Annotated in this window: 98 protein-coding genes and 1 tRNA gene (1 of these 99 running past the window's edge); 67 read left to right on the top strand and 32 right to left on the bottom strand. The window is 35.3% G+C overall.

The features are described from left to right. The first annotated feature begins 444 nt into the window (after window positions 1-444). The 4 genes from CG11_RS23130 (at window position 445) to CG11_RS23145 (ending at window position 4,277) form a co-directional block, all read left to right on the top strand. Window positions 445-1,725, top strand: a complete 1,281-nt coding sequence (locus tag CG11_RS23130) for a deoxyribodipyrimidine photo-lyase (RefSeq protein WP_052599233.1) — start codon at window positions 445-447, stop codon at window positions 1,723-1,725. 164 nt (window positions 1,726-1,889) lie between these two features. Continuing rightward, a complete protein-coding gene (locus tag CG11_RS30235; protein WP_052599234.1) occupies window positions 1,890-2,057 on the top strand; it encodes a Lacal_2735 family protein in 168 nt (55 codons plus the stop codon). 272 nt (window positions 2,058-2,329) lie between these two features. Then, the gene (locus tag CG11_RS23140) at window positions 2,330-3,208 is read left to right on the top strand and encodes an AraC family transcriptional regulator (protein WP_052599235.1); all 879 of its coding nucleotides are present in this window, start codon (window positions 2,330-2,332) and stop codon (window positions 3,206-3,208) included. A gap of 196 nt (window positions 3,209-3,404) precedes the next feature. Next, on the top strand, window positions 3,405-4,277 hold the full coding sequence (locus CG11_RS23145) for an NAD(P)-dependent oxidoreductase (protein ID WP_255351973.1): 873 nt from the start codon (window positions 3,405-3,407) through the stop codon (window positions 4,275-4,277). Window positions 4,278-4,597: 320 nt separating this feature from the next. Here the strand turns inward: CG11_RS23145 and CG11_RS23150 are convergent, their stop codons facing one another. Together CG11_RS23150 and folE are read right to left on the bottom strand one after the other, a co-directional pair. After that, entirely contained in the window at window positions 4,598-5,041 is a 444-nt protein-coding gene (locus CG11_RS23150) for a hypothetical protein (protein WP_052599237.1), read from the bottom strand. Window positions 5,042-5,663: 622 nt separating this feature from the next. Continuing rightward, a complete protein-coding gene (folE, locus tag CG11_RS23155) occupies window positions 5,664-6,362 on the bottom strand; it encodes a GTP cyclohydrolase I FolE (protein ID WP_052599238.1) in 699 nt (232 codons plus the stop codon). A gap of 727 nt (window positions 6,363-7,089) precedes the next feature. Here folE and CG11_RS23160 point away from each other — a divergent pair. From CG11_RS23160 to CG11_RS23170, 3 genes are all read left to right on the top strand, one after another. Next, window positions 7,090-7,938, top strand: coding sequence for a hypothetical protein (locus CG11_RS23160; protein ID WP_052599239.1), 849 nt, complete (start codon window positions 7,090-7,092; stop codon window positions 7,936-7,938). Between the two features lie 11 nt (window positions 7,939-7,949). Beyond that, a complete protein-coding gene (locus tag CG11_RS23165) occupies window positions 7,950-10,139 on the top strand; it encodes a helix-hairpin-helix domain-containing protein (RefSeq protein ID WP_081909632.1) in 2,190 nt (729 codons plus the stop codon). Between the two features lie 100 nt (window positions 10,140-10,239). Beyond that, entirely contained in the window at window positions 10,240-10,581 is a 342-nt protein-coding gene (locus CG11_RS23170; RefSeq protein ID WP_052599240.1) for a hypothetical protein, read from the top strand. A 136-nt stretch (window positions 10,582-10,717) separates the two neighbouring features. Here CG11_RS23170 and CG11_RS23175 read toward each other — a convergent pair whose 3' ends face one another. Continuing rightward, window positions 10,718-11,392 (bottom strand): hypothetical protein, encoded by a 675-nt coding sequence (locus CG11_RS23175; RefSeq protein ID WP_052599241.1) that lies wholly within the window; start codon window positions 11,390-11,392, stop codon window positions 10,718-10,720. 251 nt (window positions 11,393-11,643) lie between these two features. On the opposite strand from CG11_RS23175, the gene mqnE reads away from it, so the two are divergent. From mqnE to CG11_RS23190, 3 genes are all read left to right on the top strand, one after another. Then, on the top strand, window positions 11,644-12,840 hold the full coding sequence (mqnE, locus tag CG11_RS23180) for an aminofutalosine synthase MqnE (RefSeq protein WP_052599242.1): 1,197 nt from the start codon (window positions 11,644-11,646) through the stop codon (window positions 12,838-12,840). Window positions 12,841-12,977: 137 nt separating this feature from the next. Continuing rightward, window positions 12,978-13,586: a histidine phosphatase family protein gene (locus tag CG11_RS23185; RefSeq protein WP_052599243.1), complete on the top strand. Its 609-nt coding sequence runs from the start codon at window positions 12,978-12,980 to the stop codon at window positions 13,584-13,586. A gap of 1 nt (window position 13,587) precedes the next feature. Continuing rightward, a complete protein-coding gene (locus tag CG11_RS23190) occupies window positions 13,588-14,358 on the top strand; it encodes a menaquinone biosynthetic enzyme MqnA/MqnD family protein (RefSeq protein ID WP_052599244.1) in 771 nt (256 codons plus the stop codon). A 24-nt stretch (window positions 14,359-14,382) separates the two neighbouring features. Here CG11_RS23190 and CG11_RS23195 read toward each other — a convergent pair whose 3' ends face one another. After that, window positions 14,383-14,898, bottom strand: coding sequence for a thioredoxin family protein (locus CG11_RS23195; RefSeq protein WP_052599245.1), 516 nt, complete (start codon window positions 14,896-14,898; stop codon window positions 14,383-14,385). A 64-nt stretch (window positions 14,899-14,962) separates the two neighbouring features. After that, window positions 14,963-15,544, bottom strand: coding sequence for a TVP38/TMEM64 family protein (locus tag CG11_RS23200; RefSeq protein WP_052599246.1), 582 nt, complete (start codon window positions 15,542-15,544; stop codon window positions 14,963-14,965). A 459-nt stretch (window positions 15,545-16,003) separates the two neighbouring features. On the opposite strand from CG11_RS23200, the gene CG11_RS23205 reads away from it, so the two are divergent. From CG11_RS23205 to CG11_RS23220, 4 genes are all read left to right on the top strand, one after another. Beyond that, window positions 16,004-17,263 carry an alpha/beta hydrolase fold domain-containing protein gene (locus CG11_RS23205; RefSeq protein ID WP_052599247.1) on the top strand — a complete coding sequence of 420 codons (1,260 nt, stop codon included), beginning with the start codon at window positions 16,004-16,006 and terminating at the stop codon, window positions 17,261-17,263. A 137-nt stretch (window positions 17,264-17,400) separates the two neighbouring features. Continuing rightward, complete coding sequence (locus CG11_RS23210) at window positions 17,401-18,642, top strand: T9SS type A sorting domain-containing protein (RefSeq protein ID WP_052599248.1); 1,242 nt, start codon at window positions 17,401-17,403, stop codon at window positions 18,640-18,642. 148 nt (window positions 18,643-18,790) lie between these two features. Continuing rightward, window positions 18,791-20,467 carry a leucine-rich repeat domain-containing protein gene (locus CG11_RS23215; RefSeq protein ID WP_052599249.1) on the top strand — a complete coding sequence of 559 codons (1,677 nt, stop codon included), beginning with the start codon at window positions 18,791-18,793 and terminating at the stop codon, window positions 20,465-20,467. Between the two features lie 43 nt (window positions 20,468-20,510). Further along, entirely contained in the window at window positions 20,511-22,028 is a 1,518-nt protein-coding gene (locus tag CG11_RS23220) for a leucine-rich repeat domain-containing protein (protein ID WP_052599250.1), read from the top strand. Window positions 22,029-22,126: 98 nt separating this feature from the next. Here the strand turns inward: CG11_RS23220 and CG11_RS23225 are convergent, their stop codons facing one another. Beyond that, on the bottom strand, window positions 22,127-22,951 hold the full coding sequence (locus tag CG11_RS23225) for a hypothetical protein (RefSeq protein WP_052599251.1): 825 nt from the start codon (window positions 22,949-22,951) through the stop codon (window positions 22,127-22,129). Between the two features lie 84 nt (window positions 22,952-23,035). Here CG11_RS23225 and CG11_RS23230 point away from each other — a divergent pair, with 84 nt between their 5' ends. Further along, the gene (locus CG11_RS23230; protein WP_052599252.1) at window positions 23,036-23,521 is read left to right on the top strand and encodes a hypothetical protein; all 486 of its coding nucleotides are present in this window, start codon (window positions 23,036-23,038) and stop codon (window positions 23,519-23,521) included. Between the two features lie 170 nt (window positions 23,522-23,691). On the opposite strand, the gene CG11_RS23235 is transcribed toward CG11_RS23230, so the two are convergent. Beyond that, on the bottom strand, window positions 23,692-25,149 hold the full coding sequence (locus CG11_RS23235; protein WP_052599253.1) for a lamin tail domain-containing protein: 1,458 nt from the start codon (window positions 25,147-25,149) through the stop codon (window positions 23,692-23,694). An 822-nt stretch (window positions 25,150-25,971) separates the two neighbouring features. Between CG11_RS23235 and CG11_RS23240 the strand changes: the two genes are divergently transcribed. The 3 genes from CG11_RS23240 to CG11_RS23250 all read left to right on the top strand — a co-directional run bounded on the left by CG11_RS23240 (window position 25,972) and on the right by CG11_RS23250 (window position 30,680). Next, window positions 25,972-27,708, top strand: a complete 1,737-nt coding sequence (locus tag CG11_RS23240; RefSeq protein ID WP_052599254.1) for a tetratricopeptide repeat protein — start codon at window positions 25,972-25,974, stop codon at window positions 27,706-27,708. 219 nt (window positions 27,709-27,927) lie between these two features. Beyond that, window positions 27,928-28,218 carry a hypothetical protein gene (locus CG11_RS23245; protein ID WP_052599255.1) on the top strand — a complete coding sequence of 97 codons (291 nt, stop codon included), beginning with the start codon at window positions 27,928-27,930 and terminating at the stop codon, window positions 28,216-28,218. Window positions 28,219-28,316: 98 nt separating this feature from the next. Beyond that, window positions 28,317-30,680: a penicillin acylase family protein gene (locus CG11_RS23250; protein ID WP_081909633.1), complete on the top strand. Its 2,364-nt coding sequence runs from the start codon at window positions 28,317-28,319 to the stop codon at window positions 30,678-30,680. A 235-nt stretch (window positions 30,681-30,915) separates the two neighbouring features. Here CG11_RS23250 and CG11_RS23255 read toward each other — a convergent pair whose 3' ends face one another. Both CG11_RS23255 and CG11_RS23260 read right to left on the bottom strand, forming a co-directional pair. Further along, complete coding sequence (locus CG11_RS23255) at window positions 30,916-31,731, bottom strand: glycosyltransferase family A protein (protein ID WP_052599257.1); 816 nt, start codon at window positions 31,729-31,731, stop codon at window positions 30,916-30,918. 136 nt (window positions 31,732-31,867) lie between these two features. Further along, entirely contained in the window at window positions 31,868-32,596 is a 729-nt protein-coding gene (locus tag CG11_RS23260; protein WP_052599258.1) for a S24 family peptidase, read from the bottom strand. Between the two features lie 310 nt (window positions 32,597-32,906). Here CG11_RS23260 and CG11_RS23265 point away from each other — a divergent pair, with 310 nt between their 5' ends. The 11 genes from CG11_RS23265 to CG11_RS23315 all read left to right on the top strand — a co-directional run bounded on the left by CG11_RS23265 (window position 32,907) and on the right by CG11_RS23315 (window position 42,631). Then, the gene (locus tag CG11_RS23265; protein ID WP_052599259.1) at window positions 32,907-33,227 is read left to right on the top strand and encodes a helix-turn-helix domain-containing protein; all 321 of its coding nucleotides are present in this window, start codon (window positions 32,907-32,909) and stop codon (window positions 33,225-33,227) included. A gap of 255 nt (window positions 33,228-33,482) precedes the next feature. After that, window positions 33,483-33,935: a MarR family winged helix-turn-helix transcriptional regulator gene (locus CG11_RS23270; RefSeq protein ID WP_052599260.1), complete on the top strand. Its 453-nt coding sequence runs from the start codon at window positions 33,483-33,485 to the stop codon at window positions 33,933-33,935. 67 nt (window positions 33,936-34,002) lie between these two features. After that, window positions 34,003-34,380, top strand: coding sequence for a DoxX family membrane protein (locus tag CG11_RS23275; protein ID WP_052599261.1), 378 nt, complete (start codon window positions 34,003-34,005; stop codon window positions 34,378-34,380). A gap of 207 nt (window positions 34,381-34,587) precedes the next feature. Then, on the top strand, window positions 34,588-34,968 hold the full coding sequence (locus CG11_RS23280; protein ID WP_052599262.1) for a DUF3276 family protein: 381 nt from the start codon (window positions 34,588-34,590) through the stop codon (window positions 34,966-34,968). Window positions 34,969-35,114: 146 nt separating this feature from the next. Further along, window positions 35,115-37,448, top strand: a complete 2,334-nt coding sequence (locus tag CG11_RS23285; RefSeq protein WP_063833195.1) for a TonB-dependent receptor — start codon at window positions 35,115-35,117, stop codon at window positions 37,446-37,448. Window positions 37,449-37,683: 235 nt separating this feature from the next. Further along, complete coding sequence (locus CG11_RS23290) at window positions 37,684-38,091, top strand: hypothetical protein (RefSeq protein WP_052599263.1); 408 nt, start codon at window positions 37,684-37,686, stop codon at window positions 38,089-38,091. Window positions 38,092-38,204: 113 nt separating this feature from the next. Continuing rightward, on the top strand, window positions 38,205-38,408 hold the full coding sequence (locus CG11_RS23295) for a hypothetical protein (protein ID WP_052599264.1): 204 nt from the start codon (window positions 38,205-38,207) through the stop codon (window positions 38,406-38,408). A 217-nt stretch (window positions 38,409-38,625) separates the two neighbouring features. Continuing rightward, window positions 38,626-39,525: a DUF4249 family protein gene (locus CG11_RS23300; RefSeq protein ID WP_052599265.1), complete on the top strand. Its 900-nt coding sequence runs from the start codon at window positions 38,626-38,628 to the stop codon at window positions 39,523-39,525. A 264-nt stretch (window positions 39,526-39,789) separates the two neighbouring features. Next, window positions 39,790-40,905 carry a DUF6089 family protein gene (locus CG11_RS23305; RefSeq protein ID WP_052599266.1) on the top strand — a complete coding sequence of 372 codons (1,116 nt, stop codon included), beginning with the start codon at window positions 39,790-39,792 and terminating at the stop codon, window positions 40,903-40,905. Window positions 40,906-41,020: 115 nt separating this feature from the next. Then, on the top strand, window positions 41,021-41,872 hold the full coding sequence (locus tag CG11_RS23310) for a DUF6089 family protein (protein ID WP_156039873.1): 852 nt from the start codon (window positions 41,021-41,023) through the stop codon (window positions 41,870-41,872). A 147-nt stretch (window positions 41,873-42,019) separates the two neighbouring features. Next, window positions 42,020-42,631 carry a hypothetical protein gene (locus CG11_RS23315; RefSeq protein ID WP_052599268.1) on the top strand — a complete coding sequence of 204 codons (612 nt, stop codon included), beginning with the start codon at window positions 42,020-42,022 and terminating at the stop codon, window positions 42,629-42,631. Between the two features lie 182 nt (window positions 42,632-42,813). Here the strand turns inward: CG11_RS23315 and CG11_RS23320 are convergent, their stop codons facing one another. The 9 genes from CG11_RS23320 to CG11_RS23360 form a co-directional block, all read right to left on the bottom strand. Continuing rightward, window positions 42,814-43,803 carry an endonuclease/exonuclease/phosphatase family protein gene (locus CG11_RS23320; protein ID WP_052599269.1) on the bottom strand — a complete coding sequence of 330 codons (990 nt, stop codon included), beginning with the start codon at window positions 43,801-43,803 and terminating at the stop codon, window positions 42,814-42,816. Window positions 43,804-44,230: 427 nt separating this feature from the next. Next, complete coding sequence (locus CG11_RS23325; protein WP_081909634.1) at window positions 44,231-45,553, bottom strand: SusD/RagB family nutrient-binding outer membrane lipoprotein; 1,323 nt, start codon at window positions 45,551-45,553, stop codon at window positions 44,231-44,233. Window positions 45,554-45,656: 103 nt separating this feature from the next. Then, window positions 45,657-48,953, bottom strand: coding sequence for a SusC/RagA family TonB-linked outer membrane protein (locus CG11_RS23330; protein WP_052599271.1), 3,297 nt, complete (start codon window positions 48,951-48,953; stop codon window positions 45,657-45,659). 480 nt (window positions 48,954-49,433) lie between these two features. Beyond that, complete coding sequence (locus CG11_RS23335; protein WP_052599272.1) at window positions 49,434-50,060, bottom strand: deoxynucleoside kinase; 627 nt, start codon at window positions 50,058-50,060, stop codon at window positions 49,434-49,436. Window positions 50,061-50,473: 413 nt separating this feature from the next. After that, complete coding sequence (lpxB, locus tag CG11_RS23340; protein WP_052599273.1) at window positions 50,474-51,583, bottom strand: lipid-A-disaccharide synthase; 1,110 nt, start codon at window positions 51,581-51,583, stop codon at window positions 50,474-50,476. Window position 51,584: 1 nt separating this feature from the next. After that, entirely contained in the window at window positions 51,585-52,679 is a 1,095-nt protein-coding gene (locus tag CG11_RS23345; protein ID WP_052599274.1) for a DUF695 domain-containing protein, read from the bottom strand. Window positions 52,680-52,686: 7 nt separating this feature from the next. Continuing rightward, window positions 52,687-53,970 carry a kynureninase gene (gene kynU / locus CG11_RS23350; protein ID WP_052599510.1) on the bottom strand — a complete coding sequence of 428 codons (1,284 nt, stop codon included), beginning with the start codon at window positions 53,968-53,970 and terminating at the stop codon, window positions 52,687-52,689. A 174-nt stretch (window positions 53,971-54,144) separates the two neighbouring features. Next, a complete protein-coding gene (locus CG11_RS23355; RefSeq protein ID WP_052599275.1) occupies window positions 54,145-54,855 on the bottom strand; it encodes an SDR family oxidoreductase in 711 nt (236 codons plus the stop codon). A 307-nt stretch (window positions 54,856-55,162) separates the two neighbouring features. Next, entirely contained in the window at window positions 55,163-55,735 is a 573-nt protein-coding gene (locus CG11_RS23360; protein ID WP_052599276.1) for a Maf family nucleotide pyrophosphatase, read from the bottom strand. 361 nt (window positions 55,736-56,096) lie between these two features. Between CG11_RS23360 and CG11_RS23365 the strand changes: the two genes are divergently transcribed. The 7 genes from CG11_RS23365 (at window position 56,097) to CG11_RS23395 (ending at window position 60,264) form a co-directional block, all read left to right on the top strand. Then, the gene (locus CG11_RS23365) at window positions 56,097-56,657 is read left to right on the top strand and encodes an NADAR family protein (protein ID WP_197043926.1); all 561 of its coding nucleotides are present in this window, start codon (window positions 56,097-56,099) and stop codon (window positions 56,655-56,657) included. A 116-nt stretch (window positions 56,658-56,773) separates the two neighbouring features. Continuing rightward, on the top strand, window positions 56,774-57,145 hold the full coding sequence (locus CG11_RS23370; protein ID WP_052599277.1) for a hypothetical protein: 372 nt from the start codon (window positions 56,774-56,776) through the stop codon (window positions 57,143-57,145). A gap of 103 nt (window positions 57,146-57,248) precedes the next feature. Continuing rightward, window positions 57,249-58,151: a GTPase Era gene (era, locus tag CG11_RS23375; RefSeq protein WP_052599278.1), complete on the top strand. Its 903-nt coding sequence runs from the start codon at window positions 57,249-57,251 to the stop codon at window positions 58,149-58,151. A 49-nt stretch (window positions 58,152-58,200) separates the two neighbouring features. Further along, on the top strand, window positions 58,201-58,596 hold the full coding sequence (locus CG11_RS23380; protein ID WP_052599279.1) for a hypothetical protein: 396 nt from the start codon (window positions 58,201-58,203) through the stop codon (window positions 58,594-58,596). Window positions 58,597-58,609: 13 nt separating this feature from the next. Further along, complete coding sequence (locus tag CG11_RS23385) at window positions 58,610-58,945, top strand: hypothetical protein (protein WP_052599280.1); 336 nt, start codon at window positions 58,610-58,612, stop codon at window positions 58,943-58,945. A gap of 32 nt (window positions 58,946-58,977) precedes the next feature. Further along, window positions 58,978-59,337, top strand: coding sequence for a hypothetical protein (locus CG11_RS23390; RefSeq protein ID WP_052599281.1), 360 nt, complete (start codon window positions 58,978-58,980; stop codon window positions 59,335-59,337). 33 nt (window positions 59,338-59,370) lie between these two features. Continuing rightward, the gene (locus tag CG11_RS23395; protein ID WP_052599282.1) at window positions 59,371-60,264 is read left to right on the top strand and encodes a hypothetical protein; all 894 of its coding nucleotides are present in this window, start codon (window positions 59,371-59,373) and stop codon (window positions 60,262-60,264) included. Window positions 60,265-60,342: 78 nt separating this feature from the next. Here CG11_RS23395 and CG11_RS23400 read toward each other — a convergent pair whose 3' ends face one another. Next, entirely contained in the window at window positions 60,343-61,071 is a 729-nt protein-coding gene (locus tag CG11_RS23400) for an FkbM family methyltransferase (RefSeq protein WP_052599283.1), read from the bottom strand. 509 nt (window positions 61,072-61,580) lie between these two features. On the opposite strand from CG11_RS23400, the gene CG11_RS23405 reads away from it, so the two are divergent. Both CG11_RS23405 and CG11_RS23410 read left to right on the top strand, forming a co-directional pair. Beyond that, window positions 61,581-62,879, top strand: coding sequence for a DEAD/DEAH box helicase (locus CG11_RS23405; protein WP_052599284.1), 1,299 nt, complete (start codon window positions 61,581-61,583; stop codon window positions 62,877-62,879). A gap of 7 nt (window positions 62,880-62,886) precedes the next feature. Beyond that, on the top strand, window positions 62,887-63,093 hold the full coding sequence (locus CG11_RS23410) for a YwbE family protein (RefSeq protein WP_052599285.1): 207 nt from the start codon (window positions 62,887-62,889) through the stop codon (window positions 63,091-63,093). Between the two features lie 13 nt (window positions 63,094-63,106). Here CG11_RS23410 and CG11_RS23415 read toward each other — a convergent pair whose 3' ends face one another. Then, window positions 63,107-63,754, bottom strand: coding sequence for a hypothetical protein (locus CG11_RS23415; protein ID WP_052599286.1), 648 nt, complete (start codon window positions 63,752-63,754; stop codon window positions 63,107-63,109). Between the two features lie 789 nt (window positions 63,755-64,543). On the opposite strand from CG11_RS23415, the gene CG11_RS23420 reads away from it, so the two are divergent. From CG11_RS23420 to CG11_RS23470, 11 genes are all read left to right on the top strand, one after another. Beyond that, window positions 64,544-66,682: a DPP IV N-terminal domain-containing protein gene (locus CG11_RS23420; protein WP_052599287.1), complete on the top strand. Its 2,139-nt coding sequence runs from the start codon at window positions 64,544-64,546 to the stop codon at window positions 66,680-66,682. A gap of 179 nt (window positions 66,683-66,861) precedes the next feature. After that, the gene (folB, locus tag CG11_RS23425; protein WP_052599288.1) at window positions 66,862-67,389 is read left to right on the top strand and encodes a dihydroneopterin aldolase; all 528 of its coding nucleotides are present in this window, start codon (window positions 66,862-66,864) and stop codon (window positions 67,387-67,389) included. A gap of 172 nt (window positions 67,390-67,561) precedes the next feature. Next, on the top strand, window positions 67,562-68,296 hold the full coding sequence (locus tag CG11_RS23430; protein ID WP_052599289.1) for a DUF4197 domain-containing protein: 735 nt from the start codon (window positions 67,562-67,564) through the stop codon (window positions 68,294-68,296). Between the two features lie 602 nt (window positions 68,297-68,898). Next, entirely contained in the window at window positions 68,899-70,854 is a 1,956-nt protein-coding gene (locus tag CG11_RS23435) for a T9SS type A sorting domain-containing protein (RefSeq protein ID WP_063833202.1), read from the top strand. Window positions 70,855-70,945: 91 nt separating this feature from the next. Continuing rightward, the gene (gene bshB1, locus CG11_RS23440; RefSeq protein WP_052599291.1) at window positions 70,946-71,662 is read left to right on the top strand and encodes a bacillithiol biosynthesis deacetylase BshB1; all 717 of its coding nucleotides are present in this window, start codon (window positions 70,946-70,948) and stop codon (window positions 71,660-71,662) included. A gap of 208 nt (window positions 71,663-71,870) precedes the next feature. Continuing rightward, on the top strand, window positions 71,871-72,272 hold the full coding sequence (locus tag CG11_RS23445) for an OsmC family protein (protein WP_052599292.1): 402 nt from the start codon (window positions 71,871-71,873) through the stop codon (window positions 72,270-72,272). A 130-nt stretch (window positions 72,273-72,402) separates the two neighbouring features. Beyond that, complete coding sequence (locus tag CG11_RS23450) at window positions 72,403-73,200, top strand: hypothetical protein (protein ID WP_052599293.1); 798 nt, start codon at window positions 72,403-72,405, stop codon at window positions 73,198-73,200. A 162-nt stretch (window positions 73,201-73,362) separates the two neighbouring features. After that, window positions 73,363-73,932 carry a hypothetical protein gene (locus CG11_RS23455; protein ID WP_156039874.1) on the top strand — a complete coding sequence of 190 codons (570 nt, stop codon included), beginning with the start codon at window positions 73,363-73,365 and terminating at the stop codon, window positions 73,930-73,932. Window positions 73,933-73,944: 12 nt separating this feature from the next. Then, window positions 73,945-74,520, top strand: coding sequence for a PepSY-associated TM helix domain-containing protein (locus CG11_RS23460; RefSeq protein ID WP_052599295.1), 576 nt, complete (start codon window positions 73,945-73,947; stop codon window positions 74,518-74,520). A gap of 25 nt (window positions 74,521-74,545) precedes the next feature. Further along, window positions 74,546-75,307 (top strand): type I methionyl aminopeptidase, encoded by a 762-nt coding sequence (map, locus tag CG11_RS23465; RefSeq protein WP_052599296.1) that lies wholly within the window; start codon window positions 74,546-74,548, stop codon window positions 75,305-75,307. Window positions 75,308-75,832: 525 nt separating this feature from the next. Then, entirely contained in the window at window positions 75,833-77,365 is a 1,533-nt protein-coding gene (locus CG11_RS23470; protein WP_052599297.1) for a carbon-nitrogen hydrolase family protein, read from the top strand. Window positions 77,366-77,428: 63 nt separating this feature from the next. Here the strand turns inward: CG11_RS23470 and CG11_RS23475 are convergent, their stop codons facing one another. The 5 genes from CG11_RS23475 to yihA form a co-directional block, all read right to left on the bottom strand. Further along, window positions 77,429-80,023 carry a TonB-dependent receptor gene (locus CG11_RS23475; protein WP_052599298.1) on the bottom strand — a complete coding sequence of 865 codons (2,595 nt, stop codon included), beginning with the start codon at window positions 80,021-80,023 and terminating at the stop codon, window positions 77,429-77,431. Window positions 80,024-80,169: 146 nt separating this feature from the next. Continuing rightward, window positions 80,170-81,276 carry a DUF4856 domain-containing protein gene (locus CG11_RS23480; protein WP_052599299.1) on the bottom strand — a complete coding sequence of 369 codons (1,107 nt, stop codon included), beginning with the start codon at window positions 81,274-81,276 and terminating at the stop codon, window positions 80,170-80,172. Between the two features lie 501 nt (window positions 81,277-81,777). Then, window positions 81,778-82,479 carry a PrsW family intramembrane metalloprotease gene (locus tag CG11_RS23485; protein WP_052599300.1) on the bottom strand — a complete coding sequence of 234 codons (702 nt, stop codon included), beginning with the start codon at window positions 82,477-82,479 and terminating at the stop codon, window positions 81,778-81,780. An 84-nt stretch (window positions 82,480-82,563) separates the two neighbouring features. After that, the gene (locus CG11_RS23490; protein ID WP_231512831.1) at window positions 82,564-83,958 is read right to left on the bottom strand and encodes an MATE family efflux transporter; all 1,395 of its coding nucleotides are present in this window, start codon (window positions 83,956-83,958) and stop codon (window positions 82,564-82,566) included. 265 nt (window positions 83,959-84,223) lie between these two features. Then, window positions 84,224-84,847 carry a ribosome biogenesis GTP-binding protein YihA/YsxC gene (gene yihA / locus CG11_RS23495; protein WP_052599301.1) on the bottom strand — a complete coding sequence of 208 codons (624 nt, stop codon included), beginning with the start codon at window positions 84,845-84,847 and terminating at the stop codon, window positions 84,224-84,226. Between the two features lie 484 nt (window positions 84,848-85,331). Between yihA and ubiE the strand changes: the two genes are divergently transcribed. From ubiE to CG11_RS23530, 6 genes are all read left to right on the top strand, one after another. Beyond that, window positions 85,332-86,078, top strand: coding sequence for a bifunctional demethylmenaquinone methyltransferase/2-methoxy-6-polyprenyl-1,4-benzoquinol methylase UbiE (gene ubiE / locus CG11_RS23500; RefSeq protein ID WP_052599302.1), 747 nt, complete (start codon window positions 85,332-85,334; stop codon window positions 86,076-86,078). Next, window positions 86,027-86,764 carry a porin family protein gene (locus CG11_RS23505; protein WP_081909636.1) on the top strand — a complete coding sequence of 246 codons (738 nt, stop codon included), beginning with the start codon at window positions 86,027-86,029 and terminating at the stop codon, window positions 86,762-86,764. The genes ubiE and CG11_RS23505 overlap by 52 nt, the downstream gene beginning before the upstream one ends. A 379-nt stretch (window positions 86,765-87,143) precedes the next feature. Next, window positions 87,144-87,851: a hypothetical protein gene (locus CG11_RS23515; protein WP_052599304.1), complete on the top strand. Its 708-nt coding sequence runs from the start codon at window positions 87,144-87,146 to the stop codon at window positions 87,849-87,851. Between the two features lie 137 nt (window positions 87,852-87,988). Further along, on the top strand, window positions 87,989-88,837 hold the full coding sequence (locus CG11_RS23520) for an AraC family transcriptional regulator (RefSeq protein ID WP_052599305.1): 849 nt from the start codon (window positions 87,989-87,991) through the stop codon (window positions 88,835-88,837). A gap of 280 nt (window positions 88,838-89,117) precedes the next feature. Then, window positions 89,118-91,616, top strand: a complete 2,499-nt coding sequence (locus CG11_RS23525) for a DUF5686 and carboxypeptidase regulatory-like domain-containing protein (protein ID WP_052599306.1) — start codon at window positions 89,118-89,120, stop codon at window positions 91,614-91,616. A gap of 421 nt (window positions 91,617-92,037) precedes the next feature. After that, on the top strand, window positions 92,038-93,744 hold the full coding sequence (locus CG11_RS23530; protein WP_052599307.1) for a glycosyltransferase family 39 protein: 1,707 nt from the start codon (window positions 92,038-92,040) through the stop codon (window positions 93,742-93,744). Between the two features lie 129 nt (window positions 93,745-93,873). On the opposite strand, the gene kdsB is transcribed toward CG11_RS23530, so the two are convergent. After that, window positions 93,874-94,638 (bottom strand): 3-deoxy-manno-octulosonate cytidylyltransferase, encoded by a 765-nt coding sequence (gene kdsB, locus CG11_RS23535; RefSeq protein WP_052599308.1) that lies wholly within the window; start codon window positions 94,636-94,638, stop codon window positions 93,874-93,876. Between the two features lie 164 nt (window positions 94,639-94,802). On the opposite strand from kdsB, the gene CG11_RS23540 reads away from it, so the two are divergent. The 4 genes from CG11_RS23540 (at window position 94,803) to CG11_RS23555 (ending at window position 98,148) form a co-directional block, all read left to right on the top strand. After that, on the top strand, window positions 94,803-95,846 hold the full coding sequence (locus CG11_RS23540) for an amidohydrolase family protein (protein ID WP_052599309.1): 1,044 nt from the start codon (window positions 94,803-94,805) through the stop codon (window positions 95,844-95,846). A 254-nt stretch (window positions 95,847-96,100) separates the two neighbouring features. Beyond that, window positions 96,101-96,802, top strand: coding sequence for a DUF1361 domain-containing protein (locus CG11_RS23545; RefSeq protein ID WP_052599310.1), 702 nt, complete (start codon window positions 96,101-96,103; stop codon window positions 96,800-96,802). Beyond that, window positions 96,780-97,409, top strand: coding sequence for a class I SAM-dependent methyltransferase (locus tag CG11_RS23550; RefSeq protein ID WP_052599311.1), 630 nt, complete (start codon window positions 96,780-96,782; stop codon window positions 97,407-97,409). The genes CG11_RS23545 and CG11_RS23550 overlap by 23 nt, the downstream gene beginning before the upstream one ends. Window positions 97,410-97,416: 7 nt before the next feature. Continuing rightward, window positions 97,417-98,148 carry an ABC transporter ATP-binding protein gene (locus tag CG11_RS23555; protein ID WP_052599312.1) on the top strand — a complete coding sequence of 244 codons (732 nt, stop codon included), beginning with the start codon at window positions 97,417-97,419 and terminating at the stop codon, window positions 98,146-98,148. On the opposite strand, the gene CG11_RS23560 is transcribed toward CG11_RS23555, so the two are convergent. Beyond that, window positions 98,145-99,641: a hypothetical protein gene (locus CG11_RS23560; RefSeq protein WP_052599313.1), complete on the bottom strand. Its 1,497-nt coding sequence runs from the start codon at window positions 99,639-99,641 to the stop codon at window positions 98,145-98,147. The genes CG11_RS23555 and CG11_RS23560 overlap by 4 nt on opposite strands. 518 nt (window positions 99,642-100,159) lie before the next feature. Between CG11_RS23560 and CG11_RS23565 the strand changes: the two genes are divergently transcribed. Next, on the top strand, window positions 100,160-105,421 hold the full coding sequence (locus tag CG11_RS23565; protein ID WP_052599314.1) for a WGR domain-containing protein: 5,262 nt from the start codon (window positions 100,160-100,162) through the stop codon (window positions 105,419-105,421). A gap of 178 nt (window positions 105,422-105,599) precedes the next feature. On the opposite strand, the gene CG11_RS23570 is transcribed toward CG11_RS23565, so the two are convergent. Continuing rightward, a tRNA-Arg gene (locus tag CG11_RS23570) sits at window positions 105,600-105,673 on the bottom strand. Between the two features lie 471 nt (window positions 105,674-106,144). Between CG11_RS23570 and CG11_RS23575 the strand changes: the two genes are divergently transcribed. The 4 genes from CG11_RS23575 to CG11_RS23590 all read left to right on the top strand — a co-directional run bounded on the left by CG11_RS23575 (window position 106,145) and on the right by CG11_RS23590 (window position 109,419). Next, a complete protein-coding gene (locus CG11_RS23575) occupies window positions 106,145-106,654 on the top strand; it encodes a GNAT family N-acetyltransferase (RefSeq protein ID WP_052599315.1) in 510 nt (169 codons plus the stop codon). Between the two features lie 223 nt (window positions 106,655-106,877). Continuing rightward, on the top strand, window positions 106,878-108,335 hold the full coding sequence (gene rlmD / locus CG11_RS23580; RefSeq protein WP_052599316.1) for a 23S rRNA (uracil(1939)-C(5))-methyltransferase RlmD: 1,458 nt from the start codon (window positions 106,878-106,880) through the stop codon (window positions 108,333-108,335). Window positions 108,336-108,346: 11 nt separating this feature from the next. Then, window positions 108,347-108,919, top strand: coding sequence for a Crp/Fnr family transcriptional regulator (locus CG11_RS23585; protein ID WP_052599317.1), 573 nt, complete (start codon window positions 108,347-108,349; stop codon window positions 108,917-108,919). 122 nt (window positions 108,920-109,041) lie between these two features. Then, the gene (locus tag CG11_RS23590; protein WP_052599318.1) at window positions 109,042-109,419 is read left to right on the top strand and encodes a DUF6326 family protein; all 378 of its coding nucleotides are present in this window, start codon (window positions 109,042-109,044) and stop codon (window positions 109,417-109,419) included. Between the two features lie 111 nt (window positions 109,420-109,530). Here the strand turns inward: CG11_RS23590 and CG11_RS23595 are convergent, their stop codons facing one another. The 3 genes from CG11_RS23595 to CG11_RS23605 form a co-directional block, all read right to left on the bottom strand. Next, on the bottom strand, window positions 109,531-109,989 hold the full coding sequence (locus CG11_RS23595) for an FKBP-type peptidyl-prolyl cis-trans isomerase (protein ID WP_052599319.1): 459 nt from the start codon (window positions 109,987-109,989) through the stop codon (window positions 109,531-109,533). A 308-nt stretch (window positions 109,990-110,297) separates the two neighbouring features. Beyond that, window positions 110,298-111,326, bottom strand: a complete 1,029-nt coding sequence (locus tag CG11_RS23600; protein ID WP_052599320.1) for an RluA family pseudouridine synthase — start codon at window positions 111,324-111,326, stop codon at window positions 110,298-110,300. Window positions 111,327-111,364: 38 nt separating this feature from the next. Next, window positions 111,365-111,835 carry a YdeI/OmpD-associated family protein gene (locus CG11_RS23605; RefSeq protein WP_052599321.1) on the bottom strand — a complete coding sequence of 157 codons (471 nt, stop codon included), beginning with the start codon at window positions 111,833-111,835 and terminating at the stop codon, window positions 111,365-111,367. 391 nt (window positions 111,836-112,226) lie between these two features. Here CG11_RS23605 and def point away from each other — a divergent pair, with 391 nt between their 5' ends. The 3 genes from def (at window position 112,227) to CG11_RS23620 (ending at window position 115,014) form a co-directional block, all read left to right on the top strand. Continuing rightward, window positions 112,227-112,793 (top strand): peptide deformylase, encoded by a 567-nt coding sequence (def, locus tag CG11_RS23610; protein ID WP_052599322.1) that lies wholly within the window; start codon window positions 112,227-112,229, stop codon window positions 112,791-112,793. 261 nt (window positions 112,794-113,054) lie between these two features. After that, window positions 113,055-113,660 carry a DUF4159 domain-containing protein gene (locus tag CG11_RS23615; RefSeq protein ID WP_368667164.1) on the top strand — a complete coding sequence of 202 codons (606 nt, stop codon included), beginning with the start codon at window positions 113,055-113,057 and terminating at the stop codon, window positions 113,658-113,660. Window positions 113,661-113,916: 256 nt separating this feature from the next. After that, a complete protein-coding gene (locus CG11_RS23620) occupies window positions 113,917-115,014 on the top strand; it encodes a hypothetical protein (protein WP_052599324.1) in 1,098 nt (365 codons plus the stop codon). Between the two features lie 86 nt (window positions 115,015-115,100). On the opposite strand, the gene CG11_RS23625 is transcribed toward CG11_RS23620, so the two are convergent. Then, window positions 115,101-115,343, bottom strand: the 3' end of a protein-coding gene (locus CG11_RS23625) for an OmpA family protein (protein WP_052599325.1). The gene runs 966 nt beyond the window's last position; only the last 243 of its 1,209 coding nucleotides appear in the window; its start codon lies off the right edge, out of view; the stop codon is at window positions 115,101-115,103.

Consider the following 115,343-nt stretch of genomic DNA (forward strand, 5'->3'; position numbering starts at 1 on the left):
ACTTCTGATAACCAGTATTATTTAAAATTTAATGTAAATTAATCACTTTTTTGTTTGCATATATACACAGTTCATCACGAATTGGTTTTATGAGAAATAAAAATACTGATTTTCCAATTTATCAAGGCGAAAAAAACGAGAATACCCGTAGGTCTTTGAGTCTTTTTTCAACGCAGAGAAATTGGAAAATGCTAGTTTTTAGCCATACAAATTAATTCGTGATAATGTCTAATGTTTATACGGCAATTAAGACAGGACAGGAAATGAGTACAATTTTGAGTTCTTTTATAGGTCTATTGGTAATCAAGAGTTGATCACTTTTCTTAAGGAAAAAATTTAAAATTTAAATACATGTATAGGTATAAATCTTAAAATTCTTTAAACCCAATTCTTGCATTTTTGTTTTAAAATCAAACACATCAAAATGAGTATTAAAACAAAGATATGAAGGTAAGTATATTTTGGTTTCGGAGAGATTTAAGATTAGAAGATAATTTGGGATTGTTGGCAGCTTTAGAGGATGAGTATCCTGTATTGCCTTTGTTTATTTTTGATAATAATATACTGAAGGAGTTGCCAAGGGACGATGCTCGACTGACATTTATTTATGATTCCTTAAAAGATATGGATGATAGACTCAAAGAGCAGGGGGCCTCTTTGTTGTGTCGAAAGGGAAAGCCAGTGGATGTTTGGAAAGACTTATTGCAAGAGTTTGATATTACCGTGGCTTATACCAATAAAGATTACGAGCCTTATGCTAGAATTAGAGATAAAGAAGTGTCCGATTTGTTGGAAAAGGAGGGAATAGCGTTGCACCGAATTAAGGATCAAGTTATTTTTGAAGAGAAGGATATTTTAAAAGATGACGGAGATCCTTATGTTGTTTATACTCCTTATAAGAATAAGTGGTTGGAGCATTTTGATCGAGCGTCTATTCAACCCAAAGCAATTCAAGATTACAAGCAATTTTATCAAACAAGTTTTGATTTTCCTAATCTGGCGGACATTGATTTTAGACGTTCTTCAATTGAAGTCAAGCCTTATGATTTGTCAGAGTTGCAGCATTATAAAGAACTTAGAGACTTTCCTAGTGAAGATGCAACCAGTTATTTAAGCCCTCACCTACGTTTTGGGACGGTAAGTGTTCGTCAAATAATTGCAACATTAAAACCAAGCGATGAAACTTTTTTGAGCGAATTGATTTGGCGAGAATTTTTTATGCAAATTTTATATCATTTTCCGAAAGTAGTCAAGCATAATTTTAGAGCAAAGTACGATGATATTGCTTGGCGGAATAATGAAAAAGAGTTTCAGTTATGGTGCGAAGGAAAAACAGGCTATCCAATGGTTGATGCAGGAATGCGCCAACTGAACAAAACAGGCTATATGCACAATCGAGTTCGGATGATTGTTGCTGGCTTCTTATGCAAACATTTGTTGATCGATTGGCGTTGGGGAGAGGCTTATTTTGCCAAAAAGTTGTTGGATTATGATTTGTCTGCCAATAATGGAAACTGGCAGTGGGCAGCGGGAACAGGATGTGATGCAGCCCCTTATTTTAGAATTTTTAATCCAATTACTCAATTTACTAAATTTGATAAAAAGGAAGCGTACGTTAAAAAATGGGTTCCAGAATACAACACAGAGACATATCCTGAACCAATGGTAGAGCACAAAATGGCTCGAGAGCGTGCCTTAGAAACTTACAAGCAAGGAATAAAATAGGAATTGTAACCGTGTTTTTAATACTACTATAATTGCTAATCGTATAATTTATGATAGTAGTTCTTTTAGTTAGCTGCGCTGTCACTGCGTGGTTTCAACGACCACGTAGTAGCAGCGCAGCTAACTATTGTTATGATGCATTTAACTGTTAAAAAAAGATATTTATGTTTGGTTGGTTTAAGAAAAAAACAAAAAAGGAAATCCTAGAAGCAAAATACAAAAAGTTGATGGAAGAATCTTTTCGACTTTCGCATATAGATAGGGCAGCAAGTACTCAAAAAAATGCGGAGGCTGAAAAAGTATTGGAAGAAATAGAACAACTAAAAGATTAAATTAGAGAGCATTACTGGATGGCAATGGATTTAAGGTCAAATAGAGACTTAAATCCATTTTTTATTCTATTTGCAAGAATTTCTCAACAAGGGTATCTCTAGGTGATGTATTGTTTTTTTGACGTAAATATTCGATTTTTGGTGTTTTAGTGCTATTTTTTAGATGAAAACAACCTTAAATTGTTATTTGAATAATAGAGTAGTTTGCTGAAACTACATAGCAGCAGCACAACGAGCTACGAATTCTAATAGACTATTGGACAAAACGAGAAATGATATTAATACCACAGCGATTATTCAAATCAGAGGGAGTGCAAATTATTTTGAAGGATGGAAATGTTTGCATTTTAAGTAAAGCGTTAAACCGTCCTGTGCTCCGTCGAGAAGGCTATATTTCTAATCACGTCATTTCGATGGTTTTGTCAGGGGAGCAGCATATTAGAAATTATGATGGGCAGTTATTAGTTGCCAAAGCAGGAGAGATGCTCTTTATTCCTAGAGGAATGTATGTCATATCCGATTTGTTACCTCAAAAAGAAATGTTCAAAAGTTTACTTTTTTATTTTGATGATTTACTCATTCAAGATTTTTTGTCTGTAGCTAAAAGTACAAAAACTACTAAAGAAAATATCCCCAACTATTTAAAGTTTAAGATAGAAACTACATTACAATCATTTGCAGATTCCCTTATTACCATCTACAGCAATCCACATTTAAAAGATAAGCATTTTCTACATTTAAAAATACTAGAAATGTTGCATTTGTTAGATGCCTTAGGAGCAGAGCAAGAACTTGCTAGTTTCTTATTTCGTTTAACACTTCCAAAGAAACGCCACATCAAAAGCTTTATGGAAGCTAACTTTAGTAAGCCTCTAAAAGTTGCGGATTACGCTTATCTAACGGGGAGAAGTTTAAGTACATTTAGAAGAGATTTTAAAGCTTCTTTTGGTTGTACACCTCAAAAATGGATTAAAAACAAGCGACTAGACAAGGCTCTATCTATATTAAATGAAAGAGAGGTTAGTGTAACGGAGTTGGGGGCGGCAACGGGATATGAGAATATATCTTATTTTATCAAAGAGTTTAAAGGAAGGTTTGGTTTATCTCCTAAGCAATATAGTCTTTCTAAGAATAAAAACTTCTTGCTATAAATTAGTAGCAGCGCAGCTAACTATTGATAAATCATTTTGATGCAAATCTGTTATTTCTGCTTTTTATCGGATATTTTAATTGATAAAAGGCAAGTATCTTGGTCTTGTTCTTTAAAATAAGAGTCTACAATTGATTGTTTTGAAATGCTTTTTAGCGAATTGATAAACAGTTTTTTGTAGGCAGTTCACTGTAAAAATAACAAGTATGAAAGTTACGTTTATTGGATTAGGAATTATGGGGAGTCGGATGGCAGCTAATTTAATAAAGCATCAAGTTGAGTTAACGGTCTGGAATAGGTCTGCGGCAAGCATGAATGCACTAGAAAAAAAAGGGGCTATTGTTGCTGCCTCGGCTCAGGAAGCCGTTAAAGATGCTGACTTGGTGTTTAGTATGTTGTCAACACCAGAAGTTGTGGAAGCATTATTCTTGGGACAAGAAGGGTTGTTGTCAATGATGAAAAAAAATGCTTTATGGGTAGATTGTTCAACAGTCAATCCATCTTTTAGTGACCTCGCCAGTAAAGCGGCTAGCCGTTCGGGGCAAGTTTTTGTAGATGCGCCTGTAGCGGGAACGAAGCCGCAAGCTGAAAATGCCGAATTAGTTTTTTTTATTGGAGCAGAAAAAGTTGTATTGGCACGTATTCGACCCTATTTAGATATGATGGGAAAGAAAGTCTTGCATTTGAGCAAAACGACCAAAGGAGCAGCATTTAAAATGTTAGTGAATATATTGCTTGCTCAATCTATGTTAATTTTTTCAGAAGCAGTTTTATTAGGGGAGAAATTAGGTTTGTCTAAGGAATTTTTATTGGATACACTTCCAAATTTAGTAGTTACGGCACCTTTTACAAAATTCAAAGCAGAAATGATTCGAACATCAGATTACGAGGTGCAGTTTCCATTAGAGTGGATGCATAAAGATTTGCATTTGGCGGCAATAACAGCCTATGAACAAGAACAGCCACTGTATTTAGCAAATTTAGCAAAGGAACTTTTTGCAGAAGCTAAAATGGCAGGTATGGGGCGTTTAGATTTTGCGTCTATTCACCAGTATTTGGCGCGTAGATAGCATGCAAATGTATTAAAAAAATAATCGCTGCTACTGCGTGGTTTATAGAATTTTTTTTGATGATTATTTATAATAATAATACTCCGTTGATTTTTTAGTTTTCTTACGAAAAACGTAAAAAAGCATCTTGCATTAGTTTGATTATCAATCTTTTAGTATAAAAGCCAACAAAGATACATCTTGCTGATAATCAAACTAATACGATTTTTCAACGGAGTAATGTAATAAGTAATCGTTCATAAAAAAGTATAGTTAAAAAAATAGCTGCCTGATTTATGTCAGGCAGCTCCCATATTCTAAGGTTTACTATTAATGTATTTTTAAGAAGGATCTTTTTCGTCTTTTTCTTTTGTTACATTGTCAACTTCCACCATCAAAACTTCATCTACTAGTGATATTTCTTTTCCTACTTTGATAGGAGCGGTTAGTGGCGCTTGAGGAACTAAGACAATTCCTTTGTTTTCCTCATCAATTTCAAAAGGTTTTTGTATTTCTAAGTTATAATTTTCAATCAATTTTTTGAATGCACTGTTCTCATCTGTAGTCATTTTGGTAAGATCACCGTTGTAGATCACCGTAAAACTTACCATAGTTTCTTCTTTTTCTTCTACAAACGCACGAGTGCTATGGCCTATTTTTTCATTTGACATGGTATCCAAGATACTCGTTCCGAAAGTTTCATTGTTTTTATGATCGTTGCAAGAAACTATAAATAAAAAAAGTAAAAAAGAAAATAAAAAGTTAGTGAGTAGGGAATTTTTCATATTTGCTAGGTTGTATCGTATTGGTTACTCAACTAGTGAGGTAACTTATCATTCATAGTAAGGTGAATATCGTGCCAGTTTCTAAGTAATTGGCATTCAGTTTTTAATATACGCAATAAAAACTTATTTGTTTCCTATTTGGAAAACAATCCGAATGAAATAAAGTTTGGTTATATTTGAGTTTTGCGGCATTAAATATTGGTTACTGTTAAGTTAGTAAAATAAATAGATTTTTAAGTGGTTTTATTGGAATTTTTGTAGAAAAAAAGATTTAAAATATGAAAAAAAATATTTCAATTTAGGAATTGTACCTTAGTGTTTTTTATATTATGTATATATTTTATGTTTTTAATTTATATTAATTAGAGGCTGTTCTGTAAGTTGTTGATGGGATTGCTATCTGGTTGATTGACAGATATAAGAGGGGGGTAAATAGGAAACGTGGCTTTTCTTTTAAAGAAAAGCCACGCTTCCTATTCTAATTTAAAGAACAAAAGTCCTAAAGAAACCTTAAGAGATAAGCTCTGCTTGTTTTACTAAATCTGCTCTTGTGGAGCCTCTCTCTCTTTTAATATTGAGAATCTATGATTTTTTCCATGCTGTAGGTCTTGTCAAACAGTTTTTAATAATCTTGTTGGCTGTGGATAGCTGCTAAAAACTCTTTTCGAGTAGCTTCTTCATTAAATTTGCCACTATAAGCTGTTGTGACAGTGCTGCTAGAAATATCTTTAATACCTCGTGAAGAGACACACATATGTTTGGCATCGACATAAACTGCTACATCTTCTGTCCCTAAAGCCGTTTTTAGATCTTCTAGGATTTGCATACTCAAGCGCTCTTGAACCTGAGGACGTTTGGCATAATGCTGTACTATTCTGTTGATTTTTGAAAGACCAATGACATTTCCATTAGCAATATAAGCTACATGGGCTTTGCCATAGATCGGCAAAAAATGATGTTCACAAGTAGATTGTAAAAGAATATTTTTTTCGACCAACATCCCTTTGTATTGATACTTATTATCAAAGAGAGCTATCTTCGGTTTGTTGGCAGGATTGAGACCACTAAAAATTTCCTTTACATACATTTTTGCAACACGATAAGGTGTCCCTTTTAAACTATCGTCAGTTAAATCTAGTCCAAGTATATCCATGATTTCATAGAAGTGTTCTTGGATTTTTTCAATTTTTTCATCATCCGAAAGATCAAAGGCTCCCTCCCGCATAGGAGTATCTAAAGAGGTTAGAATATGTTCATCGCCCATGTCTTCGTAGATTTCAATCATTTTTTTGTCTGAAATCATTTTGTTACCATTGTTCATTTGAAAATAGTTTAAAAGGCTCTAATTGCCTACGTTCTGAAAATATAAAGTTTGTATAATAACATAACACCTATTTTTTTGGTGGTAGTCATTTGGGAAAATACCCGAAGTTGTTACTTTGTTTTATTGGCATACTTTACTAACGGCGAAACAAAAATTGTGTTCAAAGTTGTGCGCTAGAAAAATAAAAGATGCCTAGAAAATACTACTTATTTATAAAAATGTAGCCAAATTTAATACCATTTAGCAACTTTTAAGGAAGAAGTTAAAATTTTATTAAATTTAAAAAAGTTGTTTTTAAATTTTTCATTGCCGTTCTTAGTGGGTGACGCTTTGGAAAGAACTGTCAATTGAATGTTCTGCTAAAATAATACATTTGCGAAATATTTCTATGTAAAAAGAAGATTGAACAAGTATCCTTACAAGAAAATTACAAAAAAATAAACATCAATAGCTTGGATACCTGCTTTAGATTCCTCATTTTGTACAGATCATTTTGCCAAAAATATAGCTTAACAATACTCTAAACCAATGGAATATTATTGTTAATTACAATTACACATTTATTAACAAGTATAGAGATAATAATTTTTGTGATTTATAAATTCCGTTGTTGCAGATGTTGATGTTGTTGTAGAGCTTATTGTTGGATTACGGGAAGCTACTTTATCAAATTTAATACACTGCTAAAATGATTAGCAGAATACGCTACTATAAACCATTTAGTATGAAAAAAATAATACTAACATTTTTCTTAAACTGTTTTTATCTTGCCGTTTTTGCTCAAAACGGAATTCCACAAAATGCGGGAGCTAGAGGAGCTGCTATGGGGAATGCTAGTTTAACTTTTACAGACATCAATAGCATTTTTACCAATCAAGCAGGTTTGGGATATTTGGAACATTTGTCATTTACAGCTTATGGTGAACGACGATTTTTGGTGGCAGATGGGTTGAATTCTTTTTTGTTTGGAGTAGCGTACCCCCATAAATCAATCGGCACAATAGGGTTAAGTGTGCATTATTTTGGATATGGCAAATACAACGAGCAAAAAATAGGTCTTTCTTATGCTCGAAAATTGTTCAAGCGTATGTCTATTGGAGCTCAATTTAATTATTTGGGAACTAGGATAGGAGAATATGGTACGGCACACTCTTTTACCTTCGAATTAGGAATTTTGGCTAAGGTAAGCAAGCAATTCCATATTGCTGCCCATACATTTAGCCCTGTTCAAGTTCAATTGCCGAATGGAGATGTCCTACCATCTTTATTCAAATTGGGAGTTGCTTACCTGCCATCTAATCAATTGAGACTAACAGCAGAAATCGAAAAAGATTTGGATAATCCGTTTAATGGTCGTTTTGGGATCGAGTATCATCCTATTCACATTTTATACATTCGAGCAGGTGTATCTACGACTCCAGTGATGGCTAGTTTTGGTTTGGGATTAAATATGCGAGGACTTAAAATAGATATCGCTACTAGTTATCATACTATTTTAGGAGTTACTCCTAGTTTATCGGTTAGCTATATTGTAGGCGAAAAAGCGATTTCAAAAACTCCTGAAGCACACTAAACGAACCAACTATGCGAGCAATATTCTTATTAATACTATTCATTACTTTTTCTAATGTTCTCCTAGCTCAAAAAGCGAAAAAGGAAAAAGCAGATGAAAACGAAGTTAGCAATGGAACACAGTTTTTGATTGAAAACTTGGTAGAAGATAGTGATGGTGAAAATTTTGATTTTGGAACTCAGTTTGAATATCTAGAAGCTTATGAACGAGATCCTCTAGATATTAACAATGCAACAGAACAAGAATTGACGGCTTTTGGATTGTTCTCTGCAATTCAAATACAAGCCTTATTGTTGTACCGCAAACGCTTTGGGCAAATTTACTCTTTATACGAACTACAAGGTGTGCCGACTTTTGATGTGAAAACAATTGTTCGATTGACTCCTTATATAACTGTATCGGCAACTAAAGAGCAAGAAAAAATGAATTTTGGAAGGATGTTGAAATATAGTAGACATCAAATTTTTGCTCGTTATCAACGAATCTTAGAACAACAAAAAGGATACAAACCTTTAGAGCCAGGAGAAACAGGAACGCGTTACTTGGGGTCACCTGATAAGTTTTATTTTAGATATAGAATGACTTATAAAGATAGAATGAGTTTTGGAGTTACGATGGAAAAAGATGCTGGAGAAGAATTTTTTACTGGATCAAATCCTCAAGGCTTTGACTACTATTCTGGTCACTTTTATCTGAAGAAGGTTTCTAAGCATGTTCACAGTATTGCTTTGGGAGATTTTCAAGTATACTTTGGGCAAGGATTAACTATTTGGGGAGGCTTTGGTATTCGAAAAGGAGCTCAAGTGTTGAATGTCAAACGTATTTCGTTGCCCATACGACCTTACACCTCGGTCAACGAGGCGTTGTTTATGAGGGGGGCTGCTGGGCATTTCCAGTTTTTAAAGAACAAGAATTTAGAAGTGACGGTTTTTGGATCGTATCGCCAACGAGATGCCAACTTAAACCCCATTATAGATTCTTTGATAGGAGACTTGGATTTTGCGGTTAGTTCTTTACAAGATATTGGTTTCCATAGAACAGAAAGAGAAGTTGAGGATGAAAATTCCATTGGAATTGTTACTTCAGGGGCTAGAATTGGTTATCGTGGTAGAAGTTGGCATGTGGCAGGAAATTTTGTCCACAATTATTTAACCAATGAACTAAAACGTGAAAATCCTGCTTTGTATCAGCAGTTTAATTTTGCAGGGCGACAAAGTTTTAATGCTAGTTTGGATTATTCATTTAGGTATAGAAATTTGCAGTTTTTTGGAGAAACAGCAATCAATGGGATAGGAGGTCAAGCAATGTTAGATGATATATCTAAAAAGCCTTTACATGAGGGTTTAATTGCTTTCCTTAAACCTGCTAATAGATTAGAAGGTTTAGCAACGGTGAATGCTTTGTTAATAGATCTAGACCCAAGAGTAAGTTTAGCAGCGTTGTATCGTTATTATGATAAATCTTATTACACCCTTAATGGCAATGCTTTTGCAGAAGGGACGAATGCTAGCAACGAATCGGGCTTGTATTTGGGGGTAGAAACACGCTTAGGAGCAGGGATTAAACTGAGTACTTACTTTGATGTTTTTCAATTCCCTTGGTTGCGTTATCAAATAGATGCCCCAACAAGGGGATATGAGGTGTTTAGCAAGCTAGAATATTCACCCAATTATTTTGTTACAATGTATGCTCAATATCGTTTTGAACGCAAAGGGCGAAACTTGTCAGATAATGTGACGAATATTGATCAGATTATCAATCACGATAAGCAAAATCTAAGATTTCATTTCAGCTATAATGTTTCTAGTCAATTTGCTTTGCGCTCTCGAATTGAATTCTCGTTCTACCAAAACCAAGAATTTAATAAAGGATTTATGATTTATCAGGATTTGGTGTTTAAACCTAAGGTTATTCCGCTAAAAGCACAAGTTCGGTTGGCATTTTTTGATACCGATAATTATGATACTCGTATTTATGCTTATGAGAATGATGTTCTATATGCCTTTTCTGTACCCGCTTATTCAGGCAGAGGTTTGAGATATTATTTTAATTTGAGTTATCGAATTAATCGCAATTTTAGCGTTTGGTTTCGCTTCTCTCAAACCTACTTCACAGATAGAGACGTTATTAGCTCAGGATTGAATGAAATAGAGGGACGCACACGGTCTGAGATAAAAGTACAATTGAGGGCAAAATTTTAAAAAATTGAATTAAATACTTGCTTTATATTTTGAAATAGATTTATATTAGTGATCTTAGAAACACGTATTTGAATATTACTATTTAAAAAGCTGAGAAGCGATGAACAAGCCTAAAGTAATTAAGAGTTACGAAAACTTATCAGAGGAACTTTTGGAGCAAGTTAAATTGACTTATCCTAGAGGTTTTGCACGCCATTTGGTGTCTTTTTCAGACGCAAAGGGAATTAGACAAAAAGGACTTCCTTTTGAAACAGAAGATAAATATTATTTGATTAAAATGTCTCCAGCAAAAGCTAAGAATATTATTGCTGACGATGATGATTTTGATGATGATGGTAATCTAAAAACAAAAGTAAGAGATAAATATATGGACAATCAGGATGACTTGGAGTTCCTAGATTCGAATAATAATGAAGATAATAATTTTGATATAGAAATTTAGTCTTACTCTTAAGTAGACTTACGGTGCATTATCTCAATGTTGCTTAGCGTTGAGATAATGCGCTTTTTTTTTTGCCTAATCTTGACTGATAATAGGAGAATCGTGTTTGTCTCTGTTATGCGATATCCTTTATTTATCAGATAAAAAATGTTGATTTGATTCGATAAAAGAGTAGCGTTTCATAGATCGATTTAACAACCATAAGAATGGTCATTAGCAAAATAGGGCTACTGATGCTCAAAAAATGATGGGCTGCCCAAAGTAGTAAAAACCAAAGATAGTGTGCTATAAATTGGCTAGGGTGAATCATGATTTTTGTTTGTAAAGGCATCGTTTCAATAGAAGGACGAATCCCTCTGCGTTCTAATATAAAGGGGGGAAGTAGATAGGCCAACAAAAACACAACAGTTAATAATAACAAACTACTATTCCATAATTGCAGTGGCATCTGAGCTAAGGTCTGGAGTACACCTGATGAGGTATCCCATGTATCTACTTGTCCTAAGCGGATGATAAAAATTAAGGCGAAATAGTGCAAAATTAGCGTGTAAATAGAAATCCCTATGACTTTTAACGCAGGAGTGCGAAATTCGGGGAGGTGTTGATAGCCTGGACGTCCATATTTTAGGGGAATAATGATTTTTAGATAAATTAAAACAACTATGGCGGAGATTAATTCTAGCCAAACCAAGAATAACGTTTCAAACAAGGTCCATCCCAGTAAAGAAACGCCAATTAGTAAAAAAATATTATTGATAAAAATGGAGTAAAATTCAAACTTTTGAATGGATTCTGGTGTTATCTTATTCATAGATGGATAGAACTTTCACTTTTTTCTGAAAGTTTTAAAATTTATATTTCGACTAAGCCAAATTATTTGTACATTTGTTAAGCAATGGTTTGCTACAAACCTACTCCCAAACGCTAATTTAATTACAAAAAAGATTAACGGAGTAGTAGCAAATTCATCGATCTTTGTGAGTTGCTCAAGCATAATCAATTGACAACACAAATGCAACGCTTCTTAAAATAAACAGGCATAGTAACCTAAAAAAATAATAGATGGACAAAAATATAAATGTTCTGCTCCAAGATGAAACATTGGACAAAGAATTACAAAAAATAGCGCAAAAGGTAAGTAATCAAGAGCGAGTATCTGATGAGGATGCTCTGTATTTGTATGAAAAAGCTCCATTGGGATATTTAGGTGTTTTAGCCAATTATATACGAGAAAGAAAGCATGGTGATAAGACTTATTTCAATCGAAACTTTCACATGGAGCCTACCAATGTTTGTGTGTACACCTGCACTTTTTGTTCGTATTCAAGATTGATAAAAAAACGTTCGGAAGGTTGGGAGTTGACACACGATGAGATGTTGGATATCGTCAAAAAATATGATGATAAGCCTGTGACAGAGGTGCACATTGTAGGAGGGGTGCTGCCACAATACGATTACAATTTTTACCTCCAATTATTCAAGGCGATCAAAGAACATCGTCCAGAATTGCACATCAAGGGCTTGACTCCTGTAGAGTATCACTATGTTTTTAAGAAGGCAAAGGTGTCGTACGAAGAAGGAATGAAAGCGATGGTAGAAGCTGGTTTGGACTCGATGCCAGGTGGAGGAGCAGAAATATTTGATCCAGAGATTCGAGAACAAATTGCCCGTGGAAAATGTGATGCCGATCAATGGTTGGAAATTCACAAAATACTTCACAATTTAGGCAAACACTCTAATGCAACGATGTTGTACGGACACATAGAGGAATACAAGCATCGAGTGGACCATATGGCAAGATTAAGAGCGTTGCAAGACGAAACAGGAGGATTTCAAACGTTTATTCCTCTCAAATTTAGAAATAAAAACAACGAGCTGTCGCATTTGGAAGAAGTGTCTGCTGTAGAAGATTTGAGAAACTATGCTATAGGTAGAATTTATTTGGATAACTTTGATCATGTAAAAGCGTACTGGCCAATGATTGGACGTACTACCGCTCAGCTATCTTTGGCTTTTGGTGTGAATGATATTGATGGAACAATTGATGATACCACTAAGATCTATTCAATGGCAGGGTCGGAAGAACAATCTCCTAGTTTAAATACGCAGCAATTGGTAGAACTTATAAAAGCAGTTGACAGACATCCGATAGAAAGGGATACTGTTTATAATGTCATACAAGACTACATGGACTATGATTTTAGTAAAGATGAAGATAGTTTAGTTGGCTTTTTAGAATTACCAGTAATACAAAAATAATCTTGACGCTTTGATAACAGTACTTTCTGTATTGATGTCGACTTATTTAATTGTAAATTCAAACATATCAAAATACTCTAACAGTTAGTATTGAATAGATATTACGGTTATCGAAGCTATGCAAGTCTTACACCCTTATGGAAATTTACTTATATAGACATGGTCAAACCTTGTACAATACTCAAGGCATTATTCAAGGGCGAGGGGTCGATTCTTCTTTGAATGAAACAGGAGCGGCACAAGCACAAGCCTTTTTTGAGGTATACAAAGACGTGGCATTTGACCGATTGATTACCTCTACTTTGAAACGAACACAAGAAACGGCTCGCCCATTTGAAGCATTGGGTATTCCAACAGAACGCCGTAGCGATTTAGATGAAATCGGATGGGGAGAGTGGGAAGGCAAGAAGGCTGATAAAGCCATGCATGAAGCTTATTTGGGGCTGCTGCAAGCATGGGCAGAAGGCGACTATCAAAAGAGTTTGGTAGGAGGAGATAGTGCGGCAGATATGGGGTTACGATTGACAGGGTTTATGAATTACTTAAGAACGCTAAACGATCAAAAAGTACTCGTTTGTACTCATGGAGGATGCATGGCTTACTTAATGGCTATTTTGCAAGGACAACCATTATCCTATATGCCTAAATACAAACACAAAAATACAGGTCTTTGTTTGTTTCATTATGATGGCACCAATTTCCACTTAAAATTACAAGACGACATTTCTCATTTAAACAATAAATAACTTGAAGCAGCCACTTAAAATTTCCGCCGTTTCTTATCTCAATACAAAGCCATTTTTGTATGGTTTGTTCCAATCTGGATTAGAGCAATCAATTGATTTAAGTTTAGATATCCCCTCTGAATGTGCCCGTAAGCTTATTGCAGGCGAAGTCGATCTGGGATTAATTCCTGTTGCTGTTATTCCTCAACTCCAAACACCACATATTATTTCTGATTTTTGTATTGGAACGGAAGGTGCTGTGAAAACGGTTTGTATTTATTCGAACTGCCCAATTGAAGAAATTACCCATTTGTACCTAGATTATCAGTCTAGAACCTCTGTTGCATTGACGCGTTATTTAGTAGCTAATTACTGGAAAATCAACCCACAATTTATCAATGCCAAGGCAGGTTTTGAAAGTAAGATTAAGCATAAGACTGCTGCTTTAATTATAGGAGACCGCACCATAGATATGGAGGTGGTGTATCCTTATGTTTACGATTTGGGAGAAATTTGGAAGAAACATACCGATTTGCCTTTTGTGTTTGCGGCTTGGGTTAGTAATGTCGAATTGCCAACTTCTTTTCTCAAACAATTTAACAAGGCATTACAGGAGGGGATTCAAAAACGACATCAAGTGGCACAGTTGTTCCAATCTAGCTACCTTAATTTCAATGTGCATGATTATTATTACAAATACATTGATTATAAATTAACCTCCCAAAAACGCCAAGCTTTGGATTTATTTTTGAACTATATTGAGCCCAAACGGGAGGTCTTGCAAAGCCAATAAAACAGACAAGTACCGCAAACGGCATTATTTGACTTTTGCTTTTAATAACTTACGCAACTGGCGCTCCAATTTTGCGTTGCTAGGAGGCAACGCATCGTTGTTGACAATTTGCCCATCTTTGCCAATAATCATGTAATGTGGGATAGAATAAATATAGAAAAATTTTAAAAATTCAATCATTTCATCTTGATTTCTACGATAGTGTTGCCCTTTTGTTTGAATTTTTAGGTTTTCCATGCTTTTTTTCCACGCAGCTTCATTTTTGTCAATCGAAATGTAAACAAAAACAATGTCTTCGCCTTGTAAGTTTTGATGTAACTTTAGAGAGGCGGGCATTTCTTGCCGACAAGGACCACACCAACTGGCCCAAAAGTCAATGTAGATAACTTTTCCTTTATTGGCTTTAAAAATTTCTGTAAACGATTTCTCTTCTCCTCCTAAAGTGACAAATTTATTTTCTTCTACAATCTTTTTAAAGCTCTTTTGAGCATAGCTAAAATTTGCAAGAGCAAAACATAAGATAAGCAATAGATAACGCATAAAAGTATTGTTTTTGTAATGTGACGATTTAGACAATATTGAATAAAGAATTGTAAAAACTGCTTTATAAAAAGCTCAAAATATCTTTCCCAAGATACAAATAAAGACTTACCAATATAGTCTCTCCTAAAAAGATGCCAGTTATCATAATAGGATATTTCATTTTTACCAACCCTGCCACATAACAAATAATATCTGTCGGTACAAACGGAAACCAAGCCCATGCCGCAACAAGCCATTTCCCTTGAGGTTTGTTTAGCTGAATACGTGCCTTTTCAATTTTTTGAGGATACTTTTGAGACAAGTAGTCTCCGAATCCAATGGCATCTGCAAAATAGTACAGTAGCGTAGCAGAGAACAAGATTCCTAGAATTGATACGATCCCTACCAAGATTAATTTATCTGGAAATAAAATAGCTCCTGCAAAGACAAAAGGGGTGCTTGGAAATAAAAAAATCCCTCTCAAAAAAGAGATAATGATATATACCAACCAAACCCAGTGGTCAAATTTTCTTAAAAAGGAGGACAACTGCTCCGCATTAAATGCAGTAGGGTGAAGAAGGACATAAATTAAAACAAACAGAACCGTGCTAATCCATAAGTAATTGATAACTTTTTTTATTTGCTTTAAATTAATGAGTGCCATTGGGAGAATAAATTGATAAAATGGTTAGAAAGGAATATGCTGTAAAATGACAGTTATGGGGTAATTGAAATAGCCATCCTACACGGTGATTTTTTTAATTTGACAATATGGATTTTTTAACAAAGAATAAGCCACAATGCATTACTCTGTTGAAACCACGCAGTAGCAGCGAATCGAGCTGTGCGAGCTCACGACCGTAGGGAGTAACAAAGCTAACTAAAAGCGCAGCGCTCACGAAGTATTAACAATAAATACTAAGAAGATAATTACGAGGCTTCAAACACTTCAATAAAAAAAAATGATTGAAAAGAGTTCCTTTTGATAAACGTTAAATTATTTTTTTTACTATTTCTTCGATAAAGTATTGGTTCTTCTAGACAAGGAGGTTAAAAAATGATTATTTTTTTGTAAATTGGCTATAAGTATTAACCAAAAAGTTAAAATCGAAAAACGAAAAACATGCAAAAAATCACTTTTACATTATCGCTTCTATTAGGAGTGTTTATCAGCCTTTCAGCGCAAAATCATCCTACTTGTGACGGGACCCGCTATGTAAGCGAAGTCTTTACTGCCGTCGATACTACCGCCGATGTTTTATATGGAAATAATACCACGTTTGCGGGGAATAATCAAGACCTCTACATGGATATTTATGAGCCAATGGGAGATGCTGCAACAATGCGTCCTGCTATTGTTTTGGCTTTTGGAGGTTCTTTTATTAGTGGTCAACGACAAGCCTTAGATGATCTTTGTCGATATTATGCTCAACGTGGTTTTGTAGCAGTCACTATTGATTACAGATTGTATGATGGTCCTTTTTTCCCATTTCCAGATTCTGCTGATATGACAGATGTTGTCATCAAAGCAGTAGGAGATATGAAAGCTGCTGTTCGTTTTTTGAGAGAAGATGCTGCTACTGACAACAAGTATAAAATTGATCCAAATATGATTTTTGTAGGTGGAATTTCGGCTGGTGGCATTACAGCTGCCCATACCGCTTATGTAGATTCAACAGATAATTTGGCACCAAATGAAATGACAGCAATTAACAACAATGGAGGTTTTGAAGGTAATAGTAGTAACAATGTAGGGGTGTATAGTTCCGAAGTACAAGGGGTTGTCAACTTTTCTGGAGCATTGAGGGATGCGGATTATATTGGCGCGGGTAGCGTACCTATCTTTTCGGCACACGACGACAACGATGGAACGGTTCCTTATAATGGAGATGATGCTCGAGTATTTGGTATTCCAATTATTTATGTGGAAGGAAGTGGGGTAATGCATCCGCAAGCAACTGCCGTAGGGGTGGACAATTTTTTAATTACATTGCCTAATAGTAATGGACATGTGAGCTACTTTGGTAATAATGCTGCACAATGGCAAGATACAGTTTTGAATACATCGTCAGAATTTTTGCACGATTATGTTATTTGTCCATTGATTTCTAGTACCAAAGAATTGTCAAAGGAGTTTATTGCGGCTAATTTTTATCCGAACCCTGCCGACATTGATATGATAATCGCATTTGATAACGTACCATCTAGTTATACAATTACTTTGTATGATAATATGGGGAGACAAGTTTTTGAAGAGAAAGCAGTGTTTACCAATCGTTATATCTTAGCCAAAGAGAATTTTGCAACAGGTGTTTATTATGTTAATATTCAGTTTGAAGATGCTAAAATAGCACCAATACAATCCAAAGTGATTTTTCGTTAGTTTTTCTTAGAATACTTGTTTGCCAGATGCTTGTGGTGGCAATGTGATTTTATCGAACGATTTTCAAAAATAAATTGTATCTTAATGTTCTGTCTTTTTTTAGACAGGACATTTTTTTATTTAAACTAGTCTAGCCAATGATAAAACATTGCTACTTATTGTTTGTCCTCTTGATTACTCAAGGAAGTCAAGCACAGCATCCTACTTGCAACAATTCTCGTTATTTGGATACTATTTTTACAGATATAGATACTACATTTAACCTGCTCTTTGGTGTCAATACGACTTATCAAGGTAATGTAGATAGTTTGTATATGGATGTTTATCAACCTGCAACTGATACAGTCAGCAAACGACCATTGATAATATTGGCTTTTGGTGGAAGTTTTATTTTGGGAGAACGAACAGATATGGCACCGCTTTGTCATTACTATGCACAGCATGGCTATGTAACAGCAACTATCGATTATAGATTGTACGATGGTCCTTTTGTCCCTTTTCCTGATTCGGTTGTCTTTGCTGATGTGGTGGTGAAAGCGATTGGAGATATGAAGGCTTCTATACGTTATTTTAGAGAGGATGCCGCTACGGCTAATTTATACAATATTGATACGAACGCAATTTTTGTAGGAGGAGGATCGGCAGGGGCTATTATGGCGTTGCACACTGCTTATTTAGATACTACTGATAATATTCCACCTCATATTCTAACAGCAATTCATAATAACGGTGGTTTTGAAGGAAACACAACAACAAATACGCAATATTCATCAGAAGTGCAAGGTGTTTTAAACTTATCGGGAGCATTGGGGAATGCTTCTTGGGTGGATATGAATGACGTTCCTGTATTTAGTGTGCACGATGATAACGATGATATTGTACCGTACGGGCAAGGGTATTCTACCATTGCAGGTTTCCCCATTTCTTATTTAGAAGGAAGCCAAGTAATTGCCGACACCGCAACTGCTTTGGGTATTCCCAATGTATTGATTACAATTCCCAATAGCAATGGACATGTTAGCTATGTAAATAATCCACAATGGCAAGATTCTGTTTTTACTGGAATAGCGATGTTTTTACACGAAATCTTGTGCCCAATAACAACCTCTAAGTTGTCTATTGCCACAGAAGGGAGCAAGGTGTTGGTGTATCCAAACCCCGCTACTCAATATATTAACATAGCATTGGAGGAGGATAAAGGAGCGTACGCTGTCTTATTATATAATAGTGTAGGACAAAAAGTGTTTGAACAAAGTGATATAGTAACGACCAATTGGAGTCTGTCGCGTCAAAATTTGCCTGCTGGGGTTTATTATTTAAATATTGCATTCAAGGATGTTCGTAAACAGAATATTCAAACCAAAATTATTTTTCACTAATACATTTATCCCTTGAGAGTTTTGTTGTGAGAATCAAGAAAACTTTGTTAATTTAGGAACGTGAAAAATAAGTTGAATGCTTGGATGCCATCCAAGAAAAATCAAGAACTATTTTGTAGCGAAAAGAAACGCCTTAATTCGTGTGTAGATGGATATTAATAAGACAATAGAGAAGATACTGGATACGAGAACAAATGCAACACTTAATAACTTAGATTTGAGTGACCAGTCGTTGGAGCAGTTGCCCGCTCAAGTTTTGGAAACCGAAAACTTGGGGGCGCTAGATTTATCTGGCAATGCGTTGAGCGAATTGTGCGACGATTTGTGTAGCCTAATCTCTTTGCAAGAACTCAATGTAGAGCATAATTTTATAGCTGAAATACCAGAAAAAATTGCTCAACTCAAAGCCTTACGTTCTTTCAACTGCTCTAGCAATGAATTGCAGTTTTTGTCCTTGGCTTTATGCGAATTGTCAGAGCTGGAAATATTAGGTTTACAACAAAATAAACTAACAACTTTACCACTTGAATTAGCTAATTTAAAGAAACTACGTTCATTTAAATTAGAGAGCAACCCACTAAAAATAATACCAGAGGTGATAGGACAACTATCTCAATTAGAAGTCCTTGATTTGTCAGATACTCGAATTCATTCGTTATCGGATAATTTTGGAAATTTAGCAGGGCTAAAATGGCTAGATTTGTCTATTAATAACTTTAAAACCTTAACTTCTAATATTGGAACTTGCAAGGAGTTAATTTATTTGGATATTAGCCACAATAAAATTCAAAATTTAGAAACTGTTTTGGAACAACTTTCAGGCTTAATGGAGCTTAATATTGAAGGGAATCCACTAACACGCTTGCCTAAGACAATTGGCTTATTGAGCAAATTGCAACGACTCGATGTAATTGCCACCCAATTGGTTGCCTTGCCTGAAGAGATTGGACGTTTAAAAAACTTAAAATATCTAAATGCATCCTCTAATTATTTAGAGGCTTTGCCAGAAAGCTTTGGAGCACTCGAATCTTTGACTCAGTTTGATGTTAGTGAGAATCAGTTGGAGTATTTGCCTAAAAGTTTTGGAGCATTAAAAAATCTAGAAGTACTCAATATCGAGTTGAATCCATTAGAGCATTTGCCCTTAGTGATCTGCGAATTATCTAATTTGAAAGACTTAGATTTAACAGGAATAGAACTAAAGCAATTGCCTTATTCTATCTGTAAGTTGACCAACTTAAAACGCTTGGACTTGTCAGAAAACTTTTTGGAAGAATTACCAGAACAAATAGGAGAGTTGCCTAAGTTGGAAATCTTAGATTTGAGAGAAAATCAATTGGATAATTTGCCAACAGGATTTGCTCGCTTAACGAGCCTAAAAGAACTGCACTTAGAGTATAATTTATTCTTAGAATTAGGGACAGAAATAGGGGAGTTGGTTAAACTTAAGAAATTAGATCTTAGCTATAACGAATTGGAAGATTTGCCTGCCAATTTTACACAGCTACAACGCTTGGAACGACTCAATTTAGAAGGAAATGCTTTGTCTACTATTCCTAGAGAGGTTTTTAGTTTGCATCGAATCAAAGAATTGGACTTGTCAGATAATGAAATTAGCAATGTTCCTGATTTGATTGTAAGTTTAGAAAAACTCCGTTGGTTGGATTTGAGAAATAATCAATTGACCGAATTACCTATGGAGTTGGGATTGTTGGCAAATGTTTTAGAAGAGTTGTATTTAGAAGGCAATTATTTTAGAGAGGAAGAAAAAGAAACGATTATAGAATTATTACCCCATACAAATATTTATTTTGATTTAGATTAAATTTCAAGTCAGAATAGGATACAATCAGCATAAGCATATAACAATGAATGTAGAGGAACAATTAAAAATATACTTAGAAGAAGAACAAGTAATAGAAGTAGATTGGAGTGGAAAAAATTTAAGCGCTGTTCCGTCTGGACTAAACCAAGTGAAAGGATTGGAACGACTGAATCTAGAGCGCAATAATTTAATGAATTTGCCAGATGAAATTACAGAAATTCGTAGCTTGCATTGGCTAGATTTGTCTGATAATTATTTAGCAAATTTGCCCGTACTAATGTCGAACTTGTCAGAGTTGAGATGGTTGGATTTATCTGCAAACGATTTTGAGGAATTACCTAGTAATTTTGGAGATTTAACCGCTTTGGATTGGTTAGATTTAAAAAATAACAAATTACGTGCTTTGCCGAGCTCTTTTGGGCAGTTAAAAAAGCTGAAGAAACTCAATCTAGAAATTAATGAGTTAGAAGCTTTGCCTGCTTCTATTTGCGAATTAAAGGCGTTAGAATGGCTCGATTTATCAGATAATCAATTGACGGATTTGCCTGAGGAGATAGCTCAATTACAAGAGTTAGAATGGCTAGATTTGGAAGAAAATCCCTTTGGTAAACTACCTGAATCTATTTGCCAATTAATTAAACTGAGAGAATTGGACTTGACGGGGATTGAGGCTGAAGAACTGCCAGAGTCAATCGGTAATTTAATCAACTTGGAGTGGTTGGATTTATCTGAAAATAAGTTAAAAGCTATTCCAGAGTCAATTGGTAATTTAGTAGGTGTCGAATGGTTGGATTTAAGAAGCAACGAATTAACGACGCTTCCTGAATCAATGAAAAATCTCCAAGCATTAACTCGTTTGAATTTAGAACACAATAACTTTGGGGGATGGGTTTCGGTTGTTGCTAAGTTAACACAACTTCAAGAACTAGATTTAACAACAACAGGTTTGGTCAATATTCCAGAGGACATATCAAATTTACAAGCACTAGAATGGTTGGATTTGTCAGAAAATAAGATCAAAGAATTACCAGAAGCACTAGGGGCATTAAGCAAGCTGACTTGGTTGGATTGTAAAGAAAATGAAATCACGCACATTCACCCCGCTCTTTATAACTTATATGACTTAAAAGAGCTGTATCTTAATTCCAACCAATTGACAACGATAGATAAAGAAATTGGGCAATTGGAAAGTTTAGAACGACTAGATTTGAGTTTTAACGAATTGTCAGAACTACCAGAAGAAATTGGAGCGTTGCCTTTGCTAGTATGGTTAAATTTAGAAGAAAATAGATTTAGAACATTGCCTTCAGGAATTTGTGCCTTGACTCATTTAGAAGATTTGGATGTTTCTGATAATCAGTTGTCTAGTTTGCCTGATGATTTGGCTCAATTAGAAAATTTGCGCTTTTTAGATTTGCGGAATAATAATTTTACAAGTTTGCCAGCTGTCTTGTCGCACTTTGGCAATCTACAAGAGTTGTATTTGTCAGATAATCCTTTGACCGAAGCTCAAGTTGAAGAAGCTAGAGCTATGTTTCCCAATGCGATTGTTGAATTTTGATAAAACACAACATTATAGATTTAATAGAAACATGAGTCATCCCACTTAAAGGATCACTCATGTTTTTTATTGCTAGTTGGCAGTATTGTTACTAACAATTATAGTGTATGATTTGGAGTAATACCAAGCGTAACCCTTTTAGTTATATCACTGTAAATTTCTTTATCAGCAATCGAGAAGAGTAACATTTCTGTGAAGTATAGCTTTTTTGTTTTCTCTTTATCTCCTTTCCAAAGCTGTTGATGAATTTGTATTACTAATTTATTTAGCACTTCATAAGCCGATTCTTTTGCTATAAAACAATCTTTATCTCTCTTGTTTATATACTGTCGGTTATCTAAATCACTTAATTGATTTTCTTGATATTTTTCAATGTTCTTTAAGCGAATTAATACATTCATATCAAAAGCTAACATTTTAGAATTTCTTCCTTCTGGAATAGGGAAAAATTTATTGCTAGCATTTTCAGATAAGAGAATCCAATTTAGGGCATATGCTACTCTTGAATCATAAATAATATACTTTTCGGGAAACATGAATGAGCCAACCTTAGAGGAACTTGCAATTCTATGAAATGAAGGAGTAGAGTTGTTTTTATATATTTCTAGTAGTTGCAACGTATCCGAGTCTTTTGCTCCTCTTATACCTCCCCATTCTTTGATAATCCAAAGGCAAATTTCATCGAACAAAGCTTGATTTTTAAGTACAGAAGAAGAAAGAGCTTGTTGGATTTTTGGTTTTAAAAAAAGCTCTTTCTCATAAAGGTTTTTGATCGCATTTACTTCCTTTAATTCCTTTGAAGAGATCACCTTTAAATCAACTAACTTTTCACTTTTTGATTTCCACTGGTACAAACTAGGTAATCGATCTTTGTATTGTTCTAAATATTGGACAATTTTATCTACTTTAAATTCTAGTTGCATTGATTGATTTTTATGAACGTTTTAATTTGATAATACTTCGTTGTAGGTATTCTTTTAAATAGCTTCTCAGACATACTACTTAAAATGATTAAATTAAAAAAAATATTTTTAAATCCTTTTAGTTACCTACTAATAGCTTGTTTAGGATTATTAGCTTATACAGAACTGAAATTATTTGTTCAACATTCTCTAGATCTAAGCGGTCGCCCTTTATATGATGTTAGGGAAGTGCTTGGGATACTTGCTGGTTTGTTTTTGATTAAGATGCTAGTGTGGAACTATTTTTCAGAACAAAAAAATAACAATTATTGGCTCTTATCGGCTGTTGTCCTAGATGTTGTCATGTTGGTTGGCGTATTCATGAACTATAATGAAATAATTAATTTTCATCTTAATTATGAGGAATATAGCTACAATTTTAGAAGTGATGAATACAGCCGAATTAAAAAAAAACATCATCCTTTTGATAATATTTCTATATTTAATCTAGGTTATTTTTTATTTCTAGTAGTGTTCTTTTGTCTAAAAAAATCTGAAGAAGAGGAAGATTTAGAAATACTAGATAATTAGTGTTAAGGAATTGATTTAAGATTGGTATTACTCATTTTAAGGAGCTAAAAATTAAAAGCTTTCAATTCAGGACGTTTTAATAAAAAACTAGACAAAAAAAAATCTAAATACCAGAAACTAGTCCAGTATTTAGATTTTTGCAAAACGAGGTTAATCGTTTTGTATAGATCTTATTTTACAACTTGGAATTGTTGTGTCATTACTTGGTTACCAGTAACGATAGAAATGATATAAACACCATTTTCTAAGTCATTGGTAGCAATTTGAGTGGTATAGGCGTTGATATTAGTAACGTTCAATACAGTTTGTCCAAGTGTATTGTGAACCATTACTGTTTGAATTTCTGTTGCGCTTTGGATGTTCAAAACACTAGCAGCTGGATTAGGGAAAAGAGTAATTGGTTGCTCTTTTCTGTTGTTTACCTTTGCAGTGCTTGTAATCATATTCATACCACAAGTAGACAAGGTGTATCCTTCGTTGCGAGGAGCAGAAGGATCAAATTGAGTCACCCAACCAGAGATGCTAAATGTTCCTAGAGGAGCAGGCATGTTGTACAAATCAACATCGTTGTCAATACGAAGTGTGATTGTATCTGCGCTACCATCTGTAATGCGAACGTTAAAACCAGAACCAGTTCCTGTCCATTCAGCAGTATCTACTAAAGACATGTTTGCAAACATAACGTGTCTATTTTCCCAAGACTCGTTCAATTGAGTTACGGTTGCTGGGCTAGCAGTTGGATTACCTTGAGAAATAACAGCAATACTATCTGGAGCAAATTGTAACAAACCATTAAATTGAGAAACAGTTCCCCAAATGTGTAGAGAGTCACCTTCTGTAACGCTATAAGCATCTACATCGTTGAAAGAGAATACTCTAATACCAGCGCTATTGTCACTGTTAGCAAAAGGAAAATCTAATCCATTACCACCTCTAAGGTCAATACAATGAGCAATTCCTCTCAACTCGCAAGTTACATTTAAAGAATCGGCATTACCACTAGTATCAACATCATTGATTTGGTCAAAAGTATACAATGGGTAGCTTGGTGGTGGTGGTGGAACAACAACAACACAGTTGTTCATCATACCAGGAGTTGCAAACAATGAGTCTGTACCTGTAGTACCATTCAAACCAGCAAAGTCATTTGAAGTTCCCCAGCTAGCAGCAAGAATGTTGTCCGTTAGAGGATCACATAATTGCAAAGAACGACCTCCACCAGCAGCATTGGTTGGCCAAGGAGCAGAAGTCTCATAGTCAACAGAGTCAACAAGTGTACCAGCACCATCGTAAATAGTAACATCCTCTCCACCATTAGACAAACCTCCATTTGTCCAAACAGCATTAGGAGCCATTCCAAATGCAGTGTGGAAAGCTGCAGAATCAGAAGCAATTACAAAGTAACCACCAGCAGCAATTGTATCTGAGCCAAAGGTATGGGTTACACCTTGTGTAAATGTGTAGTTTTGCAAGTTAACTGTAGATGCCCCTGCATTGTACAGTTCAATAAACTCTTCATTTTCTCCACTACCAGGAACGTTATAAAGAATTTCATTAATTACTACTTGTGATTGTGCTGCAAAGCTTACCAACAACATAGCAGAAAGAGTAGAAAATAATTTTTTCATAATGGTCTTATCTTAATTTTAATCAAATTGATTGATACATTGAAAGTGCTAAATTAACTAAAAATGTTCATACTGAAAAAAGGACTTTCCTTTTAAAACCACCTTGGCAGTTTAAAAAATGAAAAATAGGAAATTATATTTTGGCTATGTTTGGTCTTTACTACAGTATAAAGAGGATATAAAATTAAATGCCGAATAGAATTTTATATGTTAATTTTAGTTGAAATTTTTGTAAGCCTTTGTTAATACAAGTTTTTAGACAATTATGATAAAAATTAATTTATTGAGATGAGTATATTGGATGTTTTGTATTAAGTTGTTAATCAATGTGGTGTGGTTTTTGAAGGCACTAGGGAAGAACCATAGTTCTATATCTTATATTTTTGAATAAAAACAATCATTTTAGGATTACCAATAGTCAATAATGTAACAAGAACGTTAAAGAAATACTAAATATGTATAAAAAAAGAAATCTAGTTCTGTTTACTTTCTAAATATGTTTATCTTAGATATACAATCTAGAAAATTATTAGATTATTTTTTAAATAAAAACTAAAAAATGTACGAAGTTTATGCCCTATAAACGTTCTAATAATTATAGACACTCATTCCCACCAATTAATTAGCTGATAAAATAGAATATTATAATACTCAACATGCTTGACGACTTTGTTTTTATAACGAGTTGGAGGCTAAGAGGTAAAGTATGTAGCAAATAGACAAATAGTCGTCTATTATTGCAATTTACTTTACAAGCATTCAGAAATGACATAAAACGAAAACTAAGTAAAAGTAATTTTAGGGATAAAAAGAATGAATATTATGAAGCTTATTATGGCTCTATTGCTCCTAGGGAATATACAGTGGGCATTCGCACAAAAACCAGACGCCATTGAAGATTATAACGCTGGACTCGTCTATTACAAATTACGGAATTATAAAGATGCAGTGCCTTTTTTTGAATCGGCTGTCAAAAAAGATCCTGATTTTGTTCCTGCTTTTCGAGTATTGATTACTTGCCATGAACAAGAAGGACAAAACGAGCTTGCTGCAAGTTTATACGAAAAGGTTATCGAATTGGCGCCTTCTGATAAAGCCCTTTGTTATAATTTGGCACTTACTTATGTAGACCTAAAAGCATATCATAAGTCTATTTTGTATTTAAAAAAGGCATTAAAAATTGATCCAACTTATGCAAAAGCCGCTAATAAAGTCAAAGAAATTGAAGCGTATTTGGAGCAACAAAATCGTATCAAAAACCAAGACAAAGAGAACAGCAGTGGCGATGCTAGTACTTTAGAAAACCAAGTCTATACGGTGGCTTTACAAAATTACAGGAATAAGTCCTACAAAGATTGTTTGGCAAAGCTAAAAGATTATACAGGTGAAATTACCAATCCCAATTTCTATTATCTAATGGCAATTACCTTGCAACATCTGGGCGATAGGGAAGCTGCTATTGTTGATTATGAACATGTTTTGGAATTGGATGATTTGCATTTTAATACAAATTTGAACTTGGGGCGTATTTATTATAATGATAAAAATTATGAAGGAGCAATAGAATTGCTAGAAACAGCTTATTCTCGCAGAGGAAATGACTTGAGTTTGTTGTATGACTTGGCAAAATCTTACTTTTATGCTCAACAGTACGAAGCATCTATTGCACACCTAGAATCTTATATAGAGCGTAACTCCGATGATGGTGAAGCTTGGCGTCTGTTAGGGGAAAGTTATAGTAAAACAGGAAAACCCAAAGCAGCTTCAAAAGCATTTGACAAAGTTGAACAATATAGTGCAGGGAATGATAAATTATACGAACAGTTAGAAGAAAGTATTGCCAAGTACGGGCGACAAGCCAGCGAGTATAGCAAAGAGGGAAAATATAAAGAGGCCATTGCTGTTCTAGAAAAAGGAATCATGGAGCACTCTAAGGCTGCTTCGTTGCATTTTAACCTTGGGCTAAATTATATCGAGATAGGAAACACTAAAAAGGCAAGAGAAGAATTTAAGAAAACAATTGATTTGGAACCAGCGCATGCGAAAGCATATCAAGGTTTGGGACTGATTCATTACGAACGAGAAGAATACAAAGAAGCAGGCGCTTATTATTTGGCTACAATTGATGCTGGCAAACAAGATGAGTTTGTATATTATAAATTGGGTAGTTGTTGGTTCAAATTAAAAAACTTTAATAAAGCGGTTGATGCCTATTTGCAAGCCATCCATCTAAATCCCAATCAAAAGCGTTATCACTTTGGCTTGGGAGCTGCTTATATTGCATTGAACAAACATTATGATGCTATTGATGCTATGAAGGTAGCTCTAAAATTGGATCCAATGTACTTAGAAGCACACTACAATATTGCTGTTGCTTATCTCAAGATGAGTGAATACGATAAATCTATTGCTGAAGCAGAAAAATTGCTGGCTAAAAATAGTGAATATGCCAAGGCTTATTTGGTAATTGGGCATGCACACAAACGAATGGGAAATTATGTTTTGGCAGATAATTTTCAGAAAAAAGCAGAACGAATGGATCCCAGTTTGAAGCAGTAGTTTAATCCTTCTATTTCGTTGAATTAATTTTTAAACAGGTTTTGAATTATCCTTAAAATCTAATATATTTAGCACATATTTTATGAAACAGGTATCCACCAATTATGATAATTATAATAGTGGGGTATGATTATAAAGTATAAAGTGATTCATTATAGTCGTAATACTACAAGGAGTATTGCAAAATCCTAAAAAATTAAAACAATCAAATAAATTGTCATGGCAGAAGATAAAGATTTAGAAATTGCAATTGGACACGTCGTGGATATGGTCGGCAGTGGTTTGGTCAAACGCAAAGCAGAAGGAATTGAGTTGGAACGTAGAGTGCGTAACTTTTGGAACAAAATTAAGAAAGGAATGGCAGACGATGTTGTTGCTAACTTAGAAGCTGAACCAGAAGATGAAGCTGCAAGAAAAGCTTTTGCAGAAGAATTGGAGCGCTTAATGAAATCTCAAAATGTAAAAATGAGCGTTGTTGCTTTACTTTTTAATAGTGGCATCCGTCTCTAATAAGTAGCACATCTAGTTCGATGTGTTTGCATACTATAACAAAGTCATCCCGTATTCCTCGTGGATGACTTTTCTTTGCCTAAAAATCACCTTTAATAATGACTTTCCTAACTAAAATGTTAAAGCCTGTCCTGAAATGGTTTGTACACAAACAGGCGAAAAATAATCTTCCAAATCTCAATGAAATAATTCATGCACCTGACTTGAAGGGGAAGGTAGAAATTATTAGAGACCAATGGAGTGTCCCTCATATTTATGCTGAAAGCAAAGAAGATGCTTTCTTTGCACAAGGCTATGTACATGCCCAAGAACGCTTGTGGCAAATGGAACTAACTCGACGCATAGTGTCTGGTCGTTTGTCAGAAGTAATCGGAAAGGATGCTTTGGAAGTGGATCGCATTGCTCGAATTATGGGATTCAAACATTTGGGGCAAACGGACGAGCAAGAAGCTAGCAGCAATGTTTTGTTCCCATACTTAGAAAGTTATGTAAAGGGAGTCAACTATTTTATTGCTACTTGTAAATATCCTCCTGTCGAATTTAAGTTGCTCAAAGTCTCAATGGAAAATTGGACGGTTGCCGATTGTTTTGGAATGGCACGTTTGTTGGCCATGCAGATGTCACAAGGGTGGCTGCATGAGTTAGAACGTATGGGAATGGCAGAGCTGTTTGGATTGGAAAAAGCCCAAGAAATATTTCCAGAGTACTTGGCTACCAACCCTGTTTGTTTGAACTACGGTATAGAAACCAACGAACGAAAAGCAGATGGAACATTAGAAGCTTTTAAAGGTCCATACTTACGCCCCTTAGGTGGTAGCAATAATTGGGTAGTTGCTGCTGATAAAATGGATACAGGAGCTGCGGCATTGTGCAACGATCCACATTTACTCATTAATACTCCCAATATTTGGTATGAAAATCATCTGGTAGCACCCGATTATGAAGTAACAGGCGTTTCTATTCCTGGAGTGCCTCTTGTCTTGATTGGGCACAATGCCAATATGGCTTGGGGAGCAACACTTACATATGCAGATATTCAAGATACTTATATAGAAAAATTTGTCAACCCCGATGGGTTGCAGTACCACTTTGGAGATCGCATATTAAAAGCCAGCGTTCGAGTAGAAAAAATATACATCAAAGGGGAAAAAGCTCCACATGAAGAAAAAGTAATTCAAACACATCATGGTCCTGCCATTTTAAATTTAGATGGCACGCATAAAGTTACACTTTGTTCCAGAGCACTACAACAGAATGAGATGATTTTTGGTTTTTACGAGTTAAATGTAGCCGAGAATTGGAATGACTTTGTTGCGGCTTGTGAAAAATTAACCGTTCCTTCTCTTAACTTGGTATATGCAGATATTAAGAATAATATTGGTTATTACATGACTGGAGAAGTGCCTATTCGTGCTCGATCCAAAGGATTGTTGCCCAACAAAGGATATGATGCCTTGCATGAATGGACTGGACGTGTGCCTTTTGAAGCCATGCCACATGTTTTAAACCCAACGCAAGGATATTATTATACTTGTAATAATAAATTAGTGGGGGATGATTATCCATACGATTTAGGAAATATATGGATGAATGGCTATCGTGCCAAGCGTTTGCAAACGTTGCTTGATTCAAAGGATAAGTTCGGATTCGATGATTTCGCCTCGTGGCAGCTAGATTTTGTGAGCTTGCCAGGTGCTTCATTTATTCAATTAGTACGGCGATTGATTCAAGAAAAACAATACGAAAATTTGTCTGGTTACCTCAAAAAGACAGTTGATTTATTCTTGAACTGGGATTGTGAGTTGACGGCAGATTCTGTTGGTGGAGCAATTTATCAAGTATTAAAACAAGAGCTAATTGATTTGATTTTTGATAAAAATAAAAGCATAAGAGGGGTTGTTCCTAGAAAAGAGCTACCTATTTTTGCTGTATCAGAGTTTTTTGGACACGATGTAACGGCCATTTTACGATTGTTTGATAATCCCAATTCTGTTTGGTGGGAGAGGTCGCCAGAAGAAATTTTATTAGAAGCATTGAAAAATACCACCGAATACCTAACCAATAAATTGGGTAGCAATACCGCCAATTGGAAATGGGGGCGCTTGCATCCTATGGTTGCTAAGCATGCTCTTGGAGTGAAACCTATTTTGGGAGAAATATTTGATACAGGGAACCTACCAATAGGAGGGGACACTGATACTTTATGTCAAATGGCTTTTGTACCAGGAGAACACTATGGAGGAAAGTCTTTGATTGGTGCTTCTTATCGCCAAATGATTGACATGGGAGATTTTGCTAATAGCAAATGTATTGCTCCTGTAGGGCAAAGTGGGAATGTTCAATCTCCTCATTATGCCGACCAAATGGAAAGATGGGTAAACGGAGATTATAAAACCATGTTGTGGACAAGAGAACAAGTCGAGCAGCATCAACGATACCGAGCTGAGTTAAATCCACTGTAGGGAGCTTTTAATATTAAGTAGTATATTGTAGTAGTTCGTTGATTAGCTCCCTGCGGTCGTGAGATCGCTATCGCTTAGTTGTTTACTTTTTTACCAAAAAGATAAAAAATCACATTTATACTAGTTTGATAATTAAAATTTTAACACAAAATGTAGTAAATTTATAACTTGTTAATTATCAAACTAATAAAGTTTTTCAACGAACTATTGATGTTGGTGTTTGGGGATAAAAATTTTAGAAACCAGGTAGCTTTTTGTTTTGTTCTACTTTGAGTTTCAAATCTTCAATCTCCTTCAGTAGCCATGGTTCTATAGGAACGGTTTTGAAGATAGCGTATGCTGTTTGATTTTGATAAATGAATTCAAATTCTTGCAACCACTCTTGAAAGTTGGATTGCCCAATAATACCATGATTCGTTTGTATGTATAAAATCAATTCTTTGGGTAAAATAGCCAAAGAGTCTAAACCCCACAAAGAAAAACACTGGAGTAAGTACTCGTAATCCGACATAATTAGCATGTTCGAATTGAAGCGAATGGTATCATTTTTTTTGTGAACAAAACCATTGCTATCAAACCATGCTTTGGGTTTATTCTGAATAAAATCAATATTAGTAGCATCAATTGTTGGACGAAAAAACTCTTTTCCTGTTTTGATACGAACACCATCTTTATAAATATCTCGTCTTTGTTTTCGGATGGGGTTGCACATTTGAACAGACGGATTGGCGTCAAAAAAATTCAAGACCTCTTGTACAAAAGAGGGGTGTAAAGCATTGTCATCGTCCAAAAAACTAATAAGAGGAGCAGAAGCTAAAGAAAGTCCTTTGTTGCGGGCATGAATAAGTCCTTTGTGGGCTGTCTCTACATAAATAATCGAACACTCGGATTGTTGTTGTTGAATAATTTTTCGAGTAGTAGAACAAGCGCCATCGTTAATAATAATCCACTCAAAGTTTTGATTGGTTTGCGCCAGTAAACTAGGCAGGCAAATCTCCTGAAATAGCTTGGATCTATTATGAGTAGCTGTGATAATACTTAATTGTGGCATCGTAGGAGTGTTAATGAAAAATAAAAATCGACAAAGAATATTTCCTTGCCGATTTTAAAATAAAAAATTATTGAGCAAATCTGTATTAGACTTCTTTTAGCATACTTGAAGCTTGAAGTTATGTTTAAACATACTCTTAAGCAATGCCGTAATTGGTAATTCTATGCTTGACACGGTAGAGTGCTAGTACTTCTTGAATCTCTACTTCATAAGGAGGATAGATTTGATTGTCTGAAATTAAGCGCAATCCAACCGTTTGATTTTCGTGTTTGATGTTTTGAACTCGTTTAGCAACAACAGAATCACTAGTTACGACAACATAAACCGAGTTATCTTTAATAGAACCATTCGGACCACTTTCTACCTTTTCACAAATAACAATATCTCCATTGGTAATATTCGGCAACATACTATCGCCACTAATTTCAATAGCAGTTAAGTCCCCTTCTAAACCAGGGATAGAAAACTTTTGAATTTCTATTTTCTCTTGGCTAGCATCATCGTAATCAGAATTTTGAGCACCCAATGAATTTCCAGCCATAGCATGTGCATTGACAAGTGTGATGTTCTTTTGTCCTTCAAATATTTTTTGAGTTAGAGGGATGTGCATATCTTCATGCCCTTCAAACATTTGGTTGCTTCCACCAAAAAGAAAGTTAGCATTTATACCATAGATATCAATCAATTTATTCATTTGATCTAAAGTGATATTGCGTTTTCCTTTTAGAATACTGTTAACAACATGGTTGTACGTTCCTAATTGAGAAGCGATATCTGATTTACTTTTGATTTTTCCTTCTTCTTTTAGTTGATCATAAACTAAGCGGAAGCGTTGGTTAACAGTATTATCAATAAAGTTAGACATGGTTATAATGCTTTTGGTTATTCTGTGTACTTTAAGATCTTGTTGATGGTGTGATAATCCATCAAAGAAAAATATTAGATTATCACATTTGTATAGTAGTTAAAAACATTCTTCTGAATCTTGTTAAAAATTAAGACAAAAAGTTTAAAAACTCTATCAACTAATAATTTATTAAAACAAAAAGTTTTACCTTTATGTTGGTTGAAAATTTGAGTTAAAATCAATAACGATTAACTTGAAAGTAAAGTTATTAAAAATAATATTAGAATGCAAACATTTTTGTTTGTTTCTGAAACAGAACATTGTATTTATGTGGTATAGAATATTTTTGTTGGTATTTGCTGCAAATTTGTTTATAGCTTGCGAAGCTACTCAAAAACAGGACTTAGGGAAGGATTTTTATAAGAGTATTGGAGCACAAATACGGGAAGAACGGCTTCAAAAGGGAATTTCTCAACAAGATTTGGCAGACGCTGTTGGGGTAACTCAAAATGGTCTTAGTTTGATTGAAGATGGCTTGGCGACCCCTATCCATACAAAGTTAATTGCTATACAAAATTATTTAGATGTAAAATTCAAGTTTAATGGAAAATATGCTACAATAGAAGAGTATTTGGAAGGAAAAAACTAAGAATTTATAAAAAAAACGCAAAATGCTAGAACATTTGATAGGTTTGTGTAGTTTCGTAGTGTATGAGTAGATTGGTTCAACTTAGGAATCTATTTAGTTAATAGTCCACTTATTTCTTAGTTATTAACTAAAAACATAAAAAAACATCTTGTATTAGATTGACGAAAAGAGCCTGTATTCAAAAAATAGGATACTAATTTATCCATTTCAATCTGGTTTTTAAGCGGGACGAATCTTTAGTAGAAATAAATAAAAATGAAAATCGAAGAAGAGATCAAACAGACAAAGCCTTTTGATAGTCCACAAACAAAAGCTGTTGTAAATCTAAATTTTACAGCTTCTTGGTTGTGTGGATTGCAGACACAGTTGTTGAAACCCTATGGAATTTCAATACAACAATATAACATACTTAGAATATTGAAGGGGATGCGCCCTAAACCCGCAACCGTTAAGATATTAATAGAACGAATGATTGACAAAAATTCCAATGCTTCTAGATTGGTTGATAAGCTGTTGAAAAAAGGCTTGTTGGAGCGAAATGCTTGTTCTAGAGATAGAAGAAGAGTGGATGTAATGATTACAGAAGCTGGACTGGATATGGTCAATCAAATTTCTAGAGCCATGAAGAAGAATAAAACTTTTGTCAACTTAACCGATGAAGAAGCTTTGCTCTTGTCTGATTTGTTGGATAAAATGAGAGATACATAGGTGCTTTTTTTTGCCCTAAAAGATGTATATACATTAAATGTTTTGATTTTAATTAAACTGAATTATTATGAATGAGAAAGTAGTTTTAGGTATTCGTATACTGTTAGGTTTGGGATTGGTTCTATTTGGATCTAACAAGTTTTTGCACTTTATGGAGACGCCACCTTTGTCGCCAGAAGCAGGTGAGTTTATGGGGGCAATGGTTAAAGCAGGCTATATTTTGCCTATTGCTGGAGCGGTACAAGTTTTGGCAGGGATTTCTTTTTTGACCAACAAGTTTGTGCCTTTGATGGCCGTTGTTTTGTTCCCAATTATGCTGAATGCATTTTTATTTCATGCTTTTTTGGACCCTGCGGGAATAGCAGGAGCAGCAGTTGTTACAACCTTGAATGTTGTCTTGATGTTTGTGCACAAACCTGCTTATGACAAATTATTACAAGCTTAATAAGCCTTGAAGCTTAGAGAATTTTACTTCAAATAGACATTTGACAAAATATTATTTTCAAAAAAAAAGCGGATAATAGAGATTAATAGAATTCATTTATTATTTTAGCATCGTAATAATTAATAATTATCAAAAAAGTTTTACCTTGTAAATCGAAAAGATAATTACTTAAAAATGAATTTTTACTCATTAAAATCTATTTAGACTGTGGGATTTGATAATAAAGATAGCCGTTTTGAAAGTGTGTATTCTCAGAAGGTAAAAGCAGGAAAGAGAAGAACGTATTTCTTTGATGTGCGCAAAACTAAAGGTGCAGATTACTATGTGACTATTACAGAAAGCACTCGTCGATTCGAAGATGATTCTTATTCTAGACACAAAATTTTCTTGTACAAAGAGGATTTCAACCGCTTTGTAGAAAGCTTAGTAGATGTAGTAGATCATATCAAAAATGATTTGTTGCCAGATTATGATTATGATGAGTTTACACGCCGTCATGAAGAAAGAGAAAAAGAATATGAGGAGAACAATTACAACCATGCAGACAATGACTCTACAAATGATGATGGAGATGTGGGAGAGTGGTAAGCTATTGTAGGTTTCTAAAATAAAGAAAAGCGAGATTTTGACTTGAAAGTTGATTTCTCGCTTCTTTTTTCCTAGCAATTATAATTGGCTAAATGATTGGTTCGTGAGCTTATAACATATTTACGATTGATAATTATTATTTCAGAATGTTACGATATACAATATGCCTGTTTCTGTTTTTACTAGTTGGTGCTGTTTGGGGACAAACTCATACTGTAAGTGGTGTCCTTAAAGATGCTTCTAGTGGAGAAACTTTGATTGGGGCTAATGTTTATGTAGGCGATGGGACAACAGGAACCATTACGAATGAGTACGGTTTTTATTCGCTGACATTGGCGCAAGACACCATACGACTTACTTATTCTTATATTGGTTTAACGCCAGTTACCCATCAATTTTATTTGTCCCAAGATACGATCCTTAGCTTTGAACTAAGCGAAGGAGTGGAGATAAAAGAGGTAACCGTTCAGGCAAATTCCAACAAAGAAAAAGTGAATTCTACGCAAATGGGATTGGATGAAGTCTCTGTCAAAGAGGCAAAGGAAATTGCTGCTGCATTTGGAGAAGTTGATGTCATTAAAGTATTGCAGTTGAAGCCAGGAGTACAATCTGGTTCGGAAGGATCGTCTGGTTTATTTGTTCGAGGTGGTGGCGCAGATCAAAATCACTTTATTTTGGATGAGGCTCCAATTTACAATCCAAGTCATTTGTTTGGTTTCTTTAGTACGTTTAATGCAGATGCGATTAAGAATGTCAAATTATTTAAGGCGGGCTTCCCTTCAGAATATGGAGGAAAACTATCGTCTGTAATTGATATTCGTATGCGAGAAGGCAACCGAAAAGATTTTCACGTAACAGGAGGATTGGGACTTATTTCTTCTCGTTTGACAATAGAAGGACCACTTGTCAAAAACAAAGGTTCATTTATTGTTTCAGGGCGCCGAACGTACGTAGATATTTTTACGTCTATTCTTAACGAAGCGAACAAAGATAATGAGGATTGGGTGCAAATCCCCAACTATAGTTTTTATGATATTAATCTTAAAGCCAACTACGATTTGGGTGAAAAAGATCGTTTGTTTTTAAGTGGTTATTTTGGTCGAGATGTTTTTTTGTATGCTGCTGATGGGATCAATTTTAATTTTGAATGGGGGAATGCCGCAGGAACTTTGCGTTGGAACCATACGATTTCCTCCAAGCTATTTGTCAATACGAGTTTTACATTTTCGGATTATTTGTATACTATTAAGAATAAGTTTGACGAATTTGATGTTAGCTTAGGATCTGGAATTCGGGATATGAATTTGAAAACAGATTTTAGTTGGTTTCCATCGACAAAACATTTGATCAAATTTGGTTTGAATGCTATTTATCATCAATTTTCGGTAGGGAGGTTTAGTGCAGGCAATGGAAATAATTTGAACTTTGAGGCGGGAAGTAATTTTCAATCAGGAGAATTTGGTGCCTATTTTTCGGATGATTGGACAATTTCAAGTCGGGTTAAATTATTAACAGGTTTGCGTTGGAGTGCTTTTTATAATTCAGGGCAATTTTACTGGGCAGCAGAACCTCGATTAGCACTCAAATACAGTGTTCACCCTACCGTATCTTTAAAGGCAAGTTATGCTAGAATGACACAGTATATTCATTTGGTCTCGACTTCGGGAGCATCCTTGCCAACTGATGTTTGGTATCCTTCTAATAAAAACGTACAACCACAATCATCAGATTTAGTATCTGCGGGTTTTTCTTGGGCGATAGGAAAGAACTTTTTTCTAAGCGGAGAAGGATATTATAAATGGATGCAGCGTCAAATTGATTTTAGAGACGGGGCGCAATTGTTTATCAATGATGAATTGGATAAGGAGTTTGTATTTGGAAAAGGCTATAGTTATGGAGGTGAAATTTATTTGGAGAAGAAAAATGGTATGATACGTGGTTGGATTGGCTATTCGTTGTCTTGGACGTGGCGAGAATTTGCCGAAATCAACAATGGAAAACCGTTTCACCCCAAACATGATAGACGACATGATATTTCGGTTGTTGTTATTTGGGATATTCCTTGGACAGGTCCCAAATTCCCATTAACAGTAAGTGCTACGTGGGTTTATGGAACAGGAAATGCAACTACCTTGCCTGCTGGGCGTTATTTGTCATCTGGAATTGTAGGTTCTAATCCCTATTCCTTTGTGCCTATTTATACAGAAAGAGGATCGTTTAGAATGCCCGCTTATCATCGAATGGATTTTGGGATTGTTTGGAAATTATTTCCATTGAGCAAAAAGCGTTTTAAGAGCGACTTGACATTTAGTGTGTACAATGTATACAATCGAAGAAATGCGTTTTTTATGTACATTGATGCGGTTTATCCCAATGGTAGAGGGCAGAGCAATCAAACAACGTTACCAGATCGCTTTGAAGCTAAAACCGTTTCTTTGTTCCCTATTATTCCTACCGTAACTTGGAATTTTACATGGTAAGCAATCAGAAGGTTTTAAAGTTATTGTGTTTTTTATTCTGATGTTTGGTGGTTGAGTTTGTTTTTTATTTGTTTTATTTGATTTTTAGTTCTTGCTTATTTGTTTGTTTGGTTTTTGTTTGAAATAAAAGTTTGGCAAAAATGTGCCTTTTTTGGCAAAAAACAGTCACTTTATAGCGTGAAAATAGTAGATATTTGTCGTGTGAAACTTTATCTAACAACAAATGATGCTAAGTATGAAATATTTACTAAACATATTGGGAGGGCTTTTTATTTTAAGCCATATTGCAGCAGGTCAAGGCGGCACAATCAATAATTTAAAGGAAGAGGCAACTCAAACGGCGGGAGTTGATCGACTGATAAAAACAACAGGAGTTCAAGAAAAAAGCGCAGCGCAGGAGCGTATGGCTTATGTAAAAGCTAAGAATATAGAAAAAAAAGAAGCCATAAAAGCTTCTATACGAAATGGAGAAATGGTTGTTGTCAAAGCAAAAGATAAAATAGCATTGGCAAAAGTTAATTTATCTAAGAAAAAGAAAGAAAAGAAAATTTCTGAACGAGAATATGTCATACGAATGGCTAGGATTGATATGATAGAATCAAAAGCAAAAGCTTTGGAAAATATGTTGATAAGAAACCAATAGACATGAACACGAATAGAGTTGTATAGTTGAAAAAGCAGGATGTTTTTGTAGGCATACCATTTCATTCGTGATAATGTTTAATACTAAAGGTTGGTATAAATTGCACAAAAAATATGAAAAAAGCTATCTTGTTAGGATGTTTTTCTACCTTTTCTATCATAAGCTGTACGAGTGCCAATGAGTCTCCAGACGCACTATCAGATGATGTAAAAAGAAAAATCATTGCTTTAGAAACGGAGACAGAGATTATAGAAGCCAAAAGAGAAGAAATTCAAGCTTCTATTGAAGAGTTAGAAAAACTGTTAGAGGAGTTATAGTTGCGAGATAAATAGCAAGTAAGTAAGTGGACAGAAAAAAGTATAGTTAAAAATGTAATTGTTTTTAGTGCTGTTCAAAGAAAAGAATTGAAGTTTTAGCGGGCTAAAACGAGATTTTTTGATGAAGAACAGTGCAAAAAGAATTCTATTTTGCCTATAAATTTTTATGAACGATTACTTATAACCAATTAAATTTTATTACAACAATTATTAAAGAATGCGTTATTTAGTCTGTTTGTCGCTTTTTCTTGTATTGATTGCTTGCGAAGATATGGAGACAGTTGTGGAAGTAGAATTGCCACCAATAGAAAAGAAATTGGTCATTGAGTGTTATTTGGAAGCTGGACAACCTTATCGATTGTTATTGACAGAAACCAAGGACTATTTTGATGATTTGAAAGCCTGTCCATTTGTTCGAAAAGCAATTGTTGTTATAACACATGGAGGAATAAAAGACACGCTAAATGAGGCTTTCTTTTTTAATGACAATTGTGACGTAGACGATATTATTCCTTATGGCTTTTTGCCTTATTTAAGTCCAGATTCAACTCGATTTTTTAATTATGGTTCTACTTCATTGTGTCCATTGGATTACACCCAACCATTTATCGTAGAAGTATGGGATACTATTAGCAATCGTTATGCTACGGCAACCACCCAATTTTTGCCTCCATCACCTATTTTAGATTTTAAGACAGAGTTTAATAACTCAGGAAAAGCATATGCTTTATTAACAACAGAAGACGACCCTAATACAGAAAATTATTATCGTTTGGTATTGCATGAAACTTCGTTAACCAAAAAGGGGGAAGGGCTTTTGCCTATTCCTGTAGGTCGAAAACCAAGGTTTGATCGAGTATTAGATGATGGTGGTATTTTTAATGGCAATGTTGTAACTACAGCCTCCAATTATCGTTTTGAATCGGGAGATACATTAATTGGAACTATTTATCATTTAGAGAAGCATTACCACGATTACTTAGAGTCGGTTCGAGATGCTCAAGGAGCCAATAATAGTCCTTTTGGTCAGCCTGCGGCTATACAGTCTAATATCACAGGAGGAACAGGAATATTCACCTTCTTGTCTTATGATCGTGATACCATTTATGTTCCTTGATAGATTAGAGGAAGAAAGGAAACGACAGTATATTTTATGTGTATTCTACTTTTTTTGTAAAAAGCCGTTGTTATAAGGGGTATAAAGCGAATCTTCTTTTGAAAATTTCTTTTAAAAATGTATTTTTAATTAAAACAGATTACTTAGTTCGTTAGAGTGGTTTATAATATTTGGGAGTGCTTGTTCGTTACTATTCAAAAAACATCCAAAAGGAAGACCACTCCAAGCTAAAATACCTTTCAGATATCGTATTAAATTGTTACTATGAAAAGAATATTGTTGATTGTTGCAGTTGTGTGTGCCCCATTTTTAACTAAAGCTCAATTTAATTGGGGACATAACTACTTTGAAGTTGGTCTAGGTGGTGGTGTTATGAACTATTCTGGCGAATTGACCAATTCAATTTTTGATTTTAAGCACATGCATTTTGGTGGTGCGTTGTTTGGTCGATATAATGTTGGTCCATTTTTTAGCGTACGTTTGCAGTTGGCATTGGGATCTATTTCTGGAAGTGATGCCGATTCGCCTGATTTTAGAAATAGAATTCGAAATTTAAGTTTTAACTCACATCTTTTTGAAGGTTCTTTGATTGCGGAAGCAAACCTAATGGGATTTCAGCCTAGAGGACATGAGAAAATGTTTTCACCTTATGTTTTTGTAGGAATAGGTGTGTTTAACTTTAATCCTTATACGACACATTTTGATCCAAACTTAGACGGTCAGCGGGTATTTTTGCAAGAAATAAACACAGAAGGACAGGGAAGTTCTACATTTTCCAATAGATCGCCTTATGCTAGAACGCAAATATCTATTCCAATGGGACTAGGGATTAAATATGCTGTTAATAGTAATATTAGCATCGGCTTTGAAGTAGGATTCCGTCCAACGTTTACAGATTATTTGGATGATGTTGGTCAAACATATCCTGTAAATGCTTTAACAGGAGAGCCGTTTTATGATCAAACGCCTTATTTGGCAGGACAATATGGAGATAAGTCGACACAAGAGTTATTTGCGGATAAGAGTTATTCTTTTATTTTAGATGAATTGCAAGCAAGAGCTTTGGCAGGTGATCCGAATTTAAATGCAGAGTTAGCAACGCATATTCAAGGAATGACTCTAAGCGAGTTTTTGAATTACATTACGCCTTATATAGATAATCCTAATACTGCAATTGCTGGTTCAAAAGAGGAGGCAGCAGTGACAGAATACAATGGGTATATTAATGCTAGAGGAGGAAACTTAGTAAGAGGGGATAAATTGAACGATTGGTATGTATTTACTATGGTGACTGTTTCTTACAACTTTATTGAAAACGGTTTGGTAGGTGCCCGCAAACGTCGCAAGAGAAGAGCCGGATGTAAAAGCTCTCAGTTTTAATCTGTTTAGCAATACAATATATTGATTTATGGATTATCAAAAGACACTGCTATACAGTATTTATAGTCTGCTTTTGTAGCATACTATTTTGATTTGATAATCCATAAATTTTCTTATGTATAAGCTAATTATTCTCCTCCTCACAAGCTGTTTTTGTTGCCTGTCTACTACAAAAGCTCAATTTGTGGAGTTAGGAGGCTTTGGAGGAGCCTTAAGTTTTAATGGAGATGTTAACGAAGGAGATATTTTGTCTAATACCAATGCTGCCTTTGGAGGCTTTTTTCGTTACAATCCTCATCCTCACTTAGCCGTTACTTTAAGTTTTATAAAAGGAACCTTAGAAGCCAAGGACCGTTCCTCAAAACACAACAATATTCGCGAGCGAAATCTCAGCTTTAAGTCGGATTTGATGGAATTTTCCTTAATTCCTGAGTTTAATATACTACCATTTTATCCTAAAAAATCTAAGCAAATACTGGCACCTTATATTGGTGTTGGAATAGGTGTTATTGTCTTCAATCCAACCACAAAGTACGAAGGCGAGTGGGTTGCGCTACAAGCGATTGGAACAGAAGGTCAAGGCTTAGAGGGCTATCCTTCTAAATATAGCTTGGTAGAGTTCGCTGTTCCTGTATTATTAGGTTTAAAGTATTCTATTGGTGGTCGATTAAACATCGCTTTGGAAATCGGATATCGATTTACAACAACAGATTACTTAGATGATGTGAGCACGATCTATTTGCCTAAAAAAACATTAATGAATAGTAGCCAGTTAGCAGTAGCATTATCAAACAGAACGGAAGAATACACAGGAGTAGTTGCCGATCATTTGACAGGAACACGCCGAGGGAATTCTAACAATAAAGATAGTTATCTTACTTTTGGAATTCGGATATCCTTTGGATTGTATGGTAAAAAAGCGTACAAACGGAAAAAGATGCAGTATAAAATTAATAAATGGTTTTAGGTATAGTTGTGAAATTAGTTGCAAAATGTTGTTTTACAATTTTTTATAATTAATGAAGTTCTTGTTTTTTTATAACAAAAAAAACAAACAATATTTCTAAAAGGTTGTTTCCCTAGTATCAATCAATACTCTATAAAACAATTTTTTATGAAACAGTTTTTCCTAATTCTTGCGCTTTTAATTAGTGCCAACACCTTTGTGTCAGCTCAAAGTCACTCAACACTCAATAGTGAAGCTAGGTTTCTCATCCGTCCAATGCTATTCATTGATTATAATATGTACCATTGGTATCAAGAACCTCTCAAAACAGTAGATGGGACTCCTAAAAATATGGGACAAGCATTTAATGTATTGCCTGGTTTGGGTGCGGGAGTTATTTTGGGTAAAAAAACAGCCTTTTTATTCTCATTAGAAGCTTCTGTCAAGTACTTTCCATTCAGCCTAGACTTAGCAGGTTATGAAGGGATCGGGGCGGTTTCCTTTCCAGTTCTAGCAAATTTCAGAATTCCTCTAAATGGTTTCTTTTTTATGCAAGTAGGAGGAGGGATTCAGTGGAATAAGATAAATATACACGATCGGTCGGCTGCCCATAAAAGATATCCCAATCCTTTTTTTATGACGTATGTCGGAGAAATAGCAGTAGGAGCAGAAGAAAGCGTTTATATTTTATATTTTGCACGGTTTGGATACAATTCAGATCAATCTACTACATTGGATTTAGGACTAAGAGTCGGTATACATGGAAGTCTTTGGGACTGATACTAGTTTAGTTTTGAGAAAACTAAACTAGTATCAGCCGAGCGAGGCGAGGGTAGGGTGAATTAATGCTGGAAAGGAGTTTGTATCAATTTTAGTTTTGAGAAAACTAAACTAGCCGAAGCGAGGAGAGAAGAAGATAAACCAAATAAGAAGCGTAGAATTCATTTTTGAGAGGAAAATACCTATAGAACTAATTCTACATAAATTGGATAATGATCAGCTCCAACAGAGGGTAGAGCCTCTAGGTTTTTTAGCCTAAATTCTTTGGTTACAAAAATATGATCTAGAGGCCACCGCATCAAAAAATTATGCGCGTTAAAGCTATTGCAAAACCCCCTACCTACTCGAACATCAAAAAGTAAATTTTCGGTATGAGTCAAATAATCGGTATAAGACCAAACCACATCATTGATGTCTCCTGCAAGAATGCTAGGAAGCGCATTATTTTTTACTTTCTTTCCTAGTAATTGCAACTCAGCCTCTCTTTGCCCTTCGTTGTCTGGTATATCGTCAAAATATTGGGGAGGAGGAGGATGTGTTCCGTAAAAACAAAATTTTCGATTAGGGAGCGAAACAATGCTTTCAAAGGAAGGAACTTTTTTATTATGTAGATAATGAACAGTAGTTGTTATAGGGTATTTGCTGTATAAAATCATTCCATAAGAGACCTCATTGATTGCTTTTTGATTATATGAATACTGTTGTTCGACCGAAACCAACTGCTCGTTCCACCAATTATCAGTTTCCATTAACAATACCAAATCTGGGCGTTTGTCACGAAGTAAATCAATTACAGGTTGAGCCTCTTTATTAGACATTTTTACATTTAATAATAAAATGCTAAATTGATTGTTTGGTGAAATATTGTTTGGAGCGGCAGGCACGGTTACTGCAACCAAAGGAGTGTAATTAATTAGGTAATGCCCTTGAATAGCCATACTAGCTAAAAGACTAACGGCTAATAAACCATCATACCACCGCCAAGTTTTGATGGTAGGCAAAAATAAGGAGAAAAGAATAAAAGAAGCAAGGAAAAACTGAATGCGGGGAAAGTCCAATATTTTTAAAAAACGACTTTCTGTATTGATAAAAATGGACAAAATGGCACATCCCAATAAAAAGAGTACCGTGACAAGGAATAAGAAATAGATTATTTTTCGAAGCTTTTTCATTGAGTTATGAATTTTACGTTATGTTGAAATTATTTCCTCCAGCCGTTCGTTCAAACTGCATGGTAGCTATAGCCTAATTACTATTCCTTATTTTTTTGTCAAAAAGCACTATGATAGCTTTTTTTATTCTAGTACAGGAAATCTGATTTTTATTTGCATCGTTTCCATTTCTAGCAGCGTAGCTAACTACTATTTTACATTACTCCCTTATAAATCAACGGAGTATTATTTTAAACAGCCTCTAAAAAATTAACAAATGAGATTGAATTTTGTTCCTAGATGGTACACGAAGTAGCATCGCAGATAAAATCGCACTGTTTGGCTATACCTTTGGTACACTGTACTGCTACTAGGTCGATCTGATACAAAAAAAAGAGCTACCCCAAAAAAAGAGGTAGCTCCCTATACTATTAGTTATGAGCAGAATTTAGTTCATATCCCACCATACTTTGTCAAATAGAGTTACCCCTACAGGACAATTTGAATTATAGTTAACCTCATCATTAGGGTAAGGCAATCTAACAGGAATTTGAGAACCAGAATTTGGAGTCAAACTAGGGATACCTGTTCTTCTCCAATCATTGAATACTTCTACATCTGTATACAATGCGATGTATTTTTGCGTCATAATTTCGTTCATACTAAGTGTAGCTTGACCAGGATCAACGGCACCTTGAGCCACATAAGCAGGATAGTCTCCACTAACACCCAATTCCGCAAAAGAACTAGAAATACCATCCAAGTAAGCTTGATGCGTTGCCGCAGTAGCACCTTCAGTTTTCATTCTACACTCTGCCTCTATAAACTTCAACTCTGTATACGTCATTAGAGGTTGAGCTTGATCTGGTACAAATATAGGATGAGGTACAGTTAGTGGCGCACCCAAAATCTTCCCTCTAACAGTGTCATTCAAAGAATTCATTAAACTAACATAGTTGGCTCCAACAGCAATATCATTTCTTTCATTGTTGTATTGAAACCATGGTGCATTAGCCGTTGCTGCCGTACCAAATTTTAAGTCAGCATCATCTTCCCATGAAGAAAAACCATTGGTTAAAGCCGTTAGTGCTTTGGTGTAATTACTTTGATCAACTAACCCCAAGTGCAAATGAGCTCTAGCTTTTAGCGAATAAGCAAATTTAGTCCAAAGAGAAATATCTCCACCATATATAACATCGTCTGGTCCAGGTACAAGTCCATTGTTGGTAGCTGCGAAGTTAGTGATACTTTCGTCCAAAAGATTTTGAATGCTAGTATAAATACTTTCTTGGCTATCAAACGTTGGTTGTAAGTTTTCACGTCCTTGTAATGCTTGGCTATAAGGAACGTCGCCGAATAAATCGGTTGTCAACATGATTGTGTAGGCTTCTAAGACTTGAGCTATTCCAGTATAATGTGGATTTCCATTAGCACTAATCTTTAATTGGTTGATCTCTTGTAAGATACCAGAGTAAAGATTTTGACTCCAAAGTGCATCAACATCTGTTGGTTGGAGCCCATAGTTTTGGATGACAGAAAATTGGCGAGTAACCCCGTCAACATGCTGTGTGAAGATTGAACTAAATCTTGACGCATCTCCACCTACCACATATGCCAATCTCAATTGAGCAGCAGGAAGGATTACAGGGGGAGTGACGCTAGAGGGGCTATCTGGATCTACGTTGGTATCTCCAAAATACTGCTCACACGAGCTAAATCCAACTAGGATAAGCATCAAGATGATCAGATGAAATGATTTTATACGAATCATAATTTTTTATTTTGATAACATGCTCTTATTTGTTCTTAATGGAAAAGAACAACATAGCAGCAACATATGCTGCTATGCTTGCATGATAGATTATGGTTACAAATTAGAATTTAACATTTAGACTAAGTGCAAAACTACGCGTGTTAGGCATTTGGAAATAATCCAAACCTTGTCCATTACTAGATGAACCTACCAAGCTTGTTTCTGGGTCAATTCCTTCATAAGGTGTAATCAAGAATAAGTTACGACCAACAAATGAAATGGTAATTCCAGTAAATGGCGTTTTGCTAAGTAATTTAGAACTCAAGGTATAACTTAAGCTCAATTGACGTAATCTAAACCAAGAAGTCTCTTGAACGAAATGTTCTGCAACAGAGCCAAATCCTCCACCATTTCCTGTGTACCAATTTTCATCTCTCAAAACAGGTTTAGTATTGGTAGAACCATCTTGTGTAACGCCTTCAAAAACATAGTTAGGAGCATCACCAGGCATGTCTCTGTTTTCTGTCAATTTGCTCATACCAAAATAAGTCAAGGCACCTTGGGTTCCATTCCACATTTGACCACCTTGTTTCCAATCTAAAAGAAAAGATAAAGAAAGTCCTTTGTATGATAAGGTATTGTTAATACCCAACAAGAAGTCAGGATTAGGATTACCAATTGGACGCTCAAGTGGATCAACTAGTGGATAACCACTTGCGCTGTCAATAACCATTTGACCATTAGGGTTGTATGGCTTGTCTACGTTAAAGATTGGATTGCCATTAGCATCTGTATCGTTAACACGCATAAAGGCACCACCATAAATTTGACCATACTCTTGACCAACAACATTGTAAATACTAGAACCCGTAAAACCATCTAGGTATTGTCTTTCAACACCATCAGCTAGGGCATCTACTACTGTTTTCCAGTGTGTGAAGTTGATACCAATATCCCATCTAAAGTCTTTTGTTTTTACAGGAGTAGCATTTAAGACGATATCAACACCATTGGTGCTCAAAGAACCACTGTTCAAAACTGCTCTTTGGAAACCAGAAGTAGCCGCAATTGGCACGACTAAAATTTGGTTAGCAGATTGACGATAGTAATAAGTAGCATCTAAATTTAAACGCCCTTTGAAGAATCTTAAATCTGCTCCTACCTCGTAATCTGTCGTTCTAGATGGTTTGAGGTTTGGATTGCCCAAAACAGCATCGTAGATATACGCAGCTTGCCCATTGAATGGGAATAAAATACCATCTGTCCAACCATCGTTAAGTGCATTAATTGTTCCTGGCTCAGGATTGGTAAAGTTGGTTCCTGTCAAATATGCTGTAGGGGCTCCACCACCTACTTGAGCAAAGGAGAAACGAACCTTGCCGAAAGATAAGATATCATTGTCAGGTAATAATTCTGTAAATACAAAACTTAAAGAAGCTGAAGGGTAGAAGACAGAAAGATCTCCCGCTTTAAATTTCTTGGTAGGAGCAATTAGAGTTGACAACCAATCGTTTCTTGCTGTTAAGGATAAGTACAACATGTTTTTGAACCCATACTCTACACTTGCAAACAAAGAGTAGGTCTTTGTCCTTGTTAGATCAGTAATAGATGTAACCGAACCTGTATTACTCAAGTGCATAAATCCAGGGAAGCTTAACCCATCACCTTGGGTTAATTGTTGGTTGAGGCGAGTTGTAAAAAATTCTGTACCAATGTTATAGCTAAGGCTATGGTCGTCGCCAAAGTACTTGCTACCCAAAACATTTACAAAAGCATTGATATTGTGGTAAGTATATTGATCTTCGATTACTTGACCATTAGGAAGTGTTCTGGAACCAATTTCAAACGATTGTTTTCTGGTATCGGAATAAAAATCCGTACCAATTTTAGTACTTAATGTCAACCACTTTGTAAATTCATACGAAGCGTTCAGGTTACCAATGAAACGATTAACACGATCTACAAAAGGACTATTGTTTACAACCCAGTAAGGATTATCATACCCACCACCACCACGGTAGTTTCTTTGAGTTTTATCAGAAGAAAAGTAATAAGAACTAGAATTGTTTACAGGATCAGCTAAACCATTAGCATTGTCAAATGTAGAAGGTGTACGCAACAAACCTAACATAATACCAGAAGTATTAGAGCCTTGTTGAATTCTATTTCCTCCTGAATTAACATAGTTGATGCTAGTTCCAATTTTCATTTTATTATCCAAGAAATTAGCCTGAGAGTTTAGACCAACATTGATTCTTTCAAATGTATTGTTAGGAATAATACCATCTTGCTTTAGATGACTGAATGAAAAACGGTATGTGGCGACAGTACCTCCACCAGAAACAGACAAGGCATTTTTCCAAGCGTGACCCAATTGGAAAAAGCTATTTAGATTGTCGTAAGGAGTTACTTTTTGACCTGCATTAGGATCGCTTTGACCTACAATTTTACCATTTTTGTCGTATTGATAGGTAGCATCTCCATCCCAATAAAGTGTATCAATTAGTGGTCCCCAGCTTGTTGGCCAACCTGTTTCAGGACCTCTATATTCTGGAGTTACATCATCAGCACTAAACCAACTTGTTCCTTGTGCATATTTGTTTTGTAACTCAGGTAATTTGTTTACTTGAGAAAGTGTGTAAGTGGAGGTATAATCTACAGAAATACCATTTTTAGTTTTTCCGCCTTTACCTTTCTTAGTTGTAATAACCAATACTCCACGAGCCCCTTCAGCACCGTAAAGAGCAGATGCGGCAGCACCTTTTAGGACAACAACGGATTCAATGTCGTTTGGATTGATATCAATACCACGGTTAGAGTAGGCAACACCAGCCAAAGAACGCTCTGTTGTTAACTCTTCGTTGTTGATACGAACACCATCAACAACAATTAATGCTTCATTATTACCATTCAAAGAGGTAGGTCCTCTAAGTACAACTCTTGAAGAAGCACCCGCAGCACCAGAAGCACTTGTAACTTGTAAACCTGCTACTTTTCCATTCAGTGCATCTACAAAGTTGGCAGTGTTGGATTTTGCGACTTCTTCACCATCCACTTCTTGGATGGCATAACCTAAAGCTTTTTCAGAGCGTTTAACACCCAAAGCTGTTACGACTACTTTTTCTAAATCTACTCCTTCTAATAGAGTAACATTGATAGTAGTTCCTGTAATTTCTACTTCTTGTGTAGCATACCCAATGTAGCTAAATAAAAGGGTTGTAGCATCCTCTGGTACCTCAATAGAATAATTTCCATCAATATCTGTAATAGTACCAGATGCCGAGCCTTTCATTAAGACGGTTGCGCCAATGATTGCATCGCCATTCTCATCCGTTACGGCACCAGAAATTGTTTTCTGGGCATAAACGGTCCCTATAGAGAAGACTAGCAACACTAGCATCGTGTTGAATAGTTTCATAAAAAACCTTTTGTTTTTTGAGTTTAAATAAAAATAGTTTGCGTGTCTAATGTACTTATAAAAGTTAGGAAAATAACAGTTTGTTAAATTTTTTTTAACAAAATAGTTTGTTAAAGTTGTATTTTTGATTAATTGTTTAATATTTCAATCTTTTGATTATTAGATTATTATAGTTAGTTTTTATCTATTATTTGTAATTGCACACTTTTTTCATAAAAAAAGTATTCTAAGCTTTTAACAAAGTTTTAAATGAAAAAAAGTGGTTAACCGTTAGGTTAAAAACTATAAAAACAAAGAAATTCAAAATGTTATTTGGTCGTGTTTTTGTGACAGGCAAAAAAAGGTTTTTTAGAGGAAATGCTTTTCTAATGTTAAATTAATGTAAATAGAATAATAAAAAAAAGCTACCTCTACTAGAGATAGCTTATGATTCTGTATTATACTTAAAAAGTGTGTTAAGTCTCCACGAAATTAAGCGTGTTAAAGTCCTTCTAAGTTTAATTGTTTTGAAACTTCGTCAACAACAAATTGTCTGTGTTCTGCATTGTTTTTGTAGTCTAATTCATTAACATCCAAGACAAGTAATTTGCCTTCTTCGTAGTTGTTAATCCAATCTTCATACTTGTCATTGAGCGATTTTAAATAATTTAAACTCATTGTAGATTCGTAATCGCGTCCTCTTTTCTGAATGTGATTCACTAGGGTAGGAACACTGGCTTTTAGATAAATAAGCAAATCTGGAGCATTGACTTGTGAGCTCATTAATTTGAATAAATCAAAGTAATTGTGAAAGTCGCGAGTAGCCATCAAGCCCATTTTATGCAAGTTGGGCGCAAAAATGTGTGCATCTTCGTAGATAGAGCGATCTTGGATAACAGTTTTGTTACCTCTTTGAATTTCAACAATTTGTCGGTACCGATTGTTTAAGAAGTAGATTTGCAAATTAAAAGACCAACGACTCATATCATTATAAAAATCCTCCAAATAAGGATTGTCGTCTGTTGATTCATAATTTACTTCCCATCCATAATGGTTGCTTAATAATTCACAAAGTGTTGTTTTTCCAGCGCCAATATTTCCTGCAATTGCAATGTGTTTTGGTTTCATCGTCTTATTTACTGTCAGTGTTTAAATGATTATTTACTTTGATATAATACCATATTGAAAACAGTTTAGTTTTTGTCCTGATATTGCCAGGTATTAAAATTTGACAATCAGTGCCATACAAAAAGCCTAATGGTACTCTTGTTAGTGTCATGGTTTCATTCCCAAAGTATTAGGGTTAAAATAAAGTTTTTTTATAAAAGAATGGCATCCTATAGATTAATAGTTATTGATTTTTTTGTTTTTCTAAATTAGCCCAAGCTTTTTTGGAAAAAAAGCAGCTCTTAAACCAACCATTTTCTACTTTATTAACGTTTTTTGAGTTAAGTAAGCAAGGAGATGAAAGTCTCCAGTGACTTTTGTTCTCCTTGGATGTTTTTTGGGAAGAAACATCCATTTTGAGTAAGTTGGTTGGACTACAAACGCAAATGCTTTATCATGCTCTGGGCTGCCTTTTGGGACGCACCTTGATGACCTAATTTTTTAGATAAAAGCAGATAGTTTTCTAGCATTTCTTGCCGTTTAGGTCCAGCTATAATTTGCTGAAGTTCTATCTTTAGCTGCTGTGTAGTTAAGTCGTGTTGGATGAGTTCTGGCACGACTTTTTTTTGCATGATTAAGTTAACAATAGAGATAAAAGGAACTTTTATAATTCGTTTGACAATAGCATATAATAAAGCACTAGCCTTGTAACAAACAATTTGAGGCACTTTGAATAGTGCTGTTTCTAACGTTGCTGTACCAGAAGTAACCAATGCAGCATGGCTGTTTTCTAGCAGGTGATAGGTCTGATTTTGCAAAAGAACTACATTGGTTTTGTGTTGAGTAAAAGGCTGATAAAAATCGGGAGAAATACTAGGAGCGCCAGCAATGACAAATTGATAATCGGGAAAACCGTCAACAATACTTAGCATTGTTGCTAACATGGATCTAATTTCTTGTTTTCGGCTTCCTGGCAACAAAGCAATAATAGGAGCAGTTCCCAATTGGTGTTTGTCTCTAAAATCAATTTCTGTTTGATGAGCATGGATGACATCTAATAATGGATGACCTACAAATTCAACCGAGTAGTTGTGTTTGGCATAAAAGTCTGCTTCAAAAGGAAGAATAACAAACATTTTGTCGATATAGCGCTTGATTTTTTCCACGCGTTTTTCTCTGGTGGCCCATATTTGAGGAGAGATATAGTAGAAGATTTTATACCCCTGATTTTTTGCCCATTTGGCTATTCGTAGATTAAACCCAGAATAATCAATTAAGATTAAAACATCAGGAGAAAAAGCTTGGATATCTTGGCGACAAAATTTAAAATTTCCTAAAATAGTAGGCAAGTTTTTTAATACTTGTCCTATTCCCATAAATGCTAAGTCTTTGTAATGTTTTGCCAATACAGCCCCCGCAGCTTGCATCAAATCTCCACCCCATGCTCTAAATTCAGCAGAAGCATCGACTTCTTTTAAAGCTTTGATTAAGTTAGAGCCATGCAAATCTCCAGAAGCTTCTCCTGATATTACGTAGTATTTCATCTTAATGCTTTACAAAGCGATTGAAAGATAACCAATATTTATCTTTGTATATGGTATAATCTATTGTTATCTTAGAATGGTATTTTTGTTGGAGAGCAAAGCAAACCAAAGAAGGGTTTCTAAACTCTTTGCACGCTAAAAATAAAGTCCTTTTATGATCACCTGTCTGTCGACCAACGTTTAAATATCCTTCTCTGCTAGGAAGCTCTTGAGTCAGCTCATCCTCCAAATCATTTAAAAAATCATACATTTCTTGATTGGGCATACCATTGTTGTCTTCACCATTGTAAGGAATTTCAACGCGAAGAATCCAAGGGTGAGAAGCTTTGGAATCCCATCTCAAAAGTTCTCTATTAATAGTCACAATAATTCTATTGTCATTCTCAAGAACACCTTCTAGCATAGCATACTCATCATCATCCGTATTGTGTCGAGTGCCATTATATTTTTCAATAAATTCTTTTTGTCGCCAAGTTAGAAAGGCATTCAACTTCTCTATAGGAATCAACTTTTGGGCAGCTTGATTAGGACCAACTAGGTCTATATTGTCAATAAGTGTAGCGAAGTTAAGCTCTCCCAAAAAATTATCTAAAAAGATAAAGGTGCCACTAGAGATAATTTTTTCGTTGTCTGGCTTATAGTCTTGATGCACGAATGTAATATCAATAGCATCGGGTTGTGCCTCGTGTTCATGGTAGTAGAAACTGATGGTCTCTTTATTGAACTCATATCCAGACATCTTAATACTAATGTTCGGAGAATTAGAAGGCGGTTTTAAAGCCGTGAATCGCCACCCTTTGATAAAAGGCGCTGCTGCTACCAAAGCTTCAACAAAAACGATGTTTTTGATGTTCCCTTCTGTGGTAAAAACCAATTCAGCAGTGCTTTCATCGGCCATACCTGCCAGAAAGTAAAAGCCTTCGTGCAGTTGATCCAATTGACTAGATAACTTGTTGAAAAGACCAAGTTCAACATTGTTGCGTTCCTTTACAACTTTATGGAATTCTTTTTCTTTTGATTGGAACCATGCCCAAAATGCCGCATAGTAATTATTGTTCTCTGACTCAGATTGGAATATTTTTTTGAAAAACTTCATCCACTTATTATTTAGATTCTCTGAGACATGTGCGCATTACTTGTATAAAGTTATAAACATCTAAAAAGCTGTTGTAAAGAGGCACAGGGGCTACTCTAATAACATCTGGTTCTCTCCAATCTGCAATAACTCCTTTAGCTGTAATGGCTTCAAAAAATGCTTTGTTGCCATTTTCAACTTTGATAGATAGTTGACAGCCTCTATCTTTGGGAGATTGTGGGGTGATAATGCTAATTCTATCGGTATTAATATTCAAGAGCATAAATTCCATATAGGCTGTTAAGAAGGTGCTTTTTTCTCGTAGCCTAGACATGCCTACCTCATCAAATAATTCTAAGGAAGCTAATAAAGGGGTCATAGAAAATACAGGTGCATTACTCAATTGCCAAGCTTCTGCCGAAGGCATAGGGTGAAACTGGTCGCCCATCAAAAATCGAGTATTCTTATCGTGTCCCCACCAACCTTCAAATCTAGGAATGTTAGGATTGTTTAAGTGCTTTTCATGCACAAAAGCTCCCGCAATAGCACCTGGACCACTATTCAAGTATTTGTAATGGCACCAAACTGCAAAATCTATGTTCCAATCATGTAGGTCCAAATCAACATTACCAACAGCATGCGCCAAGTCAAAACCAACCAAAGCTCCTACGGCATGTCCTGCATTAGTAATGCGTTTTAAGTCAAAGAACTGCCCTGTATAATAGTTGACACCTCCAATCATAACCAATGCCAGTGTATCCCCATTTTCTTTGATAACAGCCTCAATGTCTTCAATACGCAAGGTTTCTTCGCCCTCTCTGGGTGTTAGTTGAATCAAACTCTCAGAAGGATCATAACCATGAAAACGAATTTGAGAGTCCACGGCGTATTTATCAGAAGGAAATGCTGCCTTTTCAATTATGATTTTATAACGTTGTTGGGTAGGGCGGTAGAACGAGACCATCATAAGATGTAGATTGGTGGTCAATGTATTCATGACCACAACTTCCTTTTCTTTTGCCCCGACTATTTTAGATAGTTTTTCACTAAAAAACTCGTGGTAAGGCATCCATGCATTTTTGGCATGAAAGTGCCCTTCGACACCATATTTTTTCCAGTCGTTTAACTCTTGTTGCAAATATTTTTCTACATTTTTCGGCTGCAAACCTAAAGAATTGCCACAGAAATAAAGACTTTCTGTTCCGTCATTATGTTGGGGAATATAAAATTGATCTCTATATTTTTTTAGAGAATCTTGCTCATCCATCTGTAGAGCAAAATCTATACTAGTTTCAAATGATGTTATTTTCATGGTTTCCATTAATATTAATAGTTACGACAAGAGCATGTACAATTACCAATAGAGGTATGTTCGGTTAATGCACAAAACTGCGCCTAATTGAAGGCGCAGTGGTGCAAAAATGAATATTTTTTGATAAAATCCCAAGTGATTTAAAGACAAGAAATCAAAAAATATAAAAGAAGATTATTGAGCAGCCCAAGGGTTGGTTGCCCAAACAGACAATTCAGGAATCATACCACGGTCGTCCATTTCCAAAATAGATTTGATACTATGAGCGATTTCTGTCGGTGTTAATTTATGTTCTACCGTTGGTTTTTCTTCTCGATCTGGATTGTTAAATGCCGTTGGTACTTCACTAGGATTTACTTGGAGTACACGAATGTTTAAAGGGCGTAGTTCTGCTTGCCAGCATTGTGTTAGTGCACGCAATGCAAATTTAGATGCAGCATAAATAGAACCTCTAGCAAAACCTTTTAGAGCGGCAGTAGAAGCAATGTTGATAATGTGACCACTACCTTGTTTTTTGAAATGTGGCAATACCTCTTGTGTTAATAACGTTAATCCAAAAACATTGGTAGAAAACACACGTTCAAAATGCTCTAATTTAATTTCTCCCAAAGCGGGAAACTCACCAATACCAGCGTTGTTGATAAGCACATCAATTCCTCCTAACTTTGCAATAGCCTCTTCTGTTTTGCTGGGCAATATTTCGTAATTAGCGATGTCAAAAGCGAGCCCCAAACAGCCAATATTGTTGGCTACTTTGTTTACTTTTTCTGCATTACGTCCTGTAATCAACACCTTAGCACCTGCTTCTGTCAAAACTTCTGCCATTGCTTTTCCTAGTCCTGAACTGCCTCCTGTTAAAAGGACTTTTGCATCTTTTAAATTCATACTATTTTGTATCGTTTTGTGTGATTAATTATATTATAGTATGGAAATGCCAAAAGCCTTGAAAAGGTTGTGATAGATGGTAAGTTTTAACAAATAAGTAAGTGGGCAGAAAAAAATATAGCTAAAAAAATAGACTTATTTTTGTGCTAGTCAAAGAGAAAAAGTGCAGATTTAGCGGGCTAAAGCAAGATGTTTCGATGAAGAGTAGCGCAAAAAGAAGGTTGTTTTTTATATAGTTTTTTCTGAACGATTACTTATTGTACAAAACGTTACTTTGTTTAAAATTGCATTAGCTTATTTTTTTATCTTAAAAGCTCATCAAAGCTTCGTAAACTTTTTGTGTTGGTAGTCCAACAATACTATTGTAAGCGCCATCAATTTTGATAATTTTGGCGAGCCCAATCCACTCTTGAATGGCATAAGCTCCTGCCTTATCATAAGGTTGGTAGTTGTGAATATAGTAATCAATTTCCTTGCGAGAAAGTGGCGCAAAATGTACATTAGCAACATCTGAAAAGACGACCTCTTTATCCAAACTCAATAGACATACGCCTGTAATGACTTGATGCACTTTTCCAGACAAAGCTGTTAAAATACGAACAGCATCTTCGTAATCTTTCGGTTTGTGATAAATAGTATCCTCCAACAATACAATGGTGTCGGAAGCCAAGATTACTTTTCCATTTGTTAGATGTGTTCGGACAGCATTGGCTTTTTGTTGTGCTAAAAACGCAGGAACTTCTTTTTTTTGCAATTCTTCAGGAAAATCTTCCACTATATCTTGTAAGACAACCTCAAATTCAAACCCGAGTTCTGTTAATAGTTGCTTCCTTCTTGGTGACTTGCTGGCTAATAATATGCTTGGTTTTATTTTTTGCATGGATAATTTTGTATTTTAAATCTTATCTTTATTGGTCAAATCAAAGTACCTTTACAGACAATGGTCTATTCTAAACAAAGATATATGTTTGCTCAAAGTACGCAGTTTTTGATAATATTATGAGTTAAGTCGAAAAATAGATGTTGTTTTATAAGAACATTATTTCGTTTGAAAATCGCATTAGCTTGATTATTAGTAAGGTGGTTTTTATTGTTGAAAGGGTAAGTAATTGGTAATCAATTGGTAAGTGCTCGTAGCGTAAACAGATGTAAAGATGCTTTTTGTGGTTTTTATAAAAAAACGAAAAAATCCATGAAGTATTAAAGAAAAAATCTGACTTAAACTTTAAATTTGCTCTATGATGAAATATACTATAAAATGGCTTTTGGAGAAAGTCGAAGAAGAAAATCGCATTAAATATTTGTTTTTTTGGGGGCACCAACCTCAAAAAGACGGAACGATTGGGGCTACTTGTATGAGTCAATGGTTTGATCAAGATTGTTCCTTTGTGGTCGATGGCATTCGCTACCAAACCGCCGAGCATTGGATGATGGCAGAAAAAGCGCGTCTATTCGATGATCCAGAAATGGTTGAACGAATTTTAGCAAGTAATTCGGCTGCCAAAGCCAAAAAATTAGGTCGTTTGGTACATAATTTTGATACTGAAAAATGGGAAGCCAATGCATTTGAAATTGTTAAACAAGGTTCTATTCACAAATTTGGACAAAATCCGCCATTAAAAGAGTATTTGTTGAATACCAACAATCGTGTTTTGGTAGAAGCCAGTCCCTTGGATAAAATTTGGGGAATAGGATTGGCTAAAGACCACGAACATGCCGCACAACCTGCTTTTTGGCAAGGGAGAAACTTATTAGGTTTCGCATTGATGGAGGCAAGAGATGTATTGGCTGAAAATCGATAAATAGGAAATGCTCTTTGTCAAATAAGATTGAGAAAAGGTCATAACGCTAAGTTATTTTAAGGAGTGGTGTCTGAGTCTTAGAGGGGGATTAGTAGATGACTGTTAAAAGAAATAAAATGATTAAATTTTTAGGAGCCACATTGGCTATTTTTGTATTAGGGTATTTCGGTACCTTTATTGGGTGGTGGGGCATTGTAGTGGTTGCTGCTGTGACTGGTTTTATAGTTCAAATTCAAGGTGGATTGAGCTTTTTGAGTGGTTTGTTAGGCGGTGCCTTGTTTTTTGGTTTATATACCTATTATTTAGATAATGCCAATGGGGGGCAGTTGTCAGGTATGATGACAGAAGTTCTAAAATTCAATCCTTTTTTGCCAACGGTTGCCATTGGTGCTTTGTTAGCTGGGCTGGGAATGTTAACGGGGAAATATGCACGAGATGCTTTCTTTGGAGAACAGAAAAAGCCTAAATATAGAGGCCGATACAGATAATCGATATGATAGACTATTGGTATTTTTATTTTATAGAAAGTTTGGTGTTGTTATGATGCACCACTTGTTAAACAAAAGGATTTAAAACGTTAAAGAAAGAAACATGAAGAAACCACATCGTTCAGGTTTTGTAAATATTATCGGTCGTCCAAATGTTGGAAAATCGACTTTGATGAATGCGTTGGTAGGAGAGCGTATGTCTATTATTACGAATAAGCCACAAACGACAAGACATCGTATTATTGGTATTGTTAGCGACGAGGATTATCAAATTGTATTTTCTGATACGCCAGGATTTATTAAGGACCCATCTTATGAAATGCAGGAGAGCATGAATAAGTTTGTCTCAGGTTCATTCAAAGATGGTGATATTATGGTTTTGGTGGTAGACGTAACCGAAACGTATGATAATGACAACCCATTGTTTAAAAAATTGCAGGGGGTAGAGGTACCTTTATTCTTAGTTTTGAATAAAAAAGATTTGGTAGACGAAGGTGTTTTGTTGAACAAAGTATTGGAATGGAAAGACAAGGCTGATTTTCAGGAAATTATTCCTATTTCGGCTTTGCAAAATAAGGGAACAGATGTTTTATTAGAATGTATTTTAGATAATCTTCCGATTGGTCCTGTTTATTATCCCAAAGATCAGTTTACGGATCGCCCAGAACGTTTTTTTGTATCTGAAATTATTCGAGAAAAAATCTTGATGAATTATTATCAAGAAATCCCATACTCTTGTGAAGTAGTTGTAGATGCTTTTAAGGAAGATCCTGATCCTAAGAAGAATTTGGTTCGAATTCATGCCACTATTTTTGTTGCTCGTGCGAGTCAGAAAAATATTATCATAGGAAAAAAAGGAGCTGCTATTAAGAAAGTGGGAATTGATGCTCGTTATGCTATTGAAAAATTCTTAGAGAAAAAGATTTACTTAGAACTTTTTGTGAAAGTTAAGGACAATTGGAGAAATGACGATAAGATGCTGAAAAGCTTTGGGTATAAAGAATAAAACCATTGGATAATAATTGGTATTCTAGTCTTATTTTAATGACTTCTCTATGATGACAGAAGAACTAACATTGCCTGCAATTGCATCAGGAATGGTTGTCGCAACTTGGATTTTAGGCAAGGCTATCCGTTCTATTCCTAGCTTATACGAGGATTCTAAGACTAAGAAAGGAACTGAAATGTATGGGAATTTGTCCATGCTTCTCGGTTTTCGTGTTATCAAAATATTACTTATACTAGGAGGAATGATATGGGGAGAACACCAATTGGGGTATAGCTCGCAATGGTTGAAAAATGTAACGTATGCTATTTTTATTGCTTTGTTTGCTGCTGGTTTTCTTTCCTTTTTGGTATTAACAGGAACGCTCTTGTTGGCGAAAATAACGAAAATACAAGCGCCGAATAATGGGGTGGATGTACTAGACCATGACGATAGAATGACTTAAAAACAATATATATATGCTTTCTTTTTTCTTGGTAGCGAGTAAAATTTATTTGATAGGAATATCCATTGCGTTGCTTGTCTTGCTATATCAGGTCTTGCCCAAAGTATATCAGTTAGAAAAAGAAGGGAAGAATTGGGCAAATGAGTTGTTATTAGTAATTATTGGTTCTTTTTATGGAATCTTTGGAATGATAGCAACGATGTTTTGGATTGGTTTAATTCTAACTTTCTGTACGGATGTTGCTTATCTAGCATGGAATTTCATCGGACAATTAGCTGTTGTTTTGGTTGTAATTGTTCTAATTATCGTACTGACAGTAGGACTTGCAAAAGCCCAAAAGAAAGCTTAAATTTATAGACGAAAAATAAATATCTCTCAATAATGCCAACCAATCAATTTGACATAACGGCTCAATCAATTTTATTTTTGATGCCACCAGGAGTTCAACCACCTTTTCAAGTCCGATTAGGAGTACATACTACTAATGGAGGACTGTTATCCAAAGGTGATTTTACAATTGCAAACTGCCAAGATATAGCAGACGCTGTACAAAAGGCAATGCAATTGATTGAAACAATGAACTTAAAAATGGCCGCAGATTTTATTTTGGTTTTACCACCATTTGTAGGGCGAAACGAAGCAGAAGAAGCTGCTTTAATTGACACGGCATGGAGTATCAAAGAGGCTGCTGATAAAGGTGGATGGGAATTTTCTAGACATCTTCCACCGCCTATTTTTTAATTGAAGAAGTCGTTCTTACTAACGTTCCCCACTATGAAATCATATATTCCTAGTCTGTGCTTAATATGTATTGTACAATTGTGGTCTTGTGCAAGTCAGTCAGATTCATTCAAACAAGAGACCATTCCACAACAAGAGAACAAGGGGAGGGCTTTGCCTAAAACTACTCCTAAAGTTGAAGATGCTGTTGAAGAAGAACCAGAGCATTTAAAAACAGATGAAACAACTGAAAAACCAGCTTATTCAGAGGAAGAGAGTATTGTGCAAAGTAATAAAGGAAAGACTTCTGGCGAAGTCAATGCCAATAGTGGGGGGACTACTATTCAGTTGGAAGATAAGATGGAAGGCACTTCTATTATTTCTTATCACAATATCATAGAAAAAGAGGTTTCAAAAATGCCTGTGCAAGGTCAAAAAGTGAAATTGATGATTAAAAATAATCATCAATATGCCATGTGGTATCTAATGCCCGTTTCGGGTGAAAAAACAATGCCTAGTGATGGACAGTTTTATGCCAATCCAGAAGCTAGCCCTCCTTTTTTGGTCAAGCAATATGGTTCTGCAAATAGCAAGCTAATTGAATTAATTTACCATGGAAAAGAGGCGCAAAGCTTTCGAGCTTTTTATATTGAGGCAGGCAGTTCGTTGTTATTTAGAAATTACGACTTAGGAACTTACCAAGAGGGGGAGTATGTTCCTTTTTGGGCAATTAAGGGATTGGTTGTTGATGATAAAATAAATTTGGAAGATTGGCTGCCATTTTCTGTCGTTTCATCCCCCAATGTTGTAATTCACAACACAACAGAAAGTGGCGCAGCTAAGTGGATTGATATGGGAGCAGAAGCTGTTTTCCCGAAGCAAAAGATTCACTTTGTACAAGCAAGCGGTATCAAAAAACATCAAATACCAGTTGGCGTGATTCGATAGTTGGTATGGTGTTAAAAATTATGAGATAATTGCTAGGCAGTCTACTAGGAGGCTATAGGGAATCATATTTTGATGAATTTACCGTTCTATTGGATTCCAATGTACATAAATATCTCCAGTGAGTATATGCTTAGGTAATGTTTGAATGTATTGATAAAAATCGTTTTGGGGCAGCCACTTTTTTAAGGATAGTTGCATGGATTCATAAGGGGAGAAGTTGTATTCCAAATTAGAAAATTTAGACAAAATTTTAAGACATTCTAGTGCTTTGTTTTGTAGACGGTTATTATATTCAAATGAAAGGTAGGGAATCGGTTGAGACAAGCCTTTTAGTACTTCTGTTTCATAACCTTCTACATCAATTTTGCAAAATTGAGGGCATCCATATTTTTGAATAAGTTGATCCAAGGTTGACAATGGAATTATTATTGTTTTGTCCCATACAATAGGATGCTTTTCTTGATGACTATATTGCTCAATAAACAAAGTGCTAAGTGTTGAAACTTCGTGATAATTGGCTAAGTGCAGCGTGCCTTCTCCCGCTTGGGCACCTAAAGCTAGTGGAAGTATGTCAACGAGTGGATGATTACCAAATTTTTTTTCTAGGATTTGACAACAATTTTGAGTGGGTTCTATGGCAACTACTTTTGCGCCCAAAGTTGAAAAAGTATGCGTACGACTTCCTACATTAGCACCTACATCAAAACACAAATCGCCTTTTTTTATAAACTGTTGATAGAATGCTTCTTGTTGCTTTCGTTTGCGTGTATTGGAGTGTATTTGTTTTATTTTTTTGATCCAGTTCATAACTTTTTACAAGGGGAATAAAGGAACTAAAGAGGCATTAGATATACTGTATATACTAAAGATAGGCAATTATTTAGGACAAGACTTTCAAATTAACTTAAAAATGAGACAATTATTAGAGCAAATGATGTTAACGGCTTGTAAATCTGTCAAAAAATAGACTAGAAATAATAGAAAGCTACTTTACTAAGACTTTCTAAAAAAAAAATATTACTTTTGATAGTAATAGTTCACTTATTACCTATGGTGTTATTCATCGTAACTCTTTTAGTTACTTGCTATATTACGTGAGTTCATTATTCTCCGTTAGTTTAGCTGTTTGAGCAAAAAATAAAAAAAATCGTGTGTTAATTTGATAATTAACTGCTTATTGTTTGCTTTGTGAAGGCTTATTGTATTGGTTATTAACGGAGTAATTGATTTTGTATGTTTTAAAGTGAGCTAATGATAGAAAAAGAAAACGTCACTCGCGGGCGTGAAAAATTGCATATATTATATATTGATAAGAAATGACATTTGAGGAATTAGAGTTAGATTATGATCTATTAGATGCGTTGGATTATATGGGATTCGTGGAGGCAACACCAATTCAAGAACAAGCTATCCCATTGATACTAGAAGGACAAGATTTGATTGCTTGTGCTCAAACAGGAACTGGAAAAACGGCAGCTTTTATTTTACCAATCTTGAATAAGTTAGCTGAAAACCCTACGGCACATACCAATACATTAGTCATCTGTCCAACTCGTGAATTGGCGATTCAAATTGAAAAACAGGTACAAGGATTTGCCTATTTTGTGGGAGTAAGTTCGATTGCTGTTTATGGTGGTAGTGGAGGAGATGATTTTGCACAACAAAAACGTGCGTTGACACAAGGAAGTAATATTATTGTTGCTACTCCTGGTAAACTTATTTCACACCTAAATCTGGGGTACGTTAAGTTTGATAATATACAGCATTTAATTTTAGATGAGGCTGATCGAATGTTGGATATGGGATTTTTAGATGATATCCAAAAGATCATTTCTTATTTACCTAAAAAACGTCAAAACTTGATGTTTAGTGCTACCATGGCACCCAAAATAAGAACTTTAGCCAATCAAATTTTAACCCAACCCAAAACAATTAACATTGCTTTAGATAAGCCAGCAGAAGGCGTGCTACAAGCCGTCTATTTAGCTTATGATAATCAAAAAACACCCTTGATTCATAGCTTAATTTCTGATAAACCTAATTATGAACGCATCCTGATTTTTACATCTACTAAAAGGAAAGTATTTGATATTGTGCGATCGCTGCGCAAAGAAGGGTACTCGGTGGCAGGTATCTCTTCCGATTTAGATCAAGATGAACGTGAAAAAGTACTCTTGGAGTTCAAGCAGAAATCGATACGAATTTTAGTAGCTACAGATATTTTGAGTAGAGGAGTCGATATCAAAGATATTAATTTGGTGATCAATTACGATGTGCCTGGAGATGCTGCTGATTACGTGCATCGTGTGGGGAGAACGGCACGTGCTTCTACGACAGGTGTCGCATTGACATTGGTCAATCCAGACGATATGTACAAATTTGCAAGAATAGAAAAATTGATTGAAAGTAAAATACCTCAAATTCCATTGCCAAAAGAACTAGGAGAAGCGCCAGAATATAAAGTTAGGGGAGGAGGAAGAAATCGAAAAGGAGGTAATAAAAAGCATTACAAGAAGAAAGGGCATCAGACCACTAAAAAATCCAACAATAACCGAAAAAAAAGTAGCTCTAAATCTACTAAAACCAATACTCAAAAAACAAAAAATAAGTCATAGGTAGAAAATGGATGGAAGAAATCGGTCAGATATAAAATCTGGAATGGAAGTGGCTATTGTGCTCAAAAAAGACCAAGTTTCAGGTGTTTTAACGGAGGGCTATGTGAAAAACATTTTGACAAAAAGCCAATTTCACCCTCATGGAATAAAGGTGCGCCTAGATACAGGAGAAGTCGGACGTGTGAAAGAAATTTATGGAGAAGACGATGTTTAATCGTTGATGGGGCTTATAGTATGTAGCTGTAACCAATTTCGTTTAAGTCTTCTTTTAATGTTTTAAAGTCAATACCTTGGGAGGTAAGTTGGTTGATTAAAGAGTTCGTAATAGGAGCATGTTGATAAATTGCTTGAATTGCATTGAGATTCAAACTGACTAATTCATAATATTCCATTGCCCATTGGTGAAATGTTTCAGGATTTCCATCTAATAATTGAAGTAAGCTTTCCGAATCACGGCAAACCACCTCATGAAGCGTATTGTCTAGGTGAATGCCGCTTGTCCATTTGCTGTTAGAGGGAATATTCCAAATACAAAAAGTCGTACCAATACTTTTGACGGGTTCTGTAAACATAAATTCATGAAATTCGTTAGGGAGGTTTTGAGTTATTTTTCCTTTATCTTGTACTGGACTTTCATGGGTAAAACCATTTATAATCGCTCCATTTTGTTGAAATAAAATGAGCATCTCATCACCAGAGCCATTTCTCATTTGGCAACAAGCCGCTTCTTTGTCCCAGTTTTTATTGTAAGAATAATACCTATATTCCCACTCTTGGCAAATAATAGCTTCAAGTACGGCAATAGATTGACACCGTTTTTTTAATACTATAGGAGGGGGGATTAAATCAATATTTTTAAGGGATAAGTTTTTCATTTTGTTGTTATGGTGTGGCTTTAACAAATTATTATTTAGTACAAATAGCTGTGTTTTTTTTAGTAAAATAGAAAATCCTTCTCAAAAGGAGATCATGTATCATCTATTCTATTAATATTATTCCATTATTTATTCATTAGTAGCAGCGAACCGAGCATAGCGAGCTCACGACCATAGGGAGTAAGAAACCCAGCTTGCTGGCTCATGATCGCAGGGAGGAACTAAGCTAACTATTAAAGGTTATGCATGTAAAAAGTTATGGGAATAGTTACTATATCTTTTGGTTTTTAACAGTAGGGAATAGTTTACTCCTCTGTCCTTCTTTTCTTGATAAAAGAAGCAAAATCAAGACCCAACACTACGATTAGATGATTTTTGCTGCTTGTTTGCTGAACTAGCTTGCATGCTTCGCCAAGCTAGTTCGGACGCAAAGCTGCGCAGAAATCATTGTCTAATCTCCGTTAACGGTCATTTTTATTGCTCATACAAAATTTACTTAAATAACCTTTATTGTGTTCATAAAAAATGAAAGGTAAAAATAGGAGAAGGACTTAAAATATAGGATGTTTTGTGGTTTATTGTATCTTTAGCTTTTAGGAGGACAGAATCAAGTCGCAGGTAGAATATTATTTAACTAATTACATATGAACAATACTCCAAAGATAATTGGAAAGCAATAAGTAACAGATAAAAAATCAACTTCATAAACAGTTTCATTGTTAGGAGTGTATTTTTGTTCCCAAGTTGTAAAATTAAGATTTTTTGGAGTACTAATTTGAAAATATTAGCATGAAACTAATCGTATTAATCATTTTACTAGGTGTGTCTTTAGGAATAACGGCACAAGACAAAGAATTGACTTTGGAAGATGCTGTTTTGGGGCAGTGGAGACAGTTTTATCCGACACGTGTTGCTAATTTGACATGGAGAAAAGGACAAGATGTTGTTACATTCCACTCTAAGGATAGCAAGCAGATTATGATGCAAAAAGTAGGAGCTAAGACAGCTCAGGAACTGTTTGATTTGAAAGCGCTAAATAAGGCTTTTGGTGAAGAACTATCTAGAATGCCTTTTATTCAATGGGAGAGTGAGCAAGAGTTTAGTTTTGTTTATGGAGGACAACGATTTTGGATGGCATTAGAAGGGGACAATATTAGTCGAAAATTAGTCGTCCGTATGCCGAAAGAAGCCAACATTGATTATCATAAAAAATCTCAAAATATAGCCTATACCAAAGCGCATAATTTATATGTTCAAGATAAAAATGGAGGTGAATTGGAAGTAACTGCTTTTGAAGATCCTAATATTGTTAGTGGTCAAGCGATTGCTCGATACGAATTTGGAATTGGGAAAGGTACCTTTTGGTCTCCTGATGGGTCGCACTTGGCTTTTTATCAAAAAGATGAAACAGATGTAGCAGATTATCCTCTACTAGATATTACAACAACACCAGGAGCTTTAAAAACAATTAAATATCCTATGGCGGGGCAAAAAAGCGAGTATGCTCGAGTTGGAATTTTTAATGTAGCGACTAAAAAAACAATTTATCTAAAAGTAGATGGTCCTAAAGATCAATATTTGACCAATTTGGGATGGGGACCTGAGAATAAGTATGTTTACGTAGCTGTTGTTAATAGAGAACAAAATCACGTTTGGTTAAATCAATATGATGTCAAAACAGGTAATTTAGTTAAAACACTTTTTGAAGAAAAACATGATAAATACGTAGAACCAGAGCATCCAGTTTGGTTTATTCCTGGCAATAACAAAGAATTTTTGTGGTGGTCAGAAAGAGATGGCTTTATGCATTTGCATCGTTATAATACAGAAGGGAAATACCTAGGACAAGTGACCAAAGGCAAATGGGTAACGTTAAAAGTGTTGGGTTTGGATGATACTAAAAAAATGATTTTGGTGCAAGGCACGGACGAAAGTGGCTTGAATACAACTGTTTATTGTGCGCCATTGGAAGGTGGAAAGCCTTCTAAGCGTTTGGTCAAAGAAGATGGTGTGCATAGCTTTTCTTTGAGTAGCTCTGGAAAATATTTAATAGATGATTATTCTGATATTAAAACACCTCATGTAACACGTATTGTTACTTTAAAAGGAAAAGTAAAAAATACCTTGCATACAGCTGAAAATCCTTATAAAGATTATCAAATATCTAGCCCAGAATTGGTTAGTCTTAAAGCGAAAGATGGCACACCATTGCAAGCACGTTTGATAAAACCAGCTAATTTTGATCCATCTAAAAAATATCCTGTTATTGTCTATGTTTATGGAGGACCTCATGCTCAAATGGTGACCAATAGTTGGCTGGGGAATGCTCGACTATGGATGTATTATGCGGCTAACAAGGGGTATTTGGTATTTACCTTGGACAATAGAGGATCAGCCAATAGAGGGTTAGAATTTGAAAATGTCATTCACAGACAGTTGAGCAAGCATGAAATGGAAGATCAGTTGGTCGGAGTCGACTATCTAAAATCTTTGGCTTATGCTGATACGGATAGAATGGCGGTGCATGGTTGGTCGTATGGTGGTTTTATGACAACTTCCCTGATGTTAAAGCATCCAGATGTCTTTAAAGTAGGAGTTGCTGGTGGACCTGTTACGGATTGGAATTATTATGAGGTAATGTATGGAGAGCGTTATATGGATATGCCCAAAGAAAATCCTGAAGGGTACAAAGAAACACAACTAAAGAATCATGTACAAAACTTAAAAGGAGATTTATTGCTTATTCATGGAACGGTAGATGATGTTGTTGTAATGCAGCATAATTTGAGTTTGGTCAAAGCTTTTGTTGATAATGGCATTTTGATGGATTTCTTTCCTTATCCAATGCACCCACATAATGTAAGGGGCAAAGATCGAGTTCATTTGATGAATAAAGTATTGACTTATATTGATGATAAATTGAAATAGATTACCAGATTTGTAGAGTGATTTGCTGTTTTACATTACTTCGTTGTAAAAACGTATTGGCTTGATTTTTAGTAGGTAATCAACGGCTACGAAGTAGCAGCGAACCGAGCTATGCGAGCTCACGACCGTAGGGAGTAACAAAGCTAACTACTATTGAAAATAACTATAACTATGGGATTATGGGATTAATAGCATTAGAAGGAATGGAGTTTTATGCTTACCATGGATTTTATCCAGAGGAGCAATTAATAGGGGGGGATTATATTATTGATGTTTATTTAGAAACAGATTTTGAGGCAGCAGCAGCAGGCGATGCTTTGGATGTAACGATTAATTATGAGACCATCTATCGTATCGTAAAAGTAGAAATGCAAAAAAAATCTAAGTTATTAGAAACAATAGCAAGGCGCATTATCAATAAAATAATTGGAATTTGCACAACGGTACAAGCTCTAAAAATACGGGTAACCAAGAAAAATCCCCCTTTAGGAGCTAGTGTACAACGCGCATTTATAGAAATAGAAGAAAGCTATGTGGTTAAGTGCAATAAGTGTTCTCGTCCATTTCTTTCTCATGCGAGAGGTGATTGTTGGACAAAATACGGACAAGTATATCCAGAAACAAGAGCTACTTTAACCCGTAATTTTGGTCCCAATATTTGCCGAAATTGTTTATTGCCACACTTTATTAAAAGTAGAGAAGATTAAGTTTGGCTTGCTTTTAGTATTACTTTGTTAGAAAATCATAGTAACACTCGCAACTAAGTATTATTATTTTAGTAAAACATACAAGTTCCAAAAAAACTGTCTAAAATGAGAATGAAATTTTAGACAGAGATTTCAAAGAACAAATTTAATAACCTATAATAGACAAGGAATAATGAAAAGAATTACTATTTGGATGTTTTGTTTTTTATCCATATTCTCTTTATCTAATTGTGACACGCTTCAAGATATTGCTAATTCTACACTTGGAAGTTCTTCTAGTGGGGGGAAGGGCTTGAGCAATGATCAGATTATTTCAGGCTTAAAACAAGCCTTGATACAAGGAACTTCAAAAGGAGTCAACGTGTTGGCTGTTAAAGATGGTTTTTTCAAAAATGCTGCTGTTAAAGTATTGTTTCCACCTGAGGCTCAAAAAGTAGAAAAAACGCTGCGTGATGTAGGCGCAGGACAATTGGTAGATGTTGCTATAGAAAAAATTAATCGAGCCGCAGAAGATGCTGCTTCTGGAGCCAAAGATATTTTTATCAATGCAATCACAAAAATGACCGTAACAGATGCAATGGATATCTTGATGGGAACGGATAATGCTTGTACCAACTACTTGAGAAAAACAACTTCTTCGGCACTGTTTTCTTCGTTTAATCCTGTGATTCAAAAATCATTAAATCAAGTGGGAGCTTCAGATGCTTGGTCAACTGTTATGACCAATTACAATAGAATTCCTTTTGTAGAAAAAATTAATCCTGATTTGGATGATTATGTTACCAACAAAGCAATGGATGGCGTTTTCTTAATGATTGAGAAAGAAGAAAAGCTTATCCGAAAAGATCCTGTAAAACGAGTAACAGACCTGTTGAAAAAGGTATTTGCATTGCAGGATAACAAATAAGAGCCACAAAAAAATCAAATTGAGGACTTCAAGCAACTTGAATGACTCAATTTTGCTAAAAAAAGTCTTAAAGTAGCTACTTCAGCTATACAACTTGAAGCATCTTCTCGTTTGTAAGGTAAAAAACAATCCTTGCTAGTAGAGAATAATGCTTCAAGTTTTTTTTTGGCGAACTTCTTTGTAAATTTGGCGAACTCAATGAGGAAGTTCATAATAAGCAGATATTCTACTAACTTCAATAGGAGTATTACTATTCACATTAGTTTACTAAAACACAACCTAACCGTACAAGTATAGCGGGTTAATTGGTAGGCTATAATATTCACAATAGTTCGTTAAAACTACATAGTAGCAGCGTCGCTAACTAAACCTGCGATTGCATGAAGTAATTAACGAACTACTAATATTCACAATAGTTCATTGAAACCACGCAGTAGCAGCGCAGCTAAACTTTATTAGTTTGATAATCAGTAAGTTGCGATTTTTATTGCGTTTTATGTTAAAATTTTGATTATCAAACTAATATAAATGTGCTTTTTTATCTTTTTGGTAAAAAAGTAAAAAATCAACGAACTACTAATTCAAAAATAGAACAAAAATTTATGACCATTCTGAAAGCGCTTTTCAGGCTATCTATGGGTAGCCTTTTGGTTTTATGCGGGTATAGTAGCAATGCCCAAAACTTGATTCAAGTACCGTTAGAGAATAATCCTGTTATTGTAAAATACCTAGAAGATAACCCTCGACCCAATTCAAGAAACAATCAACTTTGTCCAAACGATACTTTAGGACTACCATTTTTTGACGATTTTGCTGCACCGATAGGCAATATCTATCCAAGTTGCTCGAATTGGCAAGACAACCATGTTTTTATTAATGGAGACATGGCTTCGAATCCTCCTTCTGTAGGAGTTGCTACTTTTGATGGATTATCTCCAGATGGCTCCCCTTATAATATCCAAGGAAATGTGTCGTTAGGAACCCCAGCCGATACTTTAACCTCTCAGCACTTAGATTTGAGTGGCAAAACGGCTTCAGATGCGATCTATCTAAGCTTCTTTTATCAAAAACAAGGACTAGGAGACCGTCCAGAGGTACAAGATTCTTTTATTTTAGAATTTAAAGATACTAGCAATACTTGGGTAAAGGTTTGGTCAGAAGCAGGAATTGACAACTCTGTTTCTTCACAAACAATTCTGCCCTTTGAGCAAAAATATATTGCTATTGATAGTGGGTATTATTTGTACAATGGATTTCAGTTTCGGTTTAGAAATTTAGCAAGTGTTACAGGAAGCAACGACCACTGGCACTTGGATTATGTCATGTTGGATGAAAATCGTTCTAACAATGCCGATACCTTGCACCCAACCTATGGTAGTTATGCTGATGTTGCGTTTACACATCGCCCAACGACACCACTAAAAGACAAGTTGATGGCCATGCCTTGGACCCATTTTGATGGGGCTACTTGTTGGGCAACCGAATTGACAATTCAAAATTATAATAGAAATCACAGTCAAATTGCCACTTTGGATAGGAGCTGCACCATCGAAGAAATACTTCCCAATACAACGTCAATCTTAACAGAAGGAATTCCTGCTGTTGGGGCGTATGCTCCAAGCCCAAACACTGATGATAGTTTGACACATACCATTGTTGGGACGCACAATACGCTTAATCCGACAGAAAAAACAACTTTAGAGACAACATATGTTATTTTGAATCCATCTGGTTTTCAAAGTAATCCTATATTTGAAGCCAACGATACGGTTAAACGAAGAACAGTGTTAGACAACTATTTTGCTTATGACGATGGAACCGCAGAAACCCGTATTGTTGCACAAAATTTAGGGACAAAGATTGCAGTAGAATATAAAGCAGAACAAGCAGATAAATTGAGGGGGATTTATTTTCATATGCCTTATTTTATCGAAGATTCTCAAAACCATTTGATTAATATCAAAGTTTGGGTGGATAGTTTGTCTGATGACTCTGAAGTGTTTTCAAGAGATTTGCACAAGTTGCAGTATAGATATGGTTTTAATGGCTTTTATTTTGTAGATTTAGTCGATTTTTTAGGCAATGCGACTCCTATTGATTTAGCAGCAGGGCAAACTTTCTATGTTGGTTGGCAACAATCGTTTGGTACAGAAGTTCCTGTTGGTTTTGATAGAAGCACCGATACAAAAGAAAAAACGTGGGTTGGTGTTGGCACTACTTGGTCTCAATCGACTGTAAGTGGCTCGGTTATGATCCGCCCTCTAGTTTCTATAGATCCTAATTTTTCTACAATTGCAGTAGATGAAGTGGAGGTAATCGAAAACGAACTAAGGGTATATCCTAATCCAACAGATAATATCCTAAATTTAGAGTTGACAAATTATGAAGTAGCTGAAGATTATCAATTGTATATTCACAATGCCGTTGGACAAGAAATACACGGTTCAAACTTTGAAAGACAACTGAATGTAGGTAGTTGGCAATCTGGTTTGTATATTTTAACATTAAGAGATGAGCAAGGCAATGTCATGGCTCAACATAAAATTATAAAATACTAAATTAGCGGGTCTACCTTGCTAATGGAGGTTCAAAAAAGCTTCATTGGTCAAGTAGCAAAAGTTAGATTCACTACAAAGAAAAGAACAAACAATGAAAATAGATATCTTGGCAATTGGAGTGCATCCTGATGATATTGAACTCTCTTGTTGCGGAACTTTACTGCATCATATTGCAATGGGAAAAACTGTCGGATTATTGGATCTTACGTGTGGAGAGTTAGGGACAAGAGGAAGTGCTGAAATTCGTTTGAAAGAGGCCGCAATAGCGTCTAAATTAATAGGAGCAGCCGTGCGAGGAAATTTAGAAATGGCAGATGGCTTTTTTCAATACACGAAAGAAAACATGCTCAAAATTGTTGAAATTATTCGTTTGATGCGCCCTGAAATTGTCTTGGCTAATGCGGTCTCTGATCGCCATCCAGACCATGGTCGTGCCGCTAAATTAACAGCGGATGCCTGTTTTTATGCAGGTTTGCGCCGAATTGAAACAGAATGGGAAGATAAACCACAAGAGGCTTGGAGACCCAAAGCAGTTTATCACTACATCCAAGATCATAATTTAACGCCTGATTTTGTTGTGGATATAAGCCCTTACATAGATCAAAAAATGGAAGTGATTCAAGCATATAAATCACAGTTTTACGATCCAGAATCTAAGGAGCCTGATACACCTATTTCAGGAAAGAGTTTCTTAGAATTTATCAAAGGTAAAAATGCTATGTATGGTCGTCCTGCTGGTTTCTTGTACGGAGAGGGATTCACTGTTGCTCGAACGATTGGCGTCAATAACCTTTTCGATTTAAAATAGCAATAGTTGGCTGCGCTGCTACTATGTGGTCGTTGAAACCACGAAGTAATAGGTGATTGTATTATTAATACTTTGTGAGTTCTGTATGGTTTATTATCAGTTTTTTTTAAGGTAAGGGGAAGGTGTGTTTTTTGATAATCAAATTGATATGGTTTTTTACGGAGTAATGATTTATTCAAATTAGGCATTTCAAATAATAATAATAAGAATGACATCAAAAGCAATTTATTTAGGAGAATTGAGAGTAGAAGCAACCCATCTGAAATCAGGCGAAATTATGATTACAGATGCTCCTACGGATAATAATGGAAAAGGGCAAGCATTTTCTCCAACAGATACTGTAGCAACAGCATTAGCTACCTGTATGCTAACCATTATGGGGATTCGTGCCAGTAAAAAAAATATTAATATACAAGGTGCAACAGCCGAAATAACCAAAACAATGGCTTCTAACCCAAGAAGAATTTCGAAAATAGAAGTTACTGTAACAATGCCTAAAGTGGGGATAGAAGAAAATTTTCAAGAAGTACTAGAGGCAGCAGCTAAAAGTTGTCCAGTAGCGCAAAGCTTGCACCCAGACATAGAACAAGTTGTTCGCTTTGTTTGGTAATAATTTTGCTTGAAAACAACCTTTTTGACCTTTTCGTGCATCTTTAATTAATAGTGTACTTAGGTATAGATTACAAAATAACGTTCCCCAACTGCTCTAACAACATTACAAATGATTAAACAACAACCGTATGCGCAGTTTATTTAGCTTAGTGATTTTGCTCGTTTTATTAGGACAAGCCAATGATATATGGGCTCAACAGAAAAGACGAAGAATAGAACAAAAGATTTTTGATGAAAATGCAAAGCCACCAAGTGGCTTTTTAATTGATTTTTCTTACGGAATCCACTTGCCATTGGCAGATATGGCAGAGAATTTTAAGTACAATTTCTCTTTGGCAGGAAAAGTACAGTATATCTTGTCCAATAACTTGGCGTTTGGCTTGGTAGGAGATTTTCAATTTATTGACGATGTTAAAACAGATGTAGTTGCGAATTTGAGAGAAGAAGAAGGGTTTATTATTGACCGATTTGGTCAGTTGTCCGATGTTCAATTAGGACAACGCGGATTCTTTTTAGGAGGTAGTGTTAGTTATTTGATTCCTGTTCTAAAAAAATACAAACGTTCGGGAATAGAAGTTCGATTTGAAGGGGGGTACCAGCAACATTGGGTGCGTATAGAGGTACTAGGTGGTGATATTTTTGGCTTGTCGGATGAATACAAAAAAGGATATGATCGAATGACAACAGGTTTTGCTATGCGTCAATACATTGGTTATCGCCATTTGGACAGAAACCGTTTACTGAATTTCTTTGGTGGTTTTGATATTATGCAAGCCTTTACTAAAAATAGGAGAGGGTATAATTTTGATACCCGTCAAGAAGATACCAAAAATAGAATTGATATTTTAATTGGCTTTAGAATTGGAATTACCTTGCCAATTTATATTTATACGCCAGAAACTCAAGAAGATGTTCGCTTTTATTAAGCACTTTTTTATTGTAAAGGTTGGAAAGGGGGATCTTGTTGATAATGAATGCAATTTATTTTGTGAGCTCGGTTCGCTGCTGCTATGTGGTACCGCATGGGTACTTTGTTTTTAGTACTATTGTGTAGTTTCGAGGAAGTAATGTTTAAGACTAAAATGACCATGAAAAAACACCTACTTATTGGTATTCTTTTTTTATTTAATACGACTATTGGGGCGCAGTCTGATGCAGACTCTATAAGAGAAACCATAGAAAATTATATGGCAGTAGCCAAAGCCAAAGATTATGTCAAAACAATGGATTATCTATATCCTAAATTGTTTGATCTTGTGCCTCGAAGTGTTTTGGAAGAAAGTTTAAAAAATCAAGCTCAAGACACGACAATACAGATAGAGTTTGAAAATAATACCATTGAAAAAATTTCTAAAGTTTTGCTTCTGAAAGGAATAAAATACGCATTAGTTGATTACTCTTTTTTGATGAAAATGACTATAAAAGGAAAAGATGAGGAAGGCTTAAAAATGATGCAAATATTGTTCGAGGGCAGTTATGGAAAAAAGAATGTTTCTTTAGATACAGAAAATAGTACATTTAGTATCCAAGTAAATCGAGCTACATATCTAATTAATAATCCTGAATATGAGGGCTGGAAATTGTTGGAGCGAAAGGAAGGATTACTTTCTCTTTTGGAAAAAATATTGCCTAAAAAGGTATTAAAGAAATTAAAGTAGTTGCAGCTCACTATGACCACCCTTCAACGAAAAAAACAGGCGCAAACTTTACGTACTTTTCGAAAAGTACATCGTTTAACAGGCGCTTTGTTGTTTGTCTTTTTTTTTATAATAGCAATAACAGGCGTGTTTTTGGGATGGAAAAAGCATAGCGCAGGTGTTCTTTTACCAAAAAGTTATAAAGGGACATCGACCAACTTGAAAGACTGGCAACCAATTGATCAATTGAATGAAATTGCTACTCAAATTTTAAAGGATTCTATCAATCCGAAGCTTTCAAATAAGTTGAGCAGAATTGATATTCGACAGAACAAAGGAATGTTGAAGTTTGTTTATAGTGAACATCATTGGGAAATTCAATTAGATGGCACTACAGGAACCGTATTAAATATAGGCAAGCGACATTCTGATTGGATTGAAAATGTTCACGATGGCTCTATTGTGGATGCTGCTTTAGGAGTTTCTAAAGGGTGGTTCAAATTATTTTATACAACCATAATGGGATTAGCGTTACTATTGTTTACCATTACAGGCTTCTGGCTTTGGTATGGTCCTAAGAGAATGCGTAAAGAACAACGAAAACGTTAATGATCAAACTATAAATGCTACAATCATGTCGATAACAAAAGAATCAGAATTAGTGGGAATGCAGGAAATTAGTAAAGTCGTTGGTACGACATTAAGTAAAATGATGGCTTTTGCTAAACCTGGAATGTCAACCAAAGAACTTGATAACTTTGGTGGAGAACTGCTAAAAAAATATGGTGCTCAATCCGCGCCTTATGTGACCTATGGTTTTCCTGGTTGGACATGTATTAGTGTTAACAACGAAATTGCACATGGTATCCCTTCTGCTACAAAAATACTAAAAGAAGGTGATTTGGTTAATATTGATGTTTCAGCAGAACTCAATGGCTTTTTTGGAGATAACGGAGGCTCTTTTGTTTTGGGAAAAGACATTCACCAACATCAACCTTTGGTAGATGCCTCCAAAGACACCTTACTAAAAGCAATTCGACAAATTAGAGGTGGGGTTAAAATAGCAGATATAGGGCACTTAATGGAGACCAATGCTAAAAAAGCAGGTTTTAAAGTGATTAAAAATTTAGCAGGTCATGGAATTGGTCGAAGCTTGCACGAGAAACCCGAAAACATCTTAAATTATAGAGATCGTTTTAATCGTCAACGATTTAAGAAAAATGCTGTCGTTGCTATCGAAACATTTATTTCTACTCGCTCTGATTATGCTTTAGAAATGGCAGATGGCTGGACATTGGTTGGAAATAAAGGAGGTTTTGTAACGCAACATGAACACACCATTCTTATCACAGATGGAGCGCCTATTATTTTAACCTCCTCCAATGGCATACTTTAGTAGAAGTAGCGATGGTAGTTTAATCTTAATAATAGGGTATTTTGTATCCATTTCAACACTTGTTGTTGTATGTGATTCTATTATTTTTGATGCTTAAATTTCTTTTTTTTAAAAGAAAAATGCTCATCCATTAATTTTTTATCTCGAACACCTTACCCCTTTTAAAAGTAAGCGTATTATTCTCTAATACTTTTTTAGGGGCACGTACTTGTTGTCGCTACTTTCCCTTATTACATTATTAAAAGGCATAACAATTCTTGTTTTTACCTCTTTTTTTAATAAAGTAGCAGCACAACTAACTATTATTCTTATAAAAATTATTTGTAATAATTATTATAATTAACAGTGCAAAAAAATCTTGAGTATCGAAGCAACAGAGATTTGAAATTGAGTTATATTAGCATAATACTTAGCTGAGTTCATAAGGTCGCTGTTGGTTTGTTTATGCGTCTGATAGTTAGTTTAGCGTGTTTTGTAAAGTAATGCTTGACAGAGCAGTCTTCAAAAATTAAAAGAGAGAAAAGAATGCAAGATATAGAAAATATAGAATTGAAATTTTTGAGTCTAGATGATTATCAAGAATTGAAAGAGGCAATGATAGCCGCTTATACTTCGGTGGAGGATAATTATTGGGAAAAATATCAGATTAATGCCTTAATTCAAAAATTCTCAGAGGGGCAAGTTGTTATTAAGATCAATGGCGAATTAGCAGGGTGCGCCTTGTCTATTATTGTGAATTACGAAGACTGTTCGGATACTCATACTTACAGAGAAATTACACAAAATTATAGTTTTGATACCCACACTGATGACGGAGATATTTTGTATGGAATTGATGTTTTTATTAAGCCACAATTTCGAGGATTGCGTTTGGGGAGACGATTATACGATTATCGGAAAGAGCTTTGTGAGAAATTGAATCTAAAAGGAATTGCTTTTGGAGGTAGAATTCCTAATTATCACAAATATGCGGCTCATTTGACACCTAAGGAGTATATTGATAAAGTAAAACGAAAAGAAATTAACGATCCTGTTTTGAACTTTCAGATATCAAATGATTTTCACCCGTCCAAAATTTTGCGTGGTTATTTGGAGGGGGATAAAGCGTCGAATGAATTTGCGGTGTTGCTAGAATGGGACAATATCTATTATCAACAGCCTAGCCACAAGGCAGCTTCTATCAAAAAGAAAATTGTTCGTTTAGGATTGATACAATGGCAGATGAGACCTTATCGGACTTTCGACGAATTGTTGCAACAGTCTAAATACTTTATTGATGCTGTAGCAGCTTACCATGCTGATTTTGTACTATTTCCAGAGTTTTTTAATGCCCCATTGATGGCGGGAAACAATCATTTATCAGAACCTGTGGCCATTCGAGAGCTAGCCAAGTATACCGATGCGATTGTACAGAAGTTTTCGGAATGGGCAATTTCTTGTAATATTAACATTATCTCTGGAAGCATGCCAGAAATGAAGGACGGACTTTTGTATAATGTAGGTTATTTATGTAGAAGAGATGGAACCGTTGAGCGTTATGAAAAAATACATGTAACCCCTGATGAAGCCAAGGTTTGGGGCATGCAGGGCGGAAATACGATACAAGCTTTTGATACCGATTGTGGCAAAATTGGCGTGTTGATTTGCTACGATTCAGAATTTCCAGAATTGGGACGTATTTTGGCTGATGAAGGAATGAACATCTTGTTTGTGCCTTTTTTGACAGATACTCAAAACAGTTATTCGAGAGTTCGGCATTGTTCGCAGGCAAGAGCAATTGAGAACGAATGTTATGTCGCAATTGCTGGAAGCGTAGGAAATCTGCCTAATGTTCATAATATGGACATTCAATTTGCACAATCTATGGTCTTTACACCCTGTGATTTTGCTTTTCCGACTAATGGAATTAAAGCAGAGGCTACTCCGAATACAGAAATGATTTTAATTGCTGATGTGGACTTAGATTTGCTCAGAGAGTTGAACCGTTTTGGTAGTGTCCGAAATCTCAAGGATAGGAGAAAGGATATTTTTGAATTAAGGCTTAAAGAGAAGCGCTAAACTAAAAAATAAGTCGCTAGTCAATCAACCAGCGACTTATTTTTGGATATTTTTTGGCAAAACTTATTTCCCTATATTTATACTCAAACCAGCTGAGAAACGAATGGGATCTTGTGGCGAAGCTCCAAAGGAAATAGGAGTATTGTCTGTAGTATGATAATATTTGCTATTCAATACATTGTTGATCTTAACAAAAATATCCATTGAGAATTTTCTTTTCTTGACTACCGTATATTTAGAAAACAAATTCCATAGAACAAAAGAAGCATTTCCTACTTGGAAAAACTCACCCTCAGTATCTGTAAAACCTTCATTATAAGTACTAGAACGATAAATCAAACTGTTATTAAGGCTAAAGTTGTAAAATTTAAACAACAAACCAGCCTTAACAGTATGTTTTGCTGTAAAAGGCAAATGTTCTAAGCCTTCTATATTGCCATCAGCATAGCTATAACTACCATGTATTCTAAATTCTGCTCGTTCTTTTCTTTCTAAAATATATCTATAATCAACCCGCAATGTAGAACCATAGCTTAAGGTATTGCTAGTAGAATTAACAGGTTTCTCGGCAGCTTTGACAGGAATGCCATTAAACGTTTGATTGATAAAATTCGTCTCATAAATAATCGAATTTTCTATTAGGTTGAAATAACTGTTTAAACTAATAGAGAAATCACCTTTGGCATATTTACTTGATAACTCAAAACTACGTACTTTTTCTGGTTTTAGTTGTTCGTTTGGAATTCTCCAAACATCTCCCTCTATGTGTGTGTACCCTCCACTTTCGTCCGCGACAGGGTAGAAGGCACCAAAGTGATCGTATTTGTGATCTGGAGAGGGTTGTAAAAAGCCTTCTCCATAAAACAGCTTAATATTAAGATTGCTCATTGGTTTGTAGACAATGCCAAGTCTAGGATTGATCGAATTATAAGCATTAGGATCTTTAGTCGGTGCATATTCACTAATGTCAATAACTTGATCGAATCTAGCTCCCAAAGTAAGCAAAAGTTTTTTGTGCAGTTTGAGCTTGTATTCTCCAAATGCTCCTAAAATAGTCCGACGAATATAGTATAGCTCTTGATAAAGTTTTAGGCTGTTTCCATCAACATCAGTTGCATTAGTTCCTAGGTAGTAAATATCTAAGTCAGCTGCATTTACTGTCCGCATAGGAAAGAAAACGGTAGTTTGTTGTTGGGAAATACCTCCTGTTCTAGGAAGTGCTGCTGAATATTGTCCTGTTAAACCAAAGGCAAGCTGATGTTGGTCGTTGATTTTGTAATTAAAGGTTTCAGATAGTCGAACTCCTGCATTGGTACCCACATTATAAGCATCCTGATAATTAGAAAAAGTATTGATGATTTTGCTATTATTAGGAGTAAACATAAACGTTGCATTAAGCAATGATTTTAAGGTCCATTTTCTAGATTTTTTAGGCTTGTAAGTATGTTGAGCATTAATACTCGTCAAAGAACTTCCATATCGAGCTTCTTTCCAATAAGGAGAATAGTATGGCAAAGCACCTGTTGAACTGCTGTGTTGTTCTTGGTTGTGAAAGATACCAATATTAAAGTCTTTGAATTTTAAATTTCCTTCCACAAAATAAGAAAAACGGCTCAAATCAAAGGGTTTGATAGGAATGGTTTGTGTTGCTCCTGTAGGGTCTACTGGGCTACTAAGAATGGTTCCATTTTGCAAATACTGTTGATTGTAAAAATAAAACTCCTCAGGGTAGTGTGCATTCAAATTAACACCATCTGAGTAATAAGCCCCTCCAGACATAGCAAAAGAGACATCTTTGTTGCCCACACCAAATTGAAAGGAATTGTTGGTGGTGTTGTACATACCATAACTACTACTCAATGACAAGCCTTTGGCAGCGTCGCCTTCTTTGGTAATAATATTGATCACTCCCATATAAGCATCGGCACCGTATAAGGCAGACGCAGGACCAAGTATAATTTCAACTCGCTTGGCATATCTAATATTATAGTTTTCGGTAATGGCATATTGGTTGTTTGTCATACTATTGTATCGAACACCATTAATCAAGATCAATATTTTTTCATTGCCATAAATACCCCTTGCAGAAATTGCATTATAGGATTGATTGCTATGACGTTCTTGTATTTCAAATTCAGGAACATCTAAGAGCAACTCATTAAGCCCCGTATAACCACGACTTTCTATGTCATCTGAAGTCACAATATATACTGTGGCTGGCGCATCCTCAATAGATTCTTTGATACTAGAACTAGTTTCTAGAGCTATTTTTTGTTGTGCTTGAATTGAAGCATAGGAGTAAACTTCGTTGATTTCAGCAGCAGGACCTCTCACTAGCTTGATGTAAGCCAGTTTGGTTTGATCTTCCTTGACTTGTAAGCCTATCAAACGGGTTGTTTTAAAACCAAAAGCAGAGCATTCTACATCATAGATACCAGGCTTGATATTTGAAAAAATAAATTCTCCTGCGTCTTGTGAATAAGTTTTAGTAATCTCTTTTTTATCTTCAAAATAAACGAGCTTAAGCGTTGCCCCTCGAATAGGTCTCCCAGAATCTAGATTGCTAACTAAGCCACGTATATTGCCATTGATTTCAGTCCAAGCAAATGTAATATTATAGGAAAATAATAAAAGCATTACTATATGAATCGCCTTCATAATTTAATAGTTCTGTTATTATTGTAGGAATAGGCTGATAAGAAACCAATACAAAAGAATGGTTTTTTACACTTTGAGTTTTGAATAAAAGATGGGAACATTTTCTATTCAATTCCTACTAGATTGGTAGATTAATAATAATGAATTTATAAGCTATTTTTTACAGCTGTTAGATCGGAGAAAGCATCGGCAATCGCATCAATAGCTTTATCTATGTTTTGACCTGAAGCATTATAAAAGTCGGCATCTAAAGGATCAGGACTGCCACCTATATAAGTTAATATTAGATCTATTTCTGCGTCCGATAGGGTGGTATAAGCTCCATACCTCAACCCCATAATATTGCCATAAGCTTTGCTTAGATTATGATAATAAAGTGCTAATCTAGAAACATTGGCTTTGGCATCATTTAGGAAAGAAATACTAGTCGCAGCCATTAAGATTTCAAAAGATTTTTTCAAAGAAACACGAGCACTATCTCTTGTCGGATAATCTTTTGCCGAAATAGCAGCACGTCCTTTCAAAAACTCATCCATGATTTTAGAGTTAGAGCCGATAATACTATTGGTTTTATCCGAATAATTGCCTAAGTAAAGCAAGTCACTTGTTGTAGAGGGAAAATCTTTTGGAACTCCAAAATAGCCAAATGCTTCATCCCAGTGGTGTTCCATATTAGTACCTCGTCCTGCTATCACACCTTTGTTGTCAGTGTTAATTTTATTTTCACCTAGATAAACTTGAGTGATTTGATAATAAAATGTGGCACCAACCAAGAGTTTTTCTAAAACTTGCCCTAATTCTACACCATTTTCGTTTAGTAAATAGCGACCACCAGAAGCCGCATCAACCATTACACCAGAGTTGCCTACACTTGCTGCCACATTCATGTTTTGGCTAACAATTTCTAATTCTTCAATTAAGTCCTCTGCATAAAACTGTGCTTCAGGATGTGTCTTATTTTTTAGTTGAGTCGAAGCTTGATTGAGGGCTGGATTAGAAAAAGGAGCATTGGTGTTTTGATACATGTTCAGCATTGTTGCTTTGCTGATAGTTGAGATACCCGCATTACTCGCTGATTTGACATAAGCCATAAACTCAGTAAGCATTTCAATGCGCTGGTTTTGACCTTCGTAATTGACGTTTTCAAAGTTGTAAGAACTAGGAACATCGTAAATAATTTCTTTTTTTTCACAGGAGAAAAAACAAAGCAATGTTACTGCAAGAAATGCAATGAAGTTGTGGTTACTAAACACGCTAAAATTTTTTATTTATAGTTAATTAATTACTAAAGTGTTTCATTTGAACATTTAGGAATATAGACGCATTATTCGTTATAGGAGTTGGTTTGTTTTTAACCTAAAATAGGCTATAACATTGTCATCCAAGCAGATTTAACTAAATAATGAGAATAAAGTATAATTTAAAATTAAGGGCGTATTCAAAACAGCTTGAATAGAGGGGGACTAATTGCTTAACGGCACAAAAGTAGTAAAAAATATGGGAGGTGAACTTTTTTTAACAAAAAAAAACACTTTCAGAGGCTTAATAGGCAAGTATAAGAGCTTCTATTTATTGCTTTTGGAGCTTTAGTTTGTTTTTTAGTTGTTTATGTATAGGGTTTGTAAATATTTTTATGTTAATTGTATGTTAAAAGGGATTTAACCATTCAGCAAGAAGTATCGATGAAATGGACTTATTATTTGACCTTAAAGTAACTTTGGCTTATATTAAAGATTGTTGCAAGTTGATCAACTTTAGATCTTGTTTTCTTCATTATGAGGAGAATTTTCCAAATGCAAATGAATAAGTCGGTTGGACATCCAAATTCCTATAATCAAGATGGCAAAGGCTAAAAAAGAAAGTAGAATAAAATTATTTTGGAACAAGAAAAAGTCATAAGCCCCATGAACGAGAGCGGCAGAAAAGATGCCTTGTAAATGCAAACGAAATGATTGACTAGGACTTGGGTGAAATTTTGCGAGCCCTATGTAATAGCCCATGATGACACCAAAAGCAGCATGACCAGGAACAGCCGTAAACATTCTTAAAATAGCTACATTCAAGCCCCCTTCATAGACATACAGCACATTTTCTAAGATGGCAAATCCCATGCTAATAATTACGGCATATACAATTCCATCCATAGGCTCATCAAATTCTTCTTTGCGATAAATGTATAACCGTAGAAAAATATATTTTGCCAATTCTTCACTTAGTCCAACAGCTATGAAGGCATAAAATGCCACTACTCTCAAGTCTAAAGATTGAGCAGGGGCAGGTATGCCCATTGCATATTCAACGGCAAGTGTCCCCATGATTGCAGGAATACAACTTAACATCCCAAACAAAAGACAAAAAAACACGTAGCGATAAGGTTCTTTTTCGTGTTTGTCTTTGTGGTAAATAAACAAAACAATCAGAATACCTGGCAATAGTGATAGTACAAAATTAAGCATGGGGACGTATTTTTTAGACAAGTATTGAATTGCAAAGAGACGGCTTGTTGCTGCTAGATTGCTTTATGGCAATGATCGAAAAAGTTATACTTTAATGTTTTGCCAACGTTTAGAACGAAGGTACCAAATAGATGTCGCTAATGAGATAATCCAGTAGTAAAATTCTGCCATCCAAGCTGTTTCTAAACTACAACCTAAGAGATGAACGACAATATAAATATAAGCTAGATAAAAGATAACACAGCCAATTTGAAAGAATAGGGCTTGGTTCGTTGCCCCGGTACCTACCAAGCCATTAAAATAAATGGCACCAATAGAAAACAAAGCTAAAATAGCGGTCAAAACTCCTGTTAAACGAATGGATTTTTGAATTAAATCGACGTTGTCAGTCCCTACTCTAAGAACTACTTCTGGTGCCACAAGCATAGAAGCAGCACAAAGCATGGTCACACCAAAGGATAAAATAGCTGTTTTAGTGGTTACCTCAAACACTTCGTCTAGCTTGTTTTGCCCAATCAAATTAGAGGCTAATGTATTAATGCTAGAAGCAAACCCCCAACAAGGAATCATAAAGAGCAAATAAACAGCTCTCATGATATTAGAAATGGCTAATTCTGTTTTTCCCATGTCCTCTATAATAATAAAGAAAATAAACCAACTGCCCATTCCTACAACAGATTGCAAGACAATAGGCATTGATAATTTGAGCTGAGCTTTGATAATTTGAAAGTTGATTTTCGGCGGTGGTGGTGGTAAATCGTCTGTATTGTCGTCTAAAATAGTAGTATATCGGATCAATGCTTTACGACCAAAGATACCGTATGCTCTGTTTTTTTTGTCCAATAAGATATAAACGATAAAAATAATAAAGGCCAGACCTTCTGCAATGGTACTAGCTAGTCCTGCACCAGCAATACCCATTTCAGGAAAACCCCACTTGCCAAAAATTAAACCATAGTTTAAAAACATATTAGCGAGTCCCAATACAATAGCATTGTAAATAATAACCTGAGTGCGCGCTACTCCTGTGTAGAGGGCAACAATAATGACCCCCGCATAACTAAAAAATATTCCAGCCGAGCGATAATCTAAATAAGCAATACAAGCAGTATAAATATCTTGGTTATTGATAAAAAGTGCAAAGAAATAATCTCCGCCGAACTGCATAAACAAAAAAAGCAACAGTGCCAAAGAAAGGGCAAAAGCTAGCATAGAATAATAGATGGGCGCAATTTTGTCTAGTTCTTGTGCTCCCATTCTCCGAGCAATCATAATCTGTCCTGCTTTGGAAAAACTATACCCAATGGAAGCAATCATTAGATAAAATACACCGACCAAACCAATGGCACCTAATTCAATTTCGCCTACTCGACCTAAGAAAATAGTATCGGTAAGTGTAATTAAATTTTGAACAGCCGATCCAATCATAATTGGAATGGATAGCTTAAATATTTCTGAGTATGAGATGTTGGTTTTCAAAATTGTCTATCATTTTACATTACCTCAATGCAAAAAGTTGTTTTGTGTGTTCGCTTTTAACTTTCATTTTGTGAAAAAATGATAATATATTTAACAATAGCTATATGTGTGTGCTAAACAGCATTGTATATAGTCTAACAACATTATTTTGAAAAAAGCGAATCAATTAAAAACTAAGCCGCACGAAGTATTAATTTTAGTGGAGTCAACCGTACTTGTGTATAGGTGTCTTAAATTTGTGTAGGGGGAATAATAAAACAAGTACTTACTCCTCTAGGGTATCCTCGTAGTCATAATATTGCTCATTAAGGGTTTCTATAAACTCCAAAATAGGTTCTCGACCCATTTTTGTCTTAGATGAAGTAATAAAGGTCTGTGGCATTTCGTTCCAATATTCTAGAAATGCTTTTTTGAACTCTTGGAAGAAGTTCTTGTTTTTGGACGATTTCTTTTTATCATTTTTGGTAAAAACAATGACAAAAGGAACTCGATTTTCTCCCATCCAGTTGGCAAATTCAATATCTTTCTCTTGTGGAGGAATACAGCTATCAATCAATAAAAAAGCGCATTGTAAGTTCGGACGAGAAGTAAAGTAAGTATGGATCATTTCGCGCCAAACTTGACGAGTGCGTTGAGCAATACGTGCATAGCCATATCCGGGCAAATCAACCAAATACCAAGTGTCATCAACATCGTAGTAGTTGATGGTTTGGGTTTTTCCAGGTTGACCAGATATTTTAGCCAATGATTTGTTGTTGCAAACCATATTAATTAAAGACGATTTGCCAACATTAGAGCGACCAATAAAAGCATATTCTGGACGATCTGCGGTTGGGCATTGTTCTATTTTAGTATGACTAGATATATATTTAGAATGAAAGATTTCCATTTTTCTGAATTTTAGATAAATTTATAATTGCCAGTCTAATGTGAACGTGCTTCTTTTTTTTGCTAACTAAGTTGACACCTGCACGACTGTAGGGAATACGACATAATAGCAGTGTAGCTAACTATTTGCATTCATTTTATTTAATCAATGCAAGTTGTTTTAATAATTTAAAAATTAGTTCTTTAGGTTGTTAGTTTTGGTTTAAAACCCAAAAATCTATCAAAAAAACTTGCACAATATAAGTGATGACCGTTATTATATAAACGGGAAGTTTTATATTTTTTCTAGTATAGAATCTATCTAGATAGACATATAGTTTAAGAATTCACAATACCTTATGGATTATTAATAATTAATGTAGTAAATTTGTGCCTGCAAAGATAACAAGAAATATGAACCTGAAAGGGCTAGTTTCGTTTAAATTGTGGATAGGTTGATAAGATGCCTTGAATCTATTGCACAAAAATATAATTATCAATAAACTATGAGCGTAAAAGAAGTAAAAGCAGAAGAAGTAAAACCATACGAAGAAAATGCCGAAAAGAAAGGTCAAGTATCGACTATGTTTAATAATATTGCGAAATACTATGACTTTCTAAATCATTTTTTGTCATTAGGGATTGATAAAAGCTGGAGAAAAAAAGCAATTGCAACTCTACAAGAAGATGCCCCTAAAAATATTTTGGATGTAGCAACAGGAACAGGAGATTTGGCAATTGAAGCAAAACGCCAATTGAATCCTGATAAAATTACAGGAATAGATATTTCTGTTAAAATGTTAGAAGTCGGCAATAAAAAAATACAAAAACTAGGTATAGATGACGTTATAACTCTACAAGAAGGAGATTCAGAGAATTTGCCATTTGAGGACAATACTTTTGATGCAGCAATCGTTGCTTTTGGTGTCCGTAACTTTGCAAATGTAGAAGCAGGTTTAAGAGATATGGTGCGAGTTTTGCAACCTAACTCAAAATTAGTAGTTTTGGAGTTTTCGAAACCAACTATGTTCCCGTTTAAGCAATTGTTTAATATGTATTTTAAATATATATTACCTTTCATCGGAAAAATAACTTCAAAAGACAAAAAAGCCTATGGATATCTCTATGAATCTGTTCAAGCCTTTCCTGAAGGGCAAGACTTTCTAGATTTATTAACTAACATTGGATTAAAAAACGCAACATGCAAAAAGCTTTCATTAGGAATTTGTTCAATTTATACCGCTACAAAATAGCTGTAGTTGTACTACTTTTTTTTTCAGCTCCATTGGCTTCTAATGCCCAAAAAGGATCTTTTAATTACGACAATAAATTTTCTAAAAAATCCTACTATTTTGGCATTACGTTGGGCTTTAACGCTTCTAAGTATCGAGTAGAGAAAGATTTACAACTAATCAACAACGATTCTGTCAAAACTATTAACTCGCTTTATGGACCAGGGTTCAACTTAGGGATTGTAGCAAATATCAAATTAGGAAAACGTTTTGATTTTCGTTTTTTATTGCCAACACTTTCGTTTGCAGACCGAAAATTGCAATATGTAATGACGGATAATTCTATTGTTGAAAAACGAATAGAGTCAGTTTTTCTGGAGTTTCCTGTGCATTTTAGATACAAATCAAAACCTTATAAAGATTTCCGTGTTTTTGTCGTTGGTGGAATAAAATACAGCATTGATTTGGCGTCTAATTCTCGTTCTCGAAAAGCAGAAGATTTATTAAAATTAAACCAAAGTGACTTAGCGATTGAACTAGGAGTTGGATTCCAAGTATTTTTCCCTTATTTCATTTTGTCACCAGAAATTAAGTTTTCTTATGGCGTTTTGGACATCCATGCTAGAGATGAAAATATTACATTTTCTTCTACAATAGACAAATTATTTTCTAGAGGTTTTGCCATTTCGTTGCATTTTGAAGGTTAAAAATAAAAAATGTAATCTTTGATAGATTAGCATAGAAGGATTTGGATGTACGCATTCAAATCCTTTTTTATTAAAAGCTGTCTCATTTTACCAATTATAAAACAGGGGTGTCATTTATCTTTGTGCTTGGATTTTTATTATATAGTATTAATGAAGCTAACTATTGATTCTAAAAACTAAAATATAAATCAATGAACATAAAAGGTATATTGGTGTCAATTGTTTTGATCTGTATTGGTTACTGGTTGTCAGCGCAAAATTTGGAAGGAAAGATCAAGGCTGTTATGACATATGAAATGGATGGCAAGGCTAATAAAGAAACACTAAATCCAATAACAACAACTTATTGGCTTCACAACCGATTAATAATAGTTAGTAAATGAATATAACTATACAACTAAAATTATGGCTGTTGGGTAGCCTTAGTTTGCTGTGTGCTTGCTCAACTTCTGAACCACCTCAAAGCAATCAAAAAGAAACTGCCTTACTGCAAGGTCTGGAGAAAAGAGCAGCAGATAATTTAAATAGCGAGACATGGAATTTGGAACGTTTTCAAGAAGACAAGAAAATGTATGCCCAATACAAAGAAGTTTTTAGTGTTTACCCTTTAAATTGTAGTCCTTTTCCTGTTGCAGAGTACGAATATGCAGTGGCAAGTATGCCTTTTTCTATACAAGATAGCACCAAAATGTTAAAAGGGATTTGTGTGGGAGAATTTGCTACAGTGGACAGTGAGGAGCCGCAGTACGGCTTGACAATCGTGGTTGTTGCCCAAAATGAGACCTACTCAGAGGATGTTTTTGTGCAATCTAGAAATTATCCTTATTTGACAGCACAAGGCATTTTTGCTTCTCAAAAACATCATTTTGATTGGGTTTACGCTAAAAGCCCTGACGGTTTTTCCTTTTGTTTTGTGAATATGAAACTCTTTGATTTAAGATTTGGGGAAACGATTGTTCTGTTTCCAGAAGCAGAGGGAGCATTTTCATATCAGCAAATTCGTCAAAATCCCCATCAATACAAATCTTTAGACGCATTTAAAGCCGTAATTGCGGATACCGTTCAGACCTTATTATTAACTAAGTAATTCACAAAAAAACATAATAAAAAATAATAAGAAAATTACTGATTTTCTTGTAGTGGGTGTATCTTGAAATTGGTACAGGGCGTTTGTCAAACGTTCTATACTGTCAATATTTAATCCATAACTTGTGTTTGTAATCAATGATAGATAAAAAGCTTTTTGTTGCCCAAAAACCTGCTAGTACCTTTTTACAAAAGTATATTGCTTATTATTATTTTCAAGAATGCATTGATGCAACCCAAAAAAGACAGTATATTTTTTATCCTCATTATAAGAATGCTTTAAGTATTTATAAAAATGCAGCCATCTCTTATTCTAATAATCTATATGAAGTAGTCCCTAGCAAGAACGAAAATTATCATTATGCTTATCAGAGCGTCAACAAAGTATTCAAACAAGTGGCACAACAACCACCATTTTATAAAATAGGCATTGTTTTTCAATCTTTAGGGATCAATCATTTTTTGAGCGCGCCACTCGTTCGTTTTATGGCAACAAAAGAAGGAGAAAGTTTTGAGTATTTTAGAGTTTCTATGAACCCTTTTTTAGATAAAATCTATGCAGCAGAAAATATAGCTGATAAAATTCATTTTTTAGACGAATATTTTGAAGCACAGTATGTAGGGTTTCAAGAATCCCGCTTAGAATGCGCTATAACGTTATTGTTGAATGCGAGCGATAAGTATACGGTCAATACATTGGCACAAGACTTAGCAATTAGTCGAAAAACATTGCTTCGATTATTTAATAAACATTTATGTTGCTCGGTAAAGGATTATATTAATGTAGTTCAGTTTAGAAAAGCATTGCAAAGGTATCAAACAGCGCATCAAAAGCCTTTATTAACCAATTTAGCTTATGACGTTGGTTATTACGACCAGTCAGAATTTATTAACCATTTTAAAAAAATAACTGGATTTAATCCAAGTAAATTATTGGGCAACATTCAGCAATTAGGAAGTGAGGATACTTTTTGGACATTATCCTAAGTGTTTTGTAACGTAAATTACTTTCATTATTGCAATGTCTTAACGTTTTTTGAAAAGGGACTGTAACATTTCTTTACTTGAATCGTCTTTTGGTAGTTACAGTCCGTTTTATTAAAGGTATTCCCATTCTTACACATTCACTCAATATATTCTGTTATTACTCCATGACAATCCGCTGATAAAGTTTTATTGATTTCATTTTCTGAGCAATTATTACTTATAAAAGCGTATTTACCTTTTGTGTATCTAAGGATTGTCGAATTCAAATTATTATAATTTAATGAAATATTTAAATTCGTTTTTTTGTTTTTTATCCCTTTTTATATCCACCCTTTCAGCCACACCCATTAAAGGAAAAATCGTAGATTCTAGTGGTGAAATTTTATCCTTTGCCAGTATCCATGTAGAAGGAACTTCAATAGGTACGACTAGTAATATCGATGGATTTTACGAATTGGAACTAGAGGAAGGAACGTATCAATTAGTGTTTCAATATGTTGGATATACTTCTAAGGTAGAGTCTGTAACAATAGGAAAACAAGCCATAGAATTGAATGTTGTGTTAGAACCTTTGGTTAACAATATTCAAGAAGTTGTCGTAACGGCAGGAGAAGACCCTGCTTACAGGGTGATTCGGAAAGCAATTAAAAAACGAAAATTTTACCTCAACCAAAGAAAAGAGTATAGTTGCGATGCTTATGTAAAAGGAAAACACTCTGTGGGAGTCGATGAATTGCCCAAATCGTTTATGGGATTTTCTTTGGAAGATGATTCGTTGGACGTTGATTCCCTAGATTTTGGAATATTGTATCTTTCCGAATCTTTATCGCGATTGCACTACAAAAAAGGTCAGTACAAGGAAGTCATGGTTTTTTCTAAAGTAAGTGGAGATGACAAAGGATTTAGTTTTAATTCGGGGAGTGATTTGGCCAAACTGTCGTTTTATCAAAATACCATTCAATTGGGCGAAGCTCAAATTTTATCTCCCATAGCAAACGATGCTTTGAGTGCTTACAAATATCGAATGGAGACTTCTTTTTATGATGAGAAAGGTCATTTAGTATATAAAATAGAAGTGATTCCTAAAAATAAGTTGGGAGCAGTAGTGGCGGGGTACATCTATATTGTTGACAAGGACTGGGCAATTCATAGCACAGACTTATTTACAACAGGAAAAAGCGCAAATATTTCTATTTTAGATACCTTACATTTTAGAGAAACGCACATCAAATTAGACGATAAAACTTGGACCGTTTTTTCTAGAAACTTAACATTTACATTGAAAGTGCTGTTTATCAAACTCTATGGTTATTTTGCGAGTGTATTTAGCAACTATGATTTAAACCCTAACTTTGACAAAAAGTTCTTTAATGCCGAAATATTTAAAGTGGAAGATAATGCCAATAAGCAAGACCAAGCAGCTTGGGATTCCATTCGTCCTGTACCTTTAGGGAAGGATGAAATAGAAGATTATCACGAAAAAGATAGTTTGCAAAAAATCTACAATTCCAAAGCTTATAAAGATTCGATGGATCGAATTGCCAATAAGTTTAAGTTGATGGATTTAGCAACAGGGTATACTTACCAAAATACACACAAAGGATATGCTTTTAATGTTTCATCTATTCTCCAAAACTTTTATTTTAATACTGTTCAAGGGTTTGTTTTAGGTCTCAATGCTAATTTTAAACATACAGTAAATGCCGAAAAATATCAATGGTATCGAATTAGTGGTGAGGGAAATTATGCTTTTTCGGAGCAGCAGTTTAGAGGATCAGGAGCGTTTGAAATGCAGTTCAGCGCTATTAGTAAGGCCAAACTAAAAATAGAAGGTGGTAAAAAAGCGTTGCAGTTCAACTCCGATAATCCGATTATGCCCATGATTAATAACTACTATACGTTATTGGAGAAGCGCAATTACCTCAAGCTTTATGACGAAGTGTATGGCAGTGCAACTTATTCACAAGAGATTTTGAATGGTTTGTATGTAGAAGGGGGGATAAAATATGCACAACGTTCGGCATTGGTCAATACAACCGATTGGTCGTTTGTTCCTAAAAATACAAGAGCCTACTTTTCTAATCATCCTCAAGATATAGGGCAACCGAATATTAATAAAGACAATCCTAGTTTCTTGACACACCAACATTTGGAACTAGCCTTAAAACTGCGGATTCGTTTAGGGCAAAAATATGTAACGTACCCCAATCGAAGAGTTTACAAGCCTTCTCAATTTCCTGATATTTGGATCAGCTACAAAAAGGGAGTACCTTGGTTAGGAGGAACAACCAATTATGACTATTTAGAATTAAAATTGACAAAGGAAAAAATAGCCCTAGGAACATCAGGCTTGTTTAGCTTCAATCTGACGGGAGGATGGTTTCCTAATAGAGCGAAGACTTATTTTATGGATTATCATCATTTTAATGGTAATCAGACTATTTTTGCAAAGAATGATGCTTATTTGAGAACGTTTCAACTGTTGCCCTATTATCAAAACAGCACCAATTCAGCATTCGCTATGCTGCACGCCGAGCATCATTTTAATGGGGCAATTTGGAATAAGATTCCAGGTTTAAAAGTCTTAGGTTTTGAGTTTGTAGCAGGTTATCATGTACTGTATACGCCTGAAAATAGAGAGTATATGGAGTTCAATATAGGTTTAGATCGTATAGGCTGGGGAATATTTCGATTTTTGCGAGCCGATTTTGTGATGGGCTATAAAGTAGGCGAACCGTTGAGATATGGGGCTGTATTAGGGTTTAATTTTTCACTCTAGTCCAATAGACCAATAGTTCGTTGAAACCACGCAGTAGCAGCGCAGTTGATAATCAATAAGTTGTAAATTCATTGCATCTTGTGTTAAAAATCTGATTATCAAAATAATATAAATGTGATTTTTTATCTTTTTGGTAAAAAGTAAAAAACTAAGCTTGTGCCCTCATGAGCGTAGCGAACTAATCAACGACCACGAAGTAGCAGCGCAGCTAACTACTAATAGACAAGATAACTCTACTAAAAAAACTAGTACCCTATTTTGCCAATCAGAAGTGCACTGTATATTTTTTATGGAAAAACTAAAAAATCAATGGAGCATTATAAATAATAACTCAAAAGAAAATTATAATTTGGAGTGCTTTTTCGGAAGCACTCTTTTTTTGATTTAAAACAGGTTCAGTACAGTAGAAATTGTTATTTGAATGAGAAAGTACCCTAAATTTGTTTGGTTCATTGGATTTTTGTTTGTTGTTAATCTACTTTGGATGAACCATTCTGTAAGTTTGTGGGATGAGGACGAAGCAGCTTATGCAGGATTCGGAATGACAATACTGGAAACAGGAGATTGGGTAGAACCTAGTTACCAATGGTCTGTAATTCATAGAAAAACTCCCTTTCATTTTTGGACCATTGCATTATCTTATCGACTATTTGGTGTCAACGAATTTGCGCTTAGGTTGCCTAGTGTACTTGCCATTTTATTGACCTGTTGGATGGTGTTTTTGTTGGGACGGTCGTTGTTTGGGCAAAAAAACGCTTGTCGAGCAGCCATAATTCTAGCAACTTCTATTCAACTTCCATTGATGGGAAAAGTTGCGCTAACCGATGCTTCGTTGTTATTATTTCAAACAATTGCTGCACTTTCATTGCTGAATTTTATTTATCGCCCCTCATGGAAGTGGAATCTAGGCTTGTGGGGAGCTATTGCAATGGGAATTTTAGTCAAAGGACCTCCAATTATTTTATTAATAGGAGGGATGTGGGTATTATTAGCTATTTTTCATCCTAATAGGAAAAATTTAATAAAAACCCACCCTTGGTTTTTTGCTTGGTTGGCAATTACTCCTTTTGTTGGTTGGTGTTATGCTTCGTATAGTCAAGACGTCTTACTGTGGGAGCAAACAGGTAATGGCGTTCCTTTTGCTGATTGGTGGCAAGAGGAAGCGAACGGACACAAAATTCACTTACTACCTTTTTTGTGGGAGTGGTATGTATTGAGAAGAATTGGAGGATCTGTCTTGGGACAATCAGGTTTTTGGGGCTATCATTTGGTTGTGCTATCCATTGCATTTTTGACATGGTTACCTTTTTGGCTCCCAACGCTCAAAGCATCTGTTAAAGGTTTTATAAAGCCCTCTAACAAAGAGCTGATGTTGGTCATTTGGTTGGTAATGGGGTGGTTCTTTTGGGAATTTATGAGTAGTAAGTTACCTTCTTACTCAATGGGGGCACAGCCTGCACTAGCTTTTTTAATGGCGTTACAAATTGGTTATTTAGAAAACAAAAAGGCTGAATCCAACTTGCTAAAAATAGGCTTAGTATTGTATACTTTAATTTTTGCACTCATTATTATAGGACTCCCTATAGCAGGTGTTTACTTAGTCGGAAATGGGACGCTGGTATATTTACTCCCCATGAGTATGGTGCTTTTGTTGCTTTTGATATCCTTGTTAAAAGCACGAGAAAATATTCAACAGTTGTATCAGCAGACCGCTGTATTAGGAGGCGTTTTTATGTTTTTACTTTGGACTTGTGTTAGCCCGCTGATAGAGCAATCACCAATCAAATCGTTTGACGATATTATAGCAACAGCGTACGAAAAAAGTGGACAAAATAACAAGGCAAGGCTTATTTTTACGGGTTTGAATATCAAGCAACAAAAAATAAGTCTATTGGTTTATGCCGAACAACACTTTGGAACTTATGAAGAAATGCATTCTCCTAAGGCAATGAACGCTTTTTTAGAACAACAGCCTACTGTTTTAATTATTGGACAAGATGCCATTCAACCACTTCAAAAAGCATTCAAAAAAGCCAAACTGCCATTTAAGGCTCAAAAAATACAACACCGTTCTACAGATGATGCTTTAAAAGCACACGACTTTTGGGTCATCAGTAATGTAGAATGATAACTTTAACGTCGCCGTCTTTTTTCTACAATACGAATGGTGCAGTTTGGGAAAATCTCATATGTTGCTATTTTTGTATTGCTCCATCCAATTGTACGAGAGTTTAGGAATAGCAAGCTGTTTTTTCCATCAACAATTACTTTTCAACCAAGCCAAAGCCTTATTCAAATCTTCAGGCGTATCGATATTAGGAGCCTCATAGTCCGTTTTTAAAATACGGATGGACTGATTGTGTTCTAGCCAAGCAAGCTGCTCTAATTTTTCGATTGCTTCCAATTGACCAGAAGCCAAATTTGGATAAGTTTTCAATAAAAAAGAACGGCTAAAGGCATATAAACCAATGTGTTTGTAGAAATGTTGCTGTGTAAGCCATGCCTCTTGAGGCAAGTCTCGAACAAAGGGAATTGGACTACGACTAAAGTATAGAGCGTTGTGAATACCTGCTGCAATAGGAGTAGAAAAAACAACTTTTACAACATTAGGACTGAGCAAATCGTCTAAATTGTCAATTTGTTTGGCTAAGGTGGCAATAGGCGTATCGGGAACGTTAAAGGCAGAGAGAATACTATTGATTTGGCTAGGTGCAATAAATGGCTCATCCCCTTGGATGTTGACCAATATGTCGTAAGTAGTTGTCTCTTTTAAGTAGGCTTCTATGCACCTTGATGTACCGTTTTCATGAAGTCCAGTCATAACTACAGTACCACCAAAGTTTTGTACAGCTTGGTAAATCCGAGCGTTATCTGTAGCAACAATTACTTTATCCAAATTGGATTGCATCGCTTGCTCATAAACACGTTGAATCATACTTTTTCCCGCTATATCTATCAAAGGTTTTCCTGGAAATCGAGTAGAGGCATAGCGAGCAGGAATAATTCCAATTGATTTTTTCATTTATAATAAAATTTTACTCCGTTGTAATTTTATGCTATTTGTTTTGTTTGTGATAACTAATAAAGTTTTTCAACGAACTATTATTAAAAAGCTTGATACAATATTTATCTTGTGGAAAGTATTGAAAAATGCGATTTTTACCTAACAATTGATACCAATATAAAATGAAAAAATCGAAAATAAATGGGCATGGGCATTTATTGCCAGAACCCCACCAAATTCCACAATTTATGAAAGCTAAAAAGCTTTTTTGGATTGATGAGGATAAAAAATTTATGCGACAAGGAAATTGGGCTAGACCGATTACAGCACCAAGCTTCTTTCTTAAAGAAAAGTTGGAGTGGATGGATAAAAATGAGATAGAGCGAACTGTAATTTTGAACCTGTCGCAGTTATATTGTAATGGTCTGACATTAGAAGATACAAAAGATGCCATACGATTTCAGAATGATTTTAATGCGGAGGTGCAACGGAATCATCCCAATAGATTGACCTGTGGTTTTGTTGTACAGCCTAGATACATCGACTTTGCTTTGGCAGAAATAGAGCGTTGTGTAGAAACATTGGGAATGTCCGTATTATGCTTGCCGACACATTTTATTAACGCGGAAGGAAAATGGACTTCTGTTGCGGATGATAGTGTTCATCCAATGTATGATTTGGCCAATCATTATGGATTGGCGATTGAAATACATCCTTATGATGGTCAAAAGATGATTCAGTTGGAAGATACTTATTGGCGTTTTCATTTGGTGTGGATGATGGCGCAAACAGCCGATACTTTGCATTTGTATACCTTAAAAGATATTCCCAATCGTTTTCCCAACATTAGAACTTGTTTTGCACACGGTTGTATGTTAGGACAAGCCAATCTAGGACGAAGAGTACAGGGATTTAATGGAAGACCCGATTTGTTTCCAAATACGCAACACCCTCAGGCTTCGGTAGGGCATCCTAATTTATTTTTTGATACCTTGGTACATGATGTATATACCTTTCAGCTATTAAAAAATCGTTGTGGTGTTGCTCAAATCATTGCTGGGATTGATGATCCTTATCCTTTAGGAGAAATGGAAGATGTACCGAATTCTTATCCAGGAAAAGTTTTGGATGAAGCCGTTGCTCATGGAATGATTACGATCAATGAGCAAGAGGAGATCTGGCATGATAATGTTTTGCGATGGTTAGGAACAGCACCCAATAAATAGTTAACCAAATAATAGGGGGAAAAACCAAATACTAGTTGTTGATACTTTTGAATGGGAATTATCATTGATAAAGTTGTTTTTGTGATAAATAGAAACTACATTAGTGAAAGTGCTTTGAATTTCAAAGTTAAATAATGTATTGTTTTAATAACCCTATTGTTCCATTCAATTATAGCCTAACTCCAATCCAATACTGGAATATCAAGTTGGAGAAGTAGGAAATAAATGTACTACGGAGCAGCAATGTTTATCGTATGAAATCGTTTGTTCTATTTTGTCAAGGTTTTATCTCAAAATATCCCTTTTTTACAGCTTTAAGCTTGTTATTTTTATTTAATTTTTGTCTGGTTATCAGTAGAATTGTATACGCTCAAGAGCGGTATTTTTTATTTTTAGTATGGAATTTATTTCTAGCATTTTTGCCATTACTATTTATACACAGTGCAAAGTACTTAAAACAGCAACACGCTTCTGAGGTACTTGTATGGGGCGTGGGAGGAGTTAGTTTACTTTTTTTACCCAATTCTCCTTACATTATCACTGATTTATTTCATCTAATATATTGGAAACACACCGCACCACTTTGGTTTGATACACTATTGATTTTTTCTTATGCAAGTACAGGAGTTGTTTTATTTTATGCTACATTACTAATGATGGAACAACTACTAAAAATGTACTTTAAGACACATACAGCTATTCTAATACTTTTAGGAATTATATTTTTAAATGCTTTTGGGATTTATTTGGGACGTTATATGCGTTTTAACAGCTGGGATATTATCAGTAATCCAATAGGACTTATTGAAGAAATCTTACGATATTTAAGCAATCCAATGGGGTACCCTAGAATTTGGGGAATTACCTTTACTTATGGGATGTTATTTGGAGTGGGATATTGCTGTATCAAATTATTTCAACAAACCATACAAAATGAACAATCAAGAAGCGTATAATAGTTGGGCAGCTATTTATGATGATAATCATAATAAAACTAGAGATTTGGATGCTCTAGTGACTCAAAAAGTATTGGGTCAATATACCTTTGAAAATGTCTTGGAACTAGGCTGTGGAACGGGCAAAAATACCGTGTGGCTAGCCAAGCACGCAAAGGAAATCTGGGCGATGGATTTTTCTTCAGAAATGCTAGGGAAGTTAAAGGAAAAATTGGATACGAACAAGTTGAATCTTTATGAAGTCGACATACAACGTATTTGGCCTATTGCCAGTCAACAAGTAGATTTGGCAACAACGAATCTTGTGTTGGAACACATACAAGACTTGACATTTATTTTTAAGGAGGCGGCTCGTGTCCTTAAAAGTGGAGGTACCTTTTTTGTTTCGGAGTTGCATCCTATTAAGCAATACTTAGGAAGCAAGGCACGATTTGAAACAGGTGGAGATTTGCAAACGTTGGATTGTTACATACATCACATTTCTGAATATTTAGAAGTGGCTAAAAGGACAGGGTTTGAATGTGTTGATTTGCAAGAATGGTTTGATGACAACAACCGAACCTTGCCGCCAAGAATAGTATCTTTTGTCTTCACCAAAAAGGATTAAATACGGCATGATACAACTAAAAAAATTGCAAGTGGGGCACTCAAAAGCAATTAACTCAATCCCCTTGGATGCTAATTTTCCCCTAGGGAATTTGGTGGCTTTATTGGGGCGAAATGGCTGTGGAAAGACCACTTTGCTAAGAACATTGGGGAATTTCCTGAAACCTATAGCTGGTCAGCTGTTATTAAATGAACAAAGAATAGAGGATTTTTCAGCAAAAGATTTTTCTACTCAATTGAGCATTGTCACGACAGAACGAATTCAGACACCTTATATGAAAGTGTATGACTTAATTGCTCTAGGAAGGTATCCTTATTTGGGTTTCTTGGGCAAATTGAGAGCAGAGGATCATCAAGCGATTCAGGCGATTATCGAGAACTTAGAAATCAATCATTTGACAAACAAGTATATTACAGCATGTAGTGATGGTGAACAGCAAATGGTACTTTTGGCAAGAGCCTTAGCACAAGATACCCCTATTATTTTGTTGGATGAGGCTACTGCACACCTCGATTTTGTCAATCGAATTAAAATTTTTCAAACCTTACAGCGCTTGGCAAAAAAGCAGCAAAAACTTATTTTTTTAGCTACACATGAACTAGACATTGCACTCCGATTTGCACATCAAATAATGCTTTTTCATCAAGGCAAAATAATCGTAGACTTGCCCAAAAACTTAACGCAAACAAAGCAAATTCAAGAAGTATTTGCCATTGAAGGTATTTCTTACAATTTTTAGAGTACATGGGAGTTATGCTGCTGCAAAATAAGTGCTAAAGAGCAGCCCTGTATTTTACTTTTTAACCAAGAACGAATCATAGATAATTGGGTGATTTTATTGTTAGGCGTATGATTAAAAAGAGTAGATAGCTCTTCATACATTTCCTGAAATAGGATAGGATGTTCGTTCTTTTTAGTGGAAAGAATTTTTTTCAAAAATCGAATGATTCGTAATTCTAAGTTGTAGTTTTCTTTATGAGGATAGAGTTGTCGATGAAGCGAACGGAGAGCGCTTTCGAGAAGGGAGTCTTCTTGTGTCTCAAAATAGATCAATAACTTGGTGATATTAGCATTGAGTTGTAATGCCAAATAAGATTTATTTTGTTTTTTATCCAATATTTTTTCTATATAAAACAAGGCTTTCTCATAATCAGGAACTACAAAATAGATGGAAACAAAACAGGAATAAGGAACCAGAACATCCAAGGGCGTTTTTTCCAACCAATCACTTTGTTCTGCAATTAATTTTAGACCTTCTTGGGTATTTCCTGTAATGGCATAAATGTTGGCTTTAAGCTCAATTAAACGTAGTTGCTCAATTGGATGTTGAGTTTTTAAAGCATATTGACTTTTTTCTATTTTGGCAATCAAGGACAAGATCAAATCAATTTTTCTATAAAAAAGTGCTCGGCTAGCAAGGTTATATAAGTGGCTGATGTATTCTTCTGGTGGTCGTATATTGATAAGCTCTGCCTCAAAAATAGACAGTGATTCTATACTGTGTTCCAACGCATTTTCTAAATTGCCTTTGAGGGCATCATAAATTAAGTGTATTTGATGATATTCCAATTGGGCGAGCGCACTATGTGCTTGAGTAGGGGAAGCCAAAATAGGGTGTTGAATCAATTGTTCTGCTAACAATAAATCTTTGGGAATTCGAGTCTTTTTTCGATAAAGATAATGCAATTGGGTTTTTAGGAGGTTGTAATGATATAAATTATTAGCTAACAATGAGTTGGTTTGAATCGCATCTATAAACTCCGTAAAAGAATCATCTTTAAAGGAATAAAATTGCAGCACTTTGTTTTCTAATTTTAAAATTTCTTGATCAATCAATTGAACATAAAGAAAGAGTTGTTGTTGTTCCGCTATTTTTTTGAGTTTATAAATTTCTTTTTCAGCGGCTTTGTAAAGTTCTTTATGGACTAAAATTCGAAAATACTGCAAGCCTGCCAATATTTCTTGGCTTGTATCTACTTGACCGTGAAAAACAATTAAAACCTCACGAACCAAATCGTATAAGCGTTTTTTTTCGATGCTAAAAGAAGTACCTCTAAAGGCTTTTTTTAATGTTTCTTCATCATAGATTTCTTGTTTGTCTATGGCTTTAAAAAGTTTTAGATGCTTGATACCCTTCTTGCCTAATCCTCTAAGATGCATGGTAACTTTTCTTTTTTCTTCCTTACTTAAAGAACGAATCAAGGTGTGAATTTGGGAGGATGTTTTTCGCATAATTTTAAAACTTTAGTACACAGTATGTCTTTTTTTATGGAAAATATATGAATTTGTTCTGTGAGTGCTGTGCTATAGATTGTTAATGTATTGTGAAGGTTGTTTTTTTAGTTGAGTAGGATAGTTGCTTTTTTATTGGATAGATAGAGGTTAAGGAAAAATATAAACTACAATTCTAGCAAATGTATAATCAAAATAGTTTTAGATCTTGCTTTTTGTTTTCAAAAAGTTTATTATTGTTTCGCTAATTGTTATATGATAACTAAAAATCATTACTCCGTTGGAAAATCGTATTAGTTTAGCTTCGCTGCTACTACGTGGTACTTCATGAGCACTGAGTTTTTAGTTATACGCTGCTACTACGTGGTGTTGCATGGGGCTTCGTAGTTGATTATTAGCAAGACATAATTTTGTTTGCTTTAGGTTTAAAAACTTGATAATTAAACTAGAAAATGAACGTAGTATTAAAAAAACAAAACAAACCAATCAATAGCACAAAAAAGAAATAAACACACCTTATGAAACAATATCTAGAAAATAAGCAAGGAAAATCTTCTAAGTTTTGGGAAATAGAATTAGATGGACAATTTCTAACCATTCAAAATGGAAAAATTGGAGGGAAAGGTCGCTTGACTAAGAAAGACCTCAAAACGGAAGAAAAAGCATTGCTAGCTTTTAAAAGAGAAATTATTAAAAAAAAGAAGAGTGGCTATGAAGACCCTGCTATGCCTATTATTGCTTTAGATTTAGAAAATACTCCTTTTAACGATACGATTTTTAAGCACGAAGCGGAAGTTGAGCATATCTATTATTATGAACAAAAAGGTGTTGTAGTAACAGCCAGTAGGAATCATTTTTACTTGTGGCAACTAGATGGAACGTTGTTAGACCAATATGAATTTGCAGAAAGTACGCATTTTTTTGGTTCCTTTTTTGTCCAAGCAGTGCCTAATTCTGAACAATTGTTGATTTATAAGAAAGATACTTATCGAGATAACCATATCTATCTTTTTGATTGTGCTCAACACAAACTAGAGCTTATTCGAGAACAGCTAATTGAAATACCGATAAAAGGCTATTTTGGTGATATAGATGTGGATGAGAACTACATTTATTTGGGGTATACGGGGGGATTTATGTTGCTAGATTATGAATTTAATACACTAAAAACTTTAGTTTCTCCGCAAAATCATAATAATTCTAGTGGAACGGTGGTTAGTGCGGCTAGTCAACGAATTGCGTTTATTGAATACGGTGGTCGAGAAGGTTCAGAGCAAATATTGATCATGGATATGGATGGCAATGAGGTCGCTCAGTTTGAAGCCAAAGCGCATGGATTGAATGGAATAGCAGTAAAGTTCAACGCTACAGGAACAATTTTATATACTGTTTCAGCGGCTAATTATAAAACAAAAGCGCAGCTATGGGAAGTCGAAAAAGGCAATTTGCTCCAAGAATTGGTGAATTATTCTAGCAGTGGGGGCGTTTTGTCTTTTGAGGTATCGAGAGATGATAAGTGGTTGGCAATTCGAGTAGCAGGAGTAGATATTATTTTATGGAATGTAGAAGAAACTTCGGTTGCTTGGGTAAAAACGAATGAAGCACTTTGGGCAAACATTGCTTTTGGAGGACCGGAAACATTGTATCAGTCTGCGGGAAATAGGTTGCAACCAATTGGTTTGGAATCGGGAGAGCCTTTGTTGGTATCGAAAGGATTGACAGCCGCGTGTCGTACGTTGTATGTTGATGATGCACAAAATGAATTGTGGACAATGGCAGGGAAAATAGCGCATTGTTTTGAGGCAGATGGTTCCGTAAAACATGCGTTGGATATAGAATCTTTTGTCGCTGAAAAAGCATCGGGCAAACTTTTGCTCAAGCGTCGATACCAAAATTATGGAGGTACTTATGCTTGGTTCGATCTAAAAACGGGAGAAGAAACACCTATTTTATCTGGTTTGTTTGAAAGTATCGATTTTGACGAACGAAGATTGCTCTCTACTTCAGGTTATTTTTCGAGAGAAAAGAAAATGACCAAACTTTGGAGCCACTCGGGGAGAGAATTACAGGCTTTTAAGCCAAGTAAAAATGTAAAGGCTTATCTCTGGAAAGACGATGAGTTTGTTGTAGTGCAAGGTAAAACACTGGAATTTTGGACGATGGGGGAAAAGAAAGCTTCTTTGGTGATTAAAAATGCGCATAGTAAGGGAATTCAAGTATTACATACGTTCCCTAATTGTTCTCTAGTATTGTCTATTGCGGATAATGAAATTAAATTATGGGATGGAAAATCTACAACTTCCTTGTTTTTTGATCTGGCATTGGATACGATTAAGACAGTTCTTAAAAAAGATTACTTATCAGAATTACTAATCGTTGATAAACTAGGGAATGTGTATGTATTGGAGGTAGAACAATACTTTTTGAAGCAAATTGCCAATTTAAAACAACCGATTACAACCGCTACACTTAGTCGAACAGGAATCTTATATGCGGCAACAGAGGAGTTAGAAATTTTGAAGACTGATTTATCTTCGTTGTTACAACTTAAACAAGAAGAAAAAAAAGCAAGCAGTACACTAGAGACAAATACTAGTATTTTGAGTGGCACTCCAACAGAAAAAGAAGTGTTTCGTTTTTTGAAATCTATGGATTGGAAAACGTTGGATGTTCCGTTATTCTTAAGGTTACGAAGTGCACTAGAAACGATAGCAATAGAGGATGGTGTTGGAGCTGCACACGAATATTTTACAGAACGTATGTTGGAGTCTGGTGCTTTGCTGAGACACTCTTTTGCACACGAAGAAAAAATAAACAGTTTTGCTATGAGTCCAGATGGGCAATATTTGGCAGTTGGAACTTGGGTAGGAGATAATTATGAAGAAGATGGAACGGTACAAATATGGGAAACGGCTACTGGGCGTTGTGTGAATTTGTTAAAAGAGTCTTATGGTGGTATTGGTTGGCCTGATTATCCTGATATGCTTCAATGGAGTGCCAGCAGTCGATACATTGGTGCGGGTTTAAATACCAATACTGTAGCAAAATTAAACCCTTTTTCAGATGCTTCTAGCCCTTTGGCAGCGGCATCAGTAACAAATGGTTGGTCAAGACCTCCAGCATGGACATGGCAAGGAAACAAAGATGCTTTTGTCATTAGTTGTTGGCACAATTCTGAAATTCCTCTAGCAATAACCTCCAACAAAAGGCAGAACACGTATGAGGATAATGCCAAGTGGATGTCTATGAAATTAGCAGCCAATATCAAGCCCTTGCTTAATGGAAACGATTTGCAACCTTACAAATGGTGTAGAACGACCCCTGATGGTCGGTTTGCTTATGGTTATAACCACCAAAATCAGGTATATGGGGTAGATTTGGATTCCAAACAAGTTGTTTGGTTGAAATCTATCAGCCAACCTGTTGGATTTAGTGCGTGCAATGATAGAATGGTTTATCAAGACTCTGACAAATTGGTTTGGGCAACTATCCAAACAGGGGAGATTGTCTCTAAAACTAGTTGCTTAATGAGTGTTAAAGGAATACAGTTTTCAGAAGAAGCTCAACGGTGTGTGGTCTATGGCGAAAAAACATTGTTGGTTTATGAGGCAGAAAAGCAAATTGCTCGATGGACTCTTAATGATAATGTACTCAAAGAAGCAGCATCTTATTCAGAACTTAGAAGTGTTCAATTCAATCAAAAAGGTGACAAACTTGTGGTTTTATTAGAGTCAGGGAAAGCACAAGTCTGGTCTATCGAAGGGCAATCTTTGCTTAGTGAGTTTGCTGTTACCGCTGAAGGGATTTATTGGGGGAATACAATTGTAGGCGTAAATGCCTATGGGATTTCTTTTTATAAGGAAGATGGGACGTGTATCCAATCTTGTGATAAGGATCAGGAAACGAAGGCTTATAATGCATTGTATGACCAAGCAAGGCCGCTTCAAGTAGGGAAAAAAGATTTCTCGATTAAATACGATGTGGTTCCTAATTACCCTTTAGATGATAAGGGGCGGAAGCAGTGGATTGCAGTTGTTCCAACAGGAGTCGTAATCGGCAATGATTTGAATGTAGATGGGTTAGATCAACATTTGGCGTATGTATATGAAAATAAATATGCTTGGTCGTATTGTTGGGGCAGTAAAAAGCATCTGTATACAACGCTATATGAAGCTAAAGAAGATCCTAAGCTGGGATTGACAAGTAAAGAAAAAGCACTTATAAAAGCTCCTAAGAAAACCAAACCGAAAAAGGCGGGCATCTCTTTTTCTAAAGGAGGATCCTTGTTGGATATTGTACAAGTACACCAAAAATCCTTGGCGGAATTGAAAGGAGGTTGGCATTATCACATTAGCAAACACAATGGTATTATTGCTCGTCAATTGATTAAGATAGGTGCGTATAAAAAAGCTATTAAAATTGCTGCTGCCAGTTCTGAACCTTATGTGTTGGTGTCGAATTTAGGTTTTGTAGCTGTTGATTTGGCTCAAAACGGGGTGCTTGATTTGGCAAAAGAAGCATTTGAAAAGGGTGTCAATGCGCTAGAAAATATGCCTGAAAAAGATCGAAATGATTGGGCTGCTACCTTTGTTTATGCACCATTGGCAGCCGCCGCAGCTTTGTTAGGTTTAAGCGAAACATCCAAAACATATTTTGACCTATCGTATCAAAAAATAGAAAAGGAATCGAATACCTTTGAAAAATATACCCACTTGGCGACTAGTTATCTTCTGTGCCATCAACATGAAAAGGCAATGGATGTTATGTCGAATGGTCCTTGGAACGAGGGATGGTTTAGTTCCTATCAAGTGCAATTTATTTTGTTATTAATGGATTTGGGGCATTTAGATTTGGCAATGGAATATTTTGATTTGGGGATTCAGAAATGTGGCAAGATTGATGAATTTGACTTGCTAGATAAAGGATTTGAAACGCTATTAGAACAAAAACGGTATCAAGAAGCGATTGCTTGGATGGAGAAATTTCCAGGGTTGAGCACGAGCCATTGTGAAGCTTTGCTGATTCAAAAATATATAGAAGTTGGCGAGAAAGAGTTAGGGACGGATTATTTGTTAACAAAAATGGAAGCTTCCAAAGGATACGATGGTAGCGTAATGGAGTACTTAAAGTTGATGAGTTATATCAATCCTGAAAAAGCTAAGGAAAGTGTTCTAAATTATACAACAACGACCAATGCTTATTATAAAGATCGTTATTATGAGGATTTGGGAAGAACAAAATCTAATCTTGGTTTGGTTGATGATGGGTTGTTAACTTCAGAAAAAATAAGCGATGTTCGTAACCGAGTACTTTACTTGGTTGGTTTGTTAGAATGCCCAGCAGATAACACCGAGGTGCAACTGCAAATTTTGAATCAAGCTATAGATTTGGTGACAAAAGAGGAGATGGTTGTTCAAGAAACGATAAAGTTCTGTATTGAATTGTCGAAGGCTGCCAGTCGATTGGGCAAGGAAGATCAAGCGAACAACTTATTGGAAAAAGCCAATACATTGGCTAATCAAAGTAAGGCAGATGATCGTTATTCTGCTAGTGAATTGCAAAAGCTATATTTAGATTTGGAATTGTTAGAAGCATCCTATAAAATGTTTAAAAAGCAGACGCCAGCTAATCGAAAATATGGGATGAAGGATTATGCGCTAGAAATTGCCCGAAAGGGATATTGGAAAACAGCAGCAGCACTTTTAATGACAATTCCTGCCAAAGATTTAAACGATCGACACGCCGCTGCGATGAAAATTATCAAAGATTTTAATCCATAGTTTTTGTGTGATAATATTGAGAACCGCACAATCTTGCGAAAGGGCAAGAACTAGGATATAAAATGTAAGTCTGTTTGATGCTTTTAGAAGGCATGGAACAGACTTTTTTATTGCGTTAATATGAGGAACTGGAGTAAAACAAAAAAAGCCATCTAGTATAAACTAGATGACTTTTAAGTGATTCGAGCAGGATTCGAACCTGCGACCGTCTGCTTAGAAGGCAGATGCTCTATCCAGCTGAGCTATCGAACCGTTTTGTTGTGCTTGTTTTATTAAGCGATTGCAAATATACACGCTTTTGTCAAAAAAAGAAAAAGAATGTCGTTATTTTTTAATAAAAAAAACAAAAAAATAATTGTGTTTCTTTTAGTCTTTGATAAACAAGCTAATAGTTAAACGGGCATTGGTTAAAAAAAATTCCCTTTGAGATATTTTTTTTATATTTTTCTGTTCTCACGAATGTAAATTGTATATTTAGTAGAGAAGAAATAATAAGAGATCGAAAAAAGTAGCAATATTTTTGAAATTATCTTGGTCTAAAGCTTTCGTGCATTAAAGTTTCGTTTTTTGACTATTCTAAACTCAAAATCTAATACAAACTATAATTTAAACTAATTCTGCTTTCTTACTTATATTAAGTAATCATAGACATAAGTAGAAAAACAAAAGCTGTCTATATTTTGTTACTAATTTTGTCTTTCTACTTACTAAAATTAAGTACTTATGAATATTACATCAGTTATGTTTGCCACCCCTGAATACGATCAGTTGGTAGCCATGCGTATTGAAACGCTTTATGAACCTCTTAATGCTGAAATTACAATCGAAGATTTTGCAGAGGAATACAAGGATGTACATTTGATGGTTCAGAATGAGCAACATGTTTTAATTGGTGCCATTGTAGCAAAGGTTTGTGAAGAGGAAGATGAATTTCTAAACAAGCGTAAAATTTGTTTGCTGCGTCAGGTTGTTGTTCGCAAGGATTTACAAGGAATTGGAGTGGGAAGAGATGTTTTGGAATCTATTGAAAAGTTGTTGATAGAAAAGGGCTATAAAGAAATTCGTTTGTATGCTCATGTAGGTGCCTTAGATTTTTATACAAAGTTTGGCTACACTAAACATGGAAAAGAATTTACGGGCAACGGTATTAAGCAACATGTTATGAAGAAAAAAATTCAGAAAAAATCTGAAAAATTAGACAAGTTGGAAGCTGTTGGAACGGCTTATTCTTAATTGTTTGGTGTTTCTAAAAAAACGTTGGCATTGTTGATGTTGTAGAACATTAATTTGAAATTTAGTTGATAATAAAAGTAGAAAGTAGCTGGTATTCTTACAATATCAAGAGACTACTTTCTACTTTTATTTTTTATTCAGCGCGCATTGCTTATTTTTGCTACTCCCAAACAAAGCTTAGGGAAGAAAATAGATTAGCAAAAAAACTATAGAATTATAAAGAGTGGATACAAATACAGTAAAAATAAAAAAAGGAGCGATTTTAGAAAACGTTCAAATTGAGGATGTTGCATTTGGTGGTGAGGGCTTGGCTAAATTAAAAACAGAACATGGAGATTATGTTTTGTTTGTAAAAAATAGCTTACCTGGGCAATTGGTTCATGCAAAAATTGTTAAAAAGAAAAAGCGATTTGCAAAGTGTAAATTGATAAAAGTGGTGCAGCCCTCCAAGGATGAAATAGATTTGCCTTACCAACCCATTCCTGGTGCTCCTTTTGCTAGGTTGCCAATCGAAAAACAGGAGCAATACAAGGAGTCTTCTACCTTGGAAATGTTCAAGCGATTGAGTGGAATAGAGGAAATTAAGGATTTGTACGAAACTTACATCAGTTCTCCACTTGTATGGCATTATAGAAATAAGATGGAATATTCTTTTTCTACGCTAGTTTCAGAGTTAGGAACAGGAGAAGAGTCGGAAGGCTTTGCATTGGGATTCAAACGGAGAGGACAATGGTGGGCTGTCGAAAATTTGGAAGCAGATTCGGGCTTGTTTGATGCACAATTTGAAGGGGCAATGCTTTCAATTCGTCAATATTGTGAACAAACCAATTTGCCACCTTGGAATCCTGCCAAAAGTGAAGGTTTCTTTCGATTTTTGGTCGTTCGAAAGAGTTATGCACATGATGAGTTGTTGTTTAATTTGGTAACGACCAGCTCGAAATTAGAGCAGTTTGATAAAATGGCTTTTGTTGATTTACTAAAAGGGATTTTAGGCGAACGCTTAGCAGGAGTTATTCATACGATTAACGATGAAATTGGAGATGTCGCCAAACAACCTGCGGAACAATCGACACTGTTGTATGGCAAAGAAAAAATTGTAGAAAACATCTTGGGCTTGGATTTTGAAATTAGCATGCAAAGTTTCTTTCAAACAAACCCTAAATGCGCTGAAAAATTATATTCTAAAGTAATCGAATACGTTCAAGCAGGGATGGAGCATTCGGGAACAACCAATGCTGTTGCTATGGATTTGTTTTGCGGAACAGGGACAATTGCCCAATTACTAGCCAATGATTCAAATATTGACCAAGTGATTGGTGTTGACATCGTAGCAGAAGCGATTGAAGATGCAAAAGAAAATGCCAAACGAAATGGTATTGACGGCATTCAGTTTTATGCCGCAGATGTGCGCAAGTTCTTGTTTGATTATCCGCAATACAAAGGAAAGATTGGAACGATTGTATTGGATCCACCGAGAGGAGGGATTGTTCCCAAAGCTTTGCAACGAATTATTGAGTTGGGGGCAAAATCTATTGTATATGTCTCTTGCAATCCTTCTACACAAGCTAGAGATGCAGCAACCTTGATGGAAGCTGGTTATGAGCTAAAGCGATTTTGTTTGGCCGATCAATTTCCTCATACAGCCCATATCGAAAGTATTGCTTTATTTGAGCGCCCTTAAACTTAGATACTATGGAAGCAGCCTTATTTCAATTTTTAGCCAAACACATCGTATTGACAGAAGAGGAGAAAGTTGCTTTGTTGGATTTTGATCTATTTAGAACGTATCCGAAAGGACATATTTTACTTCATGAAGGAGCATTTGCTCAAGCAGCTTATTTTGTTATTAAAGGCTGCTTGAGATGCTATTATTTGGACGAAGGGGAAGAAAAAACAACCGCTTTTTATATGGAGGAAGAAGGTGTTACGCCAGAAAGTTTAATTAATCAGAGCCCTTCTACGTATTATATTTCTTGTGAAGAAACGTCAGTTGTGTTGGTTTCAACTCCTCAAATGGAACAAACCATTTTTCAAAAGTTCCCGAAATTTGAAACACTATGCCGAATCTTGTCTGAAAAAGAACTTGCCAATCAACAAGTCGCTTTTGCTAAGATGTTTAACTCAACTCCAGAAGAAAGGTACTTGCATTTGATTAAAACGAAACCTCAATTATTACAAAGAGTCCCTCAATATCAAATTGCCAGTTATATAGGGATTAAGCCAGAATCATTGAGCCGCATTCGAAAACGACTTAATGATAAATAAATTGCGTTCTTAACTCAAGTCAATTTATTTGACCAAATGATCCCTTATCATTGTTCTATTTAACAGTACTTCGTTAAAAATTAGACCTAACGAAGCTAGAATTTAATACTAAATATAGAACAATGGATGTAAAAATTAAGCTTTCGACTTTGTGGATGATTTTGTTATTCAATATGATTTATGCAGATATCTATAGCATTATAATAGAACTTGTGCATGGAGGTATTCTAGATATACCAGGAGATGTACATTTTATCATGGCGATAGCAGCTATTTTGACCAACATTCCCATCATCATGGTTTTTCTTTCAAGGTATTTACGCCCTGTTGCCAATCGTCGGGCTAATATTGGAGCTGCATTATTTACAATATTATATATTATTGGTGGAGGAGATACCGCATGGCATTATCTGATAATTGCAAGTATTGAAATTCTCTTGCTTGTTATAATTCTTGTTACCGCTTGGACTTGGAAAGAGGTGGAAGATAGTGTGTTGTAGGTAGTGTCAAAAAGGACTCTAGTAAAAAAAAAATGCCTAGGCTGCTCTTATCACAAAGAACCTAGGCATTTTAAAAAATTAACGGAGTAATATTTTTAAATAAGCATCAACTTAATTCTGAACAGCGAGTAGTTCGATGTCAAAAACCAAAGGCTCGTTAGGTCCAATAGCACCCGAACCCGAAGAACCATAAGCTAAGTGGGAAGGAATCAATAATTTACCTTTTCCCCCAACTTTAAAATAAGGAATACCATATTGCCACCCTTTAATAACATTGGTTAGCGGGTTTGTAAAAGGATTGCGCCCAATAGAGCTATCAAAAACAGTTCCATCAAGCAGTCTACCGGTATAGTGAACCGTGACCGTGCTGTAAACACCACTTGGTTGATCTCCTGTGCCCACAACATCCATGGTGTAATACAATCCATCTTGTGCTTCAATAACCGTAAGGTTGTTATCTTGAATATATTGTTGGATGCGTTCTTCGTCTTTTGATCGAATGTCTTCGCTACAGCTAGTAAATGAGTAACTTACTATTAATAATACAAAGAGTGAAAATATTGCTTTCATAATAATTTATTTGATTCTTTGGTCAGTTAAATGGTCATCTATTAATTTTAGTTATTTAATACTACCACATGATTTGCCAAATGTGGGTTTACTCAATAGTTCGTTGAAACCACGGAGTAGCAGCGCAGCTAAACTTTATTAGTTTGATAATTAATAGGTTATGTCTTTGTTGTGTTTTGTGTTAAAAATTTGATTATCAAACTAATATAAATGTGCTTTTTTATCTTTTTGGTAAAAAAGTAAAAAACTAAGCTTGCGCCCTCATGAGCGTAGCGAACTAATCAACGAACTACTATTTACTAAAAGAGCTATTTTAATACCAATCTTCCTTGCGTGTAAGCTCGCCAGCGTTCCAAAACAGCACTCATGTCTTCTGGAAGTTCAGAATCTTGCCCAACAAACTGCCCCGTAGACGGGTGTATTAAACCAATTGTTTTGGCATGAAGTGCTTGTCTAGGGAGTAGCTTAAAGCAGTTTAAAACAAAATGTTTGTACTTGCTAAATACAGTTCCTTTAACGATTTTATCACCACCATATTCAACATCACCAAACAAAGGATGTCCGATGTGTTTAAAGTGAACACGGATTTGGTGCGTACGACCTGTTTCCAATCGACATTCTACTAAGGTAACATAACCAAAGCGTTCCAAAACTTTGTAGTGGGTAACAGCGTGTTTTCCACGTTCTCCATCTGGATAAACTTGTCTTAATTTGCGATGTCTTGGATGGCGATCAATGTGGCCTGTAATCGTGCCTTCGTCCTCTTCAATATCTCCCCAGACCAATGCTTGGTAACGCCGCTCGATGCTATGATCAAAAAATTGTTTAGCAATATTCGACATAGCTTCTTCTGTCTTAGCGACAATCATTAATCCAGTGGTATTTTTATCAATTCGGTGCACAATACCAGGTCGCTCGTTGTCCTGAGTAATTGGAAGCCCTTTTAGGTAATGCACCAAGCCATTGACTAAGGTTCCATCGGCATTACCAATGCCAGGGTGAACGACTAATCCCGCAGGTTTGTGCAGAATCAAAAAGTCGTTGTCCTCATAGCGAATATCCAACTCCATTTCTTGAGGAGTTGGTCCTCCTTCTGTTTTTTGTTTTTTCCAGCGGACGGTAATTTTATGCCCAGGTTTGACCTTGTGGTTGCTTTTGATATTTTTCCCATTCACCATGATCCAACCATCATCAATGGCTTTTTGCACTCGATTTCTCGTTACATTTTCGAGCCTGCCCATTAAGAACTTATCAAGTCGAATGGGTTCTTGTCCAGGGTCAGCGATAAAGGTTTGTAGGAGATAAACTTCGTTGTTGATTATTTTTTCTTCTTTCATAATCTTGCAAAGATACGCATTTCAGTCGACTACTAAACCTAGAAAGGAGTTTTTATTTCTTTATTTAATAATTCTATAGTTTTTAAGGCGCGTCGTTCTTTGGTTGTTGCTCGTTTAGCCTGATTGATATAGTTGGCGTATTCTTTTTGGCAAGTATAGGAAAGTTGTTGATAAAAAGCCGCTGCTTTTGGAGCTTTTGCAAATGCTTCTTGTAGTTCAGGAGGAACTTCTACCACTCTAGGAGCAGTGTCTAGTGATATTGAGGCTTGTATATGATCACCAACTTCCTTATTGAGTTTGTTTCGAATGTCTTTTCTAACAATTAGAATGTGATTAACTGTTCCCATTCGAGAGAGTGTACCCCTATAGGGTTCTTGCCCTTCAAAAAGTACACTTACTTTAGGTCGCTTTGCACCAAAAGCTTCTTCTACATCAAAGGGGATTTCAATATAAGCACCTCCCTTCGATGTACTTTGAATTATAGCTGTAATATTGTGTGATTTTATCATAAATGTTCGTTTTGTTTAGCATAAGTAATCGCTCAGAAAAAATTATATAAAAATAACCTTCTTTTTGCACTACTCTTCATCGAAGCATTTTGCTTTAGCCCGCTAAAGCTGCACTGTTTCTCTTCGATTAGCACTAAAAATAAGTCTATTTTTTAGCTATATTTTTTTCTGCCCACTTACTTAGTTACTACTATGTGGTACTTTATGAACTGTTTCTTTGTACCTCGTCTAAGTCTCTTATTTTTATAACTTATCTTTTGTTTTGATGGAATAATTAATGGACAAATTGTCACTAACAAAAATGTTCTTATATTTGCAGTCTATTTTGGACGTTGTAAAAAACAAGATTCCCAAAATAAGGTTATTCTTTCTAGAAAATTAGTACAAAAAAATGAAATTACCAATATACGCTTACGGTCACCCTATTTTAAGAAAAGAAACAGAGGAAATTGATGAAAATTACCCAGATTTAGAAAAATTATTAGAAGATATGTTTGAAACAATGTATCATTCTAAAGGAATGGGCTTGGCAGCACCTCAAATTGGTCGTAACATTCGCTTGTTTTTGGTAGACACGGAGCAGTTGGATACCGATGATAGAGAAGAGGAAGCAGAGGAATTTATTAAAGAAGTTTTTATCAATCCAATCATTTTGGATGAGTCTGGCAAAAAATGGGAATACGAAGAAGGTTGCCTAAGTATACCTGATGTGCGTGGGAACGTTTCTAGAAAACCCAAAGTGAGAATTGAATATTACGATGCCAATTTTGAATTGCAAGACAAAATTTTTGATGGAATTACAGCGCGTGTTATTCAACATGAATACGATCACTTGGAGGGCATTTTATTTGTAGATTTGTTGAAACCTTTAAAAAAGCGTTTTGTGAAAAAGCGTTTGGATAAAATTCAGAAAGGACAAATTCAAGCAGATTATAAATTGGTTTATGCCAAAAAATAAAACAATAACTCTGTTAGAAAAAAATTAAAATCTTAGTAATAAACACAAATTGTTGCTAAGATTTTTTAGTTTAGGAATTATTTGAATGCTTTTTGTAGAGCATTGAGGGCGAAATTGCTAAAGAACTAGAATACAATTAGTTTGTTGAAACAATAAAACAGCATATAGATAATTAGAGAACGACTAAAAATATAGAATATGAAATATATAAGCTTATTGGTAATCATGATCGCCATAGGTATTTCTTTTTCATTTAAACCGATGGAGGAAGCTCCTGCACTAAAGTTTGGTTTATTAAAATACAACGGAGGAGGGGACTGGTATTCCAATCCAACCGCTTTGCCTAACCTAGCGAAATTTTGCAATGAAAAATTGCACACGAATATTGATCCTAATTATGAAACTGTTGAAGTGGGAAGTGCAGAGATTTTTAACTATGCTTTTATGCACATGACTGGGCATGGAAACGTCGTTTTTTCGGATGCTGATGCAGAAAATTTGAGATTGTACTTACAGTCTGGGGGCTTTTTGCATATTGATGATAATTATGGTATGGATCCTTTTGTTCGTATCGCAATGAAACAAGTCTTTCCTGAATTGGATTGGGTAGAGCTACCTTTTACGCACGAAATTTATCACAAGACGTTTGAATTTAAAACGGGAATACCTAAAATTCATAAACATGATGGCAAACCCGCACAAGGATTTGCTTTGATATGGGAAGGTAGAGTGGTTTGTTATTATAGTTATGAAACAGATTTAGGTGATGGATGGGAAGATCAAGAAGTGCACAACGATACCGAAGAAATGCGTACCAAAGCACTTCAAATGGGGGCTAATATTGTCCAATTTGCTTTTGAGCAATAAAAAGAAACGTACCAAACTATATCGTGGAGCTACATATATTTATGTTAAAGAATTACTTAAAATAATTGTTGCCTAGTAACTTGCAATAGTTCGTTGAAACCACGCAGTAGCAGCGAACCGAGCTGTGCGAGCTCATGACCGCAAGGAGCTACCACGAAGTAGCACCGCAGGTAACTAAGCTTGCGACCTCATGACCACAGGGAATAATCAACGAACTACTAAAATTGTATATCGAATTTTATATAAAACCATAATTATGCAAAAGCTAAAATTTGGAGCTTGCAGTTTTCTTTTTTTGTTATTGGCGTTTTCTTCTGTAGGACAACAAATTACAGCACATAATGAATTCCGTAGTACAAAAGCTCAAAAAACAATTCCTGTTGAGGATGACTTATATTTAAGAATTAGCCTAGAACAGCCTTTAGAGCAATTGATCAAAGAGCAAGAAGGGGACGGTCAAGATGTCTATGGGGTGCTTAAGATAGACTTTGATGGCTTAGAGTTCTTGACAGATGCATTTGCCTTAGGATCAACTAAAGCTGCTTCTATTGATGAGTTTGATGTAGCTTTAAGTGTTAATATGAAGGAATTCCATGCTTTGGCAATGGACTATAAGGATAGTTGGGGACCTAAAGATGATTTATTACTTTATGTGTTGTCTCAAAAAAATAATCCACTTGTTACATGGATGAGAGCGGTTGCCGCACGTGCGCTGCCTGTTCATACACATTCCATAAAAGTGGCATTGTATGTAATGAAGGATAAAAAAGAGCCTTATGATCTAGCCACGCCTTTGGCAACGGGAAGCTTTGATCTAACAGTTGGTGAAAATGCCTTGTTGCCTTTGTATGGAACTAAAATTCCTGCAATGTATCAACCCGTTAAAGACAATGGTTTGATAGATGATTTGCATCAAGAGAATGTAACCAATATTTTGTGGTCGACTCAATTTGTTCCAATCAAAGATGTGGATAAAAAGCTGCTTCAATCGACGTTTAAAACAACAGAAGAGACCGTTTATGGTCGTATCTACCTGCCTAAATCTATTCAAAATCTGAATAGAGGTGTGGGGGAAAGCAAATCATGTTCGTACACAACGCACTATTATATAGATGGAGTATTGATAGAGTCTGTTGATGTAGAATTAACAGCTTCTATTTGTGAAAAAGAGACTTCTTTGCCTATTGTGTTGTGGGGAAGAGATTCGAACAGTACTTCCAAATTTAGAACAAAAATCCAAGAATTAAAAGCAGGAGAGCATACAGTAAAGGTAGTGGTTGATTTGAAATACAAAGAAGGAAACGAATCCCGCACACTGCCCTTGGCTAATTCGGTTGTTAAATTAATCAAGTAGGAAGTTTGAATATGAATAATAGAGAGCAGCCCTGTTAATCAAAGATTAACAGGGCTGCTTGTTAGTGAGGTGCAAGCGCACTAATATCACTTGTTATTGGTGCGCACCGAAATATCTGTAATAATGATTTCTACTCGTTGGTTTTGCCTTTGCCCAGCTTTGGTTTTGTTGTCGCCAATTGGTTGTCGTTTACCGTAGCCTTTATAACTCATTCGATCCAAGCTAATCCCTTCTCTTTTCAGATAATTGACTACATTTTTAGCACGTTGTGTCGATAAACGATCGCAGTAGTCATCAGGAGGCAAACCATTTGTATGACCGCCTATTTC

It is taken from the genome of Aureispira sp. CCB-QB1 (genome assembly GCF_000724545.1).
In the GTDB taxonomy this organism is placed as follows: domain Bacteria; phylum Bacteroidota; class Bacteroidia; order Chitinophagales; family Saprospiraceae; genus Aureispira.

Bases quoted from the DNA above. Each gene is read 5' to 3' on its own strand.
- CG11_RS23130 (WP_052599233.1), top strand. From the start codon at position 445: ATGAAGGTAAGTATATTTTGGTTTCGGAGAGATTTAAGATTAGAAGAT.
- CG11_RS30235 (WP_052599234.1), top strand. From the start codon at position 1,890: ATGTTTGGTTGGTTTAAGAAAAAAACAAAAAAGGAAATCCTAGAAGCA.
- CG11_RS23140 (WP_052599235.1), top strand. From the start codon at position 2,330: ATGATATTAATACCACAGCGATTATTCAAATCAGAGGGAGTGCAAATT.
- CG11_RS23150 (WP_052599237.1), bottom strand. From the start codon at position 5,041: ATGAAAAATTCCCTACTCACTAACTTTTTATTTTCTTTTTTACTTTTT.
- folE (WP_052599238.1), bottom strand. From the start codon at position 6,362: ATGAACAATGGTAACAAAATGATTTCAGACAAAAAAATGATTGAAATC.
- CG11_RS23160 (WP_052599239.1), top strand. From the start codon at position 7,090: ATGAAAAAAATAATACTAACATTTTTCTTAAACTGTTTTTATCTTGCC.
- CG11_RS23165 (WP_081909632.1), top strand. From the start codon at position 7,950: ATGCGAGCAATATTCTTATTAATACTATTCATTACTTTTTCTAATGTT.
- CG11_RS23170 (WP_052599240.1), top strand. From the start codon at position 10,240: ATGAACAAGCCTAAAGTAATTAAGAGTTACGAAAACTTATCAGAGGAA.
- CG11_RS23175 (WP_052599241.1), bottom strand. From the start codon at position 11,392: ATGAATAAGATAACACCAGAATCCATTCAAAAGTTTGAATTTTACTCC.
- mqnE (WP_052599242.1), top strand. From the start codon at position 11,644: ATGGACAAAAATATAAATGTTCTGCTCCAAGATGAAACATTGGACAAA.
- CG11_RS23185 (WP_052599243.1), top strand. From the start codon at position 12,978: ATGGAAATTTACTTATATAGACATGGTCAAACCTTGTACAATACTCAA.
- CG11_RS23195 (WP_052599245.1), bottom strand. From the start codon at position 14,898: ATGCGTTATCTATTGCTTATCTTATGTTTTGCTCTTGCAAATTTTAGC.
- CG11_RS23200 (WP_052599246.1), bottom strand. From the start codon at position 15,544: ATGGCACTCATTAATTTAAAGCAAATAAAAAAAGTTATCAATTACTTA.
- CG11_RS23205 (WP_052599247.1), top strand. From the start codon at position 16,004: ATGCAAAAAATCACTTTTACATTATCGCTTCTATTAGGAGTGTTTATC.
- CG11_RS23210 (WP_052599248.1), top strand. From the start codon at position 17,401: ATGATAAAACATTGCTACTTATTGTTTGTCCTCTTGATTACTCAAGGA.
- CG11_RS23215 (WP_052599249.1), top strand. From the start codon at position 18,791: ATGGATATTAATAAGACAATAGAGAAGATACTGGATACGAGAACAAAT.
- CG11_RS23220 (WP_052599250.1), top strand. From the start codon at position 20,511: ATGAATGTAGAGGAACAATTAAAAATATACTTAGAAGAAGAACAAGTA.
- CG11_RS23225 (WP_052599251.1), bottom strand. From the start codon at position 22,951: ATGCAACTAGAATTTAAAGTAGATAAAATTGTCCAATATTTAGAACAA.
- CG11_RS23230 (WP_052599252.1), top strand. From the start codon at position 23,036: ATGATTAAATTAAAAAAAATATTTTTAAATCCTTTTAGTTACCTACTA.
- CG11_RS23235 (WP_052599253.1), bottom strand. From the start codon at position 25,149: ATGAAAAAATTATTTTCTACTCTTTCTGCTATGTTGTTGGTAAGCTTT.
- CG11_RS23240 (WP_052599254.1), top strand. From the start codon at position 25,972: ATGAAGCTTATTATGGCTCTATTGCTCCTAGGGAATATACAGTGGGCA.
- CG11_RS23245 (WP_052599255.1), top strand. From the start codon at position 27,928: ATGGCAGAAGATAAAGATTTAGAAATTGCAATTGGACACGTCGTGGAT.
- CG11_RS23250 (WP_081909633.1), top strand. From the start codon at position 28,317: ATGACTTTCCTAACTAAAATGTTAAAGCCTGTCCTGAAATGGTTTGTA.
- CG11_RS23255 (WP_052599257.1), bottom strand. From the start codon at position 31,731: ATGCCACAATTAAGTATTATCACAGCTACTCATAATAGATCCAAGCTA.
- CG11_RS23260 (WP_052599258.1), bottom strand. From the start codon at position 32,596: ATGTCTAACTTTATTGATAATACTGTTAACCAACGCTTCCGCTTAGTT.
- CG11_RS23265 (WP_052599259.1), top strand. From the start codon at position 32,907: ATGTGGTATAGAATATTTTTGTTGGTATTTGCTGCAAATTTGTTTATA.
- CG11_RS23270 (WP_052599260.1), top strand. From the start codon at position 33,483: ATGAAAATCGAAGAAGAGATCAAACAGACAAAGCCTTTTGATAGTCCA.
- CG11_RS23275 (WP_052599261.1), top strand. From the start codon at position 34,003: ATGAATGAGAAAGTAGTTTTAGGTATTCGTATACTGTTAGGTTTGGGA.
- CG11_RS23285 (WP_063833195.1), top strand. From the start codon at position 35,115: ATGTTACGATATACAATATGCCTGTTTCTGTTTTTACTAGTTGGTGCT.
- CG11_RS23290 (WP_052599263.1), top strand. From the start codon at position 37,684: ATGAAATATTTACTAAACATATTGGGAGGGCTTTTTATTTTAAGCCAT.
- CG11_RS23295 (WP_052599264.1), top strand. From the start codon at position 38,205: ATGAAAAAAGCTATCTTGTTAGGATGTTTTTCTACCTTTTCTATCATA.
- CG11_RS23300 (WP_052599265.1), top strand. From the start codon at position 38,626: ATGCGTTATTTAGTCTGTTTGTCGCTTTTTCTTGTATTGATTGCTTGC.
- CG11_RS23305 (WP_052599266.1), top strand. From the start codon at position 39,790: ATGAAAAGAATATTGTTGATTGTTGCAGTTGTGTGTGCCCCATTTTTA.
- CG11_RS23310 (WP_156039873.1), top strand. From the start codon at position 41,021: ATGTATAAGCTAATTATTCTCCTCCTCACAAGCTGTTTTTGTTGCCTG.
- CG11_RS23315 (WP_052599268.1), top strand. From the start codon at position 42,020: ATGAAACAGTTTTTCCTAATTCTTGCGCTTTTAATTAGTGCCAACACC.
- CG11_RS23320 (WP_052599269.1), bottom strand. From the start codon at position 43,803: ATGAAAAAGCTTCGAAAAATAATCTATTTCTTATTCCTTGTCACGGTA.
- CG11_RS23325 (WP_081909634.1), bottom strand. From the start codon at position 45,553: ATGATTCGTATAAAATCATTTCATCTGATCATCTTGATGCTTATCCTA.
- CG11_RS23330 (WP_052599271.1), bottom strand. From the start codon at position 48,953: ATGAAACTATTCAACACGATGCTAGTGTTGCTAGTCTTCTCTATAGGG.
- CG11_RS23335 (WP_052599272.1), bottom strand. From the start codon at position 50,060: ATGAAACCAAAACACATTGCAATTGCAGGAAATATTGGCGCTGGAAAA.
- lpxB (WP_052599273.1), bottom strand. From the start codon at position 51,583: ATGAAATACTACGTAATATCAGGAGAAGCTTCTGGAGATTTGCATGGC.
- CG11_RS23345 (WP_052599274.1), bottom strand. From the start codon at position 52,679: ATGAAGTTTTTCAAAAAAATATTCCAATCTGAGTCAGAGAACAATAAT.
- kynU (WP_052599510.1), bottom strand. From the start codon at position 53,970: ATGAAAATAACATCATTTGAAACTAGTATAGATTTTGCTCTACAGATG.
- CG11_RS23355 (WP_052599275.1), bottom strand. From the start codon at position 54,855: ATGAATTTAAAAGATGCAAAAGTCCTTTTAACAGGAGGCAGTTCAGGA.
- CG11_RS23360 (WP_052599276.1), bottom strand. From the start codon at position 55,735: ATGCAAAAAATAAAACCAAGCATATTATTAGCCAGCAAGTCACCAAGA.
- CG11_RS23365 (WP_197043926.1), top strand. From the start codon at position 56,097: ATGAAATATACTATAAAATGGCTTTTGGAGAAAGTCGAAGAAGAAAAT.
- CG11_RS23370 (WP_052599277.1), top strand. From the start codon at position 56,774: ATGATTAAATTTTTAGGAGCCACATTGGCTATTTTTGTATTAGGGTAT.
- era (WP_052599278.1), top strand. From the start codon at position 57,249: ATGAAGAAACCACATCGTTCAGGTTTTGTAAATATTATCGGTCGTCCA.
- CG11_RS23380 (WP_052599279.1), top strand. From the start codon at position 58,201: ATGATGACAGAAGAACTAACATTGCCTGCAATTGCATCAGGAATGGTT.
- CG11_RS23385 (WP_052599280.1), top strand. From the start codon at position 58,610: ATGCTTTCTTTTTTCTTGGTAGCGAGTAAAATTTATTTGATAGGAATA.
- CG11_RS23390 (WP_052599281.1), top strand. From the start codon at position 58,978: ATGCCAACCAATCAATTTGACATAACGGCTCAATCAATTTTATTTTTG.
- CG11_RS23395 (WP_052599282.1), top strand. From the start codon at position 59,371: ATGAAATCATATATTCCTAGTCTGTGCTTAATATGTATTGTACAATTG.
- CG11_RS23400 (WP_052599283.1), bottom strand. From the start codon at position 61,071: ATGAACTGGATCAAAAAAATAAAACAAATACACTCCAATACACGCAAA.
- CG11_RS23405 (WP_052599284.1), top strand. From the start codon at position 61,581: ATGACATTTGAGGAATTAGAGTTAGATTATGATCTATTAGATGCGTTG.
- CG11_RS23410 (WP_052599285.1), top strand. From the start codon at position 62,887: ATGGATGGAAGAAATCGGTCAGATATAAAATCTGGAATGGAAGTGGCT.
- CG11_RS23415 (WP_052599286.1), bottom strand. From the start codon at position 63,754: ATGAAAAACTTATCCCTTAAAAATATTGATTTAATCCCCCCTCCTATA.
- CG11_RS23420 (WP_052599287.1), top strand. From the start codon at position 64,544: ATGAAACTAATCGTATTAATCATTTTACTAGGTGTGTCTTTAGGAATA.
- folB (WP_052599288.1), top strand. From the start codon at position 66,862: ATGGGATTAATAGCATTAGAAGGAATGGAGTTTTATGCTTACCATGGA.
- CG11_RS23430 (WP_052599289.1), top strand. From the start codon at position 67,562: ATGAAAAGAATTACTATTTGGATGTTTTGTTTTTTATCCATATTCTCT.
- CG11_RS23435 (WP_063833202.1), top strand. From the start codon at position 68,899: ATGACCATTCTGAAAGCGCTTTTCAGGCTATCTATGGGTAGCCTTTTG.
- bshB1 (WP_052599291.1), top strand. From the start codon at position 70,946: ATGAAAATAGATATCTTGGCAATTGGAGTGCATCCTGATGATATTGAA.
- CG11_RS23445 (WP_052599292.1), top strand. From the start codon at position 71,871: ATGACATCAAAAGCAATTTATTTAGGAGAATTGAGAGTAGAAGCAACC.
- CG11_RS23450 (WP_052599293.1), top strand. From the start codon at position 72,403: ATGCGCAGTTTATTTAGCTTAGTGATTTTGCTCGTTTTATTAGGACAA.
- CG11_RS23455 (WP_156039874.1), top strand. From the start codon at position 73,363: ATGAAAAAACACCTACTTATTGGTATTCTTTTTTTATTTAATACGACT.
- CG11_RS23460 (WP_052599295.1), top strand. From the start codon at position 73,945: ATGACCACCCTTCAACGAAAAAAACAGGCGCAAACTTTACGTACTTTT.
- map (WP_052599296.1), top strand. From the start codon at position 74,546: ATGTCGATAACAAAAGAATCAGAATTAGTGGGAATGCAGGAAATTAGT.
- CG11_RS23470 (WP_052599297.1), top strand. From the start codon at position 75,833: ATGCAAGATATAGAAAATATAGAATTGAAATTTTTGAGTCTAGATGAT.
- CG11_RS23475 (WP_052599298.1), bottom strand. From the start codon at position 80,023: ATGAAGGCGATTCATATAGTAATGCTTTTATTATTTTCCTATAATATT.
- CG11_RS23485 (WP_052599300.1), bottom strand. From the start codon at position 82,479: ATGCTTAATTTTGTACTATCACTATTGCCAGGTATTCTGATTGTTTTG.
- yihA (WP_052599301.1), bottom strand. From the start codon at position 84,847: ATGGAAATCTTTCATTCTAAATATATATCTAGTCATACTAAAATAGAA.
- ubiE (WP_052599302.1), top strand. From the start codon at position 85,332: ATGAGCGTAAAAGAAGTAAAAGCAGAAGAAGTAAAACCATACGAAGAA.
- CG11_RS23505 (WP_081909636.1), top strand. From the start codon at position 86,027: ATGCAAAAAGCTTTCATTAGGAATTTGTTCAATTTATACCGCTACAAA.
- CG11_RS23515 (WP_052599304.1), top strand. From the start codon at position 87,144: ATGAATATAACTATACAACTAAAATTATGGCTGTTGGGTAGCCTTAGT.
- CG11_RS23520 (WP_052599305.1), top strand. From the start codon at position 87,989: ATGATAGATAAAAAGCTTTTTGTTGCCCAAAAACCTGCTAGTACCTTT.
- CG11_RS23525 (WP_052599306.1), top strand. From the start codon at position 89,118: ATGAAATATTTAAATTCGTTTTTTTGTTTTTTATCCCTTTTTATATCC.
- CG11_RS23530 (WP_052599307.1), top strand. From the start codon at position 92,038: ATGAGAAAGTACCCTAAATTTGTTTGGTTCATTGGATTTTTGTTTGTT.
- kdsB (WP_052599308.1), bottom strand. From the start codon at position 94,638: ATGAAAAAATCAATTGGAATTATTCCTGCTCGCTATGCCTCTACTCGA.
- CG11_RS23540 (WP_052599309.1), top strand. From the start codon at position 94,803: ATGAAAAAATCGAAAATAAATGGGCATGGGCATTTATTGCCAGAACCC.
- CG11_RS23545 (WP_052599310.1), top strand. From the start codon at position 96,101: ATGAAATCGTTTGTTCTATTTTGTCAAGGTTTTATCTCAAAATATCCC.
- CG11_RS23550 (WP_052599311.1), top strand. From the start codon at position 96,780: ATGAACAATCAAGAAGCGTATAATAGTTGGGCAGCTATTTATGATGAT.
- CG11_RS23555 (WP_052599312.1), top strand. From the start codon at position 97,417: ATGATACAACTAAAAAAATTGCAAGTGGGGCACTCAAAAGCAATTAAC.
- CG11_RS23560 (WP_052599313.1), bottom strand. From the start codon at position 99,641: ATGCGAAAAACATCCTCCCAAATTCACACCTTGATTCGTTCTTTAAGT.
- CG11_RS23565 (WP_052599314.1), top strand. From the start codon at position 100,160: ATGAAACAATATCTAGAAAATAAGCAAGGAAAATCTTCTAAGTTTTGG.
- CG11_RS23575 (WP_052599315.1), top strand. From the start codon at position 106,145: ATGAATATTACATCAGTTATGTTTGCCACCCCTGAATACGATCAGTTG.
- CG11_RS23585 (WP_052599317.1), top strand. From the start codon at position 108,347: ATGGAAGCAGCCTTATTTCAATTTTTAGCCAAACACATCGTATTGACA.
- CG11_RS23590 (WP_052599318.1), top strand. From the start codon at position 109,042: ATGGATGTAAAAATTAAGCTTTCGACTTTGTGGATGATTTTGTTATTC.
- CG11_RS23595 (WP_052599319.1), bottom strand. From the start codon at position 109,989: ATGAAAGCAATATTTTCACTCTTTGTATTATTAATAGTAAGTTACTCA.
- CG11_RS23600 (WP_052599320.1), bottom strand. From the start codon at position 111,326: ATGAAAGAAGAAAAAATAATCAACAACGAAGTTTATCTCCTACAAACC.
- CG11_RS23605 (WP_052599321.1), bottom strand. From the start codon at position 111,835: ATGATAAAATCACACAATATTACAGCTATAATTCAAAGTACATCGAAG.
- def (WP_052599322.1), top strand. From the start codon at position 112,227: ATGAAATTACCAATATACGCTTACGGTCACCCTATTTTAAGAAAAGAA.
- CG11_RS23615 (WP_368667164.1), top strand. From the start codon at position 113,055: ATGGAGGAAGCTCCTGCACTAAAGTTTGGTTTATTAAAATACAACGGA.
- CG11_RS23620 (WP_052599324.1), top strand. From the start codon at position 113,917: ATGCAAAAGCTAAAATTTGGAGCTTGCAGTTTTCTTTTTTTGTTATTG.